The organism is Acrocarpospora corrugata (assembly GCF_009687845.1).
In the GTDB taxonomy this organism is placed as follows: Bacteria; Actinomycetota; Actinomycetes; order Streptosporangiales; family Streptosporangiaceae; genus Acrocarpospora; species Acrocarpospora corrugata.
Genome location: NZ_BLAD01000051.1, coordinates 57,672 through 160,216 on the forward strand (window position 1 = coordinate 57,672; position 102,545 = coordinate 160,216).

Genomic DNA, 102,545 nt, shown 5'->3' on the forward strand with positions numbered 1-102,545 from the left:
CAGAAGCTCCTGCTGCTGGAGACCGCCGACCCGGCCGAGCGGCTGGAGAAGCTGGTCGGCTGGGCCCGCGACCACCTGGCCGAGGTCGATGTGGCCGAGACGATCCGCAAGGACGTCCAGGAGGGCATGGAGAAGCAGCAGCGCGAGTTCCTGCTCCGCCAGCAGCTGGCCGCCGTCCGCAAGGAGCTGGCCGAGCTCAACGGCGACCCGGAGACCGAGGAGCAGGACTACCGGGCCAGGGTGGAGGCCGCCGACCTGCCGGAGAAGGTCCGCGAGGCCGCGCTCAAGGAGGTCGACAAGCTGGAGCGCACCTCCGACCAGTCGCCCGAGACCGGCTGGATCAGGACCTGGCTCGACACCGTCCTGGACATGCCGTGGAACGTCAGGACCGAGGATGAGTACGACATCGGCGGCGCGCGCGCCGTGCTGGACGCCGACCACACCGGCCTGGACGACGTGAAGGACCGGATCATCGAGTACCTGGCGGTCCGCAAGCGCCGTTCCGACCAGGGCCTCGGCGTCGTCGGCGGGCGGCGCAGCGGAGCCGTGCTGGCCCTGGCCGGCCCTCCCGGCGTGGGCAAGACCTCGCTCGGCGAGTCGGTGGCCCGCGCGATGGGCCGCGAGTTCGTCCGGGTCTCGCTCGGCGGCATCCGGGACGAGGCCGAGATCCGCGGCCACCGGCGCACCTACGTGGGCGCGCTGCCCGGCCGCATCGTCCGGGCGATCAGGGAGGCCGGTTCGATGAACCCGGTCGTGCTGCTGGACGAGGTCGACAAGGTCGGCGCGGACTACCGGGGCGACCCGACCGCCGCCCTGCTCGAAGTGCTCGACCCGGCCCAGAACCACACCTTCAGGGACCACTACCTGGAGGTCGAGCTGGACCTGTCCGACGTGCTCTTCCTGGCCACCGCCAACGCGCTGGAGCAGGTGCCGGGCCCGCTGCTGGACCGCATGGAGATCGTCACCCTGGACGGTTACACCGAGGACGAGAAGGTCGTCATCGCCCGCGACCACCTGGTGCCGCGCCAGCTGGACAAGGCCGGCCTCACCGCCGAGGACGTGGTCATCGACGACGAGGCGCTGCGCAAGCTGGCGGGGGAGTACACCCGCGAGGCGGGCGTGCGCTCCCTGGAGCGCTCGATCGCCCGGATCCTGCGCAAGGTCACGGCCGGTCTGGCGCTCGGCACCAGGGAACTCCCGGTGGCGGTCACCGACCTGGTCGACTACCTCGGCCGCCCGCGGCACGTCCCCGAGTCCGCACTCCCCGAGTCCCGGCAGCGTACGGCGGTGCCCGGCGTGGCCACCGGCCTGGCGGTCACCGGCGCGGGCGGTGACGTGCTCTACGTGGAGGCGTCCCTGGCCGACCCCGAGACCGGCGCCACCGGCGTCATCCTCACCGGCCAGCTCGGCGACGTGATGAAGGAGTCGGCCCAGATCGCGCTCTCCTACCTGCGCTCCCGCGGCGTGGAACTGGAGCTCCCGGTCGGCTCGCTCAAGGACCGCTCGGTGCACATCCACGTCCCCGCCGGCGCGGTCCCCAAGGACGGCCCCTCGGCCGGTGTCACCATGACGACCGCGCTGGCCTCGCTGCTGTCCGGCCGCCCGGTCCGCGGTGACGTGGCCATGACCGGCGAGGTCTCCCTCACCGGCCGCGTCCTCCCGATCGGCGGCGTGAAGCAGAAGCTGCTGGCCGCCCACCGGGCCGGTGTGACCACTGTCCTGATCCCGGCCCGCAACGAGCCGGACCTGGACGACGTCCCGGCCGACGTGCTGGCCGACCTGACCGTGCACGCGGTCAGCGACGTCCGCGAGGTCCTCGACCTGGCCCTCACCCCCGCGACGGTGGCCCAGCCCGCCGCCGCCTGACCCCCGAACGGCCGGGCCCCGCGAAGCTTCGCGGGGCCCGGCGCCATTCCTGTCGGAATGGTGACAGAGATCTTTCCTTATGGTGAGTCGGGTGTGTCAGAAGGTGTGATCATCTCTCCTGGGGGACTTGGGTCGGGTCCCGAAAGGAGGGCCCGAGTATGCGATTGGCAACCCGAGTCGCGGCTGGATTCGGTTCGGCGGCGCTGTTCCTGGTCGCCGCGCCGGTGGCGTCCGCGAACGCGGCCGAAGCCGCGACTGCCCCCATTGCGTGGGGTCCGTACGCGTCGAGTGACGGCAAGGCGAAAGCGTCTGGAACCGTCACCGTGACGGAGAAGGTGAAGAAGGTCGGCTACTGGAAACGGTGGTCGAGCTGGGAGCGCAAGTGTTCCTGGCGCGACGGTGACAGGGTCTGCAAGAAGGTCAAGGTGTGGCACAAGAAGCGGGCGTTCAAGAACGTCCGCTACGAGGTGTTCACCGTGGACTCCACCCTGGTGAACCACCGGGCGAAGCAGCGGAAGTTCCGCTGCGCCTGGGAGACCTTCCGGGTCGTGCAGAAGAACGGCGACCGCGTCCTGCGCAGCGTGAAGGCCTGCGGGGGCTCCGCCAAGCTGTCCTTCACCGTGGAGAACGCCGACAAGATCTTGGTCGACGTCTCGCGCGGCACGTGGAAGGCCCCGACGGGCAAGCACTCCGGCTGGAAGGCCGTCTACCCGGCGGTCTGATCCGGAGCCGAATCGAGGCCGCGCCCCTGAGCGCTCAGGGGCGCGGCCTCCCGGGTTCCATGGCCGGGGTCTGAGCAGGCGGTTAAAGCGTGCTGAAAGCCGCCGTCAACTGCCTCGGCTTATCCATGGGGTGACAGAAATTCTGTCTCCCGAGAGGACCCGCAATGAGATTCATCAAAAAGTTCGCGGTGAGCGCGGTGGCAGCAGCCGCTCTCATCGGCGGCGCGCTGCTTTCGCCGGCTTCGGCGAACGCCGCGGTGCCGTACTTCGACGGCCCGTGGGGGTCGTACTTCTCCTCCGACGCACAGGCCGAGGCCAGCGGCTTCGTGTCCGTCGAAAAGCACAAGGTCAAGAAGTGGTACTGGAGCAAGAAGCACGTCAAGATCGAGAAGTGCCACTGGAAGAACCACAAGAAGAAGTGCCACGATGAGTGGGTCTGGAAGAAGCACTGGACCTTCAAGTGGGTGGACGAGTTCCGCTTCACCGTGAAGGGCAAGCTCACCAACCACGGCTGGGACTCCCACCACAAGAAGTTCCGGTGCGCGTGGGCGACCTTCAAGGTCGAGCCGTTCTTCGGCCCGAGCTACGTCAAGAAGTTCAAGAACTGCGGCGAGGACCCGAAGCACTTCTGGTTCAGCGGCAAGAACGCGGAGCACATCTCCGTCGTGGTCTCCCGTGGCGACCACTGGGCGCCGAAGGGCTTCTTCGGCCCGGCGGGGACGGTGTACGACCACGCCTGATCCCCTCGTCAGGTCCCTGAGATAGCAGATATACGGCTCGCGCGTTCCTCTCCCGCGCGGGCCGTTTCCCATTGCCGCCACGCTTCCCCGCGAACATCGAACCGATTAACGTTCGGTTCATGCACCCGGGAGCCATCGCCGCCGCCACTCCGGACCGAGCAGCCGTGATCATGGCCGGTTCCGGCCGGGTCGTCACCTACCGCGAACTGGACGAGGAGTCCAACCGGCTGGCCCACCTGCTCCGCGCGGCCGGGCTCAGGCCCGGCGACCACATCGCGTTCATGCTGGAGAACCACCCGCTGTTCCTGGCGATCGCCTGGGCCGCGCACCGGTCCGGCCTCTACTACACCGCGATCAGCTCCCGCCTCCAGCCCGGCGAGATCGCCTACATCGTGGCGAACTGCCGGGCCCGCGCGTTCATCTCGTCCAAGGCCCTGGAAGCGGTGGCGGCCACCGTCACCGGCGTCGAACTCCGGCTGATGCTGGACGGCGTCGCCCCCGGCTTCACCTCCTACGAGCAGGCCACGGCCGCCTGCCCCGGCACGCCGATCGCGGACGAGTGCCAGGGCGCCGACATGCTCTACTCCTCCGGCACGACCGGCCGCCCGAAAGGCGTGAAACCGGCGCTGTCCCTGGCCCCGCTCGACACCCCAGGCCCGCTGATGAAGCTGGTGGGGTTCCTGTTCGCGCCCACCGCCGACAGCGTCTACCTGTCGCCCGCGCCGCTCTACCACGCCGCGCCGCTGCGCTACTGCCTGACCTTCCTCCGCTTCGGCGCCACCGTCGTGGTCATGGAGAAGTTCGAGCCGGAGGCGGCGCTCGCCGCCATCGAGAGGTACGGCGTGACCCACTCCCAATGGGTCCCCACCATGTTCATCAAACTCCTCAAACTGCCCGCGGAGGCGCGGACCCGGCACGACCTGTCGTCGCTGCGCTGCGCCATCCACGCCGCCGCGCCCTGCCCCATCCCGGTCAAGGAACAGATGATGGACTGGTGGGGGCCGATCGTGCACGAGTACTACGCGGGCACCGAGGGCAACGGCTTCCTGTACGCCGGCCCCGAGGACTGGCTGAAACACCGCGGCACGGTGGGCCGCCCGCTGCTCGGCGTGCCGCACGTGTGCGACGAGGACGGCCGGGAGCTGGCGGCGGGGGAGCACGGGACCGTGTACATCTCCGACGGCCCGGCCTTCGAGTACCACGACGACCCCGAGAAGACCGAGTCCGCCCGGGATCCGCTCGGGCGGGGATGGACGACGCTGGGGGACATCGGGTACCTGGACGAGGAGGGATTCCTCTATCTCACCGACCGCAGGTCGTACATGATCATCTCGGGTGGGGTGAACATCTACCCGCAGGAGGCCGAGAACCTGCTCGCCGTACACCCGAAAGTGGCCGACGTCGCCGTCTTCGGCGTGCCGGACGAGGAGATGGGCGAGCAGGTCAAAGCCGTCGTCCAGGCCGCCGACTCCTCGGCGGCCGGGCCGGACCTCGAAGCCGAGCTGATCGCCTACTGCCGGGCCAATCTCGCCCACTACAAGTGCCCGAAGAGCGTCGACTTCCGCCCCGAACTGCCACGCCACCCGACCGGCAAACTTTACAAACGACTTATCCGGGACGAGTACTGGCCATCCGAACAGCGCTGATAAGGATTCTGTAGGGCTTTCGCGAGGTCAGCGGGTTGATCGCTTAGCCGGGCCTTATCGAGTCTTTGTCATCGTAGAGGAGTACCGGCGGACAGCCGGGGGCTTCTGAAGGGGATGGCACACAATGAACGCTGACGAGCCGCGCGAGCAGACTCCGGGTTCTCCGGCGAGCGCTGCGAACGAGAACACCGACCCGGCCGCCGACCGCACCGAGCCGGGGACCGGCGACGCCGGGGCGAGCGGGCCGACCGAGGTGCTCAACACGCAGGGGTGGAGCCAGTTCGGGAACCGTCCGCCGGCGACCGGGCAGTTCCGCTCCGGCGACACCGCCGCGTTCGCGGTGCCGCCGCCCCCGCCCGGACCTCCCGCCGCCGCGGCCAAGCCGGCGACCGGCGGGCTCAGGAAGGGCGGCGCCGTGCTCGCGCTCGCAGCCATGGCGCTGGGCGGCGGGGTCGCGGGGGCCCTCGTCACCAACGCCGTCGCCGGGCCGCGCACCATCATCTCCAGCCCCGTGCTCAACTCCGGCAACTCCAGCGGGACCACGGTGGCCGACGTCGCGCGCCGGGTGCAGCCCTCGGTCGTGATGATCACCGTCACCTCCCAGATGGGCGGCGGCGAAGGCTCCGGCGTCATCCTCTCCGACGACGGGCTCATCCTCACCAACAACCACGTCGTCTCCGGCGCCGGCCAGAACGCCGAGCTCAGCGTCAAGTTCAGCGACGGCAGGACGGCCAGGGCCACCCTGGTCGGCACCGACCCGACCACCGACATCGCGGTCATCCGCGCCGAGAACGTGTCCGGCCTCACCAAGGCCGCCCTCGGCGACAGCGACCGCCTCCAGGTCGGCGACTCGGTGCTGGCCATCGGCAGCCCGCTCGGCCTGGCCGGCTCGGTCACCGCGGGCATCGTCAGCGCCCTGGACCGCACGGTCACCTCGGGCGACGGCGGCCAGCCCGACCAGCAGCAGTTCCCGCCCGGCTGGGGCCAGCAGCAGCCCGCCCAGAGCGAGACCACCACCATCGGCGGCATGATCCAGACCGACGCCGCGATCAACCCCGGCAACTCGGGCGGCGCCCTGGTCAACGCGGCCGGGCAGGTCATCGGCGTCAACACCGCGATCGCCACCTCGGGCGGCAACGGCAACATCGGCGTCGGCTTCGCCATCCCGATCACCACCGCCAAGCAGGTGGCCGAGCAGCTGATCAACACCGGCAAGGCCGTCCACGTCTACCTGGGCGTCAGCGTCAGCGACGCCACCGGCGGCACCCCCGGCGCGCTGGTCGGCCCGGTGACCCCGGGCAGCCCCGCCGCCAAGGCCGGGCTCCAGCAGGGCGACATCATCACCAAGATCGACGACACCCCGGTGGACGCCGGCGAGACCGTGGTCGGCATCATCCGGCAGCACCAGCCCAACGCCAAGATCCTCATCTCGTACGTGCGGAACGGCACGCCCGCCACGGTCACCGTCACGCTGGAGGAGAAGACCGCTACGAACTAACCTCTCGGACGTGAGCGGCAACTTGGCGGGACAGGTTGCCGCTCATTTGTTTTTTCGTACAAGGTAAACTTCGCCCCCATAATTGGGGGCAAATGCCGTTAATTGGTGAAGGAGACCGGGATTCATGCACGACGCCCCCGCGCTGGAGCTGCACGGTCTCTGTAAACGGTTCGGCGCCAAACTCGCGGTCGATCATGTGACGCTCGCGGTGCCGCCGGGCTCGTTCTTCGGGCTGGTCGGGCCGAACGGCGCCGGGAAGACGACCTCGCTGTCCATGGCGGTCGGCCTGCTCCGGCCGGACGAGGGGAACGTGCGGACTTCGGCGCGGACGTGTGGGCCGACCCGATCGGGGCCAGGGCCAGGGTCGGCGTGCTGCCGGACGGCATGTCCCTGCCGGAACGGCTCACCGGGCGCGAACTGCTCACCTATCTGGGGCGGTTGCGCGGGCTCGACCAGGTCACGGCCGCCCAGCGGGCGCACGAGCTCCTGGACATCCTCGACCTGCTCGACGCCGAGAAGACCCTGGTCATCGACTACTCGACCGGGATGCGGAAGAAGATCGGGCTGGCCACCGCGCTGCTGCACGGGCCCCGGCTGCTGGTGCTGGACGAGCCGTTCGAGGCCGTCGACCCGGTCTCCGCGCTCACCATCAGGGGGATGCTGCAGGAGTTCGTCGCGGGCGGCGGCTCGGTGGTGCTCTCCAGTCACGTGATGGCCCTGGTCGAGCAGCTGTGCGACCACGTCGCCGTGATCGACAAGGGGAAGGTGGCGGCCACGGGGCCGCTGGACGACATCCGGGCCGGGCGGAGCCTGGAGGACAGGTTCGTGGAGCTCGTCGGCGTCCGTACCGACCTGCGGAAGGGCCCGTCGTGGTTGGCGTCCTGATCCAGTGAAGTTGCGCGTCCTGGCCCACTCGATCAACGGGGCCCGCGCCACCGGCATGATCCTCGGCGGTCTGGCGGGGCTCGTCCTCGCCGCCGGGACGCTCGCGGTGAGCTCCTCCGCCGCGCTGACCGCCGCCGTGCTCGCGTTCTGGCTGTTCGGCTGGCTGCTCGGGCCCATCTACACCGGCGGCGGCGAGAGCATCCGGCCCGAGCACTTCGCGCTGGTTCCGCTGCGCCCGGCCCGGCTCGCGCTCGGCCTGCTGGGGACCGCCTTCGTCGGGGTCGCGCCGCTGGTCAGCCTGGTCGCCTTCGTCGCGATCACCGTGCACGCGGCCGGGCTCGGCGTGGCCGCGTTCCTGGTCTCGCTGCCCGCGGTGGCGCTGCAGGTCGTGCTGGTCGTGGTGCTGTCCAGTCTCGCGATCCGGACGCGGACCAGCGCCATCCTGGCCGCCCTGGTGAACGCGTTCATGAACGTGGTGCTCAACCAGTCGTGGGTGCTGATCTGGGCGGCCGTCGAATTCGACCTCCTCGACCACAGCCTGCCACCGACGCTCACCACCATCGCGTACGCGCTGCCGTCCGGCTGGGGCCTGGCCGCCGTGGAGGCCGCAGATTCCGGCAACTGGATCCTGGCGGCGGGCGCGATCCTCGGCCTGGCCGCCCTGATCGCCGCCGCGCTGCTGGCCTGGGCCCGGCTGCTGGTCCGCCGCACCACCACGAAACCGGCGCACCGGCCCGCCGACGGCACCACCCTGGACCGGCTCAGCGCGCACAGCGACGTCGGCGCGGTCGCCGCCAAGGAACTCCGCACCTGGTCGCGCGACCTGATGCGCACCCACCTGCACTACTTCGCGCTCTTCTTCGGCGTGCTCTACTGCCTCGCGCCGCTCATCATCGGCTGGTACGGCCTGCTGCGCTGGGCCGGCCCGATCATGGTCATCATGGCCGCCGCCACCTCGGCCAACCTGTTCGCCCTGGACGGCGCCGCCCTGTGGCTCACCCTGGTCAACCCCGGCGCCGAACGCGCCGAAGTCCGCGGCCGGCAGGCGGCCTGGCTGATCAGGGTCGCCCCCGTCGCCATCGTCCTGACCGTCGCCGGGACGATCGTCGGCGGCGAATCGTGGACGTGGTCCTGGTCCCTCGCCATTCTCGCCGCCACCCTCGGCGGCGGCGCCGGGCTGATCGCCGTCATCTCCGTCTACAACCTGATCCCTGTTCCCGAGCCCGCGCGGCGGACCGGCAACCCCCTCGAAGCCGGGAACATCTTCGGGCAGGTCCTGGGCGTGCTGCTGCTCGCCACCCTCACCGCGTTACCCACGGCCGGCGTCGCCTGGCTCGGCGACCAGCTCGACAATCCGCCGCTCCAGTGGGCGGCCGTGATCGTGGGCGTCGCGTCCGGAATCCTGTACACCTTCTGGTTCGGCCGCCTCGCCCACAACCGCCTGCGCGTCACCGGCCCCGCGCTCCTGGCCACCATGCGCAACAGCAACAGCACGACCACGCGGAAAACCGCCAAGCCCAAACTCCCGCCCGCCAAATCCGCCCTGGTCACCACCCTCTGGATCGCCTGCTGGATCCCGCTCTTCCCCCAGGGCCTGGTCCCGCTCTACATGATCGTCAACGACTCGCCACAGAAACTCTGGTTCCTGGCCCTCCACCTTTCGCCGCCGTACCAGATCCCCACGACCATCGTCATGACCGCCATCGGGCTCACCATGCTCTATTTCGGTACGGTCATCCCACGCCGGTACGAGGGCCTGAACAGGTCGGAATTATTGGCCGAATAGTCACGGGATCCTGGTTCCGGCTTGAACCGCTAACAGAATGGGCCACGTCTTCTTGGCGCCGGCGCGGTGAGAAGCATCACCTGCGTTAACGGCGACAGACCCGGTCCGTTAGGAGTTGTTATCGCCTATGTCGTGCGCACCCATGGCACGGACGAAGAGGCGACTCCCTGGCTGGTCGCCACCCTGGCCGCCATCGTCGCCCTGCTGGCAGGTTCGCAAGGGACGTTCTGGTCAGGAGTGCAGCATTGCTTCCGCCTGCCAGAGGGTGCGGTAGTAGCCGTTCGTGGAGACGAGGGCTTCGTGGGTGCCGCGCTGGGTGATGTGGCCGTCTTCGAGGACGAGGATCTCGTCGACGGCTTCGAGGCCACGGAGGCGGTGCGTGATGAGGAGGGTGGTCCGGCCGTGGGTGGCGTCGAGGAGGTCGGTCATCAGGGAGTCGGCGGTGCGTTCGTCGAGGGCTTCGGCGGGTTCGTCGAGGAGGAGGACGGGCGGGTCGAAGAGGAGGGCCCGGGCCAGGGCGAGGCGTTGTAGCTGGCCGCCGGAGAGGGTGCGGCCGTCCTCGCCGAGGGGGGTGTCCCAGCCGGTCCGGTCGGCCCATTGGTCCAGGTGGGCGGAGCGCACGGCGTTCGCGAGGTCGGCGTCGGAGGCTTCGGGGCCGGCCAGGCGGAGGTTGTCCTTGAAGGAGGCCTGGAAGACGTAGGGGTCCTGGGTGAGGCCGGTCATCAGGCGGCGGACGTCGTCGGAGGCGAGGTCGCGGGCCTCGACGCCGTTGATGGTGATATTTCCGGATTCGTAGTCGACTGTGCGCATCAATGCGGAGAGAAGGGTGCTCTTCCCGGCTCCGCTCGGGCCGACCACGGCCACACGGTGTCCGGGCGCGAGAGTGAAGCTGACGCCGTCCAGGGCGGGTGGCCGGGTACCGTGCCGGACCACCAGGCCGGTGACCGCGATGGTGAGCGGTCCGTCGGGGACCTGGGCGGGCTTGGCCGGTTCGGTGACGGCGGGGGGAACCGTACGCAGATCGGCGAGGCGACGCAGGGCGGCGAGCACACCGGTCAAGCGTTCGCCGGCGCCGGCGAGGGGGAGGACCGGTTCGAACGCGACCAAGGACATCAGCGCCAGAACCGCCGTCGCCACCGGCCCGGTCCCGCTCAACTCACAGATCCACACGATCGCGACAACGGTCAGGCCCTGCGCGAGCACACCGGTCAGCATCGCGGTCGCGCTCACCCGAGCCTGGCGGCGTTCGAGCGCGGCCAGCTGATCGTCCGCGGCCATCCCGGCGGCCAATGCCTCGCCCTTCGCCCCGTACGCGGCGAGATCGGCGGAACCGTGAACCAGGTCGGCGACCCGAGCCGCCAGATCGGCGCGCGCCGGAGCCAGCCTGGCCGACCAGCGGCGGGAGGCCGCGGCCGTGCCCAGCGGCAGCAGCACCCCGGCCACGACCAGTCCCGCGAGCAACGCGAACGCCGCCGCGGGCAGCAGGAACAGCGCGATCACGACAGCCGCCGCCCCCGTCACCAGCGCGGCGACCGCCGGCAGCAGACACCGCACCAGCAGGTCCTGAACCGCGTCGGTGTCATCGACCATACGACTCAGCAGATCGGCACCCCGATGACTGAGCGGCCCCGACGGAATCAACGCCTCATAAAGCCGCTCCCGCGTCGCGGCCTGCGCCCGCAACGCGACATCATGCCCGGCCAGCCTCTCGGAATACCGGAAAACCCCACGACTGGTCGCAAAGGCCCGAACCCCCACAATCGCCACAGACAACGCCGCCAGCGGCGGCTGCTCAGCGGCCCGCGTAATCATCCACGCCGCCGACGCGATCAACCCAAGCCCGGCCAGATCAGCAGCGGAACCCGCCAGCGCGGCCACTACCAGCCGTCGCGTCATGCCGGGCGGGATCAAAGTGCTCATCGGGCTCCTCCGTGCGAGGCCGGGCGCAGGCCGGTTACGGGCGATGCCATGGTGCTCGCGAGGGTGGGCCGGCCCATGTTCCGCGAGGTTGCGGGTGGGATCAGGGTGTTCATCGGGTTCCTCCCACCGGCCTGACGTGGTCTTCCACGATGGTGCCGCCCGTCAGCCGGATCACCCGGTCGGCCAGGTCGATCATCGCTGGGCGGTGGGCCACGATCACGGCTGTGCGGCCCTCGGCGAGGCGGCGGGTGGAGTCGAGGACGGCGGATTCGCTGCGGCCGTCGAGGCGGGCGGTCGGCTCGTCCAGGAGGAGGACTTCGGCGTCGGGGCGGCAGAAGGCGCGGGCCAGGGCGACGCGCTGGCGCTGCCCGGCGGAGAGGTTCGCGCCGCGTTCGCCGAGGACGGTGTCGTAGCCGTCGGGGAGCGCTTCGACGAATTCGGCGGCCTGGGCTTCGGCGGCAGCCGTACGGACCTGGGCGGGGGCGGCGGGGGAGCCGAGCCGGATGTTGTCGGCGACCGAGGCGGCGAACAGGTGGGGGCGCTGGGGCACGAAGGCGAGGCGGCGGCGCCAGGCGTCCAGGTCGAGTTCGGCCAGGTCGACGCCGCCGATCAGGACCCGGCCCGCGGACGGCGTGACGAAGCCGAGCAGCAGGTGGAGCAGGGTGCTCTTGCCCGCCCCGCTCTCGCCGACCAGCGCCACCCGCTCACCCGCCCCGATGACCAGGGACACCTCGGTCAGCGCCGCGTCCTCCCGCCCGGGATACCGCACGGTCACCGACTCCAGCCGGATCTCCGGCACCCCGCCGGGAGCCGTCAGCCGCCCGGAACGTTCCGGCACGTCCTCGCCCAGCAGCGCGAACGCCTGATCGGCGGCGGTGACGCCCTCCATAGCGGCATGGAACCTGGTCCCCATCGCCCGCAACGGCAGGTATGCCTCCGGCGCCAGCAGCAACACCAGCAGCGCCGTGCTCAGATCCAGCGAACCCGACAGCAGCCGCAACCCCACCGGCACCGCGACCAGCGCCAGCGACAACGACGCCACCAGTTCGAGCACCAGCGAGGACAGGAACGCCACCCGCAGCGTGCGCATGGTCGCCGACCGGTGCCGGCCGGCCACCTCGCGGATCACCGACGCCTGGTAGCGGGCCCGCCCGAAGGCGCGCAGCGTCGGCAGCCCGCGCACCACGTCCAGGAAGTGCCCGCCCAGCCGCGCCAGCGCCCGCCACTGCCGCTCGGTCACGGCCTTGGTGGTCATCCCGACCAGCGCCCCGAAGATCGGGATCAGCGGCAGCGTCAGCAGCACGATGATCGCGGTCGCCAGGTCCGCGACGAACAGTCGGATCAGCACCGCCACGGGCACCACGGCGGCCACCGCCACCGACGGCAGATACCCGGTCAGATAGGGATCCAGCGCGTCCAGACCCCGCCCGGTCAGCGTGACCAGCTCACCGGACCGGTGCTCGGCCGGGCTGAACTCCTGGAACCGGGCCAGCAGCCGATGCCGCAGCAGCGACTTCACCCCGCTCGCGGTCCGCCCGGCCGCGACGCACTGCACCCAGCCGAGCGCCCCGCGCAGCCCGAACACCAGCGCCAGCGGCAGCAGCGCCGCCACCGTGAACCGGCCGGACAGCACCCCGGCCAGCAGTTCCGCCTGCACCAGCACCAGCAGCCCGGCCACGATCGCGGCGCCCAGGCAGACGGCCAGGTGCCGCCGCGGCAGCGACCGCATCAGATCCCGGTGCACGATCCCCCCGTGTTAGAAGAAGGTCGGGACGGCGCCCCTCCGGAACACCCGCCAGACCCAGATCTGCGCGGCCGCCATGAGGGGCACGACTGGCAACACCATAAGGCTCAGCACCGACAGGGTCTCCGACGGGGCGGCCCGGTCGAGCACCTCGGAGGCCAGCGCGACCAGCGGCACCACGATCGGCGCGGCGGCCACCGCGGCCGACAGCGCCAGCGCCCGGCCGGTTCTGGCCGCCCCCTGCGCCGCCGCCTCTCCGGGCAGCCGCCACGCCAGGAACGCCCACCCGTGGAAGGCGAACGCCACCGCCACCACGACCCCGTACCCGACGCCGAGCAGCGCGGGAGCCCCCGTGATCCCCGCGATCACCCCGCCCCAGGACAACGCCAGCCCCAGCGACCCCGCCGCCACCGCCGCCGTCCAGAACGAGCGCCAGCCCTCGCCGTCCAGCCTGCGCCGGAACCACAGCCCGGCGTCCCGCACGATCCACGACACCAGCAGCCCCACCACGACCGGGTAGAGCCCGCTCAGCACTTCCCCTTCCAGCATTGGGAACGCCCCGAACAGGACACCGGCGATGCCGACCAGCCACACCTCGTTGGCCAGCACGAACGGCGCGATCGCGCCGACCGCCCGGTCGCGCTCCGCGGTGAAGGGCAGCAGCAGCCCGACCCCGATGTCGAAGCCCTCCAGGGCGAAGTAGCCGGCCAGCAGCACGGCCAGGATCCCGAACCAGAGGATCTCCATCACACGCTCCTTCAGAAAGTCAGGACGGGCTGGGGAGCCGGCTGCTCGCCCAGCGCGATCAGGGCGGGGCCGCGCCGGATCAGCCGGGCGATCAGCAGGTAGTCGACGACCGCGAGCAGGCCGAGCACCCCGGCGAAGGCGACGAACGACAGCGTGATCCGCCCCTGGGTGAGCCCGGGGGTGAGCGCGTCGGCGACGGTGAGCTTGCCGTAGACGAGCCAGGGCTGGCGGCCCTCCTCGCGGGCGATCCAGCCGAGGATCAGGGCCAGGAACGGGAACGGCGTGATCAGCATGATCACCGTCTGCGCCCAGCGCCGGCGCGGGAGCCACTTGATCGTGACCAGCAGCAGGAAGGTGATCAGGAGCAGGAGTTCGCCGATCGTCTGCATGGTGCCGAGCCCGGCTCCGGCGAGCGAGTTGGCGGACCACTTGTCCGGCTGCACCGACCTGACGGTCCCGAACTGGGCGTATCCGAAGCCGACCGTGAGGAATGCCCCCACGAAGGCGGTGACCGCGCCGATCCGCAGCGACGTGGTGAAGAACGCCCGCTCGGCGGTCCGCCGGAACAACTGGTACGCCCCTGCCGACATCAGCACACACCCGGCGGTCAGCAACCCGGCGGCCAGCACGTGCGGCAGCGCCATCACCAGGGTCGGGTTGCTGAGCAGCGCCCCGAAATCGGTGAGCGCCAGCCGGTCGCCCCGCACGGTCGCCCCCGCCGGATTCTGCAGGAACGAGTTGGCCACCATGATCCAGAACGCCGACGCGTACGCCGTCAGCGCCACCAGCCAGATGCAGGCCAGATGGAGCCACTTCGGCAGCCGGTGCCACCCGAAGATCCACAGACCCAGGAAGGTCGACTCCAGGAAGAACGCGACCAGCGTCTCGATGGCCATCGGCGCGCCGAACACGTCGCCGGCGTAGTGGGTGAGGCCGCTCCAGCTCAGTCCGAACTGGAACTCCATCACCAGGCCGGTGACGATGCCGAGCGCGTAGTTGGTGACATAGATCTGACCCCAGAACCGGGTCATCCGCTCATGTTCCGGATTACCGCCGAGCACGTAGCGGGTGTTCATAATCGCGACGAGGGGGGCCAGGCCGAGCGTCAGCGCCACGAACAGGAAGTGCAGGCTTCCCGTTACGGCGAACTGCAGCCGGGCCAGGTCAAGAACGTCCATCAGGCTCCTTATGTCTGGCTACATATAGAGAGCCTACATGTAGACTGGCTACATGAGGAACCCGGATAAGGTAGTCGCGTGAACGCCGACGCACTCCGCGGGCATCTGGACGCACTGCTTCTCTCGGTGCTCGAACACGAGCCGCGGCACGGCTACGCGATCATCGAAGCGCTCCGCGAACGGAGCGGCGGCGCGCTCGACCTGCCCACCGGGACGATCTATCCCGCGCTGCGCCGGTTAGAACGCGCCGGCTACCTGGCCAGCGAGTGGGCCACCGTCGGCGGGCGCAAACGCCGCACCTACCGGCTGACCGGCGCGGGCCGCGCTGAACTGGCGGGGGAGCGGTCCGCGTGGACCTCCTTCACCACCGTGATCAGTAGCGTGCTGGACCCGTCCCGGCCGGACCCTTCGCGCTGACGGCCAGGCAGCGGCCCGCGCACCACAGCTGCCACCCCCACAGCCCCAGGCTGAGGAACGTCGCCACCGCTCCCGGCGGATACGCGGCCGCGTTCGCCGCGTTCTGCGACCCCCAGATCAGGGCCGCGCAGAGCACCCCCATCACCGGCATCTGCCCCAGCACCAGGAACCCCAGCGACCGGGTCAGCACCCGGGGCCGGCGACCCCGGCGCAGCCCGTACAGCACCAGGCCGCTCAGCAGGCCGGTGACCAGCTGCATGTAGTCGACCGTGACCGCGACCACGCCGAACCAGCCGGGCTTCACCGCCGTCTCCGCCGCCGGGAAGATCTGCCAGATCACCGACCACATGAGCGCGGTCAACGGCACGGTGACGAACAGGAACGCCGCCGTTCTGCGGCCCTGCCCGGCGGCCAGCTCCTCCTGGTAGCCGGGCGCGACCACCTCGACCGGCCCGAACTCCTCGATCGCGAGCCGCTCGGCGCGGTCCCGGCCGAGCCCGCCGGCCCGGTGGGCCTCGGCGGCGTCGAGCAGGCTGTCGCGGGCCTCCGCGAGCAGGTCCCGCTTCAACCGGCCGGGCCCGTGCAGCGTACGGCCCAGCCGCGCGACATACCCGTCGACGGTCTCGGTGGCGATTGCCGAAGTGAAGGTCTCCATGGTCGCCTGTCAGGCTACGCGCTCCCGCCCGCGGGCGGCATCAGGGGGAACCCTGACCCCGCCTCGGGGACATCCTTCTCATCCGTGCAGCCCGCCGTGCTGGGTGGCGACCGGCGCGGAGGTGGGCCGGTGCCCGATGGGGCGGCGACCGCTCGGCTGCGGCGCGGCCGACAGCACCAGCGCGGCCACGGTGACCACCGCCACCAGCGCGAACCAGGTGAACTTGATCACCCGTAACCGGGGCTTGGCCGTCTTCGCCCGCCGCCACGGCCACCGCGGCGGCCACGGTGCCGACCACGGTGTCGACAACCGTGACGACCGCCGTGCGGCCCACTGTGCCGACAACCGTGCCGACCATCGCGGTGGCCACTGCGGCGGCCAGCTGAGCCGCAGCTGGTGACGGCCGCGCGGGGTGCTGGCGAACACGCAGTCGCGCAGGCTCAGCCGCTCCGGGCCGACCACCCCCGGCAGGTGGCAGCCGCTCAGGTCGGCGCCGTCGATGGTCAGCTCCTCGGCGTCCAGCCGGTCCACCGACACCACCCGGATCTCCCCGCCGCGCCGGGTCACGCTGGAGGCGCCCCGGCTGACCAGCCCGCGCAGGTCCAGATCCACGTCCCCGAGCCGGACCACCAGCCGCCCCAGCACCCGTGCCCCGTCCAGCACCACCGGGCACCCGGTCACGTCGATCTCCACCGCGCCCTGCGCCCGCGCCTCGGTCAGCACCAGCCGCCGCGCCACCACCGACGGCGCCAGGAACGCCTTCCCGACGAACCGCACCGACTCGAACCCCGACGAGCCGTCGAACCCGGTCCGCCGGAACGACACCGCCCGCCAGAACCGCGCCCCGCGAAAGGTCGCGTCCCCGTGGAACCGGGTCCGGTCGAAGGAGGCGAACCCGTGGAACTCGGCGCCCCGGAACGAGGCCGACCCCAGGCACGCCTCACCGAACAGCGCGTCGTTGGTGACCACCGCCTCATCCAGCGACAGGTGACCGCGCACCCGGCAGCCGTGCAGCGAGAACTCGCGGGCGAAGCGCACCCCGTGGAAGCTGGCGTTGCCGTTGAAGCCGGTGCCGAAGAACGAGGCGAGACCGTCGAAGCGGGCGCCGTCGAAGGACGCGTCGCTGGTGAAGACGGCGTCGCCGAAGCGGGCCGGGGAAAGGAACCTGGCCCCGTCGAACCTGGCCCGGCCGATGGCGTGACCCGTGGCGGACAGAATGGCGTCGAGCAGCTCACCGGTGATCACGGTGCCGCGCAGGTCCACCGCCTGCCCGGGAGAGAAACCCTGGAGACACGCCTCCAGCTCGTCGGCTTCCAGGTGATGCAGACAGCGCCCGTACGGCTGCCGCGCCACCCCTACGCAGTCGGCGCTCGTGGCGCACGTACTCCAGGACAGGAGAGACCTCATACCAAAGGCATACCCACTGATGGGCGTCCCCGGTCACCCAGGGGACGCCCATCGCTCTGGCTTAGCCCAGCTGGGTGATTCGTGGGGGTTTGAGGGTGGACAGGATCTCGTCGCTGCACTGGCAGGAGCCGCAACCGGGAAGCATCGGCCTCTCCTCGTTGTAGGGGTGGGTCTCGCTTGGAGTCTGACGTGCCAACCCCTGGAATGCTGGGCACGGGCACATGGTTGTGTCCCTTGAAGAAGGGAGTCGTGTGTGGCGACGATCGAGGTAACCGAGAAGAACTTCGACGAGATCGCGGACAGCGGGATCGTCTTGCTCGACTTCTGGGCGGCGTGGTGCGGCCCGTGCCGGACGTTCGCGCCGATCTTCGAGAAGGCGTCCGAGCAGAATGCCGACATCACGTTCGGCAAGATCGATACTGAGGCTCAGCCCGCGCTGGCGCAGGGCTTCAACATCACCGCCATCCCCACCATCATGGCGGTCCGGGACGGCATCGTGGTGTTCTCCCAGCCGGGAGCCCTGCCGGGGGCGGCGCTCGACGATCTGATCGTGCAGTTGCGGGCGCTGGACATGGACGCGATCCGCGCCGAGATCAGCTCGGAGTTGAAGCCGAGCTAGCAGAAGCGGGACAGGGCCCCCGGGGCGGGGGCCCTGTCCTCAAGCTCGGAGCTTGCGGCCGAAAAGGCTCGGAGTTTGGCGGCCGCCGCCGCCGAAAGGCTCGGAGTCCGTGGCCGCCGCCGAGTAAGGCTCAGAGTTTGCGGCCGACGCCGCCGAAGCCCACCGAGGCGTGTGTGTCGGGTAGCCAGGCGTCCTCGTCGGGGCGCCAGTCGCGGGCCGCGACCAGGCCGGGGTCGAGCAGTTCGTAGCCGTCGAAGAACGGCAGGATCTGGTCGTGGCTGCGCAGGGCCAGCGCCGCCGTGGCCTTCTTGTAGATCTCCAGCGCCTCGGCGCTCACCTTCGGCAGCGCGTCGGTGGCGTGGCTGATCGCCAGGTAGCTGCCGGGCGCGCTCGCGTCCCGCAGCTGGGCCACGATGTCGTACGGCTTGTCCGCCTCGTGGACGAAGTGCAGGACCGCGAAGAGCAGGAACGCCACCGGCCGGTCGAAGTCGATCTCCTGGCGCACGGCGGCCAGCAGCTCGTCGGTCCGGCGGAAGTCCCCCTGGACCACTTCCACGTTCTCGCCCCGGCTGAGCAGGGCCTGGCCGTGCACGACCACGACCGGGTCGTAGTCGACGTACACCACCTTGCAGTCGGGGGCGACGCGGTGCGCGATCTCGTGCACGTTGCCCTGGGTGGGCAGGCCGGAGCCGATGTCCACGATCTGCCGGATGCCGGCCTCCACCAGGCAGCGCACGGTCCTGGCCAGGAACGCCCGGTTCTCCAGCGCCGCCGCCCGGACGTCGGGGAACAGACTGGTCATCTGCTCGGCCGCGGCCCGGTCGGCGGCGAAGTTGTCCTTGCCCCCGAGGTAGTAGTCGTACATACGCGCCACGTTCGGCGTGTTCGGATCGACGCCGGGCGGCGGCGGCTGGCTCATCGTCTCTCCCATTGCTGCGGAGTGACGATCATACGGTTAATTCTGGAAAAATCATTACTCGGCGCGGTACAGCTCGGCGACCCGGAACGCCAGGTCCAGAGACTGCCCGCGGTTGAGCCGGGGATCGCACGCGGTCTCGTAGCGGAGCGCCAGATCGCCCTCCACGATCGGGTGGCCGCCGCCGACGCACTCGGTCACGTCGTCGCCGGTGAACTCGATGTGGATGCCGCCCGGATGGGTGCCCAGCGCGCGGTGCACCTCGAAGAAGCCCGCCACCTCGTCGAGCACGTCGTCCAGCCGCCGGGACTTGTAGCCGCCGGCCGCCTCGAAGGTGTTGCCGTGCATCGGGTCGCACACCCAGGCCACCGTGGCGCCGCTCGCGGTGACCTTCTCCACCAGCATCGGCAGCGCTTCGCGGACCTTGCCCGCGCCCATCCGGGTGATGAAGGTGAGCCGCCCCGGCTCGTTCTCCGGGTTGAGCTTCTCGACCAGGGTGAGCGCCTCCTCCGGCGTCGTGGCCGGGCCCAGCTTCACCCCGATCGGGTTGCGGATCCGGCTGAAGAACTCGACGTGCGCGCCGTCCAGCTGCCGGGTGCGCTCGCCGATCCACACCATGTGCGCGGACACGTCGTACGGCAGCCCGGTGCGCGAGTCGATCCGGGTCAGCGCGTGGTCGTAGTCCAGGATCAGCGCCTCGTGCGAGGAGTAGAACTCAACGGTGTGGAATTCCTCCGGCTCGGCCCCGCAGGCCCGCATGAACGCGAGCGCGTGGTCGATCTCCCTGGCCAGCTGCTCGTACCGCTGCCCGGCCGGGGAACCGGCCACGAAGTCCTGGTTCCAGGCGTGCACCTGGCGCAGGTCGGCGTACCCGCCCTTGGTGAAGGCGCGGGCCAGGTTGAGCGTCACCGCCGAGGAGTGGTAGGCGCGCAGCAGCCGGCCCGGGTCGGGCACCCGGGACTCGGGGGTGAAGTCGAAGCCGTTCACCATGTCGCCCCGGTAGGCGGGCAGCTCCACGCCCTGCCGGGTCTCGGTGTTCTTGGAGCGCGGCTTGGCGAACTGCCCGGCCAGCCGGCCGATCTTGACCACCGGCACCCGCCCCGCGTAGGTGAGCACGATCGCCATCTGGAGCAGCGTCTTCAGCTTGTTCCGGACGTTGTCGGCGGTGGCCCCGGCGAAGGTCTCGGCGCAGTCGCCGCCCTGCAGCACGAAGGCCTCGCCCCGGGCGACCGCGGCCAGCTGCGCCTTGAGCTGGTCGCACTCGCCGGCGAATACCAGCGGCGGCAGGCCCTTGAGCTCGGACACCACCCGGTCCAACGCGCCCCGGTCGGGCCATTCGGGCTGCTGGGCGGCGGGCAGGTCACGCCATGTGTCGAGGTTGAGTGCGCTCACGACATACCAGGTTATTGCAACGTGTCCACCGTCACGGCCCGGCTGTCCACTTGGTGAGACCGGACGTGCTCCGGCAGGAAGCCCAGGCCGATCACCCGTCCGGCCAGCCGCTTGAGCGGAGCCGGGACCGCCCGCGCCGCTTCGCCGAGGTCCTGGACGAACTCAGGGTCGCCGAGGACCTTGGCGATGACCTGGTTCTGGATCCGCAGCTGGAGGAACTGGGTGGCCACCGTCGGGTACATCCGCCGCCGCTGCACCCGGGCCAGCAGCGACTCCGGCACCGGGTCGAGCACCGGCCGCCGGCGCCGCTCGGCCCTGGCCATCGGCCCGGCCAGGATGTTGGCCGCCGCGACCGCGTCCTGCACGGCCAGGTTGATGCCGACGCCGCCGACCGGCGACATCGCGTGCGCGGCGTCCCCGATCACCAGCAGCCCCGGCAGATGCCACTTCCGCAGCCGGTTGACCTGCACGGTGAGCATGCTCACGTCGTCGAAGGTGAGTTCGTCCGGCCGGACGAACGGGAGCAGGCGCTGGACGTCGGCCCGGAACCGCGCCACCCCGCGCGCCTTGAACTCCGCGTAGGAGCTCTTCGGGATCAGATAGGCCAGCTGCCAGTAGTCGCCCCGGTTGATCGCCACCATGGCGACCCCGGCGCCGGGCCGCAGGAACATCTCCTCCGGGTCGCCGTCGTGCCGGTCCTGCCGGAACCAGAGCACGTCCATCGGCGCGCCCAGCTCCCGAGGCTCGAACCCGACCGCCCGCCGCAGGTCCGACTTGCGCCCGTCGGCCGCGACGGTGAGCGCCGCCCGGATCTCCCGCTCCCGCCCGTCCTCCCGGTACTTCACGCCGCGTACGGCGTCGCCGTCCCTGATCACGTCGTACGCTTCGGCCCGCATCACCAGCTTGAAACCGGGCAGCCGCGACGCAGCCGTGGTGATCATGTTCAGGAACTCCCACTGCGGCACCATCGCGATCTTCCGGTACTTGCCCGGCAGCCCGCGGAAGTCGGCCAGCGGCACCCGCCCGTCCCCGGCGTCCACCGCCAGGTACGGCAGCGCGTAGTAGGGCAGCTTCTCGAACTCGCCCATCAGCCCCAGCTCGTCCAGCACCTGCAGCGTGGACGGATGGATGGTGTCACCCCGGAAGTCCCGCAGGAAGTCCGCGTGCTTCTCCAGCAGCGTCACGTCGATCCCGGCCCGCGCCAGCAGCAGCGCCAGCATCGCCCCGGCGGGCCCGCCGCCCGCGATCACACATGTGGTGTCCGGCATAATTCATCACCCCTTGAAATACGGTGTCACCAGATCCGCCCCCTGTGAAGCGCCTACCCGTGAAAAATCCCGGCAACCCGGCAATCCGCGCGGGCCACGGGGGCGAATAGCCCACTGTGAACGACGTGGTGTCCGTGCTCGCGACGGGACGTGGCCCCGGGCTCGAAGAGCTCCTGGGCGAGGTCGCGCGCGGCGATGAGGCGGCTTTCGAGCGGTTCTACGACCGCGTCAGCGGTCCCGTCTTCGGCCTGATCCGCCGGGTCCTGCGGGACGTGGCCCAGGCCGAGGAGGTGGCCCAGGAAGTCCTGGTCGAGGTGTGGCGCACCGCCGCCCGGTTCGACCCGGGCCGGGGCAGCGCCCTGTCCTGGGTGCTGACCATGGCGCACCGCCGCGCGGTCGACCGGGTCAGGTCGGCGCAGGCCGCCACCGACCGGGAGGAACGCGCCGCCCGGCTGGACAACGATGTCGCCTACGATCAGGTCGCCGAGGCGGTGACCAACCGGCTGGAGGGCGAACGGGTGCGCCGCTGCCTCGACGGCCTGACCGACCTGCAACGCCAGGCGGTCACCATGGCCTACTACGGGGGATACAGCTACCCGGAGGTGGCCGGGCTGCTCAAGGTGCCGCTCGGCACGGTGAAGACACGGATGCGCGACGGCCTGGTTCGACTGCGCGACTGCATGGGGGTGGACCGATGAACGAGGACCTCCACACCCTCTCGGGGGCGTACGCGCTGAACGCACTGCCGTACCGGGATCAGGGGTTGTTCGAGGAGCATCTGGCGCGCTGCGAGGCGTGCGCGGACGAGGTGCGCGGGCTGCGGGAGACCGCGGCGCGGCTGGCCGTGGGGGTGGCCGAGCGGCCCTCGCCCGCGCTGAAGCGGCGGGTGATGGCGGAGATCGCCCAGGTCCGGCAGGAGGCGCCGAGACCGGTGCGGACGGAGAACGTGGTCCCGCCGGCGCCGCGCCGGCGCTCACGCTGGGCCGCCGGGATCGCGGCGGCGTCCATCGCGGCGTCGGTGGCGGTGGGGGTGGTGGCGGTCAACGCCGTGCAGCAGCGGGAACGCACCCTGACCGAGACGCGGAGCCTGCTGGCCGCCCCGGACGCCGTGGTCCGGCGGGTGCCGCTGACCCGGGGCGGGCAGGCGACCATCGTCGTGTCCGCCGCCCAGGGGAAGCTGATGTTCGCCTCCGACCTGCCCGCGCTGCCCGCCGGCGAGACCTACCAGATGTGGCTGATCGGGCCTGGCGGGATCAAGTCCGCCGGGCTGATGGACGGCGGCGGGGTCCGGACGGCCACGCTGCCGGTGCCCGGCGAGACCGAGCGGTTCGGCGTGACCGTCGAGCCCGCGGGCGGCTCCGCGCGGCCGACCACCACGCCGATCCTGCTCACGAAGCTCGCCTGAGCACCTCCAGGGCGCGGGTCAGGCTGTCGGTGGCCAGGCCCCTGATCCGCGCGTAGGCGGCCTCCGGATACTGCCGGGGGCCGTCCTCCACCAGCAGGATCAAATACAGGTAGGCCCGGTAGAGCGCCACCCTGACCTCGGTCGTGTGGGTGAACAGGCCACGGCCGCCACCGCCGTGGTGGTACCCGGCCAGCATCGGGTCGTCCGCCTCGATCTCGCCGAAGATCGTCGGGGTGATGAAGTCGGCGATTGGGTCGCCCCAGAACGCCCGCTCGTGGTCGATCAGCGCCTCGACCCTGCCGTCCTTGAGGAAGACGTTGCCCGGCCAGATGTCGAAGTGCACCAGGGCGGGGGCGACGATCTCGTCCAGCGCGGCGGCGTTGGTGTGGAACAGCTGGGCGATCTCCAGGATCGACGCGGGCAGCGGCGTGGCGTAGTGCACGGCGTCGTCCAGCAGCGCCCCCGTCATCACCAGGAACGCCTCCCGCCAGGTGCCGCCGGTGAGGCCCGCGTACGGGTAGCCGTACACGCCGGAGCCCGGGATCGCGTGCAGCGCGGCCAGGTGGCGGCCGACCTCGAAACGGATCTCGCGGTCCTGGGCCGGCTCCAGGGTGGCCCGGTTCCACGGCACCCCGTCCAGGGCGGCCAGGATCAGGTAGTCGCCGCCGATCAGGGGGTCGTCGAAGCCCGCGTGCAGCAGCGCCGGCAGCGGCACGCCGGTGCCGGAGGCCAGGTCGTAGACCATCGCCTCGGTGCGCAGCAGGTCCCGCTCGTAGCTGAGCAGTTTCAGGTCGGGCGGCGGGCCGACCTTGAGCACCACGTCCCGGCCGTCCTCCAGGCCGAGCCGCCAGACGGCGTTGGCGAAGCCGTCGGGTAATTCCTCGGAGGAGACCATCCCGACACCCAGCGCGTCCAGCACGAGGGCGTCCAGTTCGGCGGCCGACAGCCGCCGTTTCGTCCTGCTATCCATGTGTGTGGGTCCTAGGTGATGGCGAGGGTCCAGGCGGCCTCGTGCGTGTCCCCGGGCTTCAGGACGATCAGGTCGGTGCCGGAGTTGTACGCGTCCGGCGGGCAGGTCATCGGCTCGATCGCCAGCCCGCGGAAACCGAGCCCGGTCCCGGTGCACACCTGAACCCAGGGCAGCACCCGCGGATCCCACGTCATCTCCAGCTCGCCCTCGGGCCCGCGCACCCCCACCCGCCCGGCGGTCAGCCCGGTGAAGGCGTGGTCGATCGCCGTCTCGGCGACCACCCTGGCGGTGCGGAAGTCGTAGTCCGTGTACGTGACGTCCTCCAGCGTGACCGGCGCGAGCAGGTCGTTCACCAGCAGGACCTGGCCCGCCGGGAGATCCAGCTCGTACTCCCGCACGTCCGGCCCCGCCAGCAGCCACGGATGCGGCCCGGTCCCGTACGGCGCGGCGGCCTCGCCCACGTTCTCCGCGGTCATCGTGGTGGTCAGGCCGTTGACGGACAGGTCGTGGCGGAGCTCGAAACGCAGCCGGAACGGGTAGCCCGGCCGGGGCTCCAGCGTGTGGGTGAGCCGGATGAACGCGTGCTCGTCCTCGATCGAGGCGAACTCCGCCACGGTCCAGGGCGCGTCGGCGACGAAACCGTGCAGCGCGTGGCCCCGGTCGGGCTCGTTGACCGGCAACTCGAAGCATTCGTCCGCGAAGACGTAGCGGGCGCCCACGACCCGGTTCGGCCACGGTGCGAGCACCGCCCCGCTGTAGAAGGGGATCGGGCCATCTTCCGGCCAGCTCGGCAGGAGCTCGCGGTTATCGCGCCACAGGCCGTGCACGGCTCCGCCGAGCTCGGTCACGTCGGCGCGATAGCCACCACCGAGAAGGGTGTACGTGGACACATGGATCCTTTCTGTGAAATTTGCCGAGCCTCCGGCTCGGCGGGCTTGGCCGCTGGGGAGCCTGTGTCTTCCCTCGTCACTCCGGCCGCTTCGCGACCTGCGTTCCTCAGTCCAGACACAGGCGCGGCCAAGCCTTGGCCAGTTTACGGGGTGAAATATGAGAAGTGGGAGCGCTCCCATAGTTTAGGGACTTTGATGGGATAGTCAACAAACTGGGGTTGGGATCAAGGGGTTATTGCAGTTCGCCGGTTCTGATGATGTTGGCGTACCAGTGGGCGCTTTGTTTGGGGATGCGTTTTTGGGTGTCGAAGTCGACGTGGACTATGCCGAAGCGTTGGGCGTAGCCCTCGGCCCATTCGTAGTTGTCGAGAAGGGACCAGACGTGGTAGCCCTCGATGGGGACGCCGGCCTTGATGGCGCGGTGCAGGGCGGTCAGGTGGCCGTGGAGGTAGGAGATGCGGTCGGTGTCGGTGACCTGGCCGTTCTGGTCGGGTTCGTCGGCGGTGGCCAGGCCGTTTTCGGTGATGACGAGGGGGACTTCGGGGTAGTCGCGTCTGAGGCGGACCAGGATGTCGTGGAAGCCCTCGGGGTAGTCCTCCAGCCAGGTGGCCTGGCGGACCTGGTGTTTGATGACGCGGGTCTGGTCGGGGGCGACGAAGACGGGCGTGTAGTACTGGACGCCCAGGAGGTCGATGGGCTCGCTGATGATGGCGAGGTCGCCTTCGTGGATGTGGGAGCGGTCGGCGGGGAGGGTTTCCTCGGGGTAGAAGCCCTTGAAGATGGGGTCCAGGTAGAGGCGGTTCTCGATGGCGTCCTGGCGGAGGGCGGCGGCCTGGGCCTCGGGGGTGTCGTCGGCGGGGTAGGTGGGGTGCAGGTTGAGGGCGGGGCCGATGCGGCGGCCGGGATGCTGCTCGTGGAGCAGGCGGGAGGCCAGGCCGTGGGCCAGGAGCAGGTGGTGGCAGGCGACCAGGGCGCGGTTCCAGTCGGCGATGCCGGGGGCGTGCACGCCCTGGCGGTAGCCGCAGTCGACGACCGTCTTGGGCTCGTTGATGGTGAGCCAGTCGCGGGCGTGCAGCGCGTCGAAGACGATCTCGGCGTACTCCGCGAAACGGTAGGCGGTGTCCCGGCTCTCCCAGCCGCCCAGGTCCTGCAGGGCCTGCGGCAGGTCCCAGTGGAACAGGGTGACCATCGGGCGGATGCCGCGCTCGACCAGGCCCTCGATCAGGCGCCGGTAGAAGTCCAGGCCCTTCTGGCTGGGCTTGCCTGAGCCGTTGGGCTGGATTCTCGGCCAGGCCACCGAGAAGCGGTAACTCTGCAGGCCGAGCTCACTCATGAGGTCGAGGTCCTGCGCGTAGCGGTGGTAGTGGTCGGCGCCGGGGTCGCCGGTGTCGCCACCGCGGACCTTCCCCGGCGTGGCGGCGAAGGTGTCCCAGATGGACACCCCTCGGCCGTCCTCCTTGGTCGCTCCCTCGATCTGGTACGCGGACGTGGACGCGCCCCAGACGAAGTCGCTGGGGAACCGCAGCGCGTTCATGGGCCTCCTCGGTGGGTCTGTAGCGGTTGCGCAAGCACTGAGCGGTATCAGCAGGAATAAGGTACGCCGACTTATTCCAGCCATCGCCGCGGCGTCTCGAGCAGCTGCTTCACCGCACCCAGGAACATCGCCGCGTCCCGCCCGTTGACCACGCGATGGTCGAACGCCAGGCCCAGCTGAACGGTCTGCCTGACCGTGAAACCATCATCGGCGGGCACCACCTCCTGCTGCGTCGCGGCCAGCGACAGCGCGCAGACGTGCCCGGGGTAGACGATCGGCACGGCCAGCGTGACCGCGCCGTCGTTGTGCAGGGTGACCGCGATGTTGGCGCCCTCCAGGTCCCGCTCCCGGAAGCTGCCGCGCAGCGCGGTCATCCGGTAGTCCATGAGCTCGCGGGCCACCGCGTCCAGCGGCCGGGTGTCGGCGTCCCTGACGACCGGGATGAACAGGCCCTTGCCGACGTCGATGGTCACCCCGACGTGGGCGGCCTCGGCGAGGCGGACGTATCCGGGCTCGACCAGGGTGGCGAACAGCAGCGGGAACTCGGCGCGCTGGTCGGCGACGGCCTTCACCAGCAGCTCCGACAGGCCGATCAGGGTGCGCGCGTGCCGGGACAGGTCGCGGGTGAGCTTGGCCGTGCCGGTCACGTCGATCTTGACGGCGGTGAACGCGGCCGGGATCGTCTCGTGCGAGCGCCGTACCACGTCGCCGGTGAGCCGCTGGGCCTTGCTGAGCGCGACCAGACCGGCGCGGGCGTCCGGTTCCGGGGCGCGGGTGAGCGCGTCCACGTCCTCGCGGCGGATCACCTTCTTGCCCAGCGCGAGCAGCCGTTCCGGCGCCAGGCCGAGCTCGTCCAGGAGGGCGCGGGCGGGGGCGGTGATCACGATGTCACCGAGGTCCGCGCTCTCCTGCCGCCCCGCCGGAACGCTCACCTGCTGGGGCACGACCTCGCCCGGCGCCTGGAGCCGGGCGATGACCTGCCCCGGCTCGCAGTCCTGGCCCTCGGCCACCACCCGGCGCAGGATGCCCGCGTCCTCGGCGACCAGCTCCTCGGCCGTCTTGGAGGTCTCCACCACCACCAGGGGATCGCCGATCGCCACCGGCTCGCCGTCGGCGGCCAGCCATTCCACCAGCACGTAGCTGGTGTCGTTGTTGTTGAGCTTGGGGACTCTGATCTCGCTCACGCCAGTACCGCTCTCCTGATGGTGTCCGCCTGCACGAGCACCTCGCGCTCCAGATGCGCGGCCGTGGGAATGATCGAGTCGGCGGCGCTGACCAGCCGGATGGGCCCGGACAGGGAGGCCCACAACTCGGGGTGGAGCAGCCGGGACACCTCGGCACCCCAGGTGCCGCCCGCGGAGCCGTCCTCGGCCACCACGACGGTGCCGACGCCGCGCAGGACGTCCATCACGGGGGCCGGGTCGAGCGGGTAGAGGCGCTCGGGGACCAGCAGCACGCAGGTGATCTCGTGTTCGATGAGCAGTTCGCGCATCGCCTCAAGGGCGCGGTCGGTCAGGCCGCCGGGGGCGATGATGGCGCAGCCGGGCGGCACGTCGCCGTCGGCGTACACCCGGGCCCAGCCGCCGGTCAGCTCGAACCTGAACAGGTCGTCGACCAGGCCGTCGCGGCAGATCCTGCGGGTGTAGAGGACCTTGTCCTCGAACAGCACGCACGGGGTCTGGCGGGCGAACATGGTGGTCAGCAGGGCGTGCGCGTCGTGGAACGGGCTCAGCTCGTACAGGTCCAGGCCGGGGACGCCGATGAAGTGTTTCTGCAGGCTCTGGCTGTGGGTGGGGCCGTAGCCGCGCCGGCCGCCGGTGGGGCAGCGGACGATGAGGGGGATCGGGACGCGCCGGCCGTACATGGTGGTGGACTTGCTGGCGAAGTTGAGCAGCTGGTCGAAGGCGAGCGCGGCGAAGTCGCCGAACATGATCTCGACGATGGCGCGGTCGCCCGCCAGGGCGAGGCCCGCGCCGACGCCGACGATGCCGCCCTCGCTCAGCGGCGTGGAGATGACCCGGGAGCCGTGCTTGGTGGACAGGCCCTTGGTGATCTTGAACGCGCCGCCGTAGGGGTCGACGATGTCCTCGCCGAGCACGTGCACCGAGGGGTCGGCGTCCAGCAGCGCGTGCAGTGCCTCGTTCAGATGTTCGGCGACCCTCATGACCGCTCCCAGACCGACGCCGGGCGGATCAGCACGTCGTCCACGATCCTGCCGATCGACGCCCGCTGCTCCTCGTCCAGGCGGGCGAACTGGGCGGGGAACGCCTCGGCGTACCGCGGCTGCCAGTCGCCCTGGGCCGCCGCCACCAGCTCAGCCGGGGTGCGCGTGTCGTCGCCCTTGCTGTGCGGCCCGGCCCGGTGCACCGCGATCTCGGCCACCACCGGCCGGGACTCGGTCCTGGCGAGCGTCACCAGCGGTTCGAGCTCGGCCCTGATCACGTTCACGTCCACCGACTCGATCCGGTGGTGCGGGATCCCGAACCCGGCCGCGCGCCCCGCGATCGACCCGGACAGCTGCGCCGTCGTCGGCGTGGACTGGGCGATCCCGTTGTGCTCCACCACGACCAGCAGCGGCGCCCGCCACAGCTGCGCCATGTTCAGCGCCTCGTAGACCGACCCCTCACCCCAGGTCCCGTCCCCGATGTACGCGCAGGCGAGCCGTCCCGGCGTGACCCGCTTCAGCCGCAGCGCCACCCCCACCGCCACCGGCAGGCTCTCACCCTGCACCCCGGTGGACAGGAACCGCCCGTGGTAGACGTGCTGGCTGCCGCCGACGCCGTTGCAGACCGCCCCGGCCCGGCCCATGATCTCGGCCAGCAGCGCGTCCGGCTGGTCGTGCCTGGCCAGGAAGTGGCCGTGGCCGCGGTGGTTGCTGAACACGTAGTCGTCCGGGTCGAGCAGGCCGCTGACGGCCACGGGGACGTGTTCCTGGCCTAGACAGGTGTGTGTAGTGCCGTTGAGTTGGCCGCGCTCGAACAGGCGCAGCAGCGCCCGCTCGAAATGCCTGATCCGGAGCATCCGCCCCAGATCCGCGTCGGCCACGGGCGTGAGCCCCAGCACCCGCTCCTCAATCACGACGACCATGTGCTCTCTATCCTGCCTTCCTTCGCACGGGCCGCGAGCGCCGCCAGAGCGGCCTGCCGCCGGTTGGGGCGGAGCGCGGTGAGGTGGGTCTCCAGCGCGTCCTCGTCCAGGGACGCGATGAAGTCGCGGGCGGACGCGCGGGACCGCCGCGACAGCTCCAGGTAGAGCTCGGGATGGGCCAGCACGGCCGCCAGCGCGTCCGCCCACGGCCCGAGGTCCTGCTCCGGCACCACCGGAACCGGCCGGGCGTGGCCGGCCGACTCGTACTTCTCGATCCGCCGCACCGGCAGCAGGTACGGCACGCCCAGCTTGGCCTCGGCCAGCCCGCCCACGTCCGAGGCGAGCACCGGGATGCCCCGCGCCATCGCCTCCACGCAGGTGTAGCCGAACGTCTCGTCCCACAGCGACGGCATCAGCAGCACCCGGGTGCGGGCCAGGATGTCGTCGATCTCGTCGGCCGGCTCGATCACGGTGACGTTCGGCCGCCGGGCCAGCTCGGCCAGCTCCGGCGGGGTCGCCCCCCAGGTCGGCACGGCCAGGAACGGCACGTCCGGGCTGGCGTCGGCGAGCCCGAGCAGGATCGGCAGCCCCTTGTAGCCGCACGGGTTGATCATCGTGACGTGGGCGCCCTCGGTCCGCTCCGCCGGATCACCGTAAATATGCGGATAAATCAGCGTTGAGCGGAGTTCGCCCCAGCGTTCCATGTACGACTGGGCGGCCTTGCTCACCGACAGCACGCTCGCCGCCCGCTTCACCATCCGGGTCCCGGCCACGCTCGGGTAGAACGCGCCGGGGCCGAACGGCAGCTGCTGCAGCGTGTGCGCCAGGTAGACCACCCGCTCCGGCGTCGCCTTCAGCGCCGCCCCCAGCATCAGCAGGCCCGGGTCGTCGGACGGCACCAGCGTCCAGTCCGGCCCCACCTCGGCGGCCACCTCGCCGACCCGGCGGGCCAGCTGCGGCGCCTTCGCCACCGCGCACGCCGTCACGCCCCTGTACGCGTACTCGACCCCCTCCTCGGTGGCCGACTTGATCGTGGCGCCCAGCCCCTCCAGGTACGCCACGTGGTCCGCGACCGAGGTGGCCCGGAGCGCGCCGGACATCGGCGCCACCACATGGCAGTCGTGGCCGCGCGCCGCGAGCTGTTCCAGCAGGACCCGGTTGGACTTGTTGGCCCCTCCGTGGCTGGGCAGGTGGAACATGTTCTGGGCCAGCAGGACCCTCATGCGTCTTCCGACAGCAGTTCGCTGATCTCGTCGTCCGACATGCCCTCCAGGTGCTTGAGCAGTTCGGCGAGTTCCTCCTCGCCGACCGCTTCGAGCCGGCCCTGGTCGATCGCCCTGGCCACCTCGGCGACGGTGAACCCGGAGGTGAACAGCACGTCGATGGGGAGCTCCACGCCGTACTGCTCCTCGACTCTGGCCAGGAACTGGACCATGGTCAGCGACTGGCCGCCGAGTTCGAAGAAGTCGTCGTGCGTGGTCGGCGGAGCCTGCCCGAGCAGTTCGGTCCAGATCTCCGTGACGGCCGACTCAGTGGGGGTCATGCCAGGTTCCTTTCAGCGGGAGACTTCCTTGCGCCCACGGGGGGACGCGCGCGCGGAGTGCCATCGCGGGGGAGGGTCGCGATCGGGGCTTTCGCGCGGAGAGGGAGCAGCCGGTCGAGCGCGGCCTGACGGAGGGGGGACAGGCCTCCGATCGGCGAGTGTGGCGCTGAGGGCGACGCGGAGGTGGATGTCACTGCCACGGAGTGGCCTCTCCTCTTCGAGCTTTGAACATGGGGCGAGCACTCCGAACACACGCATGCCGAAACGGCCGACACACCAATTCTGGTCCGCCGCCTTTTTCGGGGTGCCGCAGCCAATTGCATGGGAGCGCTCCCACAGCGCCTCCCAAAGAGATTAAATGAACCTTTCCATCAGCGCAAGGCCGACGGTGGTCCGCATGTCACACGGTCGCCAGGAAAGCGGATTCGTGTCACATCCGGCGAAGAATCTCAATCGTGGGAGCGCGTCCACCTCCGGCGGGCTTCATGCAGGTCACATGCCTTGCGGGCCAGGATAGTGCGATACTTAAAAAAAGTCACGGCCTCTACGGTGAGGATGCGGTTGAAGCGGCCTGCGCGTACGTTCCAGATATCGGGATCACCGTTGACAAGGATACGTCCGTACTGCTTCTTTGTACTCATTCCGGGGTCGGGGAAGTGCATAAGAGAGCGCTCTCCGAATGGGAGTATCACTCACCGCGTGCCACCGATGCAAGGGAAATGAAACTTTCATGTCCAAGACACCGCCAGGTGGTTCGAACGGCCCGGAGTGGTGCGTGTGACGCGGATCCTGATGGTGACCCACGGCACCGACGGAGACGTGCTGCCGTTCGTCCGGCTCGGCGCCCTGCTGCGCGCGGCCGGGCATGAGATCACGCTGGTCAGCCACGCGCCCTACCGGGACCGCTGCGATCTGGACTTCGCCGCGATCGACACGCCGGAGGAGTTCGCCCGCCATCAGGCCGACACCGCCCATCTCATGGACACCCGGGGAGAGTCAAGCTGGCTCGGCTTCTACCTCCGGAACGGTTTGTTCGAGCAGTTACGCCGGGAAAGCCAGATTCTCATCGACGCGCACCGGCCCGGCGAGACCGTTCTGGTCGGCCGGCACACCTCCGCGGTGTCGGTCCGGTTCGCCGCCGAACTGCTCGGCGCGCCCGTCGCCTGGGTGGCCGTCTCGCCGATCCAGGTGATGTCCGCCCGGCTCGCCGCCCACATGTACGGCGCCGAGCTAGCCCCCGGGTTCGCCGCGGCCCGCGCCGAGCTCGGCCTGCCCGAGGTGACCGACTGGCCGAAGTGGTTCGCCGGGGCCGACCTCGACATCGGGCTGTGGCCCGGCTGGTTCGACCGGGCCGGGGCGCGCTCGCCCGCCCGGTTCGCGCTGACCGGCTTCGCCGTACCGGACGACGAGACCGGGCCCGCGGGGGAGGAGCTGCCGCCAGGGGCCGAGGAGGCGCTGGCCGAGCGGCCGGTGCTGATCAGCGGCGGGACCGGGCGGATGCTCAACGCGCGCTTCTACGAGGCCGCGGTCGAAGGCTGCGCGGGCCGGCCGGCGCTGCTGGCGGTGCCGCACGAGGACCTGGTGCCGCAGCCGCTGCCGCCCGGGATCACCTGGTTCCCCCGGCTGCCGTTCCGGCAGGTGATGCCCCGGGTGTCCGCCGTGGTGCACCACGGCGGCATCGGCACCCTCACCCGGGCGCTGGCCGCCGGGACGCCGCAGGTGGTGCTGGCCGACGGGGCCGACCGGCCGGACAACGCGGCCCGGCTGGCCCGGCTCGGGCTGGCCGCCTGGCTGCCGCCGGCCCGCTGGGGGGAGACCGCCGCCGCGCTCGGGGGCGTGCTCGCCGACCGCGGCCTGGCCGGCCGGCTGCCTGGCGACCTCGACCCCTCGGCGGGGATCGAGGGCGCGGCCAGGCTGATCGAGAACCTGGCCGACCCGGCCCGCCGTGCCCGGCCTGCCCTCACCCCGCACCAGCGGCTGGCACTCCGCAAACACCTCAGCACAGCGAAGAGAGATCACCCATGACCTGGCATGCCGTCGACGTGAACGGAAAACGGGCGGCGTCCTGGTGATCGGCAATGTTCTTGCCGGTCATGGACGCCGCCCGTTCAGCGAGGAGCGATTAGGTGCTGGCCCGGATCACCAGGTGGGTGTCCAGGATGACCACGGGTTGTTCCAGCGGTTCACCGTTGATCCGGGCCACCAGGAGCTGGACCATCTGCCGGCCCATGGCGTCGGTCGGCTGATGGACGCTGGTGAGCGGAGGATCGGTGTGCAGGGCGACCTTCGAGTCCTCGAAACCCACCACCGCCACGTCGCGCGGGACGGACCTGCCGCGCTCCTTGAGCACTCGGAGCGCTCCCACGGCCATCGGGTCGGAGGCCGCGAACACCGCGTCGAGGTCGCCGTGCCGGTCCAGCAGCTCGCGCATCGCCGTGGAACCGCTCTCTTCGGAGAAGTCGCCGTACGACACCCGCTCCGGCGTGCCGGTGGCGAGCAGCGCGTCGCGGTATCCGGCCAGCCGGTCCACGCCCACGCCCATGTCCTGGGGGCCGGCGATCGTGGCCACCCGGGCCCGCCCGTTGCCGAGCAGGTACTTCACCGCCTGCCGGGCCCCGGCCCGGTTGTCCATGTCCACGTAGCTGTACGGATTGAGCCCGACGGGACGGCCGCCCAGCACGGTCGGCACGCCCAGGTTCTCCAGCCGCCCCGGCAGCGGGTCGGCGCCGTGCACCGAGGTCAGCAGCACCCCGTCCACGTGCTGCCCGGTCAGGTAGTTCTCCAGCCGGTCGTGCTCGTTCCTGTTCTGGGCCATGCTCAGGATGAGCTGCAGCCCGGTCTCGGCCAGCGCCGAGCCGATGCCGCGGATCAGTCCCGCGAAGTAGGGTTCGTCGAACACCCGCTGTTCGGACTCCGACACCACCAGCGCGATGGTGTCGGTCCGATTGGTGACCAGGGTCCTGGCCGCCCGGTTCGGCACGTAGCCGAGTTCGTCGATGGCGAGCAGGACGGCGTCGCGGGCCTTGTCGCTGACTTTCGGCGACCCGTTGATGACCCGTGACACCGTGCCACGCCCGACCCCGGCTCGCGCCGCCACCGCTTCGAGAGTCGGTCTGGCGGCCAAGCGGCGGTCCCCGTTCATCAAATCTGCCCCCTCATCACTTGGGCCTATTCTGCCGGACCCCGAAGGCCTCCGTGCCGGATGGTCTCGGCGTACCAGAGAGCGCTATCTTTCAGGATCCTCGTCTGTGCTGAATAGTCCACATAGACCAGCCCGAATCGCTTGCCGTAGCCCCAGGCCCATTCGAAGTTGTCCATGAGGGACCAGGCGAAGTAGCCCTGCAGGGGCACACCACCCTCGATGGCCTGGTGACAAACGCGCAGGTGGGTCTCGATGAAGTCGCGCCGCTCCGCGTCGTGGACCGCGCCGTCCTCGGTGAGAACGTCGTCGTAGGCGGCGCCGTTCTCTGAAATGTACAACGGGACGGCGGGGTACTCGCGGGCCAGCCGGGTGAGCACCTCGTGCAGACCGGTCCCGTCGACCTCCCATCCCATCGACGTCACCGGGCGGCCGCCGTTGACGAAACCGATGTGCTCGCTGCCGACCCAGGGCGAGCCGGAGTCGGTGGGCGCGGCGGCGGCCGACTGGGCTCCGCCGGGCGCGCCGGACACGGTGAACCGGCTGTAGTAGTTGATCAGCAGCATGTCCAGCGGCGCCGAGATCGCCGCCAGGTCGCCGTCCTGGATGAACTCTGGGCCGGTCAGGTGGCTCAGATCCGCCAGTACGTCGTCCGGGTAGCGGCCGTGCATGATCGCGTCCAGGAAGAAGCGGTTCTGCAGGCCGTCGATGCGGCGGGCGGCGTCCTGGTCGGCCTCGCTGCCGGTGGCCGGGGTGACCGCGTACAGGTTGACGCTGCCGCCGATCCTGGAGTCCGCGCGCTGGGCCCGCATCGCCTCCATGGCCAGGCCGTGCGCCAGGTTGAGGTGGTGCGCGGCGTGGATCGCCAGGGCGGGTTCACGCCGTCCCGGTGCGTGCTCGCCCGAGGCGTATCCCAGGAACGCCGCGCACCACGGCTCGTTGACGGTGCTCCAGTTCTTCACCCGGTCGCCGAGGGCGCCGTGCACCGCCGCCGCGTAGTCCGCGAAGCGCTTCGACGTGTCACGCGACGGCCAGCCGCCCGCGTCTTCGAGCGCCTGCGGCAGGTCCCAGTGGTAGAGCGTCACCCACGGGTCGATCCCGTAGCTGAGCAGCTCGTCCACCAGGTTCTTGTAGAAGTCCAGGCCCTTCTGGTTGATCTCGCCGCTGCCGAGCGGCTGGATCCTGGGCCAGGACAGCGAGAACCGGTACGCGCTGAGACCGAGGTCGGCCATCAGCCGCACGTCGTCCCGGTAGCGGTTGTAGTGGTCGATCGCGACGTCGGCGTGCTCGCCGTTGACCACGTGGCCGGGCTGGGCGACGAAGGTGTCCCAGATCGATCGGCCACGCCCGTCGGTCGTGACCGCGCCCTCGATCTGGTACGCCGAGGTGGCCGCACCCCAGACGAAGCCGGTGGGGAACACCAGAGCCGGGGTCTCGACCTGGGTGTCTGTCTTCTGGGTGGTCACGCGTCCTCCTCCTTCGTCGGCCGTGTGACCGAGGCGCTGGATATGCGGATGGGTTCGGGTCGCCGGCTCACTCCTTGACCGCGCCTTCCATGAGACCGCCGATGATCTGGCGGCCGAAGAGGACGAAGACGAGCAGCAGCGGGACGATGGAGATGGTGGTGCCCGCGAAGATGAGCACGTAGTTGGTGGAGTATCGGTCATTGAGCGCCCGGAGGGCCACCTGGACGGTCGGGTTGTCCGGGGTGAGGATGATCAGCGGCCAGAGGAACTCGTTCCAGATCAGCATGAAGGTCTGGATGGCCAGCACCGCCATGCCGGGCCGGACCGCGGGGACCGCGACGTTCCACCAGATCCTGAGCGTGTTGGCGCCGTCCACCCGGGCCGCCTCGACCAGCTCGCGCGGCACCGCCTGCCGGGTGTACTGGGTCATCAGGAAGACGCCGAACCCGTTCACCAGGAACGGGAGGATGACCGCCTTGAGGGTGTTCGTCCAGCCGAGCGTGACCATCATCTGGTACAGCGGGACGATGCCCATCTGCTGCAGGGGGACCATCATGGTCAGCACTACCGACAGCAGCAGCAGGTTGCGGCCGCGGAAGTTGAGCGAGGCGAAGGCGAAGCCGGCCAGCGTGGAGATCAGCACGATGCCGATCGTGACCGTGGACGCGATGATGATCGAGTTGATGATCCCGGTCATGAAGTGCGCGTTCTCGGCGTCGAAGACCGCCTGGATGTTCTCGCCCAGGTTGCCGCCCGGCAGGAACGGCGGCGGCATGCTGTGCGCGTCCTCGTTGCTGCGAGTCGCGATGATGATCATCCAGTAGATCGGGAAGATCGACAGGAAGATCGCCAGGCCCAGCATGGCCTTGGTGAACGTGGTGGCCCGGAACGGATCGAGCCGCGCGCCGCCCGCGCGGGACGCCCTCGGCCGGGTCTGCGTCAGAGTGGTCATCGTGATCTCCCGATGCCGCGGACGAGCGCGAAGTTGATCAAAGCGGAGATCAGGATCAGCAGGAACAGGATCCAGGCCGCCGCCGCGGCGTAGCCGTACTGGAAGTCACGGAAGCCCTCCTTGACGATGAACATGGCCACCGTCTGGAACTGGCCCGTGGTGCCGCCGGTCATCAGGCCGGAGCCGAACATCACCGGCTCGGCGAACAGGGTGAAGCCGCCGATGGTGGAGACGATGACGGTGAAGATGATCGTGGGCTTGAGCAGCGGGACCGTGATGCCCCAGAACTGCCGCCGGGGACTGGCGCCGTCGATCGCCGCCGCCTCGTACAGGTCCTTGGGGATGGTCTGCATGGCGGCCAGGTAGATGATCGCGTTGTAGCCGGTCCACCGCCAGTCGACCATGGTGGCGATCGCGATCCAGGACGTCCAGGCCGCGTTCTGCCAGTGGATGGGCTCCACCCCGAACAGGCCGAGCAGCCAGTTGACCAGGCCGTAGTCGCGGCCGTACAGCTGGGTGAAGACGACCGCCACCGCGACCACCGAGGTGATCAGCGGCGCCAGCACGCTCAGCCGCAGCACCAGCCGGCCGCGCAGCCGCTTGTTCAGCGCGCTCGCCAGCAGCAGCGCGAGGACCAGCTGCGGCACCGTGGCGATCACGAAGATGCCCACGGTGTTGACGACCGAGTTCCAGAATTTGTCGTCGGCCAGGAGCTCGGTGTAGTTCTCCAGGCCGATGAAGGTCTTGTCGCCCGCGAGCTGCCAGTCGTGCAGGGACACCCAGAGCGTGAAGATCAGCGGAAAGATGCCGAAGATCGCGAAGAGCACGAAGTACGGCGAGACGAAGAAGTAGGGTGCTGCCCGCAGGTCCAGCCAGGACAACAGCCGCCGGGGTCCTGGCGGCCGGGCGTGCCGCCGTTGATTCGACGGCAGCGTGCGGGTCCTATGGCCCGCGTCGACGTCGAGGCTCATCACTGCAACCTTTCGTGGAGGGAGCGGCCAGCGGGCGGGGGTCCGCTCTGGCCGCTCTGAGTCGAGACGACCGGCCCGCCCGCGGGCTGCGGGGGGCCGGTGACGTTCGTGGCCGGGGGATCAGCCCGCGGCCTTGACGCCCTCCTCCACGAACCGGGTCCAGGCGTCGGCCCACTTGACCGAGCCCTGGTCGGCGCCCACGAGGACCTCCTCGACGGCGGCCTTCACCTGGGCGTGCTTCTCACCGAAGAACACCGGCGACAGCTGCGCGACCGAGGCGGCGAAGATCGGGCCGCTCGGCGCGTCGTTGAAGTAGGCGTTCTTGGCGTCCGCGACGGCCGGGTCCTGCTGCGCCGGGATGCTGCTCGGGAAGTTGCCGCCCTCCTTGAAGGCGGCGATGTGCCCTTCCTTGCCGGTGAGGAAGTTGAGAACCTCAGCGGCCTCCTTCGGGTGCTTGCTCTGCGACGGCACCATCAGCCAGGAGCCGCCCCAGTTGCCGCTGCCGCCGGGCACGGCCGCGACGTCCCAGTTGCCCTTGTTGGCGTCGCCGGAGGTGCCGGAGATGACGCCGAGCATCCAGCTCGGGCAGCCCATGGTGGCGAAGCCGCCCTTCTGCATGGCGGTGTTCCACTCTTCGGTCCAGGAGCGCAGCTTGGCGGTCAGGCCCGCCTGGCTGAGCGTGGCGACGTAGTCGAACGCGGCCTTGACGCCCGGGTTCTTGTCGACGATCAGCGTCTGGTTCTGGTCGAAGTAGACCTGGCCGCCGTTCTTGCCGGCCTCCTGGGCGAGGACGGAGTTGTAGACGGTGTTGGCGCCGTCCACGAAGCCGACCTTGGGCAGCGCGGCCTTGAACTTCTTGCCGGTCTCCAGGTACGCGTTCCAGTCCGGCCAGAGCTTGGACACGTCGTCGCGGCCGGTGGGCAGGCCGGCCTGCTTGAACAGGTCGGTCCGGTAGCACATGGCCATGCCGCCGATGTCGGTGCCGAGCGCGTAGAGCTTGCCGTCCTTGTTGACGCCGGTGTTCCACTTGTACTCGGGGAAATCGGCCTTGCGGCTGTCCAGGCCGTACTGGGCCAGGTCGGCGAAGTACTGCGGGCGGGCCGACATGAGACCCATCGCGCCTTCGTCCATCGCGATGATGTCGCCCGCGCCGCTGCCGGCCTCCAGCCACTGCAGCACCTGCGGCAGGTAGGTGTCCTCGAAGCGGTCGGTCAGGTTGACGTACTTGACCTGGACGTTCGGGTTCGCGGCGTTCCAGGTCTTGACCGCCTCGTCGTAGGCGAAGTTCTCGCCGCCGCCGAAGGTCTGCAGCGTGATCTCGACCTTCTCCGCCGGTGCGGACGCGGCGCCGGTGGCCGCGCCGGTCGCGGGCGGCTCGTCCGAACCGCAGGCGGCGGCGGACAAGGCAAGAGCGCCAACCGCGACGGCCGCGAGCAGCCTGCCGCGGCGCGTGTTGTTCATCATTCCGGACCCCTCTCAGGTGGTTCCCGAATCTCGTTTGGGGGCGCTTCCCGGACCAGTCCCCGACAACATGGCCCTGCGTTGAGTCTGCGTTGGGAGCGCTCCCACGAAGAGTCCACTATACGCAATGTCAGCGTCAATATGCCGAAACCTAACTGTTACTCCTGGACAGGTTGCACAGCCAGATTCCGGCATTTCATGACATAAACCGCATGTGGGCATTTGGGAGCGCTCCCGTACGCGTTCCACGCTGTGACGCTCCGTGACAGGCGCAGCTCCGCTAGCCGCGCAGGTACGGCGCCGCCGCGGCGCTGTCCGCGACCCGGCAGCTCGCGCCCTGGCACCGGTGCAGCGTCCCCAGCCGGCTGGCGAGCTGGTACAGCAGCGCCGGATCCGCGTCCGCCGCGATGTTGCGCAGTTGATACGGATCGTGGGCGAGGTCGTACAGCTGCGTCTCGCCGGTCTCATACTCGACGTAGCTGTGCTGGGCGGTGCGCAGCACCTTGTACGTCGGCGGCGCGCTGTCCGCGTAGTCCGGATGCACGAACTCCACCAGCACGGCGTCCCGCCAGGCCGTGGGCTGGCCGTGCAGGATCGGCCGGAGCGAGCGCCCCTCGCAGAACTCCGGCAGCCGCACCCCCGCCAGGTCGGCGAAGGTCGGCGCGAAGTCGATGCTCGACCCCAGCACGTCGCTGGTACGGCCGGCCGGGATGCCGGGACCCCGGGCGATCATCGGAACCCGGATGTCCTCCTCGAACGGCGTGGTCTTGCCCGGCCGGAGGCGGTGCTGACCCAGGTGGAAGCCGTTGTCGGAGGTGAGGAACAGGTAGGTGTTGGCCAGCTTGCCGGTCCTGGTGAGCTCCGCGACCAGCTTGCCGACCATGTCGTCGACGCCGAGCATGGCGCGCAGCCGGTCGCGGTACTGCCGGTCGATCGTGTGGATCGCGTCCCGCGAGAGCGGCCGGCGGGCGCGCAGCCAGGCGGGTTCCGCGGACATGTCGTCCTGGTCGAAGGAGGGCGTGCGCGGGGCCTTCGCGTCGGGGAACGCGTCCGCGTGGCGGGGGGCGTAGTTGGCGGGGCGGTGCGGGGCGACCGGGGCCAGGTACAGGAAGAACGGATCGTCCCGGGCGACGAAGTCGACGGCCTTGCGGGCCAGCACGTCGGTGAAATAGTCGCCGGGGGCGTTGCCGTACTGGAAGAGGCCGCCGTTGTCGTTGAGGGCGTAGCCGTACTCCTGGTAGAGATGGGTGACCGGGACCACCCAGTCGTGCCAGCCGGGCGGGATGTAGCGGGGGGAGAAGCCGGATGGGTACTGGTTGAGGTATTTGCCCATCAGGCCGGTGCGGTAGCCGGCGTCCTGCATCCAGGTGCCGAGGGTGGAGCCCTCCATCGGCTGGAAGCGCGGGAAGCCGCCGGTCGGGTTGCGGTTGGAGGTGACGCCGTGGCTGTGCACGTGCTGCGAGCGCAGAATGGACGAACGGGACGGACAGCACCACGGGTTGGCCACGAAGAAGCGCGAGAACGTCGTGCCCTGCGCCGTCATCAGCGATGAAATATTCGGAAATTTCAAAATATCGGCAGCGTCGAGATCATCGGTCAAGATGAAGATGATGTTCGGCTTGCCCGCCATTTCCGACATTTCAGACTTCTCCGCCAGTGCCGGAAGAGCCGACCCCAGCATGGCGACCACGGCCACCCAGACCTTCCATTTACCCATGCAATAGATCATTGCCGGGCTACGACCTGCGGAAACGTCCCCCCGGCGGCAGGGGGCGATGATCATGCCGATTTGTGGCGCTGTCGTCCTGTGGGCGGCTGTTAACCGGTTGTTCCTTGGCGCGTCGTATCAGGCGGCTACGGTGAGCCCGTCGTGAAAGGGTCCTCGGAGAGTGAAGACGGCCTCGCCGTCGCGTGGGTGGAATCCCCCTTGCAGCTGCTGTGCGTCATCGAGGCACAGCATGCTGGTCTGCTCGGCTCGGCCACCAGGGTCGTGCCGCGCTCCGGGCTGCCCGCGTTACGGCTGACCCGCGCGGAGATGTCCCGCCTCGACCTGCCGCCCGGCCTCGACCTGGCCGACCCCGCGGCGCGGATGCCGAAGCCGGGCAAGACCTGGGTGTTCGGCGACGCGTTCTCCGGCCGGGTCCAGCTCAACCTGCTCACCTCGGCGCCCCGCCGGGTCGTCCTGGTGGACGACGGCCTGGCCACCATCCGCCTGCTCGAACTGCTGGTGGCCCGCCGCCCGCTGCTGCGCGCCCGGATCAAGCCCGGCCTGGCCCGCTGGATCCTCGGCGCCGCCGCCGGCCTGCGCCTGCGCGGCGGCCGGCTGTCGATCTTCACCGCGCTCCCCGTCTCCGACGAGCTCGCCGAAGCCGTCCGCGCCCGCGGCGCCGAACTGGTCCGGCACGACTTCGACTGGCTGCGCGCCCAGCCCGGCAACGTTCCCCCCGACGAACGCACCGTCGTGCTCGGCACCTCCCTGGTCCGCAACGGCCTCATCCACCGGGACGCGTACGTCAAGTGGCTGGCCACCCTCGACGAACCGGTCGCGTACTACCCGCACCGCCGCGAGGACCCGCGTGACCTGGAGAAGGTCCGCCGCATCGCCGGCATCACGGTGTACGAGACCGGCGTGCCGGCCGAGATGACCCTGCGCGGCCTGCGCCCCGGCCAGCGGGTGCTCAGCCTGCCGTCCACGGCCGTCACCTCGCTGCGCGTCCTGCTCAGGGCCCGTGGCGTCTCGATCGAGACCGTCGAGGTCCCCGACGACTGGTGGACCGCGTCCGCCGGGCCCTCGCTCCGCTCCCATCTCCAGCTCTTCGCCCACGAAAGGGTTGCTCCTTGACCCGCGTCACCCCTGACCGGCTGCTCTTTCCCGCGCCGCTGCGCGTCCTGGCCGTCGCCGACTCCGACTCCTACCTGAAATGGGCCGCCGGGCTGCTCGCCGGCGCGCCACAGGGCTGGACCACGGAACTCGCGGTCGTCCGCACCCCGATCACTCCGTCGCCCGGCCAGATCGCGGCGGCCGTGAGCGGCACCCGCTTCGGCGCGACCGAGGTGCTCGGCGCGCGCGGCCTGCGCAAGGCCGCGGAACGGTTCCGCCCCGACGTGATCCTGCTGTCCTGCACAGGACCGGTGGTGGACGCGCTGGCCGCCGAGGTGCTGGCCGGGCTGAAGCCGCGGCCGGTGTTCATGTCCGGGCTGCCCGGGATCTCGGTGCCCGCGACCGAGAAGGCGTGGCTGTTCCGCAGCGCCTGCGATCTGTTCATCCTGCACAGCGGGCGCGAGGTCGGCGAGTTCGGCGAGCTGGCCAGGGAGCTCGGCGGGGGCGGGGAGATCGCGCTGGCCCGCCTGCCGTACCTGGATCTGGGCGGCCGGGGGAGCGGGAACCGGGTGATCTTCGCGACCCAGGCCAAGGTGCCCGCCCGGCGCGAGGACCGGGAGAACATCCTGCTCGCGCTGGAGTCCCTGGCCGACGCCCGCCCCGACCTCGACGTGGTCGTCAAGCTCCGGGCCCGCGACGACGAGCGGCAGACCCACAACGAGCGCCACCACTACGAGCGGCTCTGGACCACGATGGCCGCCGACGGCCGGGTCCGCGCCGGCGCGATCCGGTTCGAGGCCGGCCCGATGCACGAGCACCTCGCCCAGGCGGGCGGTTTCGTCACGGTCAGCTCCACCGCCGCGCTGGAGGCCATCGCCCAGCACGTCCCGCTCCTGATCCTCTCCGACTTCGGTGTCAGCGCCGAGATGATCAACCTGGTCTTCGACGGCAGCGGTACTCTCGGCACTCTCGACGACCTGGCCAAAGCCGACTTCCGCACCCCCCTCCCCGAGTGGTGCCAGGCCAACTACTTCCACGACGCCACCGCCAGCGACTGGATCCCCCGCCTCTCCGCCCTGGTCACCGCCGCCCGCGAAGGCACCCTCACCCCGGCCCGTTCCCTCCTCGACGGCCCCGCCCACGCTTCCGCCCGCCGCCGCGCCCGCCTCCGCATCGAAATCCCGCCCCGCGTCCTGCGGTACGGCTACCGAACCAAACGCCGAATCCGCCGCTACCTGAAGCCCTTCTGAAACCGGTCGTTATCAAATCGGTACGGCCGATTATGTATTCACAGCCGGGGCCGCCCAATGCTTACCGCCGGTGGCTGAGATCATGCTCCCCGCGCTATCGTCTGAAAGACGGGGATCCGATACGGCCGAAGGTGGAAGATGGGCGCCGATATTTATCTGGAGGTCCACGGGGACGGCCTTGACGCGGGGGAGCGAGAACACTTATTCCGGCTGCTCCGCGCCGAATTGCTGCAACTCCCGGTCGACGACGTCACCCCGCGCGGCGCGGGGGAGGCGCCGCCGGGAGCCCGGGGCCTGGGTGATGTGATCATCGGCCTGCTCGTCACGGCGCAACCCACCTGGGAGATGCTGGATTCCCTGGTGAACACCGTGCGGAACTGGCTCACCCGCGCCGACGGCGAGCGGTCCGTGCGACTGGAGATCGACGGCGACGTCCTCGAACTCACCGGCACGACGGAGGCACTCCAGACCCGGCTGGCGGACGAGTGGATTCGCCTCCATTCGATGGAGTGAGCTCTGATGTCGGGAATACGGCGGGCCCTTATCGTGGCCAACGACGAGTATGCCGATCCCGGTCTCGCCCCGTTACGCGCCCCGAACCAGGACGCGCTCGCGCTCGCCGAAGTCCTGGGCGCGAAGGACATCGGCGGATTCGAGGTCGAGACCCGCAGAAACGCCACCGCGCACGAACTCCGGGTGTCGATTGAGGATTTCTTCGCCGACAGCGCCAGAGACGATCTGCTGTTCCTGCATTTCTCCGGCCACGGCCTGAAAAGCCCGGCGGGCGAGCTGTACCTGAGCGCCAGCGACACCCGCGCCGACCGGCTCGCCTCCACGGCCATCCCGGCCGAGTACGTGAGCCGGCTCATGCTGGAGGCGCGAGCCCAGCGCGTCGTGCTGTTCCTGGACTGCTGTTACGGCGGCGCGTTCCCGCGCGGAATGATGGTGCGCGGGACCAGGGACGCGGCCGTCGGCGACGCCTTCCTCCGCCAGAAGCGCACCACGACGGAGAGCGGCCGCGTGGTCGTGACCGCCTCCAGCGCGATCGAGTACGCCTTGGAGGGGCGCGACGTGGTGTCCGACGCCGAACTCCGGCCTTCGATCTTCACCTCGGCCGTGGTCAGCGGGCTCACCAGCGGGGACGCCGACCACGACGGTGACGGCTGGGTGGGGGTGCGGGAGCTGTTCGACTACGTGGCCGACCGGGTCCGGCAGGAGACACCACACCAGACGCCGCACATCTGGGTCTTCGGCGCGCAGGGGGACGTGCTCATGGCCCGGGCGAAAACCCGGCGAATCCGGGAGGTCGCGGTGCCCACCGTGCTGGCCGAGGCGATGGAGAGCCCGCTCGCGGGGGCCAGGTTCGGGGTCGTGCACGAACTGCGGGAACACCTGATGGGTGACGACCTCGGTCAGGCGCTGACCGCGTCGAAGATGCTGGCGCGGCTGGCCGACGACGACAGCCGCCTGGTGTCCAGAGCCGCCGTCGCGCTCCTGGCCGAATCCCGGCTGCAGGCGACCCCGCCGGCCATCGACTTCGGTACGTTCGAACTGGCCACGTGGTCGGAGCCGGTGGAGGTTTCACTGACCGGGCCCCCGTTGGCGTGCGCGGTCACCGTCATCCCATCCCATGCGTGGATTCACACCGAAATCGCGGACTCGCTCGTGATGGTCCGGGTCTACGGCGAGACGCTGGGCCCTGCCGAGGGCAGCGTGATCCTCACCTCCCCGCTCGGTGAAACCACCATTTCCTGCACCGCCAGTGTCCAAGGTGGTGGAGCGACCTCGACTTGGCCAATGCGGCGGGTGTGGCCGCTTGCGGACTTCTCGGGGCCGGTCCCAGAGCCGAGCCCTCCGCGGCAGGCGCCGGCCGCCACGCCAATCGAAGATCATCCGAATCGATTCGCCGGCGTGTGGCCGCGGTTGGCGGCAGGGCTCGTCGACGGCATGATCTTCTACGTGCTCATGGGACTCTCGGGCGCGCTGGCGTACGCGTTGTTCCCGTCTGTATTCGATATGGAGACAGGTGAGGTCACAGATAACGGCTTCGCTTTCGTGGTCACAGCGTTCGCCTCGGTCGCGAGCACCTTCCTCTACGGGTTCCTCTCGCTGCGAAAATATGGGCGAACCATCGGCAAGGCTATGTTTGGCCTCAGGGTGGTAGAGATCGGCCGTGAACAGGTTCGTGGCATCAACGGCAAGCCCGCTTACCTGCGTGCCCTGCCGCTCGCCTTGCCGATGGCGCTGACCGGGATACCCGAACAGGGGTTCGCCTTCGGCGTATGGTGCGCCTGGCTTGCTTGTCTGATCTGGATGCTTGTGAGCGATCCCGGTCCCCGGTCGCTGCTGGACAGGCTGGCAGAGACCGTGGTCGTGCGCGCCGACTCGTGACCTTGATCGACGATCAGAAGAAACCGGTGAATCCGCTGGTGACGGCGGCGGTGGTGGGGGTCTCGCCGAAGTGGTGCCGGGTGCCCGGCTTGGTGATGATCGTGTAGCCGTCGCCGGCGTAGGTGATGTCCGCCGCCTCCGGGGAACCGGGTGGCAGGTCGCCGAGGTGTTTCGCATCGCCGAAGGCGTATATGTGGCCGGTTTTGTCGAGGAGGAGGTAGCCCTTGCCGGTGGGGGTCGCGGACATGGCGACGATGGCGCGGTCGAAGGTGGTGGCGTTGCCGTGCCAGGGGGCGGTGCCGTGGATCTGGCCTGCCGAGGTCAGGAGCCAGTAGCCGTCTTTCGTGGCTTCTATGTCGATGAATCGGCCTGAATAGCCTTCTGGGCTCTTCGTTGGTTTCTTGCCGGGGGCGTACACGCGGCCGGTGGCGTCGGTCAGCAGGTAGGCGTCGCCGGTCGCGGTGATCGCGGTGACCTCGGCCTTGATCGTCGGGTACGGTTTCGCGTCGCCGTAGGGGAAGATCTGGCCGGTTGAGCTGGCCAGCCAGTAGCCGTTGCCGGTGCGGGTCGCGGCGGCGTCGACGATTCCGCCGGTCAGGGTGGTGGGCGGGTGGTGGGGGATGGGGGTGCCGAAGGCTTGGCCGGTGGAGGTCACCGACAGGAGGGTGGGGCCGATGGGGTGGATGCCGCCGCCGTTGACGACCTGTTCGTAGGCGGGTGCGCCGCCGCCGTACGCGAGGATGCCGATGTTGGCGGGAGAGCGCACCACGCCCGCGACGCTGTAGCTCGCCCAGAAGCTGTCGAGGACGCCGCCGTGCCAGCGCATCGGGTTTCGGACGACCTTCGAGTTCTGGCCGACGGTCATCACGCTGCGGGTGCCGTCCCGGTTGACGGTGATCGACTCGACGATCACGACGTGCCCGGCCGCGCCGGTGCGGTTCATGACGATCATGTCGCCGGGGACGATGTCGGCGATCTTGCCGTTGGGCTGCGGGGCCATGCCCAGGGCGGGGGCCTTGGCGAAGATGTGTGAGGCGATGCCGACGCCGCCGAAGATGCCCTTGTGCCAGCCGCGCCGCTGGTAGAAGCGCTGCGCGAGTTCCACGCACTGCCACCAGTTGGACGAGACGCCGCCCACGTGCGGCTGGCCGTCGCAGGTTCGCGCGGTGCTGTTCGAGCAGATGGGCACGCCGTACCCGGCGAACCAGGCGGTCCCGGACAGCTGGAGCGGCGCGCCGGCGGATGCCTCCGCCGGGCCGCCCAGCATCATGCCCATGACCATTCCAGCGGTGATGATCTTCCGCAAGGCTCGTCCTTCCGTCGTGAATGCCATCCGGAAGCTTGCCGATAAAGCGAAAGAATCGCCGCTTTAATGCCCTTTAGGTATGCGTTTCAGCTAATTCGGTTATGTCGTAATTCAGGCTGCGATGGTGGCGTGCATTTCCCAGACCAGGATCTCGGCCGGGTCGATGGCGGTGACCCGCTGGCCGCCGGTCGCGGTGAAGCGGACGGCGTCGCCCTCGGCCAGGGCGCCCGCGCCTTCGAGGGTGACCGAGCCCCGGGGCACGAACAGGTGCAGGAACGGCGCTTCCGGCAGTTCCACCGAGTCGCCGGGCTCCAGCCGCGCCACGTGCAGCGCCGCGTACTTGTTCTTGATCCGGATCGCCGCGTCGTGGTCCGGCATGCCGGAGGCGACGGTGGCGAGCCGGCCGCGCAGCAGGCTGTCGTCGAGTTCGAGCTGCTCGTATCCGGGCGCGATCCTGGTCTCGTCGGGGACCACCCACATCTGGACGAAATGTACAGGGTCCTGGTGCTTCGCGCCCTCCAGCCGCCACGAGTCGTTCTTCTCCGAGTGCAGAATGCCCTTCCCCGCGCTCATCCGCTGGGCCAGGCCCGGGTAGATCACGCCGGAGTGCCCTTCGGAGTCCTGGTGCACGAGCGAGCCGCGCAGCACCCAGGTGATGATCTCCATGTCCTGGTGCGGGTGGGTGTCGAAGCCCATGCCCGGGGTGACGATGTCGTCGTTGTTGACCAGGAGCAGGCCGTGGTGGGTGTTGCGGGAGTCGTGGTGCCGGCCGAAGGAGAAGGAGTGCTTGGAGTCGAGCCAGCCGATCCGTGTCTTGTACCGATCGTCCGCGCGCCTGATGTCGATGCCGGGCGTCACCGTGACCGTACTCATCGTGTGCCTCCAGAGTCCCGAGTTGGTTGAAATCTAAACCACTTTCGGGGTCGTGATGTTCCCGTCCGACGTTATCGGCCGCGGATCAGGGAACGGAGGCGTGAGCGGGGCTGGGTGGGCAGGTTGAGCGTCTCCAGGCGGCGGCGCTTGAAGTAGCGGATCGGGCCGTGGGACTCCAGGTACGCCTGCGCGGCGTCGCGGAGGCCGGGATGGGCGGCCGGCTGCATGCAGTAGGCGACCGCGTTGATCAGGCCGGGCAGGTCGACGCCGGGCGGTTCGGTCAGTGAGCCGTCCGGTTCGAGCCGGGGGAGGGTCGCGTCGGCGATGGTGACCGGGATCCGGTTGCTGTTCTCGTACGGAGAGAGGCGTTCCAGCAGCAGTTCGGTGCCCATCGTGGCCGCCGGCAGGCCGTACAGGAGCTTGGCTGTCGTCAGCGCCGTCGAGAAACAGCTGACCACGAGCTTGGGCCGGACCGCCGCGAACAGGGCCTCCGCGGGAGTGCCCTCGGCGGGGAAGATCAGCCGGGCGCCCAGGTCGGCGGCGAGGCGGCGCAGCTCACGGCCCTGGCGGTGCCGGGCGGCCGGGTGCGGCTGGAAGATCACCTCACGGTGGCCTCGGGCGATGACCGCGCGCAGCATGCCGGCGTGCAGCTGGTTCTCCTCGTCCTCGGTGAGGATGCCCAGCGACGACAGGTACTGGCCGAGGATGATCGCCTCGCCGTAGATCGAGGGGGCGTCGATCTTCGGGAAGTACTCGGCGGAGATGGTCTCGGCGGGCACGCCGTACTCGCTGAGCAGCAGCGGGGCGACGCCGGGGACCAGGCCGAGGTGGAGCAGGCGGGTGACCCGGGACGAGATCTCGCCGGGCAGCACGTCGCGGGTCGGGCTGTGCGCCATCAGGCCGTCGGAGTAGACCGTGATCGGGCAGTCCTTGAACAATCCCGGCAGGCTGCGCGCGGGCGGCACGATCACCGACTCCACCACCAGTTCGCGCAGGCCGGTCACGCCGAGATGGGACAGCAGCAGCCGGCCCAGCATCGGGACCTCGATCGCGCGGGCCTTCCACTCGGACGGGTGCAGCGGCGCGATGATCTCGTTCCACGAGTACACCTCGTCGAAGCGGTCCCGCAGCGCGGCGAACGCGGGCGTCTCGTCCAGGCCGAGCGCGATCTCCGGGATGTCCGCGTTGTTGGTCACGATCAGCACCCGCCGCCCGGCCGGGCCGAACGCGCCCGCGTCGATCGCGGCCGCCAGGGTCATCGCGCCAAATAGGCGGGAGGCGTGGAAAACCGTTGTCATTCCGGCGGTCATTTCGGCTGTCATGCGGGCCTCAGCAGAGCGCGGCGGTCGGGGTCCAGGCTGTCGAGCGCGTCGGCCACCAGATCGGCGGGCAGCCGGGCCAGCGTCGCCGCGCCGCGCTCGGCGAAACGGGCGGCGGTGTCCGGGGTGAGACGGTCGCGCATCTCCAGGTGGTTGGCGAGCAACGCGCAGAACGTCCGCACCGCCTTGGCCCGGAACGGCTCCTCGGCCTCGGCCAGGACCAGGTCGAAGGCGTCGAAGAAGTGCAGCTGGCGCGCGTCGCCGATCCGGGTCAGCGACTGCGGCACGCCGCGCCGGTAGAAGACCCCCGACAGCGACACCACCGCGAACGACTTGGCCCGCTGGTGCAGCCGCCAGATCCACGGCCGGTCCTCCGCGGTGTGCAGGCCGTCCGGGAAGGTCAGCAGGTCGCCGAGCTCGCGGCGGTAGACGCCCGCCCACGCGTACGGGTAGTCGACCATGGTCTTCGCCGCCGTCGGCAGGATCGCGTCCCGCGGATCCAAAACCACGTCCCTGCGGGACTCCGGGGCCCGGTGGGGTTCCCGCTTGCGGCCGTCCGACTGCACGTGGTCCACCCGGACGAAGTCGCAGCCGAGCCCCTCGATCGCGGCCACCAGCGAAGCCAGGTAGCCGCGGCCGATCCAGTCGTCCCCGTCCAGGAACGTCACATACCGCCCGGAGGCCAGCTTCAGCCCGGCGTTCCTGGCGCTCGCCAGGCCCGCCGCCTCCGCGTGCCTGATCACGTGCAGGGTGGGCAGCTCGTCCCGGAACTCGGCCACGATCTCGCCGGTGCCGTCCGCGGAACCGTCGTCGACGACGATCACCTCGAAGTCCGCGCGCGCGTTGCGCGCCAGCGAGGTGAGGGCGTCCGCGATGTACGGCTCGCCGTCCCGCACCGGCACGATGACCGACAGCGTGATCAAGATCCTCCTCCGGGGGGCTCCTGGGTCGAACGGGTCAGACCGTGACGCGGCGCAGGCGGGCCCGGGGGGCCTCCTCGCCGGGGAAGACCCGCTTGACGCCGTCGCCCAGGGCCGACTCGATGATCCGGATGTCCCGGACCAGGTGCTCCAGGCCGCTCGGCTCCAGCGAAGCCGCGTGGTCGGAGCCCCACATCGTGCGGTCCAGGGTGATGTGCCGCTCGACCGTGACCGCGCCCAGGGTGACCGCGGCCAGCGAGATCTGCAGGCCGCGCTCGTGGCCGGAGTAGCCGACGGGCACGCCGTACCGGTCCTGGAGGGTGACGATGGTGCGGAGGTTGGCCTCCTCGGGCGGCAGCGGGTACGTCGAGGTGGCGTGCATCAGCACCAGCTTCGAGGTGCCCAGGATGCCCACCGCCTTGTCGATCTCCTCCAGCGTGGACATGCCGGTCGACAGGATGAGCGGCTTGCCGGTCTCGGCCAGCGCGCGGAGCAGCTCGTGGTCGGTCACCGAGGCCGAGGCGACCTTGTGGGCGACCACGTTCATGTCCTCCAGGAAACGCACCGACGGCACGTCCCACGGCGAGGCGAACCAGTCCAGGCCGCGCTCCTCGCAGTACTTGGCGATCTGGGTGTACTCGTCCCGCCCGAACTCGGTGCGGATCTTGTACTCCAGGTACGTCATCTCGCCCCACGGCGTCTGCCGCATCTGGCCGCGCTGCTCCGGCGGCACGCAGATCTCCGGGGTCCGCTTCTGGAACTTCACCGCCTGGCAGCCCGCTTCGGCGGCCACGTCGATCAGGCGGCGGGCGATGTCCACGTCGCCGTTGTGGTTGATGCCGATCTCGCCGATCACGTACACCGGCTGGCCCTGGCCGAGCAGGGACTGGCCGATCCGCACGCTGGGGGCGGGCGCCGTACGGGGGCGGAAGGTCAGCGGGCGGGCCGGCGGCTGATCGATCTCCGCCAGCTGCGGACGGGCCGCCAGCACCCGGTCACAGAGTTCGCGGACCGCGCCCGCGCCACCCGACCGGGTCAGCACGACCCGGGCGGCGGCCCGCACCCGCGGATGCGCGTCCGGCACCGCCACCGGCCAGCCCACCAGCGCCATGCAGCCCAGATCGTTCAGGTCGTTCCCGACATAGGCCACCCGCTCCGGGTCCAGGCCCTCGATGGCCAGCCAGTCCCGCAGCGCCGTCTGCTTGGTGTTCAGCCCCTGCAGCACCGGCACGCCCAGCTTGCGCGCCCGCGCCGCCACCACCGGGTTCTGCTCGGTCGACAGCACCAGCAGCTTCACGCCCGACCGCTTGAGCAGCGCCACGCCCATGCCGTCCGACCGGCTCACCGCGACCATCTCGCGGCCCTCGGAGTCCACGTAGGCCCGGTCGTCGGTGTGCACCCCGTCGAAGTCGGTGATCACCGCGTCCACGTCGATCGGCTGCGGCTCGTCCACGAACGGCGCCAGCGCCCGGACGATCTCCAGATCCTCCGCCGTGTCCACCTCGACCGCGTGCCGCGCCGGCACCGGCTGCACGGCCACCGTCCCGAAGAAGCGGTGCCCGCTCTCTCGCAGACCCGCGGCCCGCATCACGTAGAACGCCCCGGTCTCCCGGTAGTGCGGCTCCCGGTCCTGCCGGCGCGGCCGGTGCGCCGGGTCATGGTTGATCCCGTCGCCGCCGCCGGTCCACACGAACTCGTAGGTCTCCAGGCCGGAGAAGACCACGTCGGCGTCTCCGTCGAGCACCTTGGCGACCGCCGCGTCCAAGTCCTTCGGGTCGATGAAGGCGCTGGTGCACTGCACCAGGACGACGATCTCCGGCTCCTCGCCCAGCGCGTCCAGCACGTGCAGCACCGCCGACTCGCTCGACGCCGTCCCGCCGCTCAGGTCCGCCGGCCTCGGCACCACCTGCGCGCCCGCCAGCTCCGCGGCGTCGGCGATGTCCGCGTGATCGGTGCTCACCACGACGGTGTCGACCAGTTCGGCGCGTACGCACGCCGCCACCGCCCGGGACACCAGCGGCGACCCGCCGACCCGCTCCAGGTTCTTCAGCGGAACCCCCACCGAACCCCCACGGGCCGGAACAACGGCAAGCACTCGCACTGGTCACTCCTCTTACCTGCGGCAATATGCCCCGAGCCCGGGGGTGCCTGGAAACCTAGCCATGAGGGTGACCCGCAGGGCGATGCGCAGCTGAACGGCCAGGGGCGCGCGTCTGAACTTTCCGTGCCGCGGGGAGTACCACTTGCCCGCTCATCTGGAGGAGTAGTGGCTCTGGAGGGGTTCGGGGGCGGGTGGATTGAATGGGGGATAAGAGAAGGTCGTCCGTGTGTGACGCAAGAAGCTTGAGCTGTCGGTTTTCCGTGCCGCTCTGTTAGACGCCCGTCCGGAGAAGCCCCCGTATCGTCCGGACGGGCCGCCCCCGATGGTGATCTCTCACCGCCCCAAAATCGGGGGCCCTAAGCCCCTCGCCAGAGGGATCTAGGCCCGCCGGGGCTCAGCCCGGCGGGCCTGTTACATGGCCGATCCTCCGGATCGGCGGGCTTGGCCGCTGGGGAGCCTGTGTCTTCCCTCCTTCTCCGGTCGCTGCGCTCCCTGCGTTCGTCAGTCCAGACACAGGCGCGGCCAAGCCGGGATACGACCGAGTGTCAGGGTTGCGTCAGGAGGTACGTTCGCGGTCCACAGCTGGATTCCGGCGGAGTTGATGGCGATGACGCGGTTGGACGTTGTCGCGTACAGCATGTCGGCTGCGCTCACGCCTCGGTCGAGCCAGTCGGTGAGGGGTCGTTTCCAGACGACTTCTCCGGTTTGGGGGATCACCCCGAGAGTGTCGAATTGGAGCTGGGCGTTGCGGTGGGTGCACGAGACGACCAGGACGTCGTCTACGAGCCAGCATCCCGGGCGTCCTTCCATGCGTTGAGGCAGAGTCCAGATGGTCTGCCCGGTTGCCGGGTCGAGTCCTTGGGCGCGGGTGAGGTCGGCGATCACCACCACGGATCGGCTGGCGTGGATCCATGTCGCTGTGCTGGGGATGGTCCTGCGCCAAGTCTTTGTCCCGTCGGAGAGCCGGAAGTTGGCGAGTTCGGTCTGGTCCGTGCCGTCCGGTGCGAGTTCCAGCGAGGCCGCCAGGAGCGACTCGCCGGCCACCAGAGTCTCCAGTCCAGCTGAGCGTGGCAGGTCCTCCGCCCAGATCTCCCGGCCGTCGTCCCCCCGTAGAACGCTGAGCCTCTGGCCGGGCTCGTTGGCGTCCCGTCGATGGCTGGTGAGGATCGCCATTGATCCGGTGGACACCACGTACTCAGGATCACGTGCTGGCGTGGCCCAGGACAGTGATCCTCGAAGGGCGTCGAGGGCACTCACGGCACCTGATGTGATGAACAGCACTCTGTCGTCATGCCGGCACAAATCCAGGACGGGCTGGTCGACTTCGTGTGTCCAGGCGGGATGTCCGGTCGCCTGGTTTAGCGCCAATATCTCACCGGTCGTCGACGCTCGTTGCATACCGATAATGAGGTGGTCACGGACGAGAGCGGGAGGGCCGATCACTTTTGCGGGAGGCGTCCTGCTGGGTGTGCGATAGCGCCAGATCTCGGCGCGCTTTGCGCGTCGACCGCCTGCATGTCGCCGGGGTTTGCGGCGATGTATAGACGTGAGTCCTGATAAATGAATCCGTTTATCCCGCTTGTCGGTTCGGTGGTCACGGGCCAGCCGCTTGCATTGCCCTCAGGTGTCTGTGAGGGCGAAGGTGAGAGTGAGGAAATGGATCGTAAAGCCCATGTCGTCGCTCCTCCCGCAGCCGCGATGGTGATCAGCCCGCCTAGTAAGAATCGCCGCGGTATGCCAATGGCACGTGACTGCTCGCCGTCTTCTTCTGGGGCGGGCATAACTCTCCCTTGGGGCCGGATCCTTGGAGCGCATTTCATCCATGGAGGCGTTGGGCCTCACATTACTGTGTCGACATTGAGGACGATGCCAGGATTGAACTATCAACCACTTTCATATCGCCTGAACTGCTAAGAACTGCCGGGGCAGTCGGAGTTTCGTGCACCAGAAAAACCGTTCCTGCTGGAAGCCGGCAATCGGCAGGAATGTGGCACCGGCCGGGATAACCGGCCTTGGTCTGGGGAGGCAACGGCTTGCCGCCGCGCCTGTCGGGTCCGGCACGGCGCTGGACGCGATCGGCGACGCTCGGTCGGTCGCGGCCAGCCACGCGACGCAGGTCTCCGGATCGCCCTCGTGCGCGACTCCGCCAGCGGTGTCGAAGACCACCAGCTTCCCCCTGCTGGGAAAGCTGATGGCCCGTCAGGTCCGCGCCGCGGCTCTGGTTCGGCGATCGCCGACGGCGATCCCGCTGGCGGGTGGGGCGGCGCGAATCTTTGTAACTTTCATTGGATCCATATCCTCTTAGTTTGTTTAATTGACATACATAAGAGGATTTGTTTAGCGTGGCCGGTGGTTGGTTCGGTCCGAGTCATCTGGCCGGAAGGGACCTGGGAGCGCCATCTCCACCGGGCGGGGCACGCGTCGTGATCCCGTCCGGTGGCCCGCTCGGCCGGTCCTGAAGATCTTCCCAAAGTCCCGACTCTTCGGTACAAGTCGTAGATGCGGCTAATTGCAGTGGGCCTGATGCTTGTCCTGGCTGGATGCGGCATCGGATCGGGAGATCCTCCGGAAGCCGCGCCCAGCCCGACTGTGGCCGCATCCGACGGAGCGAGGATCGCCAAGCGCGAATCCATCGACCAGCGTACGGACGAGCTCACCATCACCTCGCCCGCCCTCGGCCGGGACGGTTCGGTCTGGGTGCTCAAACCGGAAGGCTGGACCGAAGGCTCCACCGGCTGGCCCGTCCTCTACCTGCTGCACGGCTGCTGTGTCAGCCGTGGCGACGCCTGGCTGGCCTCAGGCGAAGCGGAACGTATCACCGCCAAGTCCAAAGCCGTCGTCATCGTTCCCGAAGCGGGCACGATGGGCTGGTACGCGAACTGGGTCAAAGGCCCCGCCTGGGAGACCTTCCACATGACCGAGGTCCGCGACCTGGTCGAACCTCTCTACGGCGTCGGCGACAAACGCGCCATCGCCGGACTCTCCATGGGCGGCCACGGCGCCATGGGTTACGCCGCCCGCTATCCGGGCGTCTTCCAGGCGGCGGCCTCCTTCTCCGGCGTCCTGGACATCCGCTCCAACCCGTCCGGCTTCAGTGACTTCCTCCGCGGCGAAGGCACCGAACCCGACGAGATCTGGGGCCCCTACCCGGCCGACGAGGCCAACTGGAAAGCCCACAACCCCACCGACCTGATCGCCGGCCTCAAGGGCCTCCGCCTGTACATCTCATCCGGCGACGGCGACCCCGGCCCCCTCGACTCTGGCGGCTCCAAGGACGAGGGCGAAGCCTCCATCCTCACCGAGAACAAGAACTTCGCCGCCGCCGCCAAGAAGGCCGGAATCGAGGTCACCACCGACTTCTACGGCGACGGCACCCACCGCTGGCCCTACTGGAGCAGATCCCTCGAACGAGCCCTTCCTGTTCTCCTCGGTTAGCTCCCTGAGCACCGCCTCTAGCGAAGATCTTGTCGTCCGCTTCGAGTCCTCGCAGCTCGCGACCCGCCGACGCCGAACGCCTGTGGGCTGCCGCGACGGGTCAGCTCCGATGCGGGAGTTCGTCTGAGTCAGGCCGCTTGGTGGAGCACGCCCCGGTGCCGGAGTTCGGGCAGCACGCCCTCGCCGAACCAGTACGCCTCCTCCAGATGCGGATGCCCGGACAGGACGAACTCGTCGATCCCGAGCGCGGTGTACTCCTCGATGAGGTCGGCCACCTCGGCGTGATTGCCCACCAGGGCGGTCCCGGCGCCGCCGCGAACCAGTCCGACCCCGGCCCACAACCCCGGATGGACCTCCAGGTCGCGGACTTTCCCGCCCTGGAATCCGGCGTGCAGGGCGAGCATGCGCTGCTGCCCCACCGAGGCGCTCTGCCCGAGCAGCTTCCTCGCCTTGGCGATGTCCTCCGCCGGGATCCGGTCCAGCAGCCGCTCCGCCTCGGCCCACGCCTCCGCCGAAGTGTCCCGCGTGATCACATGCAACCGGATCCCGAACCGCAGCGTACGGCCCTGCTCGGCCGCCAACTTCCGAATCCAGTTCAGCTTCTCGGCCACGGCCGCCGGAGGCTCACCCCAGGTCAGGTACACATCCACATGCTTGGCCGCGACCGGCCCCGCCGCCGCGGACGACCCGCCGAAGTACAGCTCCGGCAGCGGATCGGGAGCCTCGGCCACCCTGGCGTCCTCGACGTCGTAGTAGTCGCCGGAGAAGTCGAACCTGCCATTCCAGGCACCTCGGACGATGGACAGGAACTCGTCGGTCCGGGCATACCGCTCGTCCTTGCCGAGATGGTCGCCGAACCGGCGCTGCTCGGTCTCCTCACCCCCCGTGACGATGTTCAGCAGCAGCCGCCCCCCGGAGATCCGCTGGTACGTCGCCGCCATCTGCGCCGCCAGCGTCGGCGAGAGCAGCCCCGGCCGGAACGCGACCAGGAACTTGAGCCGGGTCGTCACCTGGGTGAGCGCGGCGGTGACCAGCCAGGCGTCCTCGCAGTAGGTCCCCGTGGGAGTGAGCACCGCCTCGAACCCGAGCTGCTCAGCCGAACGAGCGATCTGCCCGAGATACTCAATCGTCGGCGGCCGGAACGCGGCCCTCCCGTGCCCACGCCCCAGACCATGACCACCCCCGACGATCGACCGGCTGTCACCGGTGGTCGGCAAGAACCAATGGAATCTCGGCGCACTCATTTGGTTCCTCCAATGATCGAGCTGGTGGTGTACGTGGTCACTGGGCCGACACCACGTCGTTGAAGCGCTGGTCGACGAAGTCGGCGAACTTCAGGGTGCCGGGGATGAGGCCTTCGGCGCTGAAGGCGTCGGCCATCTCCTGTTCGGAGGTGACGACGGCGTCGTCGATCACGATCGGGGTGGAGACCGCGTTGTCGACGGCGGCGTCGGCCACCTCCTGGGGCAGGCCGGTCTCCTGGGCCCACACCTTCGCCCATTCGGCCTTGTGGTTCACCGACCAGGCCCGCGCCTTGGCGAGCCGGGTCAGGAAGTCGCGGAGCGCGGCCTCCTTGCCCTCCACCGCGGACGGCGCCGCCACCTGGAAGTTGAGGCCGTTCACGTAGCCGTTGCCGTCGACGAGCAGGCGCGCGTCGTGCTGGATGGAGACCTGGGAGGTGAAGGGGTCCCAGATCGCCCAGGCGTCGACGGTCCCGCCGGAGAAGGCGGCGAGGGCGTCGGCGGGCTGGAGGTACTGGGGCTGGATGTCGGCGAAGGTCAGGCCTTCCTTTCTCAGCACCGACAGCAGGTGGTAGTGCGCGGAACTGCCCTTGGCGACGGCGACCTTCTTGCCCTTGAGCTGGGCGGGCGCGGTGATCGCCGAGGAGCCTGGCACCACGATGGAGGCGCCGGCCAGATTCTGCTGGTACGCGGCGACCACCTTGATCTTCGACCCGGCGGCGGCGGCGAACACCGGCGGGGTGTTGCCGACGCCGCCCACGTCGACCGCCCCGGCGTTGACGGCCTCCAGCAGCGGCGGCCCGGAGGTGAACTGGGCCCAGGTGATCGTGTAGTCGGTGCCCTCCAGCAGGCCGGCGGCCTTCAGGAGCGCCTGCGAGCCCGCCTTCTGGTCGCCGACGCGCAGCGTGATCTTCGCGGCCGTGCCGGTGGTGGCGGGGGTTTCGGCGGCGCAGGCCGTACCGGCGGACGCGGTGAGGAGGAGGACGGCGAGGAGCCGGCGGGCGGTGCTGATCATGATCTTCCTTCGGGGGCGACGCCGAGCGCGGCCAGTAAGTCCGCGCGGAGGGTGATGAGCTCGGGGTTGTCGCGGTGCCGGGGCCGGGGGGCTGTCACGGGGGAGTCGTGCGCGATGCGGCCCTCGTCGAGGACGAGGACCCGGTCGGCCAGCAGCAGGGCCTCGTCGACGTCGTGGGTGACCAGCAGGACGGCGGGCCGGTGCCGCGCCCACAGTTCCACCACGAGTTGGTGGATGGTGATCCGGGTGAGCGCGTCCAGCGCGCTGAACGGCTCGTCGAGCAGCAGCAGGCCGGGCTCCCGGACGAGGGCCCTGGCCAGGCTGGCGCGCTGGGCCTCGCCGCCGGAGAGGGTGAGCGGCCAGGCCTGCGCCCGTTCGGTCAGGCCGACCTCGGCGAGCGCGGCGTGCGCCCGTTCTGCGGGCGCGTCCAGGCCGAGGGTGATGTTGGCGAGGACCCGCTTCCACGGCACCAGCCGGGGTTCCTGGAACGCCACCGCGACAGAACCGGTGACCGACAGCTCCCCGGTCACCTCCCGGTCCAGACCGGCGAGGGCGCGCAGCAGGGTGGATTTGCCGGAGCCGCTGCGGCCGAGCAGCGCGATGAACTCGCCGGGGCCGATCTCCAGGTCGAGCGCGTCCAGCACCACCCGGTCTCCGAACGCGCGGGTCAGGCCCCGTACCGAAGCCACGGTGTCTACCCCAGGAAGCCGCGCCGCCATGACAGGGCCCTCCTCTCCAGCAGCCGGACCAGGGAGTCGGTGAGCAGGCCGAGCGCGCTGTAGACCAGCAGCCCGACCACGATCACGTCGGTCCGGAGGAACTCCCGCGCGTCGTTGATCATGTAGCCGAGCCCGGCGGTGGCGTTGACCTGCTCGGCCACGATGAGCGCCAGCCAGGCCACCCCGAGGCTCTGGCGCAGGCCGACCAGCGTCTGCGGCAGGGCGCCGGGCAGCACGATGTGCCGGATCAGGGCGGCCCGCCCCAGTTTCAGGGTGTGGGCGACCTCGGCGAGTTTGCCGTCCACGCCGCGGATTCCGGCGAAGGTGTTCAGGTAGAGCGGGAAGGCCACGGCCAGGGCGACCAGCAGCACCTTCGGGGTCTCGCCGATCCCGAACCAGAGGATGAACAGCGGGATCAGCCCGAAGAAGGGCAGCGCCCGCAGCATCTGCATGAGCGGGTCGACCGCGTTCTCGCCCGGCCGGCTCAGCCCGGCGACCAGGGCCAGCAGGATCCCGGCCGCCGCCCCGGCCGCGAACCCGAGCAGCACCCGCTGCAGGGACACCCCGACGGCGGTCGGGAGGATGCCGGTCTCGATCAGGTTGGCGGCCGTGGCGGCGATGGTGGCGGGCGCGGCCAGCAGTCTCGGCGGCAGCAGCCCCGTGCTGCTGGCGATCTGCCAGATGGCCAGGACCGCGACCGGGCTGAGCCAGCGCTGCCAGGCTTTCCCCCAGGTCCGTGCGGGCTGGGGGCGGGAGCGTGGTCGGACGTCGGCCGGAGCCTCCAGTTCGATGACGGACATAGGCGTACCTCGCAAAGTCGGGTGTCGTCCGACTCAGAGTTACCTATATTTCCTACCAAGTCAATCGGTAATGTTATGCCGAGTACGGGTGGGCGGTTCTGGCGTCCCGCAGCACCCGGGCCCACCAGGTCAGCTGGTCGAGGAGTTTCTTCGCCGCGTCGGCCGGGCCCTCCGGCTCCTTGAGCCCGTCGCCGTCGAACTGCTGCCAGGCTCCGTGGAAGCTCACCGTGTCCCGCGTCGTGACCGCGTGCAGTTCCGCGAAGACCAGCCGCAGGTGCTCCACCGCGCGCAGGCCCCCGGAGAGCCCGCCGTAGGACACGAACGCGACCGGTTTCGCATGGAACTGGGCGTTGTGCCAGTCGATCGCGTTCTTCAGCGCCGCCGGGTAGGAGTGGTTGTACTCCGGGGTCACCACCACGAACGCGTCCGCGGCGGCCAGGCGCGGCGTGAGCTCGCCCAGCGATGCCAGCACCTCGGCGGGCGGCGACATCGAGGGCGCGGACGCGCCGAGCGGCACCTCGGCCAGATCGATCAGGTCGACGCGGACGTCGTCGCGGTGCGCGGCCTCGCCCACGAACCAGTTGGCCACGGTCGGGCCGAACCGCCCGTCGCGGACGCTGCCCACGATGACGGCCACATTCAGCTGGTTGTCGGACATGGAATTCTCCTTCGGGTCATGTTTCAGACGGTGGTGGTCGCCGGTTCGGGTGCCGGCTGGGGGTCGCGGCCGCGCAGGGGGACTTCGCGGATGAACCAGGCGAGCGCGAGGGCCACGATCCCGATGAGCGCCCCGCCGGCGGCCATGGCGTGCACGCCGCCGGTCACCGCCGTCTGGACCGCGTCGCGCAATGGCGCCGGGGATCGGCTCAGCGCCTCGGCCGTGAGGCCGGGGCCGGTGACGAGCCGCCGGGCGGTCTCCTCGCCGAGGCGGCCGGCCAGCGAGCTCTCCAGCCGCCCGGTGTACAGCCCGCCCAGTACGGCGACGCCCAGCGAGGCCCCCATCGTGTGCCAGAGACTGACCGACCCGCTCGCCGCCCCCAGGTCACGGGGTTCCGCGCTGTTCATGGTGATGATCGTGGTGCTCTGCATCAGCAGCCCGACGCCGACGCCGCTGATCAGGGTGAGCCCCGAGGCGAGCGCCAGATCGCCCCCCGGCCGGAGGGCCAGCAGCACGAGCATGCCGACGGTCAGCGCGGCCCCACCGGCGATCGGGTAGCGCCGGTAACGCCCGGTCCGGGCGATGAGCTGGCCGCTGCCGAGCAGCACGACGACCATGCCGAGCATCGACGGCAGGATCAGCAGGCCGCTCTCGATCGGCGACGCGCCGTGCACGAGCTGCATGAACTGCGGCAGGAAGGCGGCCACCACCATCCCGGTGCCGCCCAGGAAGCGCAGGATCTGCGCCAGCGTGAAGTTGCGGTCGGCGAACAGCCGCAGCGGGACGATCGGCTCGGCGGCGCGGCGCTCCACCCGCCAGAACGCCGCCAGGGCCAGCAGGGCGGCCACGGCGAGGGACCCGATCTGGACCGAACCCCACGCGTACCGGGTGCCGGCCCAGCTGGCGAGCAGGCTCAACGCCACCAGCGTGGCCGTCAGCAGCAGCGCCCCGAGCCAGTCGATCTTCGCCCGGATCCTGCGCCGCTCCACCGTGACGGCGAAACCGATGAGCAGCAGCGCCACCGCGCCGACCGGGAGGTTCACGTAGAAGGCCCAGCGCCAGCTCAGCCGCTCGGTGAACAGGCCGCCGAGGAGCGGGCCCGCGATGAAGGCCAGGGGCATCATCGTGCCGAAGAGTCCCATGACCCGGCCGCTTTCGCGGGGTGGCACCAGTTCGGCGATGAGCGCGATCGCGCCGACCATCAGGCCGCCGCCGCCCAGGCCCTGCACGGCGCGGAAGCCGATCAGCTGAGCCATGTCCTGGGAGAGCCCCGCCAGCCCCGACCCCACCAGGAACAGCACGATCGCGGCCATGTAGGCGCCCTTGCGGCCGTACAGGTCGCCGAGCTTTCCCCAGATCGGGGTGGCCGCGGCCATCGCGACCAGGTAGGCGGTGACGACCCAGGAGAAGTCTTGCAGGCCGCCGAGTTCGCCGACGATCGTCGGCAGGGCGGGGCCAAGCATCATGCCGTCCAGGGGCGCTGTGATCATGCCGAGGACCACGCCGGCCAGCCCGGCGTACAGTGATCGTCGCATCCGTCCTCCATTTTGGGTACGCCGTACTCGAAACGGAAGACTAGCCATTCGAGTACGATGTACGCAAGAAAGGGGGGAGCGGGATGTCCGACGAGGAACACGTCAGCATCTGGATGCGCCCCGAGCGCGTGGAGCGCTCAGGCCCCGGGCGGCGGCCCGGTTTCAGCCGCGCGCAGATCGTCGAGCGGGCCGTCGCCATCGCCGACGCGGACGGACTGGAGGCCGCCACCATGCGCCGGATCGCGGACGCGATGGGCACCGGCGCCATGTCGCTCTACCGCTATATCCCGAAAAGAGATGACCTGATCGACCTGATGCTCGACACGGTCATGGCCGAACTGGAGCTCCCCCCGCGCCCCACCGGGGACTGGAGGTCGGATCTCACCCTGGCCTCCTACCAGATCCGCGCGGTCGGCCTGCGCCACCCGTGGCAGGTCGCCCTGGCCTCCAGACGCCCCACCCTGGGCCCCAGCTCCCTCCGCGTATACGAGTTCATGCTCAGCGCCCTCGACGGGTTCGGCCTCGACATCGACGAGATCGCCAGCCTGGTCGGCATGCTGAGCGACTACGTCAACAGCGCCGTCCACCGCGAGATCGGCTGGCTGGACGAGGCCCGCAGGACCGGCATGGACATGCGGCGCTGGATGACCGCCTACGTCGGCCCGCACATCCGCCGCGTCCTGGACTCCGGCGAGTACCCGATGTTCAACCGCTCGATCATGGAAGCCCGCGTCCCGCACCTCCCTCCGGAGGACCGTTTCCGGTACGGCCTGGACCGCGTCCTCGACGGCATCGCCGCCGGACTCCCCGGCTGACCCGCCTACGCCTTCCGGGCCTCGACGAGGATGCGCTGCGGATGGGCGACGAAGGGCCCGTGGCGTTCCATGAAGGTCGACAGCTGCTCCCGGTAGTCGGGCACATTAGTGGCGAGAAGGATCTTGTTGGTTAACGGTCTGCCGACACTCACCGGGCCGATCACGGAACCGCAGGTGAGTACTGTCGATAACTCGTGCCGAAAATCAATGTCGGTGAACGGTACGTGGAGCAGATTTCGAAAGTGCTCTTTGGTTACGCGCGGATCAGTACCGCCGACTATCAGGTCGACGGGTTGCCACGCGAAGGCGTCGATCTCAATGACATCCATCTGGACCAGGCCAGTGGCGCCGAGGCCTCCCGGCCAGCCTCGACCGGGTCCTCAAGCTATTGCGCGAAGGCGACACACTGAAGGTCACCCGGCTGGACCGGCTGTCGCACTCAGTCCTCGCCGGTCCGCCAACTGCGGAACAGCGTCTTCGCGGATCGAAATCACCCGCATCGCATGACGCAGTGTCACCAGGACTTTTGTGCCTGAACCATTTTATTGACACTCCGCATCGGGGTTAGGATTACCGGCGCCGCGGAGTGGATAGTGCAGCTTGCATAGGGCTTTGCCTCGGCAATGTTTTATGGTGGTGAATGCGAATAGGTATTCGATGACATCCAGAACCGTAGGGTGTTGCGAGTGTAGCGGCCGAATGAACAGAAAATTCTCGCCGCCGACCGCCAAACCGAGAGGTGTCTCCACTCAGGAGAGATTCTTCTGCGTTCAATATTCGAACGAGCGGGCAATATTGACGAAGGGGGCACTGTTCTCCACAAAAGCGAACAACGAGTTGTGTCCTGTCCTTGCGATGTGGATTGTCATCCTTTCCTTACCTCCGCTACCTGAACAGGAGAAGGACCGTGAGAATTTTCGCGCTTCCAGAACCGCGGAGAACCCTGCGGCCGTCTGCGCTCGCGTTCGCTGTGGCCTTTCTGACCCTCGGCGCCCAGCACGCCGCGGCACCCGCCGCCCATGCCGCCCATGCCGCCCCGCCCGGGACCGCGAACGTCGTCGCGCGCCCCGCTGTCGCCACCGCCGAGAACGCCACAGTCGCGGTCCGAGACTCCAAACTCGGGAAGATCCTCGTCGACGGCCGAGGACGCACGCTGTACCTGTTCGAGGCGGACAAGGGCACCAGCTCGACCTGCTACAGCGAGTGCGCGAGCGCCTGGCCGCCCCTGACCACCAAGGGCAAGCCGCAGGCCGGCAGCGGCGCATCACCCGCCTTGCTCGGCACCACCGCCAGGACCGACCACACCACCCAGGTCACCTACAACGGCCACCCGCTGTACTACTACGTCACCGACGTCAAGCCCGGTGACATCACCGGGCAGGGCGTCGACTCTTTTGGCGCCAAGTGGTACGTGCTCGACCCGAACGGCGACAAGATCGATAGAGGCTGAGTGCCTGGCCACGGTAGCCGCCGTACGCACAACGTCGAACGGGCTGTCGCCAGGGCCCCGGCGACCGGGATCATGGGAGGGGGAGACGGACGTGGGAGCCCCGCAGAGGATGTCACCGCGCCCGGCCAGGCTGCGGCTGGCGACAGCCGCCGGGCTCGCCCTGGCCGTGGCGGTGGCCTTGTACGTCTTCGGCCGGATACACCCCGGACTTCGCCAGCAGCCTGTTCGGACGCCGCGGCAACGACGCGAACCTTCTGAAGGCGCAAGTCGGCACCGCCCTGCTGGGCCTGGCCTTCTACCAGCTCATATTGGCGCTGTGGATCTACCGGCGGCTACCCGGGGCCGGTGCCGCCCCCCGCCCGGTACACCTCGCCCACCGCATCGGCGGAGCCGTGCTGTTGGTGCTCTCCCTCCCCATCGCGTACCACTGCATCACCGCTTACGGAGTGCAGATGGACAGCGCCCGGGTCGCCCTGCACTCCCTCGCCGGCTGCTTCTTCTACGGCGCATTCGCCGCGAAGGTACTCATCGTCCGCAGCCGGCACCTACCCGGCTGGGCGTTGCCACTCGCCGGCGGCACCCTGGTCACTCTCATCGCGATCCTGTGGTCCTCGGCGGCGCTCTGGCAACTGGCCCAGCCGTAGCAGTCAGCCGCGCTCACCGACAGGACGCATCTCACAGGCCCCACAGACTGTCCGGGGCGCTCGGCTGCCCGAGATCGGACCACCGCCAGGCGCGTTTGGAGTAGGGGAGGGCAGGCCGCCGCCCGTATCCGACTTAACGCCCGGAACCCTCCGCCAGGCGGGGCTGGTCCTGCCAGCGTTCGCCGGGGGCCGGTGAGGTCGCGCAGACGACGTAGTGCTGTGGCGCGGTCGCGGACATGCGTCCGGGCAGCGCCGCCAGGCAGGCGCTGTGCAGCGCGGAAACGGTGGTCTCCGCCGCCGTGTACGCCACGAGCCGCGCCCCCAGCACGTCGTCGGGCACCGCCACCACCTCGGAACCGGGCGGAAGCAGCCGCCGCACCTCGGCCAGCTCGGTCCAGCAGTCGTCGGATCTGACCCACCCGTCGCCGCGGGGGACCGGAGTGACGGCGAGTTCGGCCAGCGGGACGTCCCGGGTGCCCGCGTCGATCAGCAGCCGGGCCACACCCTCCCCGATGGACTGCGCGTCCGCGCGCGGCAGGATGCGCGGATCGGCCCACAACGTGACGTCGAGCTCCCCTTCGAGCCGGTTGACCCACAGGGACATCCGCGTCGGCAGGGTCGCCTCCGGCAGCCACGTCGACTGGACCTCGGCGTCGGCGCGGCTGACCCGCCCGCCCTGGCCGGGGATGCTCATGTCGTTGAAGACGAGGTCCCTGGCGAAGAACACGCCGCGCTCGCGCTGGACCGCCTCCATGATCCGGATCAGGGCGTCGGCGTCGAACCTGCTGTTCTGGTAGGCGGCGAGGGAGGCCGCCCGCGCCCCGCGCAGGACGTCGTCGAAGCCGTCGGCGGCGATGTCCACGGGGACCAGCGCGTCCTGGGCGAGCGGCCCGACGTACTCCCGCAGGTCGGGCCGGAACCGGTTGGCCGAGATGGACAGGACCGGGACGATGGCGGCTCCGGCGCGCAGGCCGGTGACGGTGGACAGGGCGGCCAGGACGGCCGCGGACGCGCTGACGCCGGTGCGCGCCGTGATCCGGCGCATCGCGCGGGCCGCCGCGACCGAGCGGACCCGCAGGCGCGGGAGCAGCCACTCGTGGCCGGTGTCGTCCACGGAGACCGTCAGGGTCGAGCGGGGGATGCGGCGCAGCTGCTCCTCCCAGTAGCGCAGCGCGGCGTCGGCGCGGCGCAGGCTGGCGGGGCTGCGTTCGGTGGCGGCCACGTCCACCGGCTGCGGCGCGGTCACCGGCGGGAGCGGCTTGCCGAGGATGAGGGCGTCCCATTCGGTCAGCAGCACGGCCAGGCCGGTCGCGTCCACGACGCTGTGCGTGGTCACCAGGACGACCTGGCGGGGGACCCCGCCGGAGGTGACGGCGGCGACCCGGAACGGCAGCTCGGACTCCAGCGCGAACCGCTGCTCCTGGAGTTCCCTGGCCAGTTCCTCGGCGGTCTCCTCGGGCGTGGCGGACTCGCGGACCTGGATGGCCAGTTCGCCGCCGTCGAGGACCTGCTGGGTGTCGTCCCGGACGAGGGTGCGCAGCGACTCGTGCCGGGACATCAGCAGCCCGGCCGCCTCCGCGACGGCCGCCAGGGTGGTCTCCGGCGGGAGCGGGCGGACGACGCGATAGTTCATGTGCTCGGGCGGGTCGGTGCGCACGCAGCGGACCATGTTCGCCTGGCCCATCGTGAGCGGGCCGGTCCGCGCCTCCGCCGCGCCGAATCGGGCGATGGTCATGGTTCGCTCCTCACGGATCGGGCCAGTGCCGCCGCCTCTTCGTCGGAGAGCTCGTCCAGCTCCTCGACCAGCAGCGTTTCGACGGCCTCGGCCAGGGCGGCCACCGTGGCGCCGTCGAACATGGTGCGGATCGGGACGTCGATCCCGGTGATCGACCGGATCCGCGCGATCACCCGCGCCGCCAGCAGCGAGTGCCCGCCGATGGCGAAGAAGTCGTCCAGCGCGCCGACGTCGCCGATCCCGAGCACCTCGCCGTACACCTCGGCGACCAGCTGCTCCGCGTCCGTGCGCGGCGGCACCCGCTCCCCGCCCGCCGCCATCTCCGGGTACGGCAACGCGGCCCGGTCCACTTTCCCGTGCCTGGTCAGCGGCAGCTCGTCCAGCCACACCCACACCGAAGGCACCATGTACGCCGGCAGCGTCTCCCCGGCGAACGCGGCCAGTTCGGCCCCGGTGACGCCGTCGGCGACGACGTATCCGGCCAGCCGGTCCTCGAAGGCGGTCACCGTGGCCTGCAGCACCCGGGGGTGGGCGAGCAGGCGGGCGGCCACCTCGCCGGGTTCGATCCGGAAGCCGCGCACCTTGACCTGCTCGTCGAGGCGGCCGAGGAATTCGAGATGCCCGTCCTGCCGCCAGCGGACCCGGTCGCCGGATCGGTAGAGGCGGCCGCCCCGGGGGCCGGCGGCGAAGCGTTCCGCGGTCAGTTCCGGGCGGTTCAGATAGCCGAGCGCCACGCCCGCGCCGCCGATGCACAGCTCGCCGGGGGCTCCCGGCGGCACCTGGACGCCGGACGGGTCGAGAACCAGGACCCGCGTCTCCGCGATGGGCTTCCCGATCGACGGGCTGTCCCCCGGCAGCAGGTCGGCCGCGGTGGCGATGATCGTGGCTTCGGTCGGCCCGTAGGTGTTGACCAGGCGGATCCGGTCGCCGAATCGGGCGTGCCAGCGGGCGACGGCCCCGGCCTGCACTTCCTCGCCGCCGAGGATGACGAGCCGGAGGCTGGGCGGCCAGGAGATCTCGTCGATCTGGGCGACCAGGTGGTGCCAATAGGCGGTCGGGAGGTCGAGGACGGTCACCCGGCCGCCTTGCGGTGTGGCCAGGACGTCCGGGAGGGTGATCGGGCCGTCGGGGAGGAGTTCCAGGGTGGCTCCGGCGGCGAGAGCCGGGTATAGCTCCTCGGCGTGCGTGTCGAAGCTGAGGGCGGCGAACTGGACGATCCGGTCGCCGGGGCGGATGCCGTATGCGGAGATCATCCAGGCGACCCGGGCGGCCAGGGCCTCATGGCCGACGAGGACGCCCTTCGGGACACCGGTCGAGCCCGAGGTGTAGAGGACGTAGGCGACGCCGTCCGCCGAACCGGCGGTGGCTTCGGAACGCATGAACGCGACGCGGTCCGGCGGGAGGTCCTGGTCGACGGGCAGGTAGGCGGCTCCGGACCGCCACGCGCTGAGCAGCGCCGCGATGCCTTCCGGCGAACGCTCCAGCGGCACCTCCCGGATCCCCGTCGTGCCGCTTGCTTCGATCATCTCGCCGAGTTCGCGATAGGTGACCTGCCGCTCCCCGCAACTGATGGCCACCAGATCCGGATATTTCTGGATCGCGTCGGTCACCAGATCGAGCACCGGCCGCGACACCGGCAGGTGCGGGCCTTCCGACACCGTCGCCAGGAAGGTCTCGTCGGCTCCCGTCAGCAGCGGCAGCGCGGACAGCCGCAGAGCCGGATCTGTGGCGACCGCGACGAGCAGGCCTTCCAGCCGCGCCGCCATCGCCTCGATCGTCGCCGCGTCGAACAGCGCCGTGTCGTACTCCAGCTGCACCCGCAGCTCGGCCCCGTCGTCGTGCCACGCCTCCAGCATCAGGTCGAACTTGGCCTGGGCGTGCCCGCCGGGGAACCCCTCGACCGTCAGCCCGGTGAACGGGCGCGGTTCCCGGCCGGAGTCCTCGGTGTGCAGGATCGCCATGGTCTGAAAGACCGGAGTCCTGGTCAGGTCCCGTTCCAGTTTGAGGGTGCTGACGAGTTCCTCGAATGGAATGCCCTGGTGGGCGAAGGCGTCCAGCACGGTCGTCCTGGTCGCGGCCAGCACCTCGGTGAAGACCGGATCGCCGGACAGGTCGCCGCGCAGGACCAGGATGTCGGTGAGATAGCCGACCACGGATTCGAGCGCGAGCGTGTCCCGGCCCGCGCTGGACGTGCCGACGAGGATGTCGTCCCGGCCGCTGTGCCGGGCCAGTAGCACCTGGTAGGCGGCCAGCAGCGTCATGAACAAGGTCACCCCGTGGCGGCGGCCCATTGCGACCAGAGCGGACGCGTCCTCGGCGGCGAGGCGGAAGTCCACGGTCGCGCCACGGCCCGCGCTGCCGGCGCTGCGCGGCCGGTCGGTGGGCAGGTCGAGGGGGGTGGGCCCGGCCAGCCGCTCCCGCCAGTACCCGAGCAGCTCCCCGGTGTCCCGGCCGCGCTGCCAGAGCGCCACGTCGCCGAACTGGAGCGGCACCGCGGGCAGAGGGCGCCCCGAGTAGGCGTCGGCGAGCTCGTCCAGCATCAGGTTGAGCGACCAGCCGTCGCCGAGGATGTGGTGCGCGACCAGGCAGAGCACGTGGCCGCCATCGTCCCCCCGGATCACGGTGACCCTGATCGGGGCGCGCTCCGCGAGCGGGAACGGCCTGTTCACCCGCTCGGCCACCGCCCGCTCCGGGTCGACGCCGCTCAGGTACTCGACCGGGAAGGACCCCGGCGGCTCGATCACGGCAACGGGTTCGCCGTCGATGTCGGGAAAACGGGTGCGCAGGCTCTCGTGCCGCCCGGCCACGACCGTGAAGGCGGCCCGGAGCGCGTCCAGGTCGAGCGGCCCGCGCAGCCGCCGGACCACCCACATATTGAAAGCCGCGTCCGTCTCCGGGTACAGCCGGTTCAGGAACCAGAGCCGCTCCTGCCCGCTCGACAGCGGCGGCGTCACCCCGTCCGGCCTGGGCGCGGGCCCGTCGAGCCCGGGTACGCCGGGCGCGGCCAGCAGTTCCGCCAGCGCGGCGGCGGTCGGCCGGGCGAACACCTCCCGGACCGGAACCCGGATCGGCAGCCGCGCGATCACCATGGTGGCCAGCAGCGAATGACCTCCGAGCGCGAAGAAGTCGTCGTGCGCCCCGATCTCACCCGCCGCCCGCCCGAGCACCTCGGCGAAGACCGCGACGACCAGCCGCTCGGCGTCCGTCCGGGGCTGCACCCGGTCCGCCGCCACGGCCGCCGGGCCCACCGGCAGGGCGGCCCGGTCCACCTTCCCGTTCGGCGTCATCGGCAGCCGGTCGAGGACGACGACCTGCCGGGGAACCATGTAGCCGGGCAGCATCCTGGCCGCGTGCGCGCGGATCTCCTCGGCGGCGGCGTCCGCGACCACGAACGCGATCAGCGTGTCGTCGCGGACCGCGACCACGGCGTGCGACACCCCCGGATGCGCGTCGAGCACGGATTCGATCTCGCCGAGCTCGATCCGGTGGCCGCGCAGCTTGACCTGGTTGTCGGTACGGCCGAGGAATTCGATCGTGCCGTCCGGCCGCCAGCGGGCCAGGTCGCCGGTCCGGTAGAGGCGGGAGCCCGCGACGCCGTACGGGGAGGGCACGAACTTCTCGGCCGTCAGACCGGGCCGGCCGAGGTAGCCGGCGGCGACGCCGTGACCGCCCAGCACCAGCTCGCCCGGCACGCCTACGGGGGCCAGACCGGACCGATCGAGGATGTAGGCCGTGGTGTTGGTGATCGGGTGGCCGATGGTGATGTCGTCCGAGACCACGTCCCAGGTCGAGGAGTAGATGGTGGTCTCGGTCGGGCCGTACCCGTTGATGAGCCGGACGGTACGGGCGCGCAGTTCGCGGGCGAGCCGGGGCGACAGCGGCTCCCCTGCGGTGATTCCGGTTATTTCCGGGAAGTCGCCGGTCAGCAGGATGCGCCAGCCGGAGGGTGTCGCCTGGACGTGCGTCGCGCCGCCGCGCCGGATCAGGTCGGCGGCGGCCATCCCGTCGCGGGCGTGCTCGGCCGAGGCCATCACCACCCGCCCGCCGGTGATCAGCGGCAGGAACAGTTCGACGGCGGAGATGTCGAACGCCGTCGACGTCAGGGCCAGCCACGCGTGCTCCGGCCGGGAGCCGGCCAGTTCCCCCATCGCGAGCAGCAGGTTCGTCAGCGCGCCATGCGGGACGACGACGCCCTTCGGCCGCCCGGTGGATCCCGACGTGTAAAGCACATAAGCCGTGTCATCCGGTCGCGGCAGCCAATCGGCGACGGGCTCACCCAGGTCGCCGAGGTCATCGTCGGTCAGCACCAGCACGGCCCCGGAATCCTGGAGCACGTAATCCACCCGGGCCTGCGGATACTCCGGATCCACCGGCAGATAAGCGGCCCCCGACAGCGTCACGCCGAGAAACGCGACCAGGATCCCCGGCCCGCGCGACACCTGCACCGCGACCAGCGACCCACGCCCGACACCCTTGTCCCGCAACCGCCCGGCCAGCCCCGAAGCCAGCCCCACTAAATCCGCATATTTCAGGTCATCGACGGCGATGGCGTCGGGGGTGGCGGCGGCCTGGGCCAGGAACAGATCGGCCAGCGTCACCGGCGGCACCTCGGCGGACGAACCCCGGGTCAGCAGCCATTCCCGTTCCGTGGCAGGCAGCAGGTCAAGGTCGCGCACGCGCGTCTCCGGCGCGGCCACGATCGACTCCACCAGCACCAGGAAGCGCTCGGCCAGCCGCCGCGCGGTCGCGTCCGCGAACACGTCCGCGCTGTAGATCAGCGACGCCACCAGCCCCCGGCCCGACGGCCACAGATCCAGCGACAGGTCCGTCCGCGCCGCCATCCACCCGGGCGTGAACGGCGTCGCCTCCGTCCCCGGCACCGGCCCCTCCGACGCCTCGCCCGCTACCTGCGTGTGCAGCGCGAACATCGTCTGGAACAGCGGAGTCCTGCTCAGATCACGCTCGATCTCCAGCGCCCCCAGCAGCCGCTCCAGCGGCACGTCGGCGTGCCCGATCGCCTCGATCACGCTCCGCCGGGTCCGCCTGACCGCCTCCAGGAACGTCGGATCCCCGCTCAGATCGGTCCGCAGCACCAGCGTCCCGGACAGATGCCCGATCAGGGGCTCAAGCTCGGTCCGATCCCGCCGGGCCACCGGCGAGCCGACGCAGAAGTCGTCCTGGCCGCTGTGCCGGGCCAGCAGCACCTGGTACGCCGTCAGCCACACCATGAACGGCGTGCACCGATGTGCGCGCGCCAGCTCCGCGACCCCGGCCACCAGCTCGGGCCCGACGACGAACTCGACCTCGCCGCCGTCCCCGGTCCGCTGCGGCGGCCGGGGACGGTCGGCGGGCAGCTCCAGCACCGGCGTCCCGGCCAAGCTGCCCGCCCACTGCCCGACGTCGGCGGCGCCGCTGGCGCGTTCCGCGCGGGCGTGGTCGCCGAAGGTCAGCGGCAGCGGGGGCAGGGCCGGGCGGCCGGCGTAGTGGTGCGCCAGTTCGGCGTTGAGCAGGGACGCCGACATGCCGTCCGCGACGATGTGGTGCAGCGTGGTGGCGAGGATGTGGTCGTCGGGCGCGAGCCGTACCAGGGTGACGCGCAGCGGGGGAGCGGCGGACAGGTCGAACGGCGCGTTCGCGGCGGCGGAGACGATCCGGCGGGCCTCGTCCAGGTCGGCGGCGTCGCGGACGGTGATGGCGACCGGCTCCGGCGGGCAGACGATGGCGACCGGCGTGCCGTCCACCTCGTCGAAGCGGGTTCGCAGCGAGTCCTGGCGGGCGGTCACCGCCGTGAAGGCCGAGGCCAGGCGATCATCGTCGAGCGGGCCGCGCAGCCGGTCGGCCAGGCAGGTGTTGTAGGAGTGGTCCCGCGGATCGAGCCGATGCAGGAACCAGAGCCGTTCCTGCCCGTACGAGAGCGGCTGTGCCACGGGAGACCGCCAAACTGGAAAGTTCGTTACTGGAAAGTTTGCTTACAGATTCGAGGACGGCGTCAGTGAACCACGCTGCGCGTGGGCGCGACAAGCCCTTGTTTTGAGCGGTTTCCGCGTCTTGCTCGGGGTTTGTGGACCGTGGCACACTGTCGATCACTTGGAAACTGTAAAGTCTCTTTACAGATCTCTGCGGTCGGAGGATCTAGTGAGCACACTGTCGGCCGACAAGAGGGCACTGCTGGCCCAGCGGCTGCGCCGCCGCGAGGAGACCCGCGCGATCCCGGCGCGCGATCCGTCGGCCGGGCTGGTGCTCTCCCCGGCCCAGGAGCGGCTGTGGTTCCTGGAGCAGTACCGGCCTGGCACCACGACGTACACCGTTCCGCTGACCGTGCGGATCGAGGGCGAACTCGACGGCGTCGAGGCGGCCCTGGACGAGATCGTCCGGCGGCACGAGGCCCTGCGGACCCGGTTCACCGCGACCGAGGACGGCATCCCGGTCGTCACCGTGGACCCCGAAGCCCGCGCCGAATTCCGGCAGGCCGAGGCCGACTCACCGCAGGACGCCCGGCTCCTGATCGAGACCGAACTCGCCAGGACCTTCGACCTGGCCACCGGCCCGCTGCTCAGAGCCCTGCTGGTACGGCTCGCCCCCGGCGACCACGTCCTCCTGCTCGCGGCCCACCACCTGGTGACCGACGGCATCTCCTTCGACGTGATCCTGTCCGAACTCCTGGCCCTGTGCCGGGGCGAGACGCCCGCGCCGGCGCCGGTCCAGTACGGCGACTACGCCGTCTGGCAGCGGGACCACGACCTGGCCAGAGAGACCGCCTACTGGCGGGATCGCCTCGACGGCGTCCCGGTCCTGGAACTGCCGGCCGACCGGCCCAGGCCCGCGGAGATGAGCCACGCGGGGGCGGTGTTCGACTTCCCGATCGAGGTGTCGCTCGGCTCGCTGGCGGTCGGCGGGGCGACCCCGTACATGATCCTGCTGGCCGCCTACCAGGTGCTGCTCGGCCGCTATTCGGGCCAGACCGACTTCGCTGTCGCCACCCCGGCCGCCGGCCGCAGCCTGCCCGAGCTGGACCGCGTCGTCGGCATGTTCGTGAACACGCTGGCGATGCGGGCCGACCTCGCCGGGGATCCCGCGTTCACCGAATTCCTGGCCAGGACCCGGTCCTGCGCCCTGGACGCGTACGCCCACCAGGACCTGCCCTTCGACCGCCTGGTGAGCGAGCTCAACGTCGAGCGGGACGTCAGCAGGTCGCCGATCGCGCAGGTGACGCTCGCGCTGCAGAACTTCAGGACCGGCCTGGACCAGCACGGGCTGCGGCTGAGCGCGTTCCCGGTCGAGCCAGGGATCAGCCGGTTCGACCTGTCGCTGTACCTGTTCGAGACCGAGGACGGTTTCGCCGGCCAGTTCGCCTACAACACCGACCTGTTCGACCAGTCCACCATCGCCCGCATGTCCCGACATTTCACGAATCTGCTGCGCGGGATCGTGGCGGATCCGGAGCGGCGGCTCTCCCGGCTGCCCCTGCTGGATCCGGCGGAACGCGAGGAGGTCCTGGGCTTCGCCGCCGCGCCCGCCGCGCCGCCGATCGCCACGCTTCTGCACGAGGTCGTGTCGGGCCCGGCCGCGAGGGCCGCTGTCACCTGCGGCGCTGATTCCCTGACATATGCCGAACTGGCCGGGCGTTCTGACGCGCTCGCCGGACGCCTGTGCGAGCTCGGCGCGGGCCCTGACGTGCGAATCGGGATATGTCTGGAACAGTCGGTTGAAGTGGCCGTCGCGGTGCTCGCCGTCCTCAAGTCGGGCGCGGCCTACGTTCCCCTCGACCCGGCCCAGCCCGCCACGCGCCTCGCGCACATGATCGAGGACGCCGGAATCCGGATCGCGATCACCACCACCCCGCTCCCCGTCGACCACCAGGTTTCCCCGGCCGCCACCGGCTCGGCTCCACCGGTCCAGGCCAGCCCGGACGACCTCGCCTACGTGATCTACACCTCCGGCACCACCGGGCGGCCGAAGGGCGTCGCCGTCCAGCACCGGCAGGTGCTCGAATACCTCGCCGGAGCACGCGAGCGCCTGGCCGTCGACCCCGGCGGCAGTTACGCCCTGTTGCAGTCGATCTCCTTCGACTTCGGCATCACGATCTTCTACCTGTCCCTGCTGACGGGCGGCACGCTGCACCTGCTCAACCCCCGCCTGCCCGCCGCCGAACTCGCCGAGACGCTGCGCGGGACCGACTACCTGAAGATCACCCCAAGCCACCTGGCGTCCCTGCTCCAGGAGACCGACGTCCTGCCGCGCAAGCTCCTGATCCTCGGCGGTGAAGCCTCCCCGGCCGCCTGGGCGTCCGCGCTCGTCCGGCCCGGCCTGCGCGTCGTCAACCACTACGGCCCGACCGAGGCCACCGTCGGCGTCACCACGCACGAGGTCAGCCCGGCCACCGGCCTGCTGCCGATCGGACGGCCACTCCCGGGCGCCCGCGCGTATGTCCTGGACGAACACGGACAGCCCACCCCTGTCGGCGTGGTCGGCGAGATCCATCTCGGCGGCGACCGCCTCGCCCGCGGTTACCTCGGCCGTCCGTCATTGACCGCCGAGAAGTTCGTCCCCGACCCCTACGGGAAGCCGGGCGCGCGCATGTACCGCACCGGCGACCTGGGCCGCTGGCTGCCCTCCGGTGAACTCCAGTTCCTCGGCCGCCGCGACCTCCAGGTCAAAGTCCGCGGCTACCGGGTCGAACTCGCCGAGATCGAAGCCGTCCTCACCGCCCACGACGCCGTCGCCCAGGCCGTCGTCGACTTCCGCCGCGACCGCCTCGTCGCCTACCTGGTCTCCGCCGAACGCCCGTCGCTCCGCGCCCACCTGGCCGAACGCCTGCCCGACTACATGATCCCCGCCCGCTACGTCTGGCTCGACGAACTCCCCCTTAAAGCGCACGGAAAGGTCGACAGGGACCGCCTCCCCGACCCGTCCGATGAACGCGCCGCCGACGAGGAGTACGTCGCCCCGGCAACCCCGCTCGAACAGGCCATCGCCGACGTCTGGGCCAAGGTCCTCGAACTCGACCGGGTCGGCGCGGAGGACGACTTCTTCGCGCTCGGCGGCCACTCCCTGCTCGCCGCCCAGGTCGTCGCCCGGCTCCGGAAGGTCACCGACCGCCCGGTCACCATCCTGGACATCTTCCGGCACCGCACCGTCCGCGCCCTGGCCTCCCGCGGCGACGACGGCCCGCGCCGCTTCCTGCACCGGCTGACGCCCGCCCGCCCCGCCACCCACACCCTCGTCTGCGTCCCGTACGGCGGCGGCAGCGCCGCCATCTACCAGCCCCTGGCCGACCAGATGCCCGCGAACTGGGCACTGCACTCGGTAGCCGTACCCGGCCAGGAATGGGGTCTCGACGAGGAGACCCGCCCGGTCGGCGAAGTCGCCGACGCCTGCGTCCAGGAGATCCTCGCCACCGTCCGCGGCCCCCTCTCCCTGTACGGCCACTGCGGCCTCGGCGTCATGCTCGTCGTCGAGATCGCCCGCCGCCTCGAAGCCGCCGGCCGGACCGTCGACGCCATCCACGTCGGCGGCATCTTCCCGTTCGCCCGGCCCGCCTCGATCGCGACGCCGTTCCGGGACCTCGGCGAACGCCTGCGCAGCGACCGCGTCTGGGCCAACGGCCTCATCGCCGCCGGGCTCGACATCGAGGAACTCGACGACGAGCAGCTCAAGGCGATCATCCGCAACCGCAGGGAGGGCACCAGGGAGGCGGAGGCGTACTTCACCCTGCTGTACGCGCGCGAGCACGCAGAACGCCTGACCGCCCCCATCATCTCCGTCGTCGGCGAACGCGACCCGGCGACCGAGTTCTACCAGGAACGCTTCCGCGAATGGCACCACCTCACGGACGCCGCCGCCCTGGTCGTCCTGGACGAGGCGGGCCACTTCTTCCTCAAGCACCGCGCCAGCGAACTCGCCGAGATCGTCACCGGCACGCAGCCCGCCATCGCGGCGGGCCGCGCCGACGAGCTGGCCCAGGCCCCCGGCCGCTCCTGGTGGCTGCACGGCGCCTCCACCCCCGGCGACGCGCCGCCACCCGGCACCCGGCCCAGCCTGAAACGCTTCGGCGCGGTCGCCGCCGGGCAGCTCGTCTCCATCATCGGCTCCGCCCTCACCGAGTTCGCCGTCCCGCTCTGGATCTACGTCACCACCGGCTCCCTGGTCAGCTTCGCCCTGTTCTCCGTCATCGCCCTGGTCCCCGGCATGCTCGTCGCCCCGCTGGCCGGAGTGATCGTCGACCGGTACGACCGCCGCCGCGTCATGCTCGCCGGAGACGTCGGCGCGGGCGGCACCCAGCTCGCCCTCGGCCTGCTGCTGTGGACCGGCAACCTGCAGCTGTGGCACGTCTACCCGCTGCTGGCCCTGCTCTCGGTCGCCCTCACCTTCCAGCGGCTCGCCTACGGCGCGGCCATCCCGCAGCTGGTGCCCAAGCGCTACCTCGGCCACGCCAACGGCATCGTCCAGATGGTCACCGGCACCGCCCAGCTGATCGTCCCGCTGATCGCCGTCGGCCTGATGGCCGCCATCGGCCTGGAGGGCATCCTGGTCCTCGACGTGGTCAGCTACGCGTTCGCGTTCACCTCGGTGCTGCTGATCCGCTTCCCGAAGACGATGGGCTTCCGCCGCCGCGAACCGCTGCTCACCGAGATGGCAGAAGGCTTCCGCTACACCTGGGGCAACCGCAACTTCCGCGCCATGCTGCTCTTCTTCGCCGGCCTCAACGTGTTCCTGTCCCCGCTGTTCCTGCTGATCAGCCCGCTCGTCCTCGCCTTCGCCACCCTCACGGACGTGGGCAGCGTGTCGTTCGCGGGCGGCGCGGGCGTCCTGCTCGGCGGCCTGATCATGACCGTCTGGGGCGGGCCGCGCCGGCACCGGCTGCGCGGCGTGCTGCTGGCCACCCTGCTGCTGGCCGGGTTCTGCCTGATCACCGGCGTCCGGCAGGACCTGGCCGTGATCGCGGCCGGCGCGTTCGGCATGTCGTTCGCGCTCACCCTGGTCAACGGGATCTACGCCACGATCATCCAGGTCAAGGTGCCGCAGCGGTTCCACGGCCGGGTCATCGCGCTCAACACCCTGGTCGCCTGGTCCACCCTGCCGATCGCGTTCGGCCTGGTCGCCCCGTACGGCAGCGCCCTGTTCGAACCGCTGCTGGCCGACGGCGGCGCGCTCGCCGGGAGCGTCGGCGCGGTGATCGGCGTCGGCGAAGGCCGCGGCATCGGCTTCATGTACGTGCTGTTCGCGCTGGCCATCGCCCTGATCGCGGGCACCGCGCTGCGGGTCAGGCGGCTGGCCGGGTTCGACGCCGAGGTGCCGGACGCGCCGCCCGACGACCTCATCGGGCTGGAGACGGTCCGGCGTCGGCGAGCGGAAGCCGCATGACGAACCGCACGCCGAGCGGCTCGGACTCGACGAGGAGCCGGCCGCCGTGCGCCTCCACCACCTCGCGGGCGATGGCCAGCCCGAGCCCGGTGCCGCCCCGGGCCCGGCTGCGCGCCGTGTCCAGCCGGGTGAACCGCTCGAAGATCCGCTCCTGGTCGGCGGGCGCGATCGGCTCGCCGTCGTTCCAGACCGACAGCTCCGCCCGGTCGTCCCGCCGCCGCGCGTCCACCGTCACCGCGGTGGCCGCGTGCCGGTCGGCGTTGCTCAGCAGCTCGTCCACCGCCCGGGACAGCTGCGAGGGCACCACCTCGACCCGGATGCCGGCATCCAGGTTGAGCTTGGCGATCACCCGGGCGGGCCGGCCCGCCACCTGGGCGGCGACCAGGTTGCCCAGGTCCACCTCCTCGCGGGTCGTCGTCTGACTGGCGCCGATCCTGGCCAGGAACAGCAGGTCGGTCACGATCGACTCCAGCCGGTCGGTGTCCCGCAGCGCGGCCTCGATCGCGTCCGGCATGTCGTCCGGATGCAGCCGCCCGCTCTCCAGCTGGGCCCTGACCCCGGCGATCGGCGTGCGCAGCTCGTGTGAGGCGTCGGCGGCGAACTGCCGCTGCTGGAGCACCGCCCGCTCCATCCGGTCCAGGGCCCGGTTCGCCGTCCTGGCCAGCCTGGCGATCTCGTCCTCGCCGGCCGGCACCGGCACCCGCCGGCTCAGGTCCCGCTCGGTGAGTTCGGCGAGTTCGGCCCGGATGTCCTCGACCGGTTGCAGCGCCCGGCCCGCGATCCGCCACGCCACCCAGCCGATGAACGTGATCAGCAGCGCCAGCTGGATCGTGATCGCGGTGGCCAGCATGCGGTTGCGGACGATCCGCGGGGTCTCCTTGCCCGCGTACACGACCGGGGAGTCCGCGGCCGGGCTGGCCCTGATGGCCGTCACGTGAATGCACTGCCCGTCCGGAAGGGGGCAGGAGACCAGGTTCCTGATCCGGTCCGCGGGCGAGGGCCACACCGGGCTCAGCGCGGGCAGGTCGCGGGCCGCGTTGGTGGTCGCCAGGATCCGCCCGCCGGGCGCGACCACCTGGATCAGGTCGATCCCGTCATGCGGCGGAATCGGATTGATGATGACCTGCCCGTCCTGGATCTGGGATGTCAGCTGCGAGGCCACGTTGGTGGCCTCGTCCCAGATGTCCTCGGTGACCCACTGCCGGATCAGCGCATCCGCCGCCACCCCCACGGGGATGAGAACCAGGGCCGCGACCGCCATTGCGCCAAGAGTCAGGCGCCCACGGATAGACCGCGTCCGCAACCAGGGGAGGGACATCCCCCGAGGCTACTAACGCGGGCCCCAACAGCTGTCCGCGACATCCTCAAGCCTGCCTCAATTTCCGGGCCGCACGAACACCGACACCGTGCGGGCGGGGACCGTGAACGTGCCGGTCGTGCCGTCGAAGGCCGACCGCCTGACGACGGCGTCGCCCGAAGCCGCCTGGACGGGGTGGAGGGTGAGCGAGGCTCCGGCGAGCCCGGCGACGGCCGGTTGCCCGGACCGCGAGGTCGCGTTGAAGACGACGGTGATCGACTTCCAGCGCGGGTCGATGCCGGTGGCGTCCAGGCACATCGTGATGACGCCAGGGATCGCCGCGGCCGGGAACGTCAGCCGGTCCTGGATCTCGGCCAGGGAGCCGAGCCCGAACGCCGGCGAGGAGTAGCGGATCCTCAGCAGTTCGCCGAATCTGGCCCGCGCGGCGTTGATCGCCGCGCAGTCCGCCCGGAGCGCCGGGTCGGCCAGCAGCGGTCTCGCGTACGGCCATCTGGCCTCGTTGCCGGGCTTGGGCGGTAGGCCCGCGCCGAAGCCGTTGCCCTGGGCGCAGTCCCACAGCAGCCGGTTGAACCAGTCGCCCGAGTCGTAGGAGTTGCGGTCCAGCGACTTGGAGCGCAGCCGTTCGCTGCCCGCGTGCAGGAACGCGGTGCCCTGCGACAGCAGGACCGTGGCCAGCGAGAGCGACTGCATCCTGACCCGGTCGGCCATCGAGGTCGCCGGGGGCAGCTTGTAGGCGAGCGCGTCGTAGAGGGTCTCGTTGTCGTGCGCGTCCACGTAGGAGACCGTGTCGCGCGGGGTGGCGGCGTACCCGGCGGGGGAGCCGTTGTAGGAGACCTCCGAGCCCTTCTTCCCGGAGGGGAGCACGTAGTCCCGCAGGTTGCCGGTCAGGCCGATCATGATCAGCTCTTCGGCGTTGGCCAGCTCCGGGCCGGGGGAATCGGCCAGGCCGGAGCCGAAGCCGCGGACCCCGGGGTCGGCGTCGAACGGCCCGCCGCCGCGTACGGCGTCGCGCAGCCGGTCGCTGAACGTGCCGATCCCGGTCCCGGCCAGGTTGCCCTGGGTGGCCTGGACGAAGCGGGCGTCACCGGCGACCTCGCCGAAGTTCCAGCCCTCGCCGTACAGCAGGACGGCCCGGCCGTCCACGCCGTCCCGGGCCGGGGTGAGCGCGTCCAGCGCCCGGCGCACCGCGAGCATCCCGGCCTTCTGGTGGTGACCCATCAGGTCGAACCGGAAGCCGTCGATCTTGTACGCCTTCGCCCAGGTGACCACCGAGTCGACCACGAGCTTGCCCATCATGGCGTGCTCGGGCGCGGTGTTGGCGCAGCAGGTGGAGTCGGCGACGGCGCCGTCCGCCAGCAGCCGGTGGTAATAGCCCGGCACGATCCGGTCCAGCACGCTGCCCTCGGCCTGCCCGGCGGCGTGGGTGTGGTTGTAGACCACGTCCATGACCACCCGGAGCCCGGCGTCGTTGAGGCCCTTCACCATGCCGCGGAACTCCGCCACCCGGCCGGACCCCTCCGGGTCGGTGGCGTAGGAGCCTTCGGGCACGGTGTAGTGCAGTGGGTCGTATCCCCAGTTGAAGGAGTCCCCGGCGGCGGTCGCGGTGACGTGGGCCTGCTGCCGCTCGGAGTCGGCGGGCATCGAGGCGAGGTCGCCCGCAGGTTCGGTCCGGTCGGCCCTGCGCTCCGGCACGGTCGCGAAGTCGAACACGGGCAGCAGGTGGACGTGGGTGAGGCCGTCGGCGGCGAGTCTCCTGAGTTCGCGCATGCCGTGGCCGTCGCCGGTGAACGCCCGGTAGGTGCCGCGTTCGGCGGCCGGGACGGTGGGATCAGAGGCGGAGAAGTCGCGTACGTGTAGTTCGTAGATGGACGCCCGGTCCTGGCGGACGGGGGGCGGTTTGACCAGGTCGTCCCAGCCGGGGGGTTTGACGGAGTCCAGGCGGATCAGCTGGCTGCGCCCGCCGTCGGCGGACACCGAGAGGCTGTAAGGGTCGGTCACCTCGTTGGTGACCAGAGTGCCGGCGGCGACGACGGTGACGAGGTAGGTGTAGTAGCGGCCGTACCAGGAGGGCGGGCCGGTGACGGACCACACGCCGGTCGTGTCGTCGCGCCGCATCCGCACGATCTCGTGCTGGAGTTTGAGTTCGACCTTTCGCGCGGTCGGCGCCCACACCGAGAGCGTCGGCAGCGCGCCGCCGGTCGGGCCGAGCCGGCTCGACGTGGCCGGGGCGTAGACGTCGTCGAGCACGCCGGGGATCTGCACGCCGGTCGCGGTCAGCAGGCCGCCGGACGGGGTCCGCTCGGTCGCCACCAGCTGGGCCTGGAGCGCGGTCTTGACCAGGCCGGCGTCCTCGGGGTCCACGGTCAGCGCGCCGTAGTCCTTCAGGTGCGGCCATTTGTCCTGCTGCGGGCCGGTGAGCGCGCCGGGTGCGAGCCGGATCAGGTGGATGTCGCCGGTCAGGTCGCCGGCCTCGAATTCGATGTCCGCCTTCGGGGAGTACGCGAGGGCGTACCTCGACGAACTGGACGTCGCGCCCCTCCAGGCCAGGGTCGCGCGGTCGATCCAGTGCGCGGTGGCCTTGGTCAGGTCGGCGTCCAGCACGATGTCTCCTTACGCGACGTTTCCACTGATCTGTACCCGCGGGCCGGAGCGGATCACTGCCGTCCTGATGCAATCCTTTGCTGAAATTTCATGCAAGGGCGATGGAAGCCCGGAATCAGGCGAGCAGGATGGGCGTGAGACCGGGACGCGCCGGGCGAAACGGACCGCGAGGGCATATCCGCTTTATGCTGGACATCTCCCCGGAACATCGTCGAAACGTGGCTGCGGCACTGTGGAATTGGCTGCGGGGGCGGCCACGGCGGGTGCGCAAGGAGAGGTGATCGATCGTGCTGTTGCGGCTACGCGTGTCCCTGCCGGATCGGCCCGGCGTGCTCGGCCAGGTGGCCCGCGCGTTCGGCGTCATGGGGGCCGACATTCTCCAGGTCACCGTGCTGGAGCGGGAGTCGGGCCGGGCCGTCGACGACTTCACCGTGTCCTGGTCCGCGATCTTCAGCGCGGCCGAGCTGAGCGAGCGCATCTCGGTGGTGCCCGGCGTCCGGGTCGAAGCGGCCTGGCCCACCAGGGAACTGCCCGGCGCCAACCCCGACTACGACCTGCTCGGCCACATCGCGACCGACCCGACCCGCGCCGTGCTCACCCTGGTCGACGCGGTGCCCGACCTGATCAGCGCGGAATGGGCGGTCGCGCTCGACGCGGTCACCGGCGAGGTGATGCACGGCAGCTGGCAGGCCCCCGAGGTGGTGCCGGCCGCCAAGTTCACCGCGATCCGGCCGACCGTGCACAGCGAGGGAACGCTGCACCTGGCCAGCGTGCCGGTCGACGACGTGCACCTGGTGGTGGCCCGGCGGGAAGGGCCCGCGTTCCACCGGGCGGAACTGGACCGCGTCGCCCGTCTGGTCGACGTTGTGTCGGTGCTCGCCCACGCCGGCGCCCAGCGAGCCTGACCGATGGGCCTGACTAACGGCGCGGCGGGTCGATCCGGGCGCCGGACTGGGTGAACAGCATCAGCCGCGAAACGTCCACGGCGACCCGGGCGTGCTCGCCCGCCTTCCAGACCGGACGGGAGCCCAGACGCACGATCAGGTCGGCCCGCCGGTGCGAACCGCTGCCCAGCGCGGTGGCCATCGCCCCCGGCGCCGACTCGCCCTCGGCGAACTCCGCCGGAGGGCCGAGCAGGCGGCGCATCATCGACCGCGCCTTGCCGACCCCGTTCCCGTTGACGCCGTGGGCGAATCCGTTGCGGGTCCGCGGGTCCGGCGGCTCCGGCACGGCCACCGCCGGGATGCCCGCCTCCACGTACGCGAGCCATTCGTGCCCGTGGTACTCCAGTGTGCGCACCCGGCCCATGAACGAGGGGCCGTCCATCTTCTCCGGCATCGGCGCGAGGGCGTCCGGCCGGATGCCGACGATGATCTGGCTGCCGGTGTGCTGGGACACGGCGTAGGCCCGCGGGTCGGTCCAGGGCATGGTGATCTGGTGCGTACCGAAATCAAGCAGGATGAACTGGTTCTGGGGGGTACGCACCGTAGCCGCCAGCAGGTTGAGCTGCTGGGAGCTGAGGAAGGCCGCGGTGAACGCGGTCGCCGGGTCGTTGTAGACCTGGGCCGGCGTGCCGATGTCCTGCAGCACGCCCCGGTTCATGATGGCGATCCGGTCGGCGAGGGTGAGCGCCTCGACCTGGTCGTGCGTGACGTAGATGGTGGTGACGCCGAGCGCGCGCACCAGGGACGAGATCTCCATGCGCAGTTCGGTGCGCATGCCGGCGTCCAGGTTGGACAGCGGCTCGTCCATCAGGAACAGCGACGGCTGGCGGACGATCGCCCTGCCCATCGCGACCCGCTGGCGCTGGCCACCGGAGAGCGTTCCAGGCCGCCGGTCCAGGGTCTCGTCGATGTGCAGGGCCTTGGACAGCTCGATGACCCGTTCCTTCACCACGGCCGGGTCCGCCTTGGCGATCTCCAGCGGGAAGGAGAGATTGCCGCGCACCGTCCGGTGCGGATAGAGCGCGCCGTTCTGGAAGACCATTGCCACGTCCCGGTCCCGGGGGGCCAAATGGTTGGCGATTTTTCCGCCGAGCCAGAGGTCGCCGCCGGTGATCTCCTCAAGACCGGCGATCATGCGTAACAGGGTCGACTTTCCGCATCCGGAAGGGCCGAGCAGGACCAGGAGTTCACCGTCATCGGCACGCAGATTCATGCGATCGACCGCGAGGTACCCACCCGGGTACACCTTGGTCACGTTGTCGAGGACGACCGTGCTCATGCCTGCTCCTCGCCTGGCGGCACGGATGTGCTCGTGCACAGTACGCGGGCCGTAATGCCTCGCGAGCGGCGCTCGATCATGGAAACTCGTTTCCTCCCGGGCGCGCTGTGCCCGGATCCCGCCATGTCAGTTGTGATTGATGAGGTAGTACATCGTGTCGGCACGGTCCATGTCCATACATGCCATGAAAAATGGGGAACGCGCCGGTTACTGGAATGTTGCGGGGTCTTGACAGACCTTTACGGATCTATATCGCAATTCATTACTGGACTACCGAAAATGCGAGATGTCATCCAATCATGGGATGTCTGAAGGTCACAGTCTCGCATCGACGCCTTGGTAGGGTTTGCGGTAAATTTCTGTAAGGTCTTTCATGTGTGTGAAATGACCACGCGACTCGGGGACCCTGACATGAACGCTCTCTCGCCTGACGTCCTGCCCGCCGCGCCGGTGCCGTCGACCCGCTGGTGGCGCGACGCGGTGATCTACCAGGTGTACGTGCGGAGCTTCGCCGACGGCGACGGGGACGGCGTCGGCGACCTGCTCGGGGTCCGCAGCCGGCTGCGGTACCTGGCCGACCTGGGGGTCGACGCGATCTGGCTGACCCCGTTCTATCCGTCGCCGATGGCCGACTTCGGTTATGACGTGGCCGACTACCGGGGGGTCGATCCCGTTTTCGGGTCGCTGGCGGACGCCAGGGCGCTGATCGAGGACGCGCACGGGCTGGGGCTGCGGATCATCGTGGACGTGGTGCCCAATCACACCTCCGACCGGCATGCCTGGTTCGAGGCCGCCGTACAGGCCGGGCCAGGGTCGCCGGAACGGGAGCGGTACATCTTCAGGGACGGGGACGCGCCCCCGAACGACTGGGAGTCGATCTTCGGCGGCCCGGCCTGGACCCGGCTGCCGGACGGGCAGTGGTACCTGCACCTGTTCGCCCCGCAGCAGCCGGACCTCAACTGGGCCCACCCCGAGGTGCACGCCGAATTCGCCGACGTGCTGCGATTCTGGCTGGACCTCGGCGTGGACGGCTTCCGGATCGACGTCGCGCACGGCATGGTCAAGGCCGAGGGCCTCCCCGACGTGGGCCACACCGGCCAGGCCAGGATGATCGGCGCCCAGGTCGTGCCGTACTTCGACCAGGACGGCGTGCACGAGATCCACCGCGCCTGGCGCCGCATCCTGGACTCCTACTCGGGCGAGCGGATCGGCGTGGCCGAGGCGTGGGCGCCCACCCCGGAACGGCTGGCCAACTACGTCCGCCCCGACGAGCTGCACCAGGCCTTCAACTTTCACTTCCTGACCACCCCGTGGGACGCGGCGCGGTTCCGGGCGGTGATCGAGGAGTCGCTGCACACCTCCGCGCTGGTCGGCGCGCCCGCCACCTGGGTGCTCTCCAACCACGACGTCAAGCGCCACGTGACCCGCTACGGCGGCGGCGCCACCGGCCTGGCCAGGGCCAAGGCCGCCGCCCTGCTGATGCTGGCGCTGCCCGGCTCCAGCTACGTCTACCAGGGCGAGGAGCTCGGCCTGCCGGAGGTGCTCGACCTGCCCGAGGAGGTGCTGCGGGACCCGCAGCGGCTGCGCGACGCCGAGAGCGGCCGGGACGGCTGCCGCGTCCCGCTCCCGTGGAGCCCCACCGAGGAGCCGCCGTTCGGTTTCTCCCCGCCCGGCATCACCGGGACCTGGCTCCCGGTCCCGCCGGCCTGGCGCGATCTGGCCGCCGAGACCCAGCTCGCAGACCCGGACTCGATCCTCACCCTCTACACGACCGCGCTCGCGATCAGGAAGAACCACCCGGCCCTCGGCGACGGCACGCTCACCTGGCGACCGGCCCCGGACGGCGTCCTCGCCTTCGACCGGAGCGCCACATTCCGCTGCCTGACCAACCTGACGGATGCCTGGATTGAGGTGGATCGTCCGGGTGAGCTGCTGGTCGCGAGCGCGAACCCATCAATTTCCGGCAAGGTTGTCCGACTCGCTCCCGATTCGGCCACCTGGTGGGCCATCGAGGATGTCTAAAGTAACGGTCATGAACAATGCGCGGCTCTCCGACATCGCGGCCCAGGCAGGCGTCAGCGAAGCCACGGTGAGCCGTGTGCTCAACGGCAAGGCGGGCGTCTCGGCCGCCACCCGCCAGGCGGTGCTCGGCGCGCTCGACCTGATGGGCTACGAGCGCCCGCAGCGGCTCCGGCAGCGCAGCAACGGCCTGATCGGCCTGGTCACCCCCGAACTCGACAACCCGATCTTCCCGGCCTTCGCGCAGGCCATCGAGCGGGCGCTCACCCAGCACGGGTACACGCCGATCCTGTGCACCCAGCTGCCCGGCGGCGCGCCCGAGGACGAGTTCACCGAGATGCTCATCGACCGCGGCGTCAGCGGCATCATCTTCGTCTCCGGGCTGCACGCCGACATCACGGCCCGGATGGACCGTTACACCCGGCTGACCGACCGCGGCCTGCCGATCGTCCTGGTGGACGGCTACAACGAGAACATCCAGGCGCCGTTCATCTCGCCGGACGACCGGCTGGCCACCCGGCTGGCCGTGCAGCACCTGGTCGACCTGGGTCACGAGCGGATCGGCCTGGCCCTCGGCCAGCGCAGGTTCGTGCCGGTGATCAGGAAGATCGAGGGCTTCAAGCAGGCGATGGGGCAGCTGCTCGGCGTCAGCGACACCAGCGAGCTGATCCAGCACTCGCTGTTCACCGTGGAGGGCGGGCAGGCCGCCGCCGGCGCGCTGATCGACCGCGGCTGCACCGGGCTGTTCTGCGCCAGCGACCTGATGGCGCTGGGCGCGATCCGGGCGGCCAGGGAGCGCGGCCGGTCGGTGCCCGGCGACGTCTCGGTGGTCGGCTTCGACGACTCGCCGCTGATCCCGTTCACCGACCCGCCGCTGACCACCGTGCGCAAGCCGATCGGCTCGATGGCCTCGGCCGCGGTCGAGACGCTGCTGGAGGTGATCTCCGGCACCCCGGCCAAGAACCAGGAGCTGATCTTCCAGCCGGAGCTGGTGGTCCGCGGCTCGACCGGCTCGGGGCCGCTGGTCAACCGCTGAGCCCGGCCGCCGGGAGCAAGAAGCCGCCGCCGTTGTGCCAGCCGGTCAGGCCCTTCTTGTACACCTGCGGCAGGTCGTAGCGGAACCACTTGAGCGCGTAGCGGGAGTCGACCGCGTACACGATGCCGTCCAGGGAGGTGACCGCCAGGTCGGCGGCCCAGCCCTGGCTGTTGACGCCGTACCCGTCGCCCTCCCAGTTGGAGCCGCCGAGCGCGCTGTTGAGGTGGCGGAACCAGTGCAGCTCGCCCTTGGCGTCGATGGCGAAGAGCACGCCCTGCCCGGTGGCGACCAGCCGGTCGTAGCCGCGCATGCCGCGCTTGACCAGGGTGCAGTCGCCGTTGGCGGCCCAGGTCCCCGCGCCGAGGTGCCGGTACCAGCAGATCCCGCCGTCCTCGCGCAGGCCGTAGAAGACGTCGTACGCCCCGGTGAAGCTCTTGAACGCGGGAATACCGGTCTTCACGAGCACGCCGTCATCTGCATCCATTTCATCGGATAGATGGTCGAACAGGAACATTCGCCCTTCAAAGTCGACGGCGTAGAGCGTGCCCGGATTTCCGGCGATAAGCCAGACAAAACGCTGCCAGCCTTCGCCCGCCGCGCGGCCCGGCGGGCTGCCCCATCGCTTTTCCCCCTTTTCAAAACCGGTGTGCTGAAAACGGCGGAGGGTGCCGTCCCGGTCGACCGCGAAGATCGTGCCGTTCCCGGTATAGACGATCTTGCGCTGGTCCTGGAACAGCTCGCGGGCCGGCGCCTCCGGGTTCGCCTCGGCGAGCATCAGGAACGCGGACATCCCGGCCAGCAGCGCGAGCAGCACCGAACCGCAGGCCAACAGAACGACCTTCTGTTTGCGGGACGCCTTCCGCACCGGCTTCGGGGCCATGAGGGAAATCGGGCGGCTACGGCGCTTCCTGCGATTCTCTACTGACATTCCCGCCTCGCTCGACGATGGCTTCGATGTCAATGAAAGCCGAACGCGCTCCATCACGCGGCCCTGAATGGCAATTATTGAGAGTTGCGAGGCTTTATGCGAAGTGTCGGGAATGTGCCGGGAATTTTCGTAAGAGGGCCCGTGACTTTCCCGGTCGGGAGTCACGGGCCCGATACCCATGATCGTGTTTCCGGGTTTCGGACACGAGCATGGCCGTCGGCCCAGCCGAGGGAGGATGGCGTGGGCCGACGAGGTCTGGTGGGGCTATCGGAGTCGGATGGGATCTATCGGAGTCGTAGTGCGGCCGCTTCCCCCGCGAGCTTCTCGATCCTGGCGTAATCGCCGGTCACGAGCGCGTCGGCCGGGGTCAGCCAGGTGCCGCCGACGCATCCTACGTTAGGGAGGTCGAGATAGTCGCGCGCGGTCCCCACCTTGATGCCCCCGGTGGGACAGAACCGCACCCCGGGGAGAGGCCCGGACAGCGCCTTCAGGTACGGCACCCCGCCCGCCGCCTCGGCCGGGAAGAACTTCATCTCGCGCAGGCCCCGCTCGTACAGGCCGAGCACCTCCGACGCGGTCGCGACGCCCGGCAGGAACGGCACGCCGCTCCCGTCCATCGCGTCGATCAGCGCGGGCGTCCACCCTGGCGAGACCAGGAACCGGGAACCCGCCGCCACGGCCGCCGAGACGTCGGCGGCGGCCAGGACGGTGCCCGCGCCGATCACCGCGTCCGGCACCTCGGCCGCGATCCGCCTGATCGACTCCAGCGCCGCCGGGGTCCGCAGGGTGACCTCGATCACCGGGAGCCCGCCCGCCACCAGCGCGCGGGCCAGCGGCACCGCGGTCGCCGCGTCCTCGATCACGACGACGGGGATGACGGGGGCGAGGTCGAGAATGCTCACACCAGCTCCACACTTCCGGCCCGCTGCGCCAGCCACGCGGTCGCGCCGGTCAGCGCGGGCTGCTCGGCCACGATCAGCGAGGTCGCGATCGGGCTCAGATAGTCGATCAGCGCCGGGCTGGTCTGCTCGAACCGGGCCCGGAACTCGCTGTCCCTGACCCTGGCCACGATCCTGGGCAGCACCCCGCCGCCCAGGTAGACCCCGCCTCGCGCGCCCAGCGTCAGCGCCACGTTCCCGGCGAACCCGCCCAGCAGGGCCAGGAACACCTCGACCGTCTCCGCCGACAGCGCGTCCTCGGACGCCACGATCTCCGACGCGGTCTTGCGCTTCGCGCCGGTCCCCCGCACCAGCGAGAGCCCACGGTACAGCCGGGGCAGCCCCGACCCCGACAGCAGATGCTCCGCGTCCACGTACGGCAGGCCGTCCGCGCGCAGCGCCCGGACGATCTCGAACTCCAGGTCGGTGACGCACGGGATGGACACGTGCCCGCCCTCGCCCGGCACCGGCACCCAGCCGGAACCCGCCGGGACCAGTCCGGCCACGCCGAGTCCCGTCCCCGGGCCGAGCACGGCCTTCACCATGCCCGCCGTCGGGGCGGGCCCGCCGAGGGGGGTGAGATCGTCGCCGGCCAGATGGGGTAACGAGACCGCGAGGGCCTCGAAGTCGTTCAGCAGTTCGACGTGCGGGATGCTCAGTTCCCTTACCGAACCGCTCCAGCCCGCGTTGGTGAGGCGATAGGTGTCTCCTTTCACCGGTCCGGCGATCGCCAGGCACGCGGCCCCCGGCCGAACTCCGCCCGCATGGTCTGCGAGATAGGCGGCTACGGCATCGGCTAGGCCTTGTCGCTCGGCGACGTTCAGGACGGCCACCGATTCCGGCTGTGCGCCGGACTGGGTGACGATTCCGAAACGTGCGTTGGTGCCGCCGATGTCGGCGACGAGCCAGGGGTAGCTCACTTAGAACCCTCCGAAGATGCTGGCACCGCGTTCCGCGGGTCCAACCGTACGACGGAAGGCGGCAAAAAGCTCGCGCCCGGTTCCCACCCATTTGTCAGGAGAGGGGGCAGAACCGGCCGGGACGCGTCCCGACAGGTCGGTCAGTACGTCGAGCGTGCCGGTGACCGAGTCGAGACGGATGGGATCACCGTCACGCAGCAGCGCGAGAGCGCCACCGTCCGCAGCCTCGGGGGAGAGGTGGATCGCGGCCGGCACCTTGCCCGACGCGCCGGACATCCGGCCGTCGGTGACGATCGCCACCCGCTGCCCCCGGTCCAGCAGCACCGCGAGCGGCGGCGTGAGCTTGTGAAGTTCGGGCATGCCGTTGGCGCTCGGCCCCTGGTACCGGACCACGGCCACGAAGTCCTGCCCGTCCAGCTCGCCGCGCTCGAACGCGGCCAGCAGGTCGCGCTGGTCGTCGAAGACCTTCGCCGGGGCCTCGATGATCAGGTGCTCCGGCTTGACGGCCGACACCTTGCTCACGGCGCGTCCCAGATTGCCGGAGATCATGTGAATGCCCCCGTCGGGGGAGAAAGGTTCACTCGCCGGGCGGAGCACGTCCAGGTCGCCGCTGCCGGCGGTCCGCTCGGTCCAGGTGAGCTTGCCCTCCTTGAGGGCGGGCTCGGCGCGGTAGGCGTCCAGGCCCCGGCCCGCCACGGTCAGCACGTCGGGCCACAGCAGGCCCGCGTCCAGCAGCGACCCGATGAACACCGGCATGCCGCCGGCCGCCTGGAAGTGGTTCACGTCCGCCTGGCCGTTCGGGTACATCCGGGCCAGCGACGGCACCACCTTCGACAGGTCGGCCATGTCATCCCAGGTCAGGGTGATCCCGGCGGCGGCCGCGATGGCGACCAGGTGCATGGTGTGGTTGGTCGAGCCGCCGGAGGCCAGCAGCGCCACCACCGCGTTCGCGATCGCCTTCTCGTCCACCACCCGGCCGACCGGCGTGTGCTCGCCGCCGGGCCCGGTGATCTCGACGATCCGCCGCCCGGCCGCCTCGGTCAGCGCCTGCCGCAGCTCGGTGCGCGGGTTGACGAAGGTCGCGCCCGGCAGGTGCAGGCCCATCACCTCGACCAGCAGCTGGTTGGAGTTGGCCGTGCCGTAGAAGGTGCAGGTGCCGGGGGAGTGGTAGGACTCCGCCTCCGCGTCCAGCATCTCGTCCCTGGAGATCTTTCCCTCGGCGAACCGCTGCCGGGCCCGCGCCTTGACCTTGTTGGGCAGCCCCGAGGTCATCGGCCCGGCCGGGACGAACATCGCCGGCAGGTGCCCGAACCGCAGCGCCCCGATGAGCAGCCCCGGCACGATCTTGTCGCAGACGCCGAGCAGCAGGGCCGCGTCGAACATGTCGTGCGACAGCGCCACCGCCGTGGACATCGCGATCAGGTCCCGGCTGTACAGCGACAGCTCCATCCCCGCCCGGCCCTGGGTGACCCCGTCGCACATGGCCGGCACCCCGCCCGCCACCTGCGCCACCCCGCCCGCCGCGCGGACGGCCCGCTTCAGCTCCTGCGGATAGGTCTCGTAAGGCTGGTGCGCCGACAGCATGTCGTTGTAGGAGGTCACGATGGCCACGCCCGGCCGCACGAGCGGCCCGCTCTGCCGCGGGACGGCGGCGCGCAACGCGGGCTTGTCGGGGCCCGCCGCGGCGAAGCCGTGCGCGAGGTTGGCGCAGGCCAGCCGCCCCCGGGCCGAACCGGCGCTCCGGAGTTCGGCCGCGGCCTGGTCCACCTGGGCCAGGTAGGCGGCGCGGCCGGCGCGGCTGCGGTCCCTGATCCGCTCAGTGACCTCGTGGACGATCGGGTGCATCGGGCGCTCCTGATTGATGGGACATCAGGGACAGTAGCGCGAAGTTATGTGTTCTTTCAAGCCGAATTTTGTAAGTACGAATGCATAAGTCCTTGAGGTTTGGTTCGTACGTGTGCTTAGCTTCTGCTTGATGTCACGTCTAGCCACGACCGGCGAGGTCCTTCAGCTGATCCGGAGCGGGGAGGCGGCGACCCGGGCCGACCTCGGCCGGGTGACCGGCCTGTCCCGCCCCGCCGTCGTGCACCGGGTGACCGAACTGCTCCAGCGCGGCCTCGTCGTCGAGGACGCAGAAGGGCCCTCCACCGGGGGCCGTCCGCCGGTCCGGCTGCGGTTCAACGCGGCCGGGGGGGTGGTGCCGGTGGCCTCGCTGGGCGCCAGCCGTACCCAGATCGCGGTCTGTGACCTGTCCGGCGCGATCCTGGACCGCACCGAGGTGGTCATCGACGTCGAGGAGGGCCCCGATGTGGTGCTCCCGCTCGTCATGGACACCTGGGAGAAGCTGCTCAACGGGCGCGCCCCGGTCGTCGGCGTCGGGCTCGGCGTCCCGGCCACCGTCGAGTTCGCGGCGGGCCGCACCGAGTCTGCCCGGGTGATGGCGGGCTGGACCGGCGTCGAGATCCCGCCGCTGATCGCCGCCCGCTACCCGGTGCCCGTCCTGGTCGACAACGACGTCAACGCGATCGCGATGGGCGAGCACCGCGTCGCCTACGCCGCCGAACTCGGCGACCTGCTGTTCGTCAAGGTCTCCACCCGCGTCGGCGCCGGCGTCATCTCCAACGGCGCGATCCTGCGCGGCGCCCTCGGCGCGGCCGGCGAGATCGGCCACATCCCCGTCCGCGACGGCGGCGGCGTGCTCTGCCGCTGCGGCAACACCGACTGCCTCGACTCGGTCGCCAGCGGCACCGCCATCCTCCGCCACCTGCGCGCCAAAGGCCGCGACGTGCACTCCCTCGCCGACGTCACCGCCCTGGTCCGGGCCGGCGACGCGGAGACCATGGCGGTGGTCCGCCAGGCCGGCCGCTGGCTCGGCGAAGTGATCTCGGGCGCCGTCAACCTGCTCAACCCCGCCGTCGTCGTCCTCGGCGGCGACGTGGCCGAGATGTTCCAGCCCCTCGTCTCCGGCGTCCGCGAGATCGTCTACCGCCGCTCCACCCAGCTGGCCACCCGCACCCTCCGCATCGAACGCACCCGCCTGGGCCCCGCCGCCGGCCTGACCGGCTCCGCCCTCATGGTGATCGACCAGATCCTCGCCCCCGAGGCCATTTAGATGGCGGAACGGTAGAAGAACGTGCGGCGGCGGTGCACCCGGCCGTCCTTGAACTCGAACCAGTCGGCGAACAGCTCCTCCAGCGGGGCGCCCTGGCGGGACAGGCCGTGGAAGCGTCCCCAGCAGAAGCCCTGGTGATGGTCGCCCATCAGGGACTGCAGGTCGTGTACGCCGCTCGCGATCGGGCGTCTCTTCAGGTAGAAGTCGCACAGGTCGTCCACGCCGTCGATGGTGGCGAAACCGGGGCGGTCGTAGACGACGTCGGCGGTGACCAGACTCCGGAGCGCGGACCAGTCGCTGGTGTCGATCGCGGTGAAGAGCCTCCTGATCAGCTCCTCGTTGGTGTCCATCGCGTCTCCTTCCGAGGCACTATTCCGGCGCGGGGGCGACGGCGGGTTGCAGGTCCGACTCCGTCAGCGTCCGCAGCTGCTCGTTGTCGATGGCGTGGAACCACGACATGAAGTGCCGGCCGAACAGCCCTTCGGGGTCGGTGATGATGAAGATCCCCATGATGCGCACCGCGTCCTGATCCCGCAGCTGCGGCGCGTGCCGGTGGATCTGCCAGATGATCGATCCGCCGTCCTCGTGCTTGACCAGCACGAACGAGGTCGGCAGCGTGGCCGCGACCTCCGCCACGCGGATCTTGTCCGCGCCCCACCGCCGGCTGTGCTTGACGATCTCGCGATAGTGGCGCAGGTAGGCGGGTGTCAGCGCTTCGGCGAGACCGCCCTGGGCGTGGTCGGTGGTGCGACGCCTACACCCGGATGGGCGGGATGGCGGCGCTGTCCCGGTACGCCGACGACGTCATCGACGCCCTCTCCGAGCGCGAGCAGGCGGCGGCGCAGCGCATCTTCACCCGGCTGGTGACCCCGGGCACGGTGGACTACGCCCAGCCCGTCAAGATCGATCAGTTCGCCCCCGAGGACCTGGAACTGGCCAGGACGCTGGGCGACCACCGGCTCGTCGTGTTCGGCCCCGACACCATCGAGGTGGCGCACGAGGCGCTGCTGCGCGGCTGGGAGCGCCTGCAGCTGTGGCTGAGCCGGGACAGTGAGGTGCTCGCCCTGGTCACCACCGTGCAGAACTACAAGAACGAATGGGAGCGCAACAACCGCGACCCGATGATGCTGCTGCCCGGCCCGCTGCTGGAGAACGCGTTCCGGCTGGTCGAGGAGCATTCCCGCCACGCGATCCCGCTGGCGGACTACATCGTCGAGAGCATGGAGGTGACCCGCGCCGAGCAGCGGCGGCAGGACCGGCTCCAGGCGCAGCACGACGCGATGCGGCTGGCCGCGCTGTCCGACCTGGCCAGGCTGTCGGCCACCGAGGCCCCGGTGGTGGCGCTGGAGCTGGGCATCCGGTCGCTGCTCAGCATGCCGCTGCTGCAGGGCGACGCCGCGGTCCGGCTCGCGCTGGCCACCACCAAGCCGGAACACCGGCTGAGCCTGCCGGACGCGGTCCGCCAGGTGATCTACAGCCAGGACGGCGGCAGCCTCGCGGCGGTGGGATTCGATGGAACCGTACAGATCTGGGACGCGGCGAGCGGGGAGCCGCGGCTGAGCCTGCCGCACCCGCTGGCGGTGTCGTCGATCGCGTTCAGCCCGGCCGGCGCGCTGGTCGCGACCGCGGGCGGCGACCGCACGGCCCGGCTGTGGGACGCCGGGACCGCCACGGAGCTGGCCCGGCTGGTCCACGGCGACGTGGTGCGCGAACTCGCCTTCAACCCCGCGGGCACGCTGCTGGCCACCGCGAGCGCCGACGCCACGGCCCAGGTCTGGGACGTGGCCACAGCCGAGCTGGTCGCGCGGCTGGCCCACGACGACTGGGTGGGCGTGGTCGCGTTCAGCCGGGACGGCCAGCACCTGGCCACCGCGAGCCGGGCCAGCGGGCCAGGATCTGGACGGTCGCCAAGGAGGGCGACCGGGAGGTGGCCAGGTTCCGGCACGGCGACACCGTCTGGGCGGTCGAGTTCAGCCCGGACGGCACGACGCTGGCGACCGCGTGCGCGGACGCCCAGGCCCGGATCTGGCGGCTCCGCGACGGACGCGAGGTGCGCAGGATCGAGCACGAGGAGATCGTGTGGAGCCTCAGCTTCAGCCCGGACGGCGATCGCCTGGTGTCCGGCAGCCGGGACAACACCGCCCGGCTCTGGCCCATCACCCCCGGCGCCCTGGTAGAGCTGGCCATGCGCCACCTGCCGCGCAACCTGAACGAGCGGGAGCGGAACCGCTACTTCCCCGCCGAGTCGTATCGGAAGCTGCGCGACGACCTGCCCTGACCGTCAAAAGGAGAAGGCGGCGGCCGGGTGGCCGCCGCCTTCTGGTGGGCTAGCGGAGCGGGGCGGTGAAGGGGCGGTTGTCGCCGGTGAAGCGGACCAGGGGGCTGCCGCTCCGTTCGAAGAAGATCCTGCCTTGGGGGGAGCGGACGCGGAGCAGGTCGAGGTTCCAGTTGTCGCCGCCGAGGCCGCCGCCGAAGGTGGTGCTGAGGACGAGGCCGGAGAGCTGGGTGGCCAGGGCGGGGCGGGGGAGCGGGATGCGGACGGTCTGGGTGTGCCAGCCGATCCAGCGGGCGCCGCGGTTGAGGTTCGGGACCGAGACGGGGGGCTGGCCGCCGATGTGGATGGTGGCGTTGACGTTGTCGGTGCCGCCGCGCAGGTCGTCGGCGCCGGTGGCGAGGTCGAGGATGAGCTCGTTGACCGTGGTGGGGGCGGGGGCGGCCGGGGGGTTCGGGAAGGCCGGGGGGTTGCGCGGGCGGTAGCGGGTGTCGACGAAGTAGGTGCGCCAGACCTTCTCGGGGTGTTCGAGGTAGGAGTAGGTGAGCGTGGCCGGGTTCGGGACCAGGGTGCTGATCTTGCCGGGGAAGTTCGGGTCCAGCACGTAGATCTTCAGGTCGGTCTGGCGCGGGCCGAAGTCGCCGGCGTAGCCGCCCAGGTCGTAGCCGATGGCGATGGCCTGATGGTGCGGGCCGAGCAGGTTGCCGGTCGGCTTGAACAGGCCGAGCGGGACCGGGCGGCCCGCGTCGATGCTCTCCCTGAGCTCCTGGAGGCGTCCGCCGGTGAAGCCCTGGAGTCCCCAGTTGAAGAACTCGGCCGTACGCCAGCCGAAGGGGTTGACGGTGAGCTCGGTCCACTTGTCCAGGGTGGCGGCGATGGACTCGACCTGGCGGTCGAAGATGTAGCGGTGCAGGGCGGAGCCGCTGGCGGGCAGGGTGTCCTGGGTGGGGATCGGCCGGTTGTTGTAGAAGTGGTCGAGGGCCGCGTACGACCAGCCGCCGCAGAGGCCGCCGAAGCGCACCTCGGCGATCACCTGGGTCTGGAACTGGTTGTCGAACTTGAAGCCGTGCCTGGCCGGGTCGAGCGGAGTCATCCGGCGTCCGACGGCGGACGGGACGACGCAGGTGTGGTCCCCGGCGGCGCGCGCCTGCCGCCAGACCTTCCCGTCCGGGCAGGGTCCGGCCGCCGCGGCGGGGGACGGCTGGGCGGTGAGCGCGGCGATCGCGAGGGCCAGTCCCGCCGTCGTCGCGGCGAGTGCTCGGTGGAGCGTGGGCATCGTTTCTCCTCCTGGTCAGGTGCTTGTGAGCTCAGGTTCGGGGCCGGGGGCCGATGTTCGGGAGGGGACGAACAAGGGGCGAACAGAGTCCGAACAGGGGAAACGGGCCGTGCGGGCGGAGCGTGCCGGATAGGCTGCGAGCCCGGTTCTTGGGAGGCTGGGTTGGCGCGTGAGAAGAAGGCGGTCGACCCCGGGGACGGGCCGGTCGCGGCGTTCGCCGCCGAGTTGCGGCGGCTTCGGGACCAGGCGGGGCGGCCGTCGTACCGGCAGATGGGGAAAGCCGGGAATGTGTCGTATTCGCGGCTCTCCGAGGCTGATCGGGGCTATTCGCTGCCCACGCTCGACATGGTCGTGGCGTATGTACGGGGCTGCGGGGGCGACGCCTCGGCCGTCAGCGCGATGGAGCGGCGGTGGCGGGAGACCCGCGCCGCGGTGCTGGCCGGGCGGGACGGCGCGGAGCCGCCGGCGGTCCGGCCCCTGGATGAGCAGGCGCCCCCGGAGGTCGGCGGGTTCCGGCTGTTCGGGCGGCTGGGGGCCGGCGCGATGGGGCGGGTCTATCTGGCGGAGCGCGGCGACGGGGAGGTCGTGGCGGTCAAGCTGATCCGGCCAGAGCTGGCCGACGATCCGGTGTTCCGGCGGCGGTTCGCGCACGAGGTGCGCGCGATCTCGGCGGTGCGGAGCCCCTACATCGCGCCGTTCGTGGCCGCGGATCCGGATCCCGCCGCTGGGCCGCCGTGGCTGGCGGCCGGGTATGTGCCGGGGCCGTCGCTGCGGGAGGCGGTGGCCGGGGGCGGGTTGCCTGCGCCGGTGGTGGCGCGGATCGCGGCGGGGCTGGCGGAGGCGCTGGTGGCGGTGCACGCGGCCGGGATCGTGCACCGGGACCTGAAACCGGCGAACGTGCTGCTCACCGCGGAAGGGCCGAGGGTGATCGATTTCGGGATCGCCCGGGCGCTGGACGGCACTCAGCTGACGGTGGCGGGCCAGCGGGTGGGGACGCCCGCGTTCATGGCCCCGGAGGAGATCGAGGACGATCGGCGCGGCGGTCCCGCGGCTGACGTGTTCGCGTTCGGGGCGGTCCTGGTGTACGCGCTGACCGGCCGGCCGCCGTTCGGTGAGGGCCCGGACGAGCAGGCGGTGCTTCGGCGGGTGCTCGAACAGCCGCCGGACCTGTCGGAGGTCACCGACCCCGGGCTGCGGGACCTGATCGGCCGCTGCCTGGAGAAGGACCCCGGGCTGCGGCCCACGGCCGTCGAGCTGGCGGGGATCTGCCAGACCCTGCTCAAGGGCGTGCCTGCCGGGCCCGGGTGGTTGCCTGGAGCGCTCCAGGAGGAGGCGGCGGGACGCACGGTGCTGGCCGCGAGCCTGCGCCGGAGACCTGATCGGTCCCGGCGGCGGTGGTCAGGCGCCGGGGTGATCGTCTTCGCCGTGGTGTCCGTCACGGTGGTGTCGGTGACCGTGGTGCTGCCGGAGCGGCTGCCGGTCATCTCGCCCACCCACCTGCCGATCATCTCGGACGAGGACGCGGAGCCAGGCGCAAGCTCCTCCACGGCGACGAACGAGACACCAGCCGAGACCGGGACCGTCGCTCCACCGGCCGGGGACGTCAACGAGCAGCGGACCGTGAGGTTGCACGCCACCGAACCCGGCTTCGCGTCCGTGGAGATCGACTACTGGCGGCAGGAACTGGACAACCCGGACAGCGCCCCGAACGGCGACCTGTGGATGGAGCCCGGCCACCTCTACACCGTCAAGTCGGCGGCCCTCGCCAAGATCGAATCCTCGCCCGAGGCCACTCCCGCCCGCTGCGCCCGTGTCACCGCCTGGACGACCAGAATCGACTTCAGCGCCCTGCGGGCCGGCGATCAGCTCTGCGCCCGCAGCGCCGAAGGTCGTTACGCGATGCTTGGCGTCGGCTCGCTGCCCGCGTCTCCGCGCAGCGGCGGCTACCTCGTCTTCTTCGGGCGCGTCTGGAAGCAGATGGCCCGTTAGTGCCGGCACAGGAGACAGGCCAGCGCCTGCTCTAACGCCGTGGGCGAGGTGACGGGGGCCGGCCAGGGGAGCCGGATCAGGTTGTCGGGCGCCGTGCGTACGGTCGCGCCGAAGCGGTCCAGCTCCCAGAGCCAGGCGTTGGGGGCGGGGGCGCCGAGCAGGACGGCGACCGCCTCGACCAGCTGGGCGCGGTGGGCCGAGTTGACGTGGTGGAGCATGCGTTCCGCCGCGTCGAGGAAGGGGTCGGGGGTGGCGGCCAGGTAGTCCTCGGCGTCCAGGACGCCGGATTCCTGGCCGGTCAGGTAGACCACCTGGGCGACGTCCACGCGGAGCAGGCGCGGGCCCCGGGATTCGACGGCGGCGAACAGGTCCTCGTCGGGGCAGCGTTCGGCGATGGAGATCGCGGCGTCGCGGATCTCGTCGGCGGGCACGGGCTGGATCCAGCCCCGGACCTTGAGCATGCCGCGGGCGCGGTCCACCGACTCGATGGCCCGGGTGGCCACCAGGTCGACGGTGACGACGATCTCGTCGGTCACCCCGTACAGGAGTTCGTCCGGCTTGACCAGGAGGATCGGGCGGCCCTCCGCGTCGACGCCGCCGCGGACGGCGGTGGCCGGCAGGGCCGAGCCCGCCACGGAGACATGGGTGGGGGCGGCTCCGACGGCGAGGGTACGGACCCGTTCGGGGATGGGGGGAGCCGTGACCGGGTGCTGCATGACGCTCCTTGAGGTCGACGATGCGCTAAGGTTAGTCTTACCTAAGTAAGGGTTACCTAACCACAAGGAGCGAGCGTGCGCTACACGGGTCCGAAGGTGCGGCTGTCCCGGCGGGCGGGGGTCCCGCTGACACGGAAGGCGGTGAAGTACTTCGAGCAGCGGCCGTACCCGCCCGGTGAGCACGGGCGCAAGACCAACCGGCGGAGCGTGGGCGACTACGGCGTGCGGCTGCTGGAGAAGCAGAAGCTGCGGTGGTACTACGACGTGTCCGAGCGGCAGCTGCGGCGATACTGGGATCTGGCCGTGCGCCGCCCCGGCCGGTCCGGCGAGGAACTGGTGTCGATCCTGGAGACCCGGCTGGCGTCGGTGGTGCTGCGGGCGGGCCTCGCGCCGTCGATCTACGCGGCCCGGCAGTACGTCAACCACGGCCACATCACCGTGGACGGCCGCAAGGTGGACATCCCCAGCTACCTGGTCCAGCCCGGCCAGGTGATCGGCGTGCGGGTGAAGTCCCGCTCCACCCAGCCATTCGTGGCCGCCGCCGAAGGCGTCTACGCCGACGAGCGGATCGCGCCCTATCTGTCGGTGGACCACAAGAACCTGACCGTGACCCTGCTCAGCCGCCCGACCCGGGAGCAGATCGTCGTCCCGGTCGACGAGCAGCTGGTCGTCGAGCACTACTCACGCTGAGCTCCAGCTGCTCGTCCAGCGGGCGCGCCCCCCGCCGGTTGTCGATCTCCAGGTACGGCACGGCGGGCGGCTCGTCCACTTTTATCGCCTCAAGAAACGCCTCGAACTCGGCGAGCTTGCCGGTGTCCCTCGGGGAGCCCCGGGCGATCAGGCGCTCCCGCAGAGTCTCCGCGTCCGAACGCACCCAGAACAGCCGCACCGGCGGCCCGCCGAGCTCCGCCACCCAGCGCCGCCAGCGCTCCGGGTCGTGCACCTGCCCGGTGAAGGGCCCGCTGAGCAGGACGGGGCAGCCGTGCGCCCGGATCTCCCGCGCGGTCGCGGTCAGGCCGTCGTATTCATGGTGTTTGACGTGCTCGTCATACCAGGGGCCCTCGCGTTCCCCGGGCGGGCGGCCGTGCGCGGCCAGGGTGGCGGCGACGAAGCCGCCGTAGAGGGTGTCCTTGTCCAGGAGGGCAGGGACCGGGCGCAGCGAAGCCAGCAGGGCCGCGCAGACAGTCGACTTGCCCGACCCCGGCGGGCCCGAGACCACCCAGATCGTCAACGCGGCGGGCCGAACGGCTCGATCCGGGGGTCGGACCAGGGGCCCTCGAAGTCGCGCCCGTCGTCGGCCAGCTTGCGGGCGGCCTCCGGCGTGACGCGCATGCCGTAGGTGCCCTTGTCCGGGTCCAGCGGGATCAGGCCGTAGCCGAGGTCGACGTCCTCCTTGGTCAGGCTGAGCTTGCGGAGCGCGAGGTCCATGGTCGCGCCCCGCGTGAGCCGTACGGTGATGAGAACCATGAGGTCATGCCGCTCTGTTAGCCCTGCTTCGCAGGGCTCCGATGATTCCGGCCGCATCCACGATGCCGTAGCCGTAGTCATAGTCATACCCGAGCTCGCCGCGATCATCGGCGCTGCGGCGCAGCAGTGTGCGCAGGGCGGCGGGGGACAGGCGCGCGGCGGGCCACTGGGTGCGGATCGCGGCCACCAGACCGGCCGCGACCGGGCAGGCCGCGGAGGTGCCCGAGTCCGGGGAGTTCTCGCCGAACGCGCGGGAACCGGCGAAGTGGGTGTACGCGCAGAAGTCTGGTTTGCGCTGGGTCAACCGGCCGGGGCCCTGGGAGGAGTAGCCGACCCGCTCGCCGTTGACGTCCACGCCGCCGATGGACAGGACCTTCGCGTGCGAGTTCGCGCCCGTGATCGAGCGGTCCGGGTAGGCGCAGCGGCCGTCGGGGCAGTCCCGGCCGCAGTTCCCGGCGGCGAAGAGCAGGTCGGCGCCCGCCTCGGCGAGGCTGCCCACGATCAGATTGAACGGATGCGCGGGATTGTCGGAGTAGTTACCGGGATGTCCGGGCGCGAAGTCCCAGCGCGGCGAGAAGGAACCCCAGCTGTTCGACACCACCAGCGACCGGGTGGCGGCCGGCTGGGCGTCCAGCACGGCACGCAGATGGGCGAAGGCCGCCACCGCGTCCGACAGCAGCCCGTCCAGCGCGGAACCTCCCGGCCGCCGCGACAGCAGCACCGGGATGTCGATCAGCGACGCCTGCGGCGCGGAGATCAGCGCGTCGAAGGCGCACATGGAGCCGTGGTCGACGGCGAACTCGCCCGCGCCGCCGGGCACGCCCGGCGGTGTCCAGCTGCGCTCCTGGTCGACGGTCAGGCCCCGGCCGAGCCGGCGGGCCACGTGCGCGGCGTTGATGCCGGTGTCGGTGACGGCCAGGGTGACCCCGGACCCGTCCAGCCCCTCGGCCCGCAACTCGGCCACCCGCAGCAGCCGCTCCACGTCGTGCCAGTCCCCGACGGGCGGGGTTCCGCCGCAGGTGAGCGAGGTCTCGATCACCGGATCCGCGTACACGGCCACCACGTCGCGGCGGCCGGGCAGCAGCGACATCCGGGTGGACACCTCGTCGTCGGACACCTCGCCGCGCAGCACCACCGAGGCCTCGTCCGGGGCCATCGAGTAGATGAGGGGCTGGTTCAGCGACAGCGGATCGCCGGTCGGCGAGGCGGGCATGGGGCGCGGCACCGCCACCGGGATGTAGGACTGGTCCAGCACGACGCCGGGCAGGCCGTCGGACACGTCGGAGGTGGTGGCGGTCATGGTCGGATCGGCCACGGCGGCGACGAGGTCGGGGGAGGGGCGGAGCTGGATCAGGACTCGCATGCGTTCACTCCGGGAGTGGGGGCTTGCCGGACCTGACCACCCTTGTACATCGCCCCGCGAGCCGTCCACCCGCATAAAACCCGTCATACACGGCTTGACCGGATCAGACGCCGCGAATCCCGCCAGTCAGTTTTCGGAAAAACCCCGTCCGTCTGGCCGGACCGGGTGGCACCCTCGCCGGGGCGCCGAGGTCGGCGTGAACGGCGTCGCGGCGGGACCGGGCGGCCGGACGGACGGGAGTCAGTGGGGGTCAGGCAGGTCAGGCCCCGCTGAGTGTCGACATCTCGGGCGGCAGGATCTCGATCGCGGTCGGGTCGGCCAGCACCCGGTCCACCACGACTCCGGCCGCTCCCCGGGACGCGGCGCCGAAGCCCAGGTCCGAGGCGATGAACGTGCAGTGCGCCACGGTCCCGGTCACGCCGAGCCGGGTGAGTTCCGCCTGCGCGCGGGGAAGCAGGTGCTCGGCGAGGCGGGCGAAGTAGCCGCCCACGACGATCACCCGGGGGTTGAACAGGCGGACCAGGGTGGCCGAGCCCAGGCCGAGCCAGCGCCCGACCTCCGCCAGCGCCTGGACGACCTGGGGGTCGCCCTCGGCCTGGCGGCGCTCGATCTCGGCCAGCCGCTCCTCGGGATCGCGGACGATCCCGTCCGGCACGCCGTAGGCGTGGTCGGGGGTGACCATGCGGACCAGCGCGGCCAGCCCGACCTTGGTCTCCCAGCAGCCGGTACGGCCGCAGCCGCACTTGTCGCCCGCGGAGTCGACCATGACGTGGCCGACCTCGCCGGCGAAGCCGTCCGCGCCGCCGAGCAGCCGGCCGCCCGCGATTATGCCGCCGCCGACGCCGACCTCGCCGGTGAGGTAGACCAGGTCGGTGGTGCCGGCCGCGACCCCGCTGGTGAACTCGGCGAGGGCGGCCAGGTTGGCGTCGTTGACGACGGTCACCGGGATGTTGGGGGCCACGTCCCAGGAGAGGCGTTCGGCCACGGGCACGCCGTACCAGCCGAGGTTGGGGGCCACGTGCACGATGCCGTTGGCGCCGTCGATGAGGCCGGGCACGGCGACCGTGATCCCGGCCACGTGGATGCCGAGCAGGCCGAGTTCGGCCAGGGCCTCGCGGGCGACCCTGGCCAGCTCGTCCAGCGACCGCTCC

The 102,545-nt window shown here is 70.5% G+C and carries 79 protein-coding genes and 3 pseudogenes (1 of these 82 only partly in view); 29 read left to right on the plus strand and 53 right to left on the minus strand.

Features of this window, described 5'->3' with window-relative positions; translation table 11 throughout:
• The 7 genes and pseudogenes from lon to Acor_RS17830 form a co-directional block, all read left to right on the plus strand.
• A protein-coding gene (lon, locus tag Acor_RS17800) for an endopeptidase La (RefSeq protein WP_155337794.1) crosses the window boundary here: on the plus strand, positions 1–1,866 show its 3' portion. It extends 489 nt beyond the left edge of the window; 1,866 of the gene's 2,355 nt are visible here — the last part of the coding sequence; its start codon lies off the left edge, out of view; it ends in the stop codon at positions 1,864–1,866.
• Positions 1,867–2,024: 158 nt separating this feature from the next.
• Positions 2,025–2,588 (plus strand): hypothetical protein, encoded by a 564-nt coding sequence (locus tag Acor_RS17805; protein WP_155337795.1) that lies wholly within the window; start codon positions 2,025–2,027, stop codon positions 2,586–2,588.
• Between the two features lie 164 nt (positions 2,589–2,752).
• Positions 2,753–3,328 carry a hypothetical protein gene (locus Acor_RS17810; protein ID WP_155337796.1) on the plus strand — a complete coding sequence of 192 codons (576 nt, stop codon included), beginning with the start codon at positions 2,753–2,755 and terminating at the stop codon, positions 3,326–3,328.
• 119 nt (positions 3,329–3,447) lie between these two features.
• On the plus strand, positions 3,448–4,974 hold the full coding sequence (locus Acor_RS17815; protein WP_155337797.1) for an acyl-CoA synthetase: 1,527 nt from the start codon (positions 3,448–3,450) through the stop codon (positions 4,972–4,974).
• A 124-nt stretch (positions 4,975–5,098) separates the two neighbouring features.
• The gene (locus Acor_RS17820; protein ID WP_155337798.1) at positions 5,099–6,472 is read left to right on the plus strand and encodes a S1C family serine protease; all 1,374 of its coding nucleotides are present in this window, start codon (positions 5,099–5,101) and stop codon (positions 6,470–6,472) included.
• A 124-nt stretch (positions 6,473–6,596) separates the two neighbouring features.
• Positions 6,597–7,357: pseudogene (locus Acor_RS17825) on the plus strand (ABC transporter ATP-binding protein).
• 4 nt (positions 7,358–7,361) lie between these two features.
• On the plus strand, positions 7,362–9,143 hold the full coding sequence (locus Acor_RS17830) for a hypothetical protein (RefSeq protein ID WP_155337799.1): 1,782 nt from the start codon (positions 7,362–7,364) through the stop codon (positions 9,141–9,143).
• Between the two features lie 231 nt (positions 9,144–9,374).
• On the opposite strand, the gene cydC is transcribed toward Acor_RS17830, so the two are convergent.
• From cydC to Acor_RS17850, 4 genes are all read right to left on the minus strand, one after another.
• Positions 9,375–11,063: a thiol reductant ABC exporter subunit CydC gene (gene cydC / locus Acor_RS17835; RefSeq protein WP_246238711.1), complete on the minus strand. Its 1,689-nt coding sequence runs from the start codon at positions 11,061–11,063 to the stop codon at positions 9,375–9,377.
• A 109-nt stretch (positions 11,064–11,172) separates the two neighbouring features.
• The gene (gene cydD / locus Acor_RS17840; RefSeq protein WP_246238712.1) at positions 11,173–12,807 is read right to left on the minus strand and encodes a thiol reductant ABC exporter subunit CydD; all 1,635 of its coding nucleotides are present in this window, start codon (positions 12,805–12,807) and stop codon (positions 11,173–11,175) included.
• A 12-nt stretch (positions 12,808–12,819) separates the two neighbouring features.
• Positions 12,820–13,554 (minus strand): cytochrome d ubiquinol oxidase subunit II, encoded by a 735-nt coding sequence (locus tag Acor_RS17845; protein ID WP_155337800.1) that lies wholly within the window; start codon positions 13,552–13,554, stop codon positions 12,820–12,822.
• Between the two features lie 11 nt (positions 13,555–13,565).
• Positions 13,566–14,732: a cytochrome ubiquinol oxidase subunit I gene (locus Acor_RS17850; RefSeq protein WP_155337801.1), complete on the minus strand. Its 1,167-nt coding sequence runs from the start codon at positions 14,730–14,732 to the stop codon at positions 13,566–13,568.
• Between the two features lie 78 nt (positions 14,733–14,810).
• Here Acor_RS17850 and Acor_RS17855 point away from each other — a divergent pair, with 78 nt between their 5' ends.
• The gene (locus Acor_RS17855; RefSeq protein WP_155337802.1) at positions 14,811–15,149 is read left to right on the plus strand and encodes a PadR family transcriptional regulator; all 339 of its coding nucleotides are present in this window, start codon (positions 14,811–14,813) and stop codon (positions 15,147–15,149) included.
• On the opposite strand, the gene Acor_RS17860 is transcribed toward Acor_RS17855, so the two are convergent.
• Both Acor_RS17860 and Acor_RS17865 read right to left on the minus strand, forming a co-directional pair.
• On the minus strand, positions 15,106–15,804 hold the full coding sequence (locus Acor_RS17860) for a permease prefix domain 1-containing protein (RefSeq protein ID WP_155337803.1): 699 nt from the start codon (positions 15,802–15,804) through the stop codon (positions 15,106–15,108). The two genes, Acor_RS17855 and Acor_RS17860, sit on opposite strands and share 44 nt — an antisense overlap.
• Positions 15,805–15,882: 78 nt before the next feature.
• Complete coding sequence (locus tag Acor_RS17865; protein ID WP_155337804.1) at positions 15,883–17,211, minus strand: pentapeptide repeat-containing protein; 1,329 nt, start codon at positions 17,209–17,211, stop codon at positions 15,883–15,885.
• Positions 17,212–17,464: 253 nt separating this feature from the next.
• Here Acor_RS17865 and trxA point away from each other — a divergent pair, with 253 nt between their 5' ends.
• A complete protein-coding gene (gene trxA, locus Acor_RS17870) occupies positions 17,465–17,830 on the plus strand; it encodes a thioredoxin (protein ID WP_155337805.1) in 366 nt (121 codons plus the stop codon).
• Between the two features lie 130 nt (positions 17,831–17,960).
• On the opposite strand, the gene Acor_RS17875 is transcribed toward trxA, so the two are convergent.
• The 3 genes from Acor_RS17875 to Acor_RS17885 are packed head-to-tail and all read right to left on the minus strand — an operon-like array spanning position 17,961 to position 21,406.
• Entirely contained in the window at positions 17,961–18,749 is a 789-nt protein-coding gene (locus Acor_RS17875) for an SAM-dependent methyltransferase (RefSeq protein WP_155337806.1), read from the minus strand.
• Positions 18,750–18,803: 54 nt separating this feature from the next.
• Entirely contained in the window at positions 18,804–20,138 is a 1,335-nt protein-coding gene (locus tag Acor_RS17880; RefSeq protein WP_218034346.1) for a class II 3-deoxy-7-phosphoheptulonate synthase, read from the minus strand.
• Between the two features lie 11 nt (positions 20,139–20,149).
• Positions 20,150–21,406, minus strand: coding sequence for an FAD-dependent oxidoreductase (locus Acor_RS17885; RefSeq protein WP_155337808.1), 1,257 nt, complete (start codon positions 21,404–21,406; stop codon positions 20,150–20,152).
• A gap of 125 nt (positions 21,407–21,531) precedes the next feature.
• Here Acor_RS17885 and Acor_RS17890 point away from each other — a divergent pair, with 125 nt between their 5' ends.
• Both Acor_RS17890 and Acor_RS17895 read left to right on the plus strand, forming a co-directional pair.
• Positions 21,532–22,104, plus strand: coding sequence for a sigma-70 family RNA polymerase sigma factor (locus Acor_RS17890; protein ID WP_344191477.1), 573 nt, complete (start codon positions 21,532–21,534; stop codon positions 22,102–22,104).
• Positions 22,101–22,811 carry an anti-sigma factor gene (locus Acor_RS17895; RefSeq protein WP_155337809.1) on the plus strand — a complete coding sequence of 237 codons (711 nt, stop codon included), beginning with the start codon at positions 22,101–22,103 and terminating at the stop codon, positions 22,809–22,811. The genes Acor_RS17890 and Acor_RS17895 overlap by 4 nt, the downstream gene beginning before the upstream one ends.
• On the opposite strand, the gene Acor_RS17900 is transcribed toward Acor_RS17895, so the two are convergent.
• From Acor_RS17900 to Acor_RS17935, 8 genes are all read right to left on the minus strand, one after another.
• Positions 22,795–23,781 (minus strand): phosphotransferase family protein, encoded by a 987-nt coding sequence (locus Acor_RS17900; RefSeq protein ID WP_155337810.1) that lies wholly within the window; start codon positions 23,779–23,781, stop codon positions 22,795–22,797. The genes Acor_RS17895 and Acor_RS17900 overlap by 17 nt on opposite strands.
• Before the next feature lie 11 nt (positions 23,782–23,792).
• Complete coding sequence (locus Acor_RS17905; protein WP_155337811.1) at positions 23,793–24,671, minus strand: aldose 1-epimerase family protein; 879 nt, start codon at positions 24,669–24,671, stop codon at positions 23,793–23,795.
• 232 nt (positions 24,672–24,903) lie between these two features.
• The gene (locus Acor_RS17910) at positions 24,904–26,205 is read right to left on the minus strand and encodes a GH1 family beta-glucosidase (protein ID WP_155337812.1); all 1,302 of its coding nucleotides are present in this window, start codon (positions 26,203–26,205) and stop codon (positions 24,904–24,906) included.
• Between the two features lie 71 nt (positions 26,206–26,276).
• Positions 26,277–27,389 carry a 2-oxo acid dehydrogenase subunit E2 gene (locus Acor_RS17915; protein WP_155337813.1) on the minus strand — a complete coding sequence of 371 codons (1,113 nt, stop codon included), beginning with the start codon at positions 27,387–27,389 and terminating at the stop codon, positions 26,277–26,279.
• Positions 27,386–28,369, minus strand: a complete 984-nt coding sequence (locus tag Acor_RS17920) for an alpha-ketoacid dehydrogenase subunit beta (protein WP_155337814.1) — start codon at positions 28,367–28,369, stop codon at positions 27,386–27,388. The genes Acor_RS17915 and Acor_RS17920 overlap by 4 nt, the downstream gene beginning before the upstream one ends.
• Positions 28,366–29,292, minus strand: coding sequence for a thiamine pyrophosphate-dependent dehydrogenase E1 component subunit alpha (locus Acor_RS17925; protein WP_155337815.1), 927 nt, complete (start codon positions 29,290–29,292; stop codon positions 28,366–28,368). The genes Acor_RS17920 and Acor_RS17925 overlap by 4 nt, the downstream gene beginning before the upstream one ends.
• Complete coding sequence (locus Acor_RS17930; RefSeq protein ID WP_155337816.1) at positions 29,280–30,515, minus strand: glycosyltransferase family 4 protein; 1,236 nt, start codon at positions 30,513–30,515, stop codon at positions 29,280–29,282. Before Acor_RS17930 ends, Acor_RS17925 begins: the two co-directional genes overlap by 13 nt.
• Complete coding sequence (locus Acor_RS17935; RefSeq protein WP_155337817.1) at positions 30,512–30,835, minus strand: phosphopantetheine-binding protein; 324 nt, start codon at positions 30,833–30,835, stop codon at positions 30,512–30,514. Before Acor_RS17935 ends, Acor_RS17930 begins: the two co-directional genes overlap by 4 nt.
• A gap of 777 nt (positions 30,836–31,612) precedes the next feature.
• Between Acor_RS17935 and Acor_RS45455 the strand changes: the two genes are divergently transcribed.
• Positions 31,613–32,860, plus strand: a complete 1,248-nt coding sequence (locus Acor_RS45455) for a glycosyltransferase (protein ID WP_155337818.1) — start codon at positions 31,613–31,615, stop codon at positions 32,858–32,860.
• A gap of 97 nt (positions 32,861–32,957) precedes the next feature.
• On the opposite strand, the gene Acor_RS17945 is transcribed toward Acor_RS45455, so the two are convergent.
• From Acor_RS17945 to Acor_RS17970, 6 genes are all read right to left on the minus strand, one after another.
• Complete coding sequence (locus Acor_RS17945) at positions 32,958–33,977, minus strand: LacI family DNA-binding transcriptional regulator (RefSeq protein WP_155337819.1); 1,020 nt, start codon at positions 33,975–33,977, stop codon at positions 32,958–32,960.
• Positions 33,978–34,003: 26 nt separating this feature from the next.
• Positions 34,004–35,440 (minus strand): GH1 family beta-glucosidase, encoded by a 1,437-nt coding sequence (locus Acor_RS17950; protein ID WP_155337820.1) that lies wholly within the window; start codon positions 35,438–35,440, stop codon positions 34,004–34,006.
• A gap of 67 nt (positions 35,441–35,507) precedes the next feature.
• A complete protein-coding gene (locus Acor_RS17955; RefSeq protein WP_155337821.1) occupies positions 35,508–36,392 on the minus strand; it encodes a carbohydrate ABC transporter permease in 885 nt (294 codons plus the stop codon).
• On the minus strand, positions 36,389–37,363 hold the full coding sequence (locus Acor_RS17960) for a carbohydrate ABC transporter permease (RefSeq protein ID WP_155337822.1): 975 nt from the start codon (positions 37,361–37,363) through the stop codon (positions 36,389–36,391). The genes Acor_RS17955 and Acor_RS17960 overlap by 4 nt, the downstream gene beginning before the upstream one ends.
• Positions 37,364–37,483: 120 nt before the next feature.
• Positions 37,484–38,827: an ABC transporter substrate-binding protein gene (locus Acor_RS17965; RefSeq protein WP_155337823.1), complete on the minus strand. Its 1,344-nt coding sequence runs from the start codon at positions 38,825–38,827 to the stop codon at positions 37,484–37,486.
• A gap of 277 nt (positions 38,828–39,104) precedes the next feature.
• Positions 39,105–40,541, minus strand: coding sequence for a sulfatase family protein (locus tag Acor_RS17970; RefSeq protein WP_246238714.1), 1,437 nt, complete (start codon positions 40,539–40,541; stop codon positions 39,105–39,107).
• 153 nt (positions 40,542–40,694) lie between these two features.
• Between Acor_RS17970 and Acor_RS17975 the strand changes: the two genes are divergently transcribed.
• The 4 genes from Acor_RS17975 to Acor_RS17990 all read left to right on the plus strand — a co-directional run bounded on the left by Acor_RS17975 (position 40,695) and on the right by Acor_RS17990 (position 45,286).
• Positions 40,695–41,666 carry a hypothetical protein gene (locus tag Acor_RS17975; protein ID WP_155337825.1) on the plus strand — a complete coding sequence of 324 codons (972 nt, stop codon included), beginning with the start codon at positions 40,695–40,697 and terminating at the stop codon, positions 41,664–41,666.
• On the plus strand, positions 41,663–42,895 hold the full coding sequence (locus tag Acor_RS17980; protein WP_174876162.1) for a DUF6716 putative glycosyltransferase: 1,233 nt from the start codon (positions 41,663–41,665) through the stop codon (positions 42,893–42,895). Before Acor_RS17975 ends, Acor_RS17980 begins: the two co-directional genes overlap by 4 nt.
• A 138-nt stretch (positions 42,896–43,033) precedes the next feature.
• Positions 43,034–43,408 carry a hypothetical protein gene (locus Acor_RS17985; protein WP_155337826.1) on the plus strand — a complete coding sequence of 125 codons (375 nt, stop codon included), beginning with the start codon at positions 43,034–43,036 and terminating at the stop codon, positions 43,406–43,408.
• A 6-nt stretch (positions 43,409–43,414) separates the two neighbouring features.
• Positions 43,415–45,286: a caspase, EACC1-associated type gene (locus Acor_RS17990; protein ID WP_155337827.1), complete on the plus strand. Its 1,872-nt coding sequence runs from the start codon at positions 43,415–43,417 to the stop codon at positions 45,284–45,286.
• A gap of 13 nt (positions 45,287–45,299) precedes the next feature.
• Here the strand turns inward: Acor_RS17990 and Acor_RS17995 are convergent, their stop codons facing one another.
• From Acor_RS17995 to Acor_RS18020, 6 genes are all read right to left on the minus strand, one after another.
• A complete protein-coding gene (locus tag Acor_RS17995) occupies positions 45,300–46,592 on the minus strand; it encodes a CHAP domain-containing protein (RefSeq protein ID WP_170316980.1) in 1,293 nt (430 codons plus the stop codon).
• Between the two features lie 111 nt (positions 46,593–46,703).
• Entirely contained in the window at positions 46,704–47,465 is a 762-nt protein-coding gene (locus tag Acor_RS18000) for a pirin family protein (RefSeq protein WP_155337829.1), read from the minus strand.
• Positions 47,466–47,536: 71 nt separating this feature from the next.
• Entirely contained in the window at positions 47,537–48,763 is a 1,227-nt protein-coding gene (locus Acor_RS18005) for an alpha-2,8-polysialyltransferase family protein (RefSeq protein ID WP_155337830.1), read from the minus strand.
• Positions 48,764–48,783: 20 nt separating this feature from the next.
• Entirely contained in the window at positions 48,784–49,707 is a 924-nt protein-coding gene (locus Acor_RS18010) for a glycosyltransferase family 2 protein (RefSeq protein WP_155337831.1), read from the minus strand.
• A gap of 34 nt (positions 49,708–49,741) precedes the next feature.
• A complete protein-coding gene (locus Acor_RS45460; RefSeq protein ID WP_155337832.1) occupies positions 49,742–51,805 on the minus strand; it encodes an N-acetylneuraminate synthase family protein in 2,064 nt (687 codons plus the stop codon).
• A 501-nt stretch (positions 51,806–52,306) separates the two neighbouring features.
• Complete coding sequence (locus Acor_RS18020) at positions 52,307–53,410, minus strand: outer membrane protein assembly factor BamB family protein (RefSeq protein WP_155337833.1); 1,104 nt, start codon at positions 53,408–53,410, stop codon at positions 52,307–52,309.
• Positions 53,411–54,328: 918 nt separating this feature from the next.
• Between Acor_RS18020 and Acor_RS18025 the strand changes: the two genes are divergently transcribed.
• Positions 54,329–55,240, plus strand: coding sequence for an alpha/beta hydrolase (locus Acor_RS18025; RefSeq protein ID WP_218034347.1), 912 nt, complete (start codon positions 54,329–54,331; stop codon positions 55,238–55,240).
• A gap of 128 nt (positions 55,241–55,368) precedes the next feature.
• Here Acor_RS18025 and Acor_RS18030 read toward each other — a convergent pair whose 3' ends face one another.
• From Acor_RS18030 to Acor_RS18055, 6 genes are all read right to left on the minus strand, one after another.
• Positions 55,369–56,484 carry an LLM class flavin-dependent oxidoreductase gene (locus Acor_RS18030; RefSeq protein ID WP_155337835.1) on the minus strand — a complete coding sequence of 372 codons (1,116 nt, stop codon included), beginning with the start codon at positions 56,482–56,484 and terminating at the stop codon, positions 55,369–55,371.
• Positions 56,485–56,521: 37 nt separating this feature from the next.
• On the minus strand, positions 56,522–57,496 hold the full coding sequence (locus Acor_RS18035; protein WP_155337836.1) for an ABC transporter substrate-binding protein: 975 nt from the start codon (positions 57,494–57,496) through the stop codon (positions 56,522–56,524).
• Entirely contained in the window at positions 57,493–58,215 is a 723-nt protein-coding gene (locus Acor_RS18040; RefSeq protein WP_155337837.1) for an ABC transporter ATP-binding protein, read from the minus strand. Before Acor_RS18040 ends, Acor_RS18035 begins: the two co-directional genes overlap by 4 nt.
• The gene (locus tag Acor_RS18045) at positions 58,191–59,015 is read right to left on the minus strand and encodes an ABC transporter permease (RefSeq protein WP_155337838.1); all 825 of its coding nucleotides are present in this window, start codon (positions 59,013–59,015) and stop codon (positions 58,191–58,193) included. The genes Acor_RS18040 and Acor_RS18045 overlap by 25 nt, the downstream gene beginning before the upstream one ends.
• 73 nt (positions 59,016–59,088) lie before the next feature.
• Positions 59,089–59,673, minus strand: a complete 585-nt coding sequence (locus Acor_RS18050; RefSeq protein ID WP_155337839.1) for an NADPH-dependent FMN reductase — start codon at positions 59,671–59,673, stop codon at positions 59,089–59,091.
• Positions 59,674–59,696: 23 nt separating this feature from the next.
• Complete coding sequence (locus tag Acor_RS18055; RefSeq protein ID WP_155337840.1) at positions 59,697–61,208, minus strand: MDR family MFS transporter; 1,512 nt, start codon at positions 61,206–61,208, stop codon at positions 59,697–59,699.
• An 83-nt stretch (positions 61,209–61,291) separates the two neighbouring features.
• Here Acor_RS18055 and Acor_RS18060 point away from each other — a divergent pair, with 83 nt between their 5' ends.
• Entirely contained in the window at positions 61,292–62,023 is a 732-nt protein-coding gene (locus Acor_RS18060) for a TetR/AcrR family transcriptional regulator (RefSeq protein ID WP_155337841.1), read from the plus strand.
• 5 nt (positions 62,024–62,028) lie between these two features.
• Here the strand turns inward: Acor_RS18060 and Acor_RS43310 are convergent, their stop codons facing one another.
• Complete coding sequence (locus tag Acor_RS43310) at positions 62,029–62,352, minus strand: hypothetical protein (protein WP_218034348.1); 324 nt, start codon at positions 62,350–62,352, stop codon at positions 62,029–62,031.
• Between the two features lie 641 nt (positions 62,353–62,993).
• On the opposite strand from Acor_RS43310, the gene Acor_RS18070 reads away from it, so the two are divergent.
• On the plus strand, positions 62,994–63,473 hold the full coding sequence (locus Acor_RS18070) for a COG4315 family predicted lipoprotein (protein ID WP_218034349.1): 480 nt from the start codon (positions 62,994–62,996) through the stop codon (positions 63,471–63,473).
• 221 nt (positions 63,474–63,694) lie between these two features.
• Positions 63,695–64,117: a DUF6529 family protein gene (locus tag Acor_RS43315; RefSeq protein ID WP_281353237.1), complete on the plus strand. Its 423-nt coding sequence runs from the start codon at positions 63,695–63,697 to the stop codon at positions 64,115–64,117.
• Positions 64,118–64,250: 133 nt separating this feature from the next.
• Here Acor_RS43315 and Acor_RS18080 read toward each other — a convergent pair whose 3' ends face one another.
• Together Acor_RS18080 and Acor_RS18085 are read right to left on the minus strand one after the other, a co-directional pair.
• The gene (locus Acor_RS18080; RefSeq protein ID WP_155337842.1) at positions 64,251–65,852 is read right to left on the minus strand and encodes a condensation domain-containing protein; all 1,602 of its coding nucleotides are present in this window, start codon (positions 65,850–65,852) and stop codon (positions 64,251–64,253) included.
• Positions 65,849–71,779: a non-ribosomal peptide synthetase gene (locus Acor_RS18085; RefSeq protein ID WP_155337843.1), complete on the minus strand. Its 5,931-nt coding sequence runs from the start codon at positions 71,777–71,779 to the stop codon at positions 65,849–65,851. Before Acor_RS18085 ends, Acor_RS18080 begins: the two co-directional genes overlap by 4 nt.
• 208 nt (positions 71,780–71,987) lie before the next feature.
• On the opposite strand from Acor_RS18085, the gene Acor_RS18090 reads away from it, so the two are divergent.
• Positions 71,988–77,216, plus strand: a complete 5,229-nt coding sequence (locus tag Acor_RS18090; protein WP_155337844.1) for a non-ribosomal peptide synthetase/MFS transporter — start codon at positions 71,988–71,990, stop codon at positions 77,214–77,216.
• On the opposite strand, the gene Acor_RS45465 is transcribed toward Acor_RS18090, so the two are convergent.
• Positions 77,170–78,477, minus strand: a complete 1,308-nt coding sequence (locus Acor_RS45465) for a sensor histidine kinase (protein WP_281353235.1) — start codon at positions 78,475–78,477, stop codon at positions 77,170–77,172. The genes Acor_RS18090 and Acor_RS45465 overlap by 47 nt on opposite strands.
• Positions 78,478–78,591: 114 nt before the next feature.
• A complete protein-coding gene (gene pulA / locus Acor_RS18100) occupies positions 78,592–81,135 on the minus strand; it encodes a pullulanase-type alpha-1,6-glucosidase (RefSeq protein WP_246238718.1) in 2,544 nt (847 codons plus the stop codon).
• Between the two features lie 287 nt (positions 81,136–81,422).
• On the opposite strand from pulA, the gene Acor_RS18105 reads away from it, so the two are divergent.
• On the plus strand, positions 81,423–82,040 hold the full coding sequence (locus Acor_RS18105) for an ACT domain-containing protein (protein ID WP_155337847.1): 618 nt from the start codon (positions 81,423–81,425) through the stop codon (positions 82,038–82,040).
• A 13-nt stretch (positions 82,041–82,053) separates the two neighbouring features.
• Here the strand turns inward: Acor_RS18105 and Acor_RS18110 are convergent, their stop codons facing one another.
• Positions 82,054–83,358 (minus strand): ABC transporter ATP-binding protein, encoded by a 1,305-nt coding sequence (locus Acor_RS18110; RefSeq protein WP_155337848.1) that lies wholly within the window; start codon positions 83,356–83,358, stop codon positions 82,054–82,056.
• A gap of 411 nt (positions 83,359–83,769) precedes the next feature.
• Here Acor_RS18110 and Acor_RS18115 point away from each other — a divergent pair, with 411 nt between their 5' ends.
• Both Acor_RS18115 and Acor_RS18120 read left to right on the plus strand, forming a co-directional pair.
• Positions 83,770–85,380 carry a glycoside hydrolase family 13 protein gene (locus Acor_RS18115; protein ID WP_155337849.1) on the plus strand — a complete coding sequence of 537 codons (1,611 nt, stop codon included), beginning with the start codon at positions 83,770–83,772 and terminating at the stop codon, positions 85,378–85,380.
• Between the two features lie 10 nt (positions 85,381–85,390).
• A complete protein-coding gene (locus Acor_RS18120) occupies positions 85,391–86,413 on the plus strand; it encodes a LacI family DNA-binding transcriptional regulator (protein WP_155337850.1) in 1,023 nt (340 codons plus the stop codon).
• Here Acor_RS18120 and Acor_RS18125 read toward each other — a convergent pair.
• From Acor_RS18125 to edd, 4 genes are all read right to left on the minus strand, one after another.
• Positions 86,403–87,293: a tachylectin-related carbohydrate-binding protein gene (locus tag Acor_RS18125; protein ID WP_170316982.1), complete on the minus strand. Its 891-nt coding sequence runs from the start codon at positions 87,291–87,293 to the stop codon at positions 86,403–86,405. The two genes, Acor_RS18120 and Acor_RS18125, sit on opposite strands and share 11 nt — an antisense overlap.
• A 332-nt stretch (positions 87,294–87,625) precedes the next feature.
• Positions 87,626–88,243, minus strand: coding sequence for a bifunctional 4-hydroxy-2-oxoglutarate aldolase/2-dehydro-3-deoxy-phosphogluconate aldolase (gene eda / locus Acor_RS18130; RefSeq protein ID WP_155337852.1), 618 nt, complete (start codon positions 88,241–88,243; stop codon positions 87,626–87,628).
• Positions 88,240–89,199, minus strand: a complete 960-nt coding sequence (locus tag Acor_RS18135) for a glucokinase (protein ID WP_155337853.1) — start codon at positions 89,197–89,199, stop codon at positions 88,240–88,242. Before Acor_RS18135 ends, eda begins: the two co-directional genes overlap by 4 nt.
• The gene (gene edd, locus Acor_RS18140) at positions 89,200–91,044 is read right to left on the minus strand and encodes a phosphogluconate dehydratase (RefSeq protein WP_155337854.1); all 1,845 of its coding nucleotides are present in this window, start codon (positions 91,042–91,044) and stop codon (positions 89,200–89,202) included.
• Positions 91,045–91,174: 130 nt separating this feature from the next.
• On the opposite strand from edd, the gene Acor_RS18145 reads away from it, so the two are divergent.
• The gene (locus tag Acor_RS18145) at positions 91,175–92,311 is read left to right on the plus strand and encodes an ROK family transcriptional regulator (protein ID WP_155337855.1); all 1,137 of its coding nucleotides are present in this window, start codon (positions 91,175–91,177) and stop codon (positions 92,309–92,311) included.
• Here the strand turns inward: Acor_RS18145 and Acor_RS18150 are convergent.
• Both Acor_RS18150 and Acor_RS18155 read right to left on the minus strand, forming a co-directional pair.
• A complete protein-coding gene (locus Acor_RS18150) occupies positions 92,308–92,661 on the minus strand; it encodes a nuclear transport factor 2 family protein (protein WP_155337856.1) in 354 nt (117 codons plus the stop codon). The genes Acor_RS18145 and Acor_RS18150 overlap by 4 nt on opposite strands.
• Before the next feature lie 19 nt (positions 92,662–92,680).
• Positions 92,681–92,947, minus strand: coding sequence for a hypothetical protein (locus Acor_RS18155; protein WP_155337857.1), 267 nt, complete (start codon positions 92,945–92,947; stop codon positions 92,681–92,683).
• 68 nt (positions 92,948–93,015) lie between these two features.
• On the opposite strand from Acor_RS18155, the pseudogene Acor_RS44420 reads away from it, so the two are divergent.
• A pseudogene (locus Acor_RS44420) lies at positions 93,016–94,080 on the plus strand (WD40 repeat domain-containing protein); the annotation flags it as partial.
• A 158-nt stretch (positions 94,081–94,238) separates the two neighbouring features.
• Positions 94,239–94,421 (plus strand): annotated as a pseudogene (locus tag Acor_RS46305) (WD40 repeat domain-containing protein); the annotation flags it as partial.
• 217 nt (positions 94,422–94,638) lie between these two features.
• On the opposite strand, the gene Acor_RS42260 reads toward Acor_RS46305, so the two are convergent.
• Positions 94,639–95,859 carry a hypothetical protein gene (locus Acor_RS42260; RefSeq protein WP_170316983.1) on the minus strand — a complete coding sequence of 407 codons (1,221 nt, stop codon included), beginning with the start codon at positions 95,857–95,859 and terminating at the stop codon, positions 94,639–94,641.
• A gap of 162 nt (positions 95,860–96,021) precedes the next feature.
• Between Acor_RS42260 and Acor_RS18175 the strand changes: the two genes are divergently transcribed.
• Positions 96,022–97,848 carry a serine/threonine-protein kinase gene (locus Acor_RS18175; protein ID WP_170316984.1) on the plus strand — a complete coding sequence of 609 codons (1,827 nt, stop codon included), beginning with the start codon at positions 96,022–96,024 and terminating at the stop codon, positions 97,846–97,848.
• On the opposite strand, the gene Acor_RS18180 is transcribed toward Acor_RS18175, so the two are convergent.
• Positions 97,845–98,564: a DUF2470 domain-containing protein gene (locus Acor_RS18180; RefSeq protein WP_155337861.1), complete on the minus strand. Its 720-nt coding sequence runs from the start codon at positions 98,562–98,564 to the stop codon at positions 97,845–97,847. The genes Acor_RS18175 and Acor_RS18180 overlap by 4 nt on opposite strands.
• Before the next feature lie 75 nt (positions 98,565–98,639).
• On the opposite strand from Acor_RS18180, the gene rpsD reads away from it, so the two are divergent.
• Positions 98,640–99,254, plus strand: coding sequence for a 30S ribosomal protein S4 (gene rpsD / locus Acor_RS18185; RefSeq protein ID WP_155337862.1), 615 nt, complete (start codon positions 98,640–98,642; stop codon positions 99,252–99,254).
• Here the strand turns inward: rpsD and Acor_RS18190 are convergent.
• The 4 genes from Acor_RS18190 to Acor_RS18205 form a co-directional block, all read right to left on the minus strand.
• On the minus strand, positions 99,181–99,795 hold the full coding sequence (locus tag Acor_RS18190; protein ID WP_155337863.1) for a P-loop nucleotide/nucleoside kinase family protein: 615 nt from the start codon (positions 99,793–99,795) through the stop codon (positions 99,181–99,183). The two genes, rpsD and Acor_RS18190, sit on opposite strands and share 74 nt — an antisense overlap.
• Complete coding sequence (locus Acor_RS18195) at positions 99,792–100,031, minus strand: hypothetical protein (protein ID WP_155337864.1); 240 nt, start codon at positions 100,029–100,031, stop codon at positions 99,792–99,794. The genes Acor_RS18190 and Acor_RS18195 overlap by 4 nt, the downstream gene beginning before the upstream one ends.
• 4 nt (positions 100,032–100,035) lie before the next feature.
• Positions 100,036–101,394, minus strand: coding sequence for a S8 family serine peptidase (locus Acor_RS18200; RefSeq protein ID WP_155337865.1), 1,359 nt, complete (start codon positions 101,392–101,394; stop codon positions 100,036–100,038).
• A 259-nt stretch (positions 101,395–101,653) separates the two neighbouring features.
• A partial coding sequence (locus tag Acor_RS18205; protein WP_155337866.1) for an ROK family protein occupies positions 101,654–102,545 on the minus strand: 892 nt, incomplete at its 5' end.

Excerpts from the sequence above, each read along its gene's own strand:
- Acor_RS17805 (WP_155337795.1), top strand. The coding sequence starts at position 2,025 with ATGCGATTGGCAACCCGAGTCGCGGCTGGATTCGGTTCGGCGGCGCTG.
- Acor_RS17810 (WP_155337796.1), top strand. The coding sequence starts at position 2,753 with ATGAGATTCATCAAAAAGTTCGCGGTGAGCGCGGTGGCAGCAGCCGCT.
- Acor_RS17815 (WP_155337797.1), top strand. The coding sequence starts at position 3,448 with ATGCACCCGGGAGCCATCGCCGCCGCCACTCCGGACCGAGCAGCCGTG.
- Acor_RS17820 (WP_155337798.1), top strand. The coding sequence starts at position 5,099 with ATGAACGCTGACGAGCCGCGCGAGCAGACTCCGGGTTCTCCGGCGAGC.
- cydC (WP_246238711.1), bottom strand. The coding sequence starts at position 11,063 with ATGAGCACTTTGATCCCGCCCGGCATGACGCGACGGCTGGTAGTGGCC.
- Acor_RS17845 (WP_155337800.1), bottom strand. The coding sequence starts at position 13,554 with ATGGAGATCCTCTGGTTCGGGATCCTGGCCGTGCTGCTGGCCGGCTAC.
- Acor_RS17850 (WP_155337801.1), bottom strand. The coding sequence starts at position 14,732 with ATGGACGTTCTTGACCTGGCCCGGCTGCAGTTCGCCGTAACGGGAAGC.
- Acor_RS17860 (WP_155337803.1), bottom strand. The coding sequence starts at position 15,804 with ATGGAGACCTTCACTTCGGCAATCGCCACCGAGACCGTCGACGGGTAT.
- Acor_RS17865 (WP_155337804.1), bottom strand. The coding sequence starts at position 17,211 with ATGAGGTCTCTCCTGTCCTGGAGTACGTGCGCCACGAGCGCCGACTGC.
- Acor_RS17875 (WP_155337806.1), bottom strand. The coding sequence starts at position 18,749 with ATGAGCCAGCCGCCGCCGCCCGGCGTCGATCCGAACACGCCGAACGTG.
- Acor_RS17885 (WP_155337808.1), bottom strand. The coding sequence starts at position 21,406 with ATGCCGGACACCACATGTGTGATCGCGGGCGGCGGGCCCGCCGGGGCG.
- Acor_RS17895 (WP_155337809.1), top strand. The coding sequence starts at position 22,101 with ATGAACGAGGACCTCCACACCCTCTCGGGGGCGTACGCGCTGAACGCA.
- Acor_RS17900 (WP_155337810.1), bottom strand. The coding sequence starts at position 23,781 with ATGGATAGCAGGACGAAACGGCGGCTGTCGGCCGCCGAACTGGACGCC.
- Acor_RS17910 (WP_155337812.1), bottom strand. The coding sequence starts at position 26,205 with ATGAACGCGCTGCGGTTCCCCAGCGACTTCGTCTGGGGCGCGTCCACG.
- Acor_RS17920 (WP_155337814.1), bottom strand. The coding sequence starts at position 28,369 with ATGAGGGTCGCCGAACATCTGAACGAGGCACTGCACGCGCTGCTGGAC.
- Acor_RS17925 (WP_155337815.1), bottom strand. The coding sequence starts at position 29,292 with ATGGTCGTCGTGATTGAGGAGCGGGTGCTGGGGCTCACGCCCGTGGCC.
- Acor_RS17930 (WP_155337816.1), bottom strand. The coding sequence starts at position 30,515 with ATGAGGGTCCTGCTGGCCCAGAACATGTTCCACCTGCCCAGCCACGGA.
- Acor_RS17935 (WP_155337817.1), bottom strand. The coding sequence starts at position 30,835 with ATGACCCCCACTGAGTCGGCCGTCACGGAGATCTGGACCGAACTGCTC.
- Acor_RS17945 (WP_155337819.1), bottom strand. The coding sequence starts at position 33,977 with ATGAACGGGGACCGCCGCTTGGCCGCCAGACCGACTCTCGAAGCGGTG.
- Acor_RS17955 (WP_155337821.1), bottom strand. The coding sequence starts at position 36,392 with ATGACCACTCTGACGCAGACCCGGCCGAGGGCGTCCCGCGCGGGCGGC.
- Acor_RS17960 (WP_155337822.1), bottom strand. The coding sequence starts at position 37,363 with ATGAGCCTCGACGTCGACGCGGGCCATAGGACCCGCACGCTGCCGTCG.
- Acor_RS17965 (WP_155337823.1), bottom strand. The coding sequence starts at position 38,827 with ATGATGAACAACACGCGCCGCGGCAGGCTGCTCGCGGCCGTCGCGGTT.
- Acor_RS17970 (WP_246238714.1), bottom strand. The coding sequence starts at position 40,541 with ATGGGTAAATGGAAGGTCTGGGTGGCCGTGGTCGCCATGCTGGGGTCG.
- Acor_RS17985 (WP_155337826.1), top strand. The coding sequence starts at position 43,034 with ATGGGCGCCGATATTTATCTGGAGGTCCACGGGGACGGCCTTGACGCG.
- Acor_RS17990 (WP_155337827.1), top strand. The coding sequence starts at position 43,415 with ATGTCGGGAATACGGCGGGCCCTTATCGTGGCCAACGACGAGTATGCC.
- Acor_RS18000 (WP_155337829.1), bottom strand. The coding sequence starts at position 47,465 with ATGAGTACGGTCACGGTGACGCCCGGCATCGACATCAGGCGCGCGGAC.
- Acor_RS18005 (WP_155337830.1), bottom strand. The coding sequence starts at position 48,763 with ATGACAACGGTTTTCCACGCCTCCCGCCTATTTGGCGCGATGACCCTG.
- Acor_RS18025 (WP_218034347.1), top strand. The coding sequence starts at position 54,329 with ATGCTTGTCCTGGCTGGATGCGGCATCGGATCGGGAGATCCTCCGGAA.
- Acor_RS18030 (WP_155337835.1), bottom strand. The coding sequence starts at position 56,484 with ATGAGTGCGCCGAGATTCCATTGGTTCTTGCCGACCACCGGTGACAGC.
- Acor_RS18035 (WP_155337836.1), bottom strand. The coding sequence starts at position 57,496 with ATGATCAGCACCGCCCGCCGGCTCCTCGCCGTCCTCCTCCTCACCGCG.
- Acor_RS18040 (WP_155337837.1), bottom strand. The coding sequence starts at position 58,215 with ATGGCGGCGCGGCTTCCTGGGGTAGACACCGTGGCTTCGGTACGGGGC.
- Acor_RS18045 (WP_155337838.1), bottom strand. The coding sequence starts at position 59,015 with ATGTCCGTCATCGAACTGGAGGCTCCGGCCGACGTCCGACCACGCTCC.
- Acor_RS18050 (WP_155337839.1), bottom strand. The coding sequence starts at position 59,673 with ATGTCCGACAACCAGCTGAATGTGGCCGTCATCGTGGGCAGCGTCCGC.
- Acor_RS18055 (WP_155337840.1), bottom strand. The coding sequence starts at position 61,208 with ATGCGACGATCACTGTACGCCGGGCTGGCCGGCGTGGTCCTCGGCATG.
- Acor_RS18060 (WP_155337841.1), top strand. The coding sequence starts at position 61,292 with ATGTCCGACGAGGAACACGTCAGCATCTGGATGCGCCCCGAGCGCGTG.
- Acor_RS43310 (WP_218034348.1), bottom strand. The coding sequence starts at position 62,352 with ATGGATGTCATTGAGATCGACGCCTTCGCGTGGCAACCCGTCGACCTG.
- Acor_RS18080 (WP_155337842.1), bottom strand. The coding sequence starts at position 65,852 with ATGACCATCGCCCGATTCGGCGCGGCGGAGGCGCGGACCGGCCCGCTC.
- Acor_RS45465 (WP_281353235.1), bottom strand. The coding sequence starts at position 78,477 with ATGGCGGTCGCGGCCCTGGTTCTCATCCCCGTGGGGGTGGCGGCGGAT.
- Acor_RS18110 (WP_155337848.1), bottom strand. The coding sequence starts at position 83,358 with ATGAGCACGGTCGTCCTCGACAACGTGACCAAGGTGTACCCGGGTGGG.
- Acor_RS18115 (WP_155337849.1), top strand. The coding sequence starts at position 83,770 with ATGAACGCTCTCTCGCCTGACGTCCTGCCCGCCGCGCCGGTGCCGTCG.
- Acor_RS18120 (WP_155337850.1), top strand. The coding sequence starts at position 85,391 with ATGAACAATGCGCGGCTCTCCGACATCGCGGCCCAGGCAGGCGTCAGC.
- Acor_RS18125 (WP_170316982.1), bottom strand. The coding sequence starts at position 87,293 with ATGGCCCCGAAGCCGGTGCGGAAGGCGTCCCGCAAACAGAAGGTCGTT.
- edd (WP_155337854.1), bottom strand. The coding sequence starts at position 91,044 with ATGCACCCGATCGTCCACGAGGTCACTGAGCGGATCAGGGACCGCAGC.
- Acor_RS18145 (WP_155337855.1), top strand. The coding sequence starts at position 91,175 with ATGTCACGTCTAGCCACGACCGGCGAGGTCCTTCAGCTGATCCGGAGC.
- Acor_RS18150 (WP_155337856.1), bottom strand. The coding sequence starts at position 92,661 with ATGGACACCAACGAGGAGCTGATCAGGAGGCTCTTCACCGCGATCGAC.
- Acor_RS42260 (WP_170316983.1), bottom strand. The coding sequence starts at position 95,859 with ATGCCCACGCTCCACCGAGCACTCGCCGCGACGACGGCGGGACTGGCC.
- Acor_RS18180 (WP_155337861.1), bottom strand. The coding sequence starts at position 98,564 with ATGCAGCACCCGGTCACGGCTCCCCCCATCCCCGAACGGGTCCGTACC.
- Acor_RS18195 (WP_155337864.1), bottom strand. The coding sequence starts at position 100,031 with ATGGTTCTCATCACCGTACGGCTCACGCGGGGCGCGACCATGGACCTC.
- Acor_RS18200 (WP_155337865.1), bottom strand. The coding sequence starts at position 101,394 with ATGCGAGTCCTGATCCAGCTCCGCCCCTCCCCCGACCTCGTCGCCGCC.